The organism is Planctellipticum variicoloris (genome assembly GCF_030622045.1).
GTDB lineage: Bacteria > Planctomycetota > Planctomycetia > Planctomycetales > Planctomycetaceae > Planctellipticum > Planctellipticum variicoloris.
In genome coordinates this window covers 6342588-6457930 of sequence record NZ_CP130886.1, presented here as the reverse complement: position 1 = coordinate 6457930, position 115343 = coordinate 6342588, and the positions used below count along the sequence as shown (strand labels likewise).

The 115343-nt window shown below is 64.7% G+C and carries 75 protein-coding genes and 1 pseudogene (2 of these 76 cut by a window edge); 33 read left to right on the top strand and 43 right to left on the bottom strand.

Annotated elements, in window-relative coordinates:
* Nucleotides 1–667: the 5' portion of a hypothetical protein gene (locus tag SH412_RS25185; RefSeq protein ID WP_336520795.1), read on the bottom strand. The gene continues 578 nt to the left of window position 1, outside the view; 667 of the gene's 1245 nt are visible here — the first part of the coding sequence; its start codon is at nucleotides 665–667; its stop codon lies beyond the left edge, outside the window.
* 202 nt (nucleotides 668–869) lie between these two features.
* Between SH412_RS25185 and uvrA the strand changes: the two genes are divergently transcribed.
* From uvrA to SH412_RS25160, 5 genes are all read left to right on the top strand, one after another.
* Nucleotides 870–8138, top strand: coding sequence for an excinuclease ABC subunit UvrA (gene uvrA / locus SH412_RS25180; protein ID WP_336520794.1), 7269 nt, complete (start codon nucleotides 870–872; stop codon nucleotides 8136–8138).
* Between the two features lie 271 nt (nucleotides 8139–8409).
* Nucleotides 8410–10062: a hypothetical protein gene (locus SH412_RS25175; protein WP_336520793.1), complete on the top strand. Its 1653-nt coding sequence runs from the start codon at nucleotides 8410–8412 to the stop codon at nucleotides 10060–10062.
* 239 nt (nucleotides 10063–10301) lie between these two features.
* Nucleotides 10302–12455 carry a coiled-coil domain-containing protein gene (locus SH412_RS25170; protein ID WP_336520792.1) on the top strand — a complete coding sequence of 718 codons (2154 nt, stop codon included), beginning with the start codon at nucleotides 10302–10304 and terminating at the stop codon, nucleotides 12453–12455.
* A 178-nt stretch (nucleotides 12456–12633) separates the two neighbouring features.
* Nucleotides 12634–13032: a VOC family protein gene (locus tag SH412_RS25165; RefSeq protein ID WP_336520791.1), complete on the top strand. Its 399-nt coding sequence runs from the start codon at nucleotides 12634–12636 to the stop codon at nucleotides 13030–13032.
* A 133-nt stretch (nucleotides 13033–13165) separates the two neighbouring features.
* A complete protein-coding gene (locus SH412_RS25160) occupies nucleotides 13166–15289 on the top strand; it encodes a PPC domain-containing protein (protein WP_336520790.1) in 2124 nt (707 codons plus the stop codon).
* Between the two features lie 12 nt (nucleotides 15290–15301).
* On the opposite strand, the gene SH412_RS25155 is transcribed toward SH412_RS25160, so the two are convergent.
* Complete coding sequence (locus tag SH412_RS25155; RefSeq protein WP_336520789.1) at nucleotides 15302–16810, bottom strand: DUF4332 domain-containing protein; 1509 nt, start codon at nucleotides 16808–16810, stop codon at nucleotides 15302–15304.
* Between the two features lie 543 nt (nucleotides 16811–17353).
* On the opposite strand from SH412_RS25155, the gene SH412_RS25150 reads away from it, so the two are divergent.
* The 6 genes from SH412_RS25150 (at nucleotide 17354) to SH412_RS25125 (ending at nucleotide 25395) form a co-directional block, all read left to right on the top strand.
* Entirely contained in the window at nucleotides 17354–18676 is a 1323-nt protein-coding gene (locus SH412_RS25150) for an outer membrane beta-barrel protein (protein WP_336520788.1), read from the top strand.
* 181 nt (nucleotides 18677–18857) lie between these two features.
* Nucleotides 18858–19898: an AAA family ATPase gene (locus SH412_RS25145; protein WP_336520787.1), complete on the top strand. Its 1041-nt coding sequence runs from the start codon at nucleotides 18858–18860 to the stop codon at nucleotides 19896–19898.
* On the top strand, nucleotides 19898–21919 hold the full coding sequence (locus SH412_RS25140) for a hypothetical protein (protein WP_336520786.1): 2022 nt from the start codon (nucleotides 19898–19900) through the stop codon (nucleotides 21917–21919). The genes SH412_RS25145 and SH412_RS25140 overlap by 1 nt, the downstream gene beginning before the upstream one ends.
* Before the next feature lie 36 nt (nucleotides 21920–21955).
* Nucleotides 21956–22966: an ABC transporter ATP-binding protein gene (locus tag SH412_RS25135; RefSeq protein ID WP_336520785.1), complete on the top strand. Its 1011-nt coding sequence runs from the start codon at nucleotides 21956–21958 to the stop codon at nucleotides 22964–22966.
* Between the two features lie 27 nt (nucleotides 22967–22993).
* Nucleotides 22994–24538 carry an ABC transporter permease gene (locus SH412_RS25130; protein ID WP_336520784.1) on the top strand — a complete coding sequence of 515 codons (1545 nt, stop codon included), beginning with the start codon at nucleotides 22994–22996 and terminating at the stop codon, nucleotides 24536–24538.
* Nucleotides 24535–25395 (top strand): DUF58 domain-containing protein, encoded by an 861-nt coding sequence (locus SH412_RS25125; RefSeq protein ID WP_336520783.1) that lies wholly within the window; start codon nucleotides 24535–24537, stop codon nucleotides 25393–25395. The genes SH412_RS25130 and SH412_RS25125 overlap by 4 nt, the downstream gene beginning before the upstream one ends.
* Before the next feature lie 37 nt (nucleotides 25396–25432).
* On the opposite strand, the gene SH412_RS25120 is transcribed toward SH412_RS25125, so the two are convergent.
* From SH412_RS25120 to SH412_RS25105, 4 genes are all read right to left on the bottom strand, one after another.
* Complete coding sequence (locus SH412_RS25120) at nucleotides 25433–26356, bottom strand: tetratricopeptide repeat protein (protein WP_336520782.1); 924 nt, start codon at nucleotides 26354–26356, stop codon at nucleotides 25433–25435.
* A gap of 208 nt (nucleotides 26357–26564) precedes the next feature.
* Nucleotides 26565–29666 carry an efflux RND transporter permease subunit gene (locus SH412_RS25115; RefSeq protein WP_336520781.1) on the bottom strand — a complete coding sequence of 1034 codons (3102 nt, stop codon included), beginning with the start codon at nucleotides 29664–29666 and terminating at the stop codon, nucleotides 26565–26567.
* A gap of 60 nt (nucleotides 29667–29726) precedes the next feature.
* Nucleotides 29727–31169 (bottom strand): efflux RND transporter periplasmic adaptor subunit, encoded by a 1443-nt coding sequence (locus SH412_RS25110; protein WP_336520780.1) that lies wholly within the window; start codon nucleotides 31167–31169, stop codon nucleotides 29727–29729.
* Nucleotides 31170–31329: 160 nt separating this feature from the next.
* Entirely contained in the window at nucleotides 31330–31809 is a 480-nt protein-coding gene (locus tag SH412_RS25105; RefSeq protein WP_336520779.1) for a hypothetical protein, read from the bottom strand.
* Between the two features lie 377 nt (nucleotides 31810–32186).
* Here SH412_RS25105 and SH412_RS25100 point away from each other — a divergent pair, with 377 nt between their 5' ends.
* The 3 genes from SH412_RS25100 to SH412_RS25090 all read left to right on the top strand — a co-directional run bounded on the left by SH412_RS25100 (nucleotide 32187) and on the right by SH412_RS25090 (nucleotide 38198).
* Entirely contained in the window at nucleotides 32187–34436 is a 2250-nt protein-coding gene (locus tag SH412_RS25100) for a DUF1549 domain-containing protein (RefSeq protein WP_336520778.1), read from the top strand.
* A 67-nt stretch (nucleotides 34437–34503) separates the two neighbouring features.
* Nucleotides 34504–36747, top strand: coding sequence for a PPC domain-containing protein (locus SH412_RS25095; protein WP_336520777.1), 2244 nt, complete (start codon nucleotides 34504–34506; stop codon nucleotides 36745–36747).
* Entirely contained in the window at nucleotides 36744–38198 is a 1455-nt protein-coding gene (locus tag SH412_RS25090; RefSeq protein ID WP_336520776.1) for a DUF1501 domain-containing protein, read from the top strand. The genes SH412_RS25095 and SH412_RS25090 overlap by 4 nt, the downstream gene beginning before the upstream one ends.
* A 127-nt stretch (nucleotides 38199–38325) precedes the next feature.
* Here SH412_RS25090 and SH412_RS25085 read toward each other — a convergent pair whose 3' ends face one another.
* The 3 genes from SH412_RS25085 to SH412_RS25075 form a co-directional block, all read right to left on the bottom strand.
* Complete coding sequence (locus SH412_RS25085) at nucleotides 38326–40677, bottom strand: hypothetical protein (protein WP_336520775.1); 2352 nt, start codon at nucleotides 40675–40677, stop codon at nucleotides 38326–38328.
* On the bottom strand, nucleotides 40674–41036 hold the full coding sequence (locus tag SH412_RS25080) for a PadR family transcriptional regulator (protein WP_336520774.1): 363 nt from the start codon (nucleotides 41034–41036) through the stop codon (nucleotides 40674–40676). The genes SH412_RS25085 and SH412_RS25080 overlap by 4 nt, the downstream gene beginning before the upstream one ends.
* Before the next feature lie 255 nt (nucleotides 41037–41291).
* Nucleotides 41292–42173 (bottom strand): cyanophycinase, encoded by an 882-nt coding sequence (locus tag SH412_RS25075; RefSeq protein ID WP_336520773.1) that lies wholly within the window; start codon nucleotides 42171–42173, stop codon nucleotides 41292–41294.
* A gap of 268 nt (nucleotides 42174–42441) precedes the next feature.
* Here SH412_RS25075 and SH412_RS25070 point away from each other — a divergent pair, with 268 nt between their 5' ends.
* A complete protein-coding gene (locus SH412_RS25070) occupies nucleotides 42442–43332 on the top strand; it encodes an alpha/beta hydrolase (RefSeq protein ID WP_336520772.1) in 891 nt (296 codons plus the stop codon).
* 162 nt (nucleotides 43333–43494) lie between these two features.
* Here SH412_RS25070 and SH412_RS25065 read toward each other — a convergent pair whose 3' ends face one another.
* The 3 genes from SH412_RS25065 to SH412_RS25055 form a co-directional block, all read right to left on the bottom strand.
* Nucleotides 43495–43965: a hypothetical protein gene (locus SH412_RS25065; RefSeq protein WP_336520771.1), complete on the bottom strand. Its 471-nt coding sequence runs from the start codon at nucleotides 43963–43965 to the stop codon at nucleotides 43495–43497.
* 206 nt (nucleotides 43966–44171) lie between these two features.
* Nucleotides 44172–46637: a family 16 glycoside hydrolase gene (locus SH412_RS25060; RefSeq protein WP_336524180.1), complete on the bottom strand. Its 2466-nt coding sequence runs from the start codon at nucleotides 46635–46637 to the stop codon at nucleotides 44172–44174.
* Nucleotides 46638–46677: 40 nt separating this feature from the next.
* Entirely contained in the window at nucleotides 46678–51243 is a 4566-nt protein-coding gene (locus SH412_RS25055; RefSeq protein ID WP_336520770.1) for an outer membrane protein assembly factor BamB family protein, read from the bottom strand.
* A gap of 386 nt (nucleotides 51244–51629) precedes the next feature.
* Between SH412_RS25055 and SH412_RS25050 the strand changes: the two genes are divergently transcribed.
* Complete coding sequence (locus SH412_RS25050) at nucleotides 51630–51860, top strand: hypothetical protein (protein WP_336520769.1); 231 nt, start codon at nucleotides 51630–51632, stop codon at nucleotides 51858–51860.
* A gap of 93 nt (nucleotides 51861–51953) precedes the next feature.
* Here the strand turns inward: SH412_RS25050 and SH412_RS25045 are convergent, their stop codons facing one another.
* The 4 genes and pseudogenes from SH412_RS25045 to SH412_RS25035 all read right to left on the bottom strand — a co-directional run bounded on the left by SH412_RS25045 (nucleotide 51954) and on the right by SH412_RS25035 (nucleotide 55713).
* Nucleotides 51954–52673 (bottom strand): hypothetical protein, encoded by a 720-nt coding sequence (locus tag SH412_RS25045; RefSeq protein ID WP_336520768.1) that lies wholly within the window; start codon nucleotides 52671–52673, stop codon nucleotides 51954–51956.
* Between the two features lie 272 nt (nucleotides 52674–52945).
* Entirely contained in the window at nucleotides 52946–54298 is a 1353-nt protein-coding gene (locus tag SH412_RS25040; protein ID WP_336520767.1) for a hypothetical protein, read from the bottom strand.
* A 218-nt stretch (nucleotides 54299–54516) separates the two neighbouring features.
* Nucleotides 54517–54642: pseudogene (locus tag SH412_RS28710) on the bottom strand (peptide-methionine (R)-S-oxide reductase); the annotation flags it as partial.
* A 39-nt stretch (nucleotides 54643–54681) separates the two neighbouring features.
* On the bottom strand, nucleotides 54682–55713 hold the full coding sequence (locus SH412_RS25035; RefSeq protein WP_336518647.1) for an IS630 family transposase: 1032 nt from the start codon (nucleotides 55711–55713) through the stop codon (nucleotides 54682–54684).
* A 238-nt stretch (nucleotides 55714–55951) separates the two neighbouring features.
* On the opposite strand from SH412_RS25035, the gene SH412_RS25030 reads away from it, so the two are divergent.
* Complete coding sequence (locus SH412_RS25030; protein ID WP_336520766.1) at nucleotides 55952–56485, top strand: hypothetical protein; 534 nt, start codon at nucleotides 55952–55954, stop codon at nucleotides 56483–56485.
* 242 nt (nucleotides 56486–56727) lie between these two features.
* On the opposite strand, the gene SH412_RS25025 is transcribed toward SH412_RS25030, so the two are convergent.
* Nucleotides 56728–57159 (bottom strand): DUF6678 family protein, encoded by a 432-nt coding sequence (locus SH412_RS25025; RefSeq protein WP_336520765.1) that lies wholly within the window; start codon nucleotides 57157–57159, stop codon nucleotides 56728–56730.
* A gap of 460 nt (nucleotides 57160–57619) precedes the next feature.
* Between SH412_RS25025 and SH412_RS25020 the strand changes: the two genes are divergently transcribed.
* A complete protein-coding gene (locus tag SH412_RS25020) occupies nucleotides 57620–57790 on the top strand; it encodes a hypothetical protein (protein ID WP_336520764.1) in 171 nt (56 codons plus the stop codon).
* A gap of 129 nt (nucleotides 57791–57919) precedes the next feature.
* Here SH412_RS25020 and SH412_RS25015 read toward each other — a convergent pair whose 3' ends face one another.
* Nucleotides 57920–58063 carry a hypothetical protein gene (locus SH412_RS25015; RefSeq protein ID WP_336520763.1) on the bottom strand — a complete coding sequence of 48 codons (144 nt, stop codon included), beginning with the start codon at nucleotides 58061–58063 and terminating at the stop codon, nucleotides 57920–57922.
* Nucleotides 58064–58502: 439 nt separating this feature from the next.
* Between SH412_RS25015 and SH412_RS25010 the strand changes: the two genes are divergently transcribed.
* The gene (locus tag SH412_RS25010) at nucleotides 58503–59519 is read left to right on the top strand and encodes an Ldh family oxidoreductase (RefSeq protein WP_336520762.1); all 1017 of its coding nucleotides are present in this window, start codon (nucleotides 58503–58505) and stop codon (nucleotides 59517–59519) included.
* A 139-nt stretch (nucleotides 59520–59658) separates the two neighbouring features.
* On the opposite strand, the gene SH412_RS25005 is transcribed toward SH412_RS25010, so the two are convergent.
* From SH412_RS25005 to SH412_RS24960, 10 genes are all read right to left on the bottom strand, one after another.
* Nucleotides 59659–60909 carry a hypothetical protein gene (locus tag SH412_RS25005; RefSeq protein WP_336518718.1) on the bottom strand — a complete coding sequence of 417 codons (1251 nt, stop codon included), beginning with the start codon at nucleotides 60907–60909 and terminating at the stop codon, nucleotides 59659–59661.
* Nucleotides 60910–60997: 88 nt separating this feature from the next.
* Nucleotides 60998–61252: a hypothetical protein gene (locus tag SH412_RS25000; protein WP_336518717.1), complete on the bottom strand. Its 255-nt coding sequence runs from the start codon at nucleotides 61250–61252 to the stop codon at nucleotides 60998–61000.
* A gap of 193 nt (nucleotides 61253–61445) precedes the next feature.
* Nucleotides 61446–63158, bottom strand: coding sequence for an outer membrane protein assembly factor BamB family protein (locus SH412_RS24995; protein WP_336520761.1), 1713 nt, complete (start codon nucleotides 63156–63158; stop codon nucleotides 61446–61448).
* Between the two features lie 10 nt (nucleotides 63159–63168).
* Nucleotides 63169–63798, bottom strand: a complete 630-nt coding sequence (locus SH412_RS24990; RefSeq protein WP_336520760.1) for a Uma2 family endonuclease — start codon at nucleotides 63796–63798, stop codon at nucleotides 63169–63171.
* A 43-nt stretch (nucleotides 63799–63841) separates the two neighbouring features.
* Nucleotides 63842–66421, bottom strand: coding sequence for an outer membrane protein assembly factor BamB family protein (locus tag SH412_RS24985; RefSeq protein ID WP_336520759.1), 2580 nt, complete (start codon nucleotides 66419–66421; stop codon nucleotides 63842–63844).
* A gap of 406 nt (nucleotides 66422–66827) precedes the next feature.
* Entirely contained in the window at nucleotides 66828–67046 is a 219-nt protein-coding gene (locus SH412_RS24980; protein ID WP_336520758.1) for a type II toxin-antitoxin system VapC family toxin, read from the bottom strand.
* 179 nt (nucleotides 67047–67225) lie between these two features.
* Nucleotides 67226–67468, bottom strand: a complete 243-nt coding sequence (locus tag SH412_RS24975; protein WP_336520757.1) for a hypothetical protein — start codon at nucleotides 67466–67468, stop codon at nucleotides 67226–67228.
* A gap of 100 nt (nucleotides 67469–67568) precedes the next feature.
* Entirely contained in the window at nucleotides 67569–68123 is a 555-nt protein-coding gene (locus SH412_RS24970) for a hypothetical protein (protein ID WP_336520756.1), read from the bottom strand.
* Nucleotides 68124–68320: 197 nt separating this feature from the next.
* Nucleotides 68321–69727, bottom strand: a complete 1407-nt coding sequence (locus tag SH412_RS24965; RefSeq protein ID WP_336520755.1) for a permease prefix domain 1-containing protein — start codon at nucleotides 69725–69727, stop codon at nucleotides 68321–68323.
* Nucleotides 69728–69904: 177 nt separating this feature from the next.
* Entirely contained in the window at nucleotides 69905–70264 is a 360-nt protein-coding gene (locus SH412_RS24960) for a PadR family transcriptional regulator (RefSeq protein WP_336520754.1), read from the bottom strand.
* A 396-nt stretch (nucleotides 70265–70660) separates the two neighbouring features.
* On the opposite strand from SH412_RS24960, the gene SH412_RS24955 reads away from it, so the two are divergent.
* Complete coding sequence (locus SH412_RS24955) at nucleotides 70661–73918, top strand: hypothetical protein (RefSeq protein WP_336520753.1); 3258 nt, start codon at nucleotides 70661–70663, stop codon at nucleotides 73916–73918.
* Between the two features lie 175 nt (nucleotides 73919–74093).
* Here the strand turns inward: SH412_RS24955 and SH412_RS24950 are convergent, their stop codons facing one another.
* From SH412_RS24950 to SH412_RS24900, 11 genes are all read right to left on the bottom strand, one after another.
* Nucleotides 74094–74354, bottom strand: a complete 261-nt coding sequence (locus SH412_RS24950; protein WP_336520752.1) for a hypothetical protein — start codon at nucleotides 74352–74354, stop codon at nucleotides 74094–74096.
* A gap of 348 nt (nucleotides 74355–74702) precedes the next feature.
* Nucleotides 74703–77189, bottom strand: coding sequence for a DUF1559 domain-containing protein (locus SH412_RS24945; protein WP_336520751.1), 2487 nt, complete (start codon nucleotides 77187–77189; stop codon nucleotides 74703–74705).
* A gap of 134 nt (nucleotides 77190–77323) precedes the next feature.
* Nucleotides 77324–78802, bottom strand: a complete 1479-nt coding sequence (locus SH412_RS24940) for a hypothetical protein (RefSeq protein WP_336520750.1) — start codon at nucleotides 78800–78802, stop codon at nucleotides 77324–77326.
* Nucleotides 78803–78845: 43 nt separating this feature from the next.
* On the bottom strand, nucleotides 78846–79505 hold the full coding sequence (locus SH412_RS24935) for a hypothetical protein (protein ID WP_336520749.1): 660 nt from the start codon (nucleotides 79503–79505) through the stop codon (nucleotides 78846–78848).
* 76 nt (nucleotides 79506–79581) lie between these two features.
* Nucleotides 79582–80523, bottom strand: coding sequence for an ABC transporter ATP-binding protein (locus tag SH412_RS24930; protein WP_336520748.1), 942 nt, complete (start codon nucleotides 80521–80523; stop codon nucleotides 79582–79584).
* Between the two features lie 340 nt (nucleotides 80524–80863).
* Complete coding sequence (locus SH412_RS24925) at nucleotides 80864–82204, bottom strand: redoxin domain-containing protein (RefSeq protein ID WP_336520747.1); 1341 nt, start codon at nucleotides 82202–82204, stop codon at nucleotides 80864–80866.
* A 151-nt stretch (nucleotides 82205–82355) separates the two neighbouring features.
* Nucleotides 82356–82748: a GntR family transcriptional regulator gene (locus tag SH412_RS24920; RefSeq protein WP_336520746.1), complete on the bottom strand. Its 393-nt coding sequence runs from the start codon at nucleotides 82746–82748 to the stop codon at nucleotides 82356–82358.
* A gap of 492 nt (nucleotides 82749–83240) precedes the next feature.
* Nucleotides 83241–84455 (bottom strand): exodeoxyribonuclease VII large subunit, encoded by a 1215-nt coding sequence (xseA, locus tag SH412_RS24915; RefSeq protein WP_336520745.1) that lies wholly within the window; start codon nucleotides 84453–84455, stop codon nucleotides 83241–83243.
* 177 nt (nucleotides 84456–84632) lie between these two features.
* Nucleotides 84633–85814: a M24 family metallopeptidase gene (locus SH412_RS24910; protein ID WP_336520744.1), complete on the bottom strand. Its 1182-nt coding sequence runs from the start codon at nucleotides 85812–85814 to the stop codon at nucleotides 84633–84635.
* Nucleotides 85815–85951: 137 nt separating this feature from the next.
* Nucleotides 85952–86794 (bottom strand): diaminopimelate epimerase, encoded by an 843-nt coding sequence (gene dapF, locus SH412_RS24905; protein WP_336520743.1) that lies wholly within the window; start codon nucleotides 86792–86794, stop codon nucleotides 85952–85954.
* A gap of 59 nt (nucleotides 86795–86853) precedes the next feature.
* On the bottom strand, nucleotides 86854–87468 hold the full coding sequence (locus SH412_RS24900; RefSeq protein ID WP_336520742.1) for a Uma2 family endonuclease: 615 nt from the start codon (nucleotides 87466–87468) through the stop codon (nucleotides 86854–86856).
* 105 nt (nucleotides 87469–87573) lie between these two features.
* Between SH412_RS24900 and SH412_RS24895 the strand changes: the two genes are divergently transcribed.
* The 3 genes from SH412_RS24895 to lspA all read left to right on the top strand — a co-directional run bounded on the left by SH412_RS24895 (nucleotide 87574) and on the right by lspA (nucleotide 90214).
* Entirely contained in the window at nucleotides 87574–88794 is a 1221-nt protein-coding gene (locus tag SH412_RS24895; protein WP_336520741.1) for a protein-L-isoaspartate(D-aspartate) O-methyltransferase, read from the top strand.
* A 446-nt stretch (nucleotides 88795–89240) separates the two neighbouring features.
* Entirely contained in the window at nucleotides 89241–89633 is a 393-nt protein-coding gene (locus SH412_RS24890; protein WP_336520740.1) for a TraR/DksA family transcriptional regulator, read from the top strand.
* On the top strand, nucleotides 89603–90214 hold the full coding sequence (gene lspA, locus SH412_RS24885) for a signal peptidase II (RefSeq protein WP_336520739.1): 612 nt from the start codon (nucleotides 89603–89605) through the stop codon (nucleotides 90212–90214). Before SH412_RS24890 ends, lspA begins: the two co-directional genes overlap by 31 nt.
* Before the next feature lie 38 nt (nucleotides 90215–90252).
* Here the strand turns inward: lspA and SH412_RS24880 are convergent, their stop codons facing one another.
* A complete protein-coding gene (locus SH412_RS24880; RefSeq protein ID WP_336520738.1) occupies nucleotides 90253–91287 on the bottom strand; it encodes a hydantoinase/oxoprolinase family protein in 1035 nt (344 codons plus the stop codon).
* A gap of 938 nt (nucleotides 91288–92225) precedes the next feature.
* Here SH412_RS24880 and SH412_RS24875 point away from each other — a divergent pair.
* Complete coding sequence (locus SH412_RS24875; protein ID WP_336520737.1) at nucleotides 92226–93308, top strand: NHL repeat-containing protein; 1083 nt, start codon at nucleotides 92226–92228, stop codon at nucleotides 93306–93308.
* 249 nt (nucleotides 93309–93557) lie between these two features.
* Here SH412_RS24875 and SH412_RS24870 read toward each other — a convergent pair whose 3' ends face one another.
* Nucleotides 93558–94748, bottom strand: coding sequence for an amidohydrolase (locus tag SH412_RS24870; protein ID WP_336520736.1), 1191 nt, complete (start codon nucleotides 94746–94748; stop codon nucleotides 93558–93560).
* A gap of 246 nt (nucleotides 94749–94994) precedes the next feature.
* Here SH412_RS24870 and SH412_RS24865 point away from each other — a divergent pair, with 246 nt between their 5' ends.
* From SH412_RS24865 to SH412_RS24840, 6 genes are all read left to right on the top strand, one after another.
* On the top strand, nucleotides 94995–96893 hold the full coding sequence (locus SH412_RS24865; protein ID WP_419555759.1) for a hypothetical protein: 1899 nt from the start codon (nucleotides 94995–94997) through the stop codon (nucleotides 96891–96893).
* A 195-nt stretch (nucleotides 96894–97088) separates the two neighbouring features.
* The gene (locus SH412_RS24860) at nucleotides 97089–98156 is read left to right on the top strand and encodes a Gfo/Idh/MocA family protein (protein ID WP_336520734.1); all 1068 of its coding nucleotides are present in this window, start codon (nucleotides 97089–97091) and stop codon (nucleotides 98154–98156) included.
* Between the two features lie 214 nt (nucleotides 98157–98370).
* Entirely contained in the window at nucleotides 98371–98907 is a 537-nt protein-coding gene (locus SH412_RS24855; protein ID WP_336520733.1) for a hypothetical protein, read from the top strand.
* Between the two features lie 304 nt (nucleotides 98908–99211).
* Nucleotides 99212–100939: an SMP-30/gluconolactonase/LRE family protein gene (locus SH412_RS24850; RefSeq protein ID WP_336520732.1), complete on the top strand. Its 1728-nt coding sequence runs from the start codon at nucleotides 99212–99214 to the stop codon at nucleotides 100937–100939.
* Between the two features lie 275 nt (nucleotides 100940–101214).
* Nucleotides 101215–102438 (top strand): THUMP domain-containing class I SAM-dependent RNA methyltransferase, encoded by a 1224-nt coding sequence (locus SH412_RS24845; RefSeq protein WP_336520731.1) that lies wholly within the window; start codon nucleotides 101215–101217, stop codon nucleotides 102436–102438.
* Nucleotides 102439–102654: 216 nt separating this feature from the next.
* Nucleotides 102655–105777: a leucine--tRNA ligase gene (locus SH412_RS24840; protein WP_336520730.1), complete on the top strand. Its 3123-nt coding sequence runs from the start codon at nucleotides 102655–102657 to the stop codon at nucleotides 105775–105777.
* Between the two features lie 108 nt (nucleotides 105778–105885).
* Here SH412_RS24840 and SH412_RS24835 read toward each other — a convergent pair whose 3' ends face one another.
* Nucleotides 105886–106488, bottom strand: a complete 603-nt coding sequence (locus SH412_RS24835) for a hypothetical protein (protein ID WP_336520729.1) — start codon at nucleotides 106486–106488, stop codon at nucleotides 105886–105888.
* A 265-nt stretch (nucleotides 106489–106753) separates the two neighbouring features.
* On the opposite strand from SH412_RS24835, the gene SH412_RS24830 reads away from it, so the two are divergent.
* The 3 genes from SH412_RS24830 (at nucleotide 106754) to SH412_RS24820 (ending at nucleotide 114019) form a co-directional block, all read left to right on the top strand.
* Entirely contained in the window at nucleotides 106754–110296 is a 3543-nt protein-coding gene (locus tag SH412_RS24830; protein ID WP_336520728.1) for a PVC-type heme-binding CxxCH protein, read from the top strand.
* A 119-nt stretch (nucleotides 110297–110415) separates the two neighbouring features.
* Nucleotides 110416–110562, top strand: a complete 147-nt coding sequence (locus SH412_RS24825; protein WP_336520727.1) for a hypothetical protein — start codon at nucleotides 110416–110418, stop codon at nucleotides 110560–110562.
* 166 nt (nucleotides 110563–110728) lie between these two features.
* Nucleotides 110729–114019, top strand: coding sequence for a cation-translocating P-type ATPase family protein (locus SH412_RS24820; protein ID WP_336520726.1), 3291 nt, complete (start codon nucleotides 110729–110731; stop codon nucleotides 114017–114019).
* Nucleotides 114020–114056: 37 nt separating this feature from the next.
* On the opposite strand, the gene SH412_RS24815 is transcribed toward SH412_RS24820, so the two are convergent.
* Nucleotides 114057–115343 carry the 3' portion of an RDD family protein gene (locus SH412_RS24815; RefSeq protein WP_336520725.1) on the bottom strand. 501 nt of this gene lie beyond the right edge of the window, so only the last 1287 of its 1788 coding nucleotides appear in the window; its start codon lies off the right edge, out of view; the stop codon is at nucleotides 114057–114059.

Here is a 115343-nt window from a genome sequence, read left to right as displayed (position 1 = left end):
TCCCGCGCCAGATGTTCTTCCCTTCGGGGACGCCGAACGCCTTGCAGAGCTGCGTATACATGGCGTCCAGATAGGTGACGTAGCCGGCGATCTGCGCCTGCGGCATGTCCGTGAAGAACAGGTAGTAGCGGGTCTCGTAGAGGTTCCAGGGCAGCGTCGGCGACGCCTGGCGGACTTCATCGAGAAACGTCTTGTATTCGGCGACCGCTTCCGCATTTTCTTCCGCGGTCAGCTCCGGCCACAGTTGGGCCTGGCGCTTTTCGAGCTGCGCGGAGACGCGCTCTTCCCACGTCAGCCGTTCCCGGCGTTCGTCGGGCGAGAACTTCAGCAGCTTGGTTTTCAGGTCGGCGGCCACGTCGAGCGGCTGACCTTCCAGAAAGATCTCGGTGACGTTGATGGCCGCCGACGTTTGAATCCGTTTCTCACCCGCCGGGCGCACCGAGAGGGACTTGAGCGAATTCGGTTCGTTCCCGGGCACCGCCTTCGTCACTTCGGCGTCCTGCAGGTACTTGCCGTTTTTGAGCAGGACGCTCACGGTCTTGCCGGTCAGGCCGGCCAGATCCGGAGCCTCCGCGTCCAGACCGTCCTGGGCCTGCAGCAGCGACCAGCCGGTCGCCGTCAGTCCGGCCAGGAGCAGGAACCCGCAGAGGGGACGGGGCGGCAGCATATGGACCCTCCGAAATGTCAGTCAGTTGGCATGAACAGGCGTGGAGACCAGTTTAGCGGAAGTTGTTCGTCGGCTCATCTGCAAATTGCAGCTCGCGAGCCGAAAAATCGTCCCGTCTCCGTTCAGTTGCCGGTTCGATGGCGCTGCCTATACTCGTCTGAACGACTGTCCTCACGACGCTTTCCCCTGCGATCGATCCAGCATGCCCGCAGCCGACATCGTGATTCGCGGCGCCCGCGAACACAATCTGCGCAACGTCAGTCTGACGTTGCCCCGCAATCAGCTCATCGTCATGACGGGGGTCAGCGGCAGCGGCAAGAGCTCGCTGGCCTTCGACACGCTCTATGCCGAAGGTCAGAGACGGTACGTCGAATCGCTGTCGAGCTATGCCCGGCAGTTTCTCGGGCAGATGCCCAAGCCCGACGTCGACACGATCACCGGTCTGGCGCCGTCGATTTCGATTCAGCAGAAGACGGGCGGGAAGAATCCCCGCAGCACGGTCGGCACGATCACCGAGATCTACGACTATCTCCGCGTGCTCTTCGCCCGCGTCGGCAAGCCGGCCTGCTACCAGTGCGGGCGGCCGATTACGGCTCAGAGCCGGGAGCAGATTTTGGAGGGGGTTCTCCGGCAGCCGGAGGGGACGAAGTACTCAATTCTCGCGCCGCTCGTGCAGCGGCAGAAGGGGGAGTTCCGCGACCTCTTCACGGATCTGTTGAAACAGGGTTTTCTGCGTGCCCGCGTCGATGGCAAGGTGGTGCAGCTCACCGACGATCAGCAGCTCGACAAGCAGATGCGGCACACGATCGACGTGGTCGTCGACCGGCTGGTCGCCGGGAAGACGCCGCGCGGCCGGGTGGCGGAGGCGGTCGAGACGGCGTTGAATCTGGCGGGCGGGAAGCTGGTGGTGGAGGAGACGGGCTTCGGGCTTCGGGCTTCGGGCTTCGCGGAGGAAGACGAGGCGCGGCCGCCCGACGACTTGGATTCCGCAAGTTCTGCGAAGCCCGAAGCCCGAGGCCCGATACCCGATCGGCTGTTTTCCACCGACTACGCCTGCACGCACTGCGGGATCAGCTACGAGCCTCCTTCGCCGCAGCTTTTCAGCTTCAACAGCCCGCTGGGGATGTGCGAGGACTGCGACGGGCTCGGGATGCGGTTCGATTTCCGGGCCGACCGGCTGATTGAAGATCCCTCGCTGTCGATTCAGAAGGGGGCGATCCTGCTGCTGGGGAAGTTCAGCAAGCTTGGGCGCTGGCGGAAGCACCTCTACAACGGCGTCGCCCGCGCCATCGAGCTGCTGCTGGGCATGAAGGAGGGCGCCTTCCTGAAAACGCCTTGGGAGAAACTGCCGGCGGAAGCGCAGCGGCTGTTTCTGCAGGGTCTGGGCGACCGCAACATTACGTTTACCTATCGCCATGCGGGAGGAGACTGGAAGCACGGGGGGAAGTACGCGGGATTCGTCAACGAGCTGCTCGACGACTACCGCAAGACCCGCAATCCGATGCGGCGCAAGCAGCTCGAAAAATCTATGGAGTTTATCGGGTGCCAGTCGTGCGGCGGGGCGAGGTTGAGCCGGCAGGCGAGGAGCTACCGGATTGCGGGCTTCGGGTTTCGGGCTTCGGGCTTCGCAGAGGCCGATGTCGTTGAAACCGAGGGTTCTCCTCGGAAGAAGAGGCGGAAGGCTCAAGAGGTCACGGGTGACGCCGCTTCCGAATCTTCTCTGCGAAGCCCGAAGCCCGAAACCCGAAGCCCGTTCCTCCCACTCTCCCTCCCCGAAGTTTGTGCGCTCAGTATCGCCGAGGCTGCGGCTTTCTTTTCCGAGCTCGACCTCGACGAGACAGGGCAGTTCATCGCTGAGGAAGTCCTCAAGGAGATTCGCGGCCGGCTGGGATTTCTGCTGCGCTGCGGGCTCGACTATCTGACGCTCGACCGGACGGCTCCGACGCTGTCGGGGGGCGAGAGCCAGCGGATCCGGCTCGCCGGGCAGATCGGCTGCGGGCTGGTCGGCGTGGTCTACATTCTGGACGAGCCCTCGATCGGCCTGCACCCCCGTGACAACGACATGCTCCTGGGGAGCCTGCAGGATCTGCGCGACCAGGGGAATACCGTCATTGTCGTTGAACATGACGAAGACACGATGCGGGCCGCCGACCACATCGTCGACTTTGGCCCTGGCCCCGGCGTACGGGGGGGCGAAGTCGTCGCCGAGGGGAGTCTGGCGGACCTGCTGCAGTCGAAGCGAAGCCTGACGGGGCAGTATCTTTCCGGCGCCCGGCGGATCGAAGTTCCGTCCGTCCGCCGTCCCGGCAGCGGCCACGCGATTACGATCACGGGCGCGACTCACCACAATCTGCGGGACGTGACCGTCGACGTTCCGCTCGGAAAGCTGGTCTGCATCACTGGCGTCAGCGGCTCGGGGAAGAGCTCGCTGATCAATGACATTTTCTGGCAGGTGCTCAATCGGGAACTGAATGGCGCGACCGGTTCGCCGGGCGCCCACGGCGGAATGACCGGACTGGAGCATGTCGACAAGGCGATCGACATCGACCAGTCGCCGATCGGGCGGACGCCCCGGTCGAATCCCGCGACGTACGTGAAGCTGTTCGACCTGATTCGCGATCTTTATACGCAACTTCCGGATTCGAAGCTGCGGGGTTTCAAGCCGGGCCGGTTCAGCTTCAATGTGGCCGGCGGCCGATGCGAAGCTTGCGAAGGCCACGGCGCGAACAAGCTGGAGATGGATTTCCTGGCGGACATCTGGGTGACCTGTCCGGTCTGCCAGGGGCGACGGTTCACGAAGGAGACGCTGGAGGTTCGCTTCAAGGGGCGGAACATCGCAGAAGTACTCGACATGGACGTCCAGCAGGCGCTGGAACACTTCGAGAACCTGCCCAAGATCCGCAACATGCTGCAGACGCTGCACGACGTGGGGCTGGATTATCTGAAGCTGGGGCAGCCGTCTCCGACGCTTTCGGGGGGCGAGGCTCAGCGGGTGAAACTGGCGCGGGAGCTGGGGAAACGCTCGACCGGGAAGACGGTCTACATTCTCGACGAGCCGACCACCGGGCTGCACTTCGTCGACATTGAGCACCTGCTGCGCGTGCTGCACGGGTTCGTCGAGGCCGGGAATACGGTGGTGGTCGTCGAGCACAATCTCGACGTTCTGAAGACGGCGGACTGGATCATCGATCTTGGTCCGGAAGGGGGCTCGGGGGGGGGCCGGATCGTCTGCGAGGGAACGCCCGAGGAGATTGCGGCGTGCGAGGAATCGCATACGGGTCGCGCCTTGCGTTCGCATCTGAACCTCCCCTCGACAGTGAGGAAGGGACGCAAGGGCCAGAAGGCGGAGGTTGTGCCGGCGTTGTCGAGTGCAGCCCGGAAGACGTCGGTGGCCCATTCGCGCTGGCAGACGGGTGGAGTGCTGCGCGAAGCGGTTGACGGGGCCGATCAGAATATCGTCGTCCGCGGGGCGTCGCAGCACAATCTGCAGCACGTGGACATCCTGATCCCGCGCGATCAGATGTCGGTCTTTTGCGGTCCGAGCGGCTCGGGGAAGTCGTCGCTGGCGATGGACACGCTGTATGCCGAGGGGCAGCGGCGGTATGTCGAGTCACTCTCCAGCTACGCCCGGCAGTTTCTGGGTCAGATGCCCAAGCCGAAGGTTGAGCACATCCACGGGCTGCAGCCTTCGATCGCCATCGAGCAGAAGACCGTCGGTCATACGCCCCGTTCGACGGTCGGTACGGTCACCGAGATCTACGATTATCTGCGGGTCCTTTTTGCCCGCCTGGGGCAGCAGTATTGTCCCGATTGTCAGGCGCCGGTGAAGTCGCAGACGACCGACGACGTGATCGACCGGCTGATGAGTTATCCGGCGGAGACGCGGGTTCTGATCCTGGCTCCGCAGGAGGTGACGGTCGGTCAGCAGTACGAGAAACTGTGGGAGCGGCTGCGCGAGCAGGGGTTCCGGCGGGTCCGCATTGACGGTGCGACGTATAGTCTCGATGAGGTTCCGGAGATCGACCGCCGGCGGAAACATGCGGTGGAGATCGTGGTCGATCGCGTCACCATCTCTCCGGGCGGTCGATCGCGGCTGGCGGAGTCGGTTGAGGCGGCGTTTGATCTGGGGCGGGGGATGATCCGGGCCGCGGTGGTTGACGAAGACCGGCCGGAGTCTACGTGGAAAATTGAGCCGTTCAGCCTGTTCCGTGCCTGCGAGAAGTGCGGGCGGAGTTTTGAGGAACTGGTTCCGCACAACTTTTCGTTCAACAGCCCGCTCGGCTGGTGTCCGTCGTGTGAGGGGCTGGGGACACAGCAGGGGACGAACCTGTCCGCGCTGATCGCCGATCCGACGCGGACGCTGTCGGATGGCGCGGTCGCGGCGTGGCCCGATCCGGCTCGCAACGCCCTGTTTCAGCAGATGCTGACGGTGATGGCCCGCGAGCTGGATATTCCGCTGGATGTGCCGTTCTCGCAGCTCGAACCGCTGCACCAGCGCGTCGTCCTCTACGGCGCCGGCGACCAGTGGTTCTCGCTTGGAGAGGGAACGCCCAGGAAGCGCTCTGCGAAGCCCGAAACCCGAAGCCCGAAGCCCGTTCTCCCCACGAAGCCCGCCCTCTCGTTTCAGTACAAAGGTCTCTACCCTGCCATCGAGGAGGCGTCGCGCGTGTCGTTTCCGTACCGGCAGCGGCTCTACGAACTGGTGGGCGAAGTTCCGTGCTCGGCGTGTGGCGGGAGCCGGTTGCGGGAGGACGCCGGGGCGGTGCGGCTCAACGGGAAGACCGTCAAGCAGCTCTGCGACCTGCCGCTGAATCAGACGTTGCCGTTTCTTCAGGGGCTGAAACTCGACGCCCGGCAGAAGCGGATTGCGGGCGACCTGCTGAGTGAAGCCGCCGGCCGGCTGACGTTCCTCGTTGATGTCGGCCTGCATTACCTGACGCTGGCGCGGCCGCTGCCGACGCTGTCGGGGGGGGAGTCGCAGCGGATCCGCCTGGCGGGACAGATTGGTCGGGCACTGACCGGCGTGCTGTATGTGCTCGACGAGCCGACGATCGGCCTGCATCCGTCGGACAACGGTCGGCTGTTGACGGCGCTCCGGCAGCTCCGGGATCTCGGCAACACGGTGGTGATGGTCGAGCACGATCGGGAAGTCCTGGAAGCCGCCGACCAGCTCTTTGACTTTGGTCCGGGCGCCGGGCGACTCGGCGGCACGATCACCGCCCACGGCACGCCCAAGGCGATGAAGCGCTCGAAGGATTCGCTCACCGGCAAGTACCTTGCCGACCGCGAGCAGATCGCCATTCCGGACCAGCGACGAATGCCATCCAGCGGCAAGGAAGCGGGGGGCACGTTGACCCGGCTGGCCACGCCGGGCGGCGGCTGGCTGGAACTGCTTGGTGCGCGGCAGAACAATCTGCGCAACGTCGACCTGCGGATTCCGCTGGGGACGTTCACGGTGGTGACCGGCGTCAGCGGTTCGGGGAAGAGCTCGCTGATCCAGGATACGCTGGCGCGGGCGATCGCCCGGAAGCTGCATCGGGCGTCCGAGCAGCCGGGGCCGTTCGACGAACTGCACGGCCTGGAGCACCTCGGCAAGCTGATCGTCGTCGATCAACAGCCGCTGGGGAATACGCCGGCGTCGAATCCCGCCACCTACACCGGCGTCTTTGAAGAGATCCGTGAGCTGTTCGCCCGGTTGCCGGAATCCAAGGTCCGCGGATATCGCCCGGCCCGGTTCAGCTTCAATCGTCAGGGGGGGCGTTGCGAGGCCTGCGAGGGGAACGGCCAGAAGAAGATCGAGATGCACTTCCTGCCCGACGTGTGGGTCGAGTGCGACGTCTGCCGGGGCCAGCGATACAACGCCGAAACCCTCGCGGTCAAATTCCACGGCAAGAGCATTGCGGACGTCCTCAACCTGCCGATCGGCGAGGCTCAGAAGCTGTTCGAGAACATTCCGCGCATTCGCGGGACGCTGGGCGTGCTGTGCGCGATCGGCCTCGATTATCTGACGCTCGGGCAGTCCGCCCCGACGCTGTCGGGAGGCGAAGCGCAGCGGGTGAAGCTGGCCGCCGAGCTGGCCCGGCCGCAATCCGGCAAGACGCTCTACCTGCTGGACGAGCCGACGACCGGCCTGCATTTTGACGACATCCGCAAGCTGCTCAAGATTCTCAACAGTCTGGTGGACTCCGGGAACACCGTGGTCGTGATCGAGCACAACCTCGACGTCATCAAGACGGCGGACTGGCTGATCGACATCGGCCCGCGGGCCGGGCATGAAGGGGGCTGGATCGTTGCAGAGGGGACTCCCGAGGACGTGGTGGCGAAGTCGAGAGTCGAGCGTCCAGAGTCGAGAGCCGGACAGAAGGCCAAGCGCGGCGATGGGTCGTCGGGCTCTCAACCCTCAACTCTCAACCCTCAACTCTCCCTCACCGCTCAATGCCTGGCCCCGGTGCTGGAACAGGGAGCCCGGGCGGAGCGGGAGTCGTTCGATCCCCGCTCCGTCACGGCGAAGCGCAAGGGTGATCTCGAACTCTCGCAGGTCGGCAAGGGGGCGAAAATGCCCTGGGAGACTGACGGCCGCAAGTGGCACCTGCACGATCGCATCGCTCATAACGGCAAGCCCTGCCGCTGGGAAGGAGCGATTCTGGCGCAGCTCTTCGACGCCATTGAAGAAGAGTCGGGGTTTTCGGCGATTAACTGGAACAATCGCAGCGTCGTGGAAGTCGGCGGACCGGACAAGCTCGCCGGGTGGTTCATTCACGCCCTCACCGGCGATGAATGGGTGCTGACGGTGAAGTTCCGCGTCAAGCGGCAACTGTTTGACGAAGCCGAGCTTGCCGCCGCTCTGAATCTCGCGGACTTCGACGATCTGGACGACGTTCCGGTCTACGGGCGGGCTGCGCGCGTCCGCGTGAAGCATGCGAAAGGGATCTGGGATGAAGTGACGCTGGCGCTGCATGCGTTGACCGACGTCGCGACCCCTGCCTTTGAAAAGTTCTTCGCGCAGGCTCGCGAGTCGTTTCTGGAGCTGGCCCAGCCCGAGCAGCAGGACCTCGACGAGCTGATGCCCTGGAAGAAGCTCGGCCGCAAGTGGCACATGATGCGGAAGGGATTCCTGAAGGGAAAAGTCCTCTGGGAACCGACGGTGCTGGAAGAGATCGTGACGCTGATCGAGTCGCTCGACCCTGATCTGAAGTGGGACTGGAAGCAGAAGGTCCTCGTGAAAATCGCTCGCGGCTCGCGCGCCATCGCCACCATCGTCACCAAGCGCCCCGCCGGAGTCGACCTGGTCCTCGACGTCCCGCTCGGGGCCATTCCACTGGGGAGGGTTTCGGGGCTGGGGGTCGACCCGGCCGTCGAATCTCACAAGGAGGGACGCGATTCCGTCTGCCTGCGGTTCACCACCACGCAACACGTCGCCGTCCCGGGGCTGAAGGACGTCCTCTCGGCGTGGCTGGCGGCGAGTCGCTGATGACTCGCTGACGATGCTGTGACTCGCGCCGTCTTTTCTCCGTGGACTATGCTTCGGCATCTTCGAAGACCCTCACTCTGGCCCTCGCCCACTGAAGACAGCGGGAGAGGGGACAAGACGATAAAGATTCGCTGTTTCAGAGTCGATGCCGGTGATTGAGACTCCCGACGGCCTTCTTTCTACATTCCGCCTTCGTCCTTCGACATTTCCTCCAAACCTGTTCGCTCTCCTTGCTGCAAGTTAAGCTCAAGCATTCCCCAGAGGATGCCCGGTGCTCCCTCGTCTCGATCGTCGATCTGTGACCGCCTCGCCGGCTTTCTGGCCGGGCGTGATCGCCTGCGCGACGCTGGTGCTGGTCCTGCTGCAGCTCGATCCCGGCGGCAGCTATCCGTCGCTTCCGGAAGGTCCCGGCGTGACCGTCGACGAGATCTTCAACGTCGAGCAGGGAGTGTTTCTCGTCGAGGGAGTCCGCGCCTATAACCTGGCCCTGCTCGATCCCCGCAGCGGCCTGGAGCTGTTCTCGAACCCCGCCTATCTCCCGGATCATCCGCCGGTCGGTCGATTGTGGCTCGGGCTGCATCATCACCTGGCCCGCTGGATGGTTCCTCCCGCCGATCCCGACGGATTGATCGTCACGGCGTGCGCCCGGACCGGCAGCGCGACGGCGTTTGCGTTGACCGTGTGGTTGATCGGCTGGACGGCCACTGTCTGGTGGGGTCGGGCTGCGGGAGCTGCGACGGCCCTGGCGCTCGTCCTGATGCCGCGCCCGTTCGGGCACGCGCACCTGGCGGCGCTGGAGACCGTCACCAGTCTGACGTGCACCGCCGCGCTGGTGGCTTCGGTCTGGGCAGCGCAGCGCAGAGAGCATGTCACATGCGCCGCGCTGCTCGCGGGCGTCGCCGCGGGACTGGCCTTGCTGACGAAAATTCAGGCCATCCTCTGGATGCCGCTGCTGGCGGTTCTCTGGGCGACTTCGATCCCTCGTCTCGGCTGGCGTCCCGCTTTGCTGTGGTTTGCAATGACAGTCGGCGTCTTTTTCTTCGTCTGGCCCTGGCTGTGGCTGGATCCCGTCGGCCATGTGCTGGAGTACCTGGGCCGGACGACAAACCGGGCGGAATTGTCCGTCTGGTACTTTGGTCGACACTACGGCGACCGTTCCGTCCCCTGGCATTTTCCATTCGTCGTGTTTCTCGGTACGACGCCGTTGATCACGCTGGGAATGGCGTTGCTCGGCGTCATTCGCCAGCGTCGGCCGAGCGCCGGCTCGGAGTGGATGCTGCCGCGGGAGGGCGTCTTGATGGCCGCCGTCCTGGTCCCGCTGATCGTCTTTGCCCTTCCCGGCGTCGCGGTCTACGACCAGGAACGGCTGTTCCTGATCATTTGCCCGCCGGTCGCGCTGCTCGCTGGCCGGGGTTGGCGACTGCTGCAGGATCAGTGGCCTGTCCTAATTACGGGGCGAGTCGGCGGTCTGGCGGCCGTCGGCGTGGCTGCGCTGCTGGGCGTCAATCAGTTTTCGTGCAGTCCCTGCTATCTCAGCGGCTCCGGTGCGCTGGCCGGCGGATTGCCGGGCGCTGCAGCGTCCGGGCAGGAGGTCACGTACTGGGGGGACAGCCTGACGCGCGAACTTCTCGCGGCGACCGCCCGTATTGTCCCGGAAGGGGAATCCGTGGGCCTCGCGCCGGTCCTTCATCAGTTTCAGGTGGATGATCTGGTCCGGCAATCCCCCATCCTGCGACGCCGGGGGCTCAGAGTGGTCGCCGCTGGCGACGCTGACCGTCCGCGCTGGCGGCTGATTTACTGGCGTCGGGCGGACTTGTCGCCTGAGCTGCAGTCGTCGCCGGGAAACCCGCGTTACGAAGTCCGCCGCCAAGGCGTTCTGCTGGCGGGACTGTACGAAGTCCCCGCAGAGCCTGCGTCGCGTTAACGTCGCTGCGATCCTGACAACCGCTACGCTCGGGCGTCGGCAGACCGGCTGAAGCCACCGGATGACGTCATTCTGCGGAATGCGCGGCCGGCAGCTTTTGACCGGTTCGCAAACGCAACCTATAGCCTCAGTAGGCGTGTTGCATTTTCACCGCATGTCGTCGTTCGCTGCAGGGCTCGTCGGGCCGTCGGTCCCGGGAATGCGACATTGCGACCGATTTTCCGCCGGAAAGGCTTCTGATGTCACCCCACGATGGCTCGCATCCCGCGACGGAGCGGCAGGCAGAGCCGCTTGAGCACCATGGCGGCGTCGGTCCGCGGACCGAAACCGACCCCCAACCAGAACTCGACGGCCTGATTCAGGATCTCGGCCTGAGCGAGACGACCGTCTCCGCGGAATCGCGACGAAATCGTTTCGATGCCGCAGCCGTCCAACCGGAAACCGCAATGACCGAATTCTCCAGTGGCGAACCGTCCCCGCCTCTTTCGCAATCGCTCGACAGTCCTGTCCTGGAGCAACTCGACCAACTGTCGACGGAGCTTTCCGCTCTTGACGGCGAGACGGAGCTGGAATCTGCTCTCCCAGGAACGCTCGCCACTCTGCCGGCAGAACTGGCCGCCGCGCGCAGCCAACTCGAAGCCGACCGGCGGGCGCTGGATGAGGCGCGCGAGGCGCTGGAGCGGCGCGAGGCCGAGTTGAATGAACGTGCCGCCGCCGGAACGCCGGGCGACGCGCCGTCCCACTCTTCGCATGCGGCGGCGTTGCAGATCCTGGAAGCGGAAATCGTCCGTCGGACGGCCGAACTCAATCAGCAGCGCCGCGCTCTCGAACAGGAGCGGGCGGCCCTCGACGAGGCTCAGAGCAACTGGCGAATTGAGTACAAGACTCAGAAGGAATCGCTGGAAGCCGACCTGCAGAAGTTCTCGACCCGCCAGCGGATGATCCGCCAGGAACAGGCCGAGTGGGACAAGAAGTCGGCGGAGTTCAACGCCGAGCGGACGCGGCTGCGCGAACAGAAGCAGATCCTGCAGCAGCAGGCCGCGGAACTGGCCGATGAGCGCGAGCGCGTTGAAATGCAGGCGGCGACGATTCTCGTCGGCGCCCGCGTCGCCGAGATCACCGTCAACGAACGGAACGAGTTCGCGAGCGAGCGGGAACTGATCCAGGCCGAACGCGCGAAGTTTGCGCAGCTCCAGAGGGATCTCGACGAACAGCGGGAGGCGGTCGCGGTTCAGCAGAAGGATCTCGACCGCCAGCACCAGCAGATTGTCGAAGAGCAGAAAGTCGCCCGCGAAACTCACACTGTCGAGTTGCAGTCGCTGGAGAATCGCCTGCGGGAGGCGGAGGCGGCGTTGATCGATGCACGCCGGAGCGCCGACGATGCACAGCAGCAGCTCCAGCAACGGACCGAAGAGCTGGCCCGCGAACGCGAGGCCATGACCGAAGAACGGAGCCGCTGGGAAGCTGGCCAGATTTCGGAACGACCGGCTGCGTCTACCGAGAGCTTCGGATCTCCCGTTGGTGCGGCCCCTGCGGACGGGACACCGGATGTCATCGACGAACAGGGCCTGTCCGGTCTTGAGGAAGGCGACTCGCTGCCGCCGGCGCCCGATGCGGCTGTCGACGTCGACCAGGAGATCGCGTGGGGCGACCTGGCCGAGTCCGGCGACGACCAACTACGCCGCGAGTCGACCCCTGAGGAACGTGCAGCCGCAGTCTTCAGACTCCTTGGAATCCGGCCCGAAGATCAGCAGATGGAGCCGGAGCCGGCCCCCTTGACAGCCAGTGAGGACTCGTCGCCGGCTGACGAATCCGCGTCGCCGTCCGTGCTGGAAGCAGCCGTCGATGACGAGCTCGACCTGGAAGACGACTCTGCCGTCCGCTTTGCGAAACTGCGGGCCCAGGCGATGGGGTCGGCAGATCTTCTGCCATCAGCGTCCGTCCCGACGGAAGTCGCGGAGGCAGAGCCGGTCGCGAGCGACGAGACGCCGTTGAGCAGCATTGACGAGCAGCAGCCGATTCTTCCGCGAGTGATCGTCGACAAGGACGAAGTTCGCGAGAATCTCAGGTCGCTGCGCGAGGTCTCGCAGGTGTCGACGATGTCGGCCCTCGCGCTCCATCAAAGCAAGCATCTGCGCAGCTCGATCGTCATGCGCAGCCTGACGGCCTTCATCTGTTTCGCGGGAGCGGTGGCCTTTCTCTCCGGCGACCTGGCCGGCTACGAAATGTTCTGGATGCAGGGAACCGTGTTCCTGGTGGTCGGAATCTACATGGCGTTCGACGCCTTCCAGAAAACCGTGCAGCTTGGAGTCATCACCGCCCGTCGTCGGGCATGTCGCCGCCCGCAGGCCCCAGAGAGTCCGTCTCAGGAGAATGGCTCTCAGCCTGCGTAGACGAGTCTGGTCCCGCAGATCGAAAATCAACAGGCCCTGCAACGTGCGATCGTGCGTTGCTGGGCCTGCTCGTTCTGTGGGGTGCCGGCGGCTGTTCTGCTTTCAAACTGGATTCTCGCATCTGCCGTCGATAGCTTTCATGAGGGCAGTTCTTGTTGACCTGGACGGCGGATGTTTCATGGAACCACGCATCAGCTTTGTCACTCTCGGCGTCGGCGACCTGGAACGCTCCGTCCAATTCTACGAGCAGGTTCTGAAGCTCTCGCGGCGCCCGACTCCGCCGACGGTCGCCTTCTTCGAGATGGGGCGGACCTGGCTGGCGCTCTACCCGCGTCACCTGCTGGCCGCCGACGCGGGGGTCTCCGCCGAGGGGTCTGGGTTCTGCGGTTTTTCGCTGGCGCATAACGTCGCGGACGAAGCCGGAGTCGATCGCCTGCTGGCCGAGGTCGCCGCGGGCGGCGGCCGGATCGTGAAGGCGGCCGGACCGGCGGACTGGGGCGGACGAACCGGATACTTTGCCGATCCGGATGGCTTCCTCTGGGAAGTCGCCTGGAACCCGGACTTCCCGCACGTCTGAGCACCCGACGTTCGGGCATCGTGGAATTGGGCTGGCAGTCACTCGGCCAACTGGTCAAAATATGGAGCTGCGCTCATGCGTTGCCCCCCCCCCACCGGCCAGCTTCCCGGCGGCCTCCTGTCGGAGATGATCGATGCCTGCCTTCCCGCGCGCCCTCCGAGTTTCCGCTGCCTTCGTCTGTTGCCTGCTGACGGCCGCCGCAGCCTTGGCTCAGCAGTCCTATCCCATGCTGATGAGCCTGAAACCGGTCGCCGTCCAGGCGGGCACGACGGCGTCCTGCGAAGTTCATTCCCGCTACTCCATGGCCGGAGCGCATCAGGTGCTGGTGACTGGCGGTCACGTGACGGCCGAAATCGTCCCGCCGCCAGAACCCAAGGCGGGTGAGAAACCCAAGGACGTGACCAAGCTCGAATTGAAATTCACCGTCGCCCCGGAAGCTCAGCCCGGCGTGCGCGAATTCCGCGTGGTCACGCCGCAGGGGGTCAGCACCGTCGGACAGCTTGTCGTTGTTCGCGATCCGGTCATTGCCGAAGCCAAAGATAACGATGTTCGCGAAAAGGCGCAGGAGGTGACGCTCCCCGCGGTTCTCGCCGGGACGCTGGAGAAGAACGAAGACTTCGACTTCTTCAAGTTCAAGGTGGAAGCTGGTTCCGCCTGGACCTTCCACGTGCGCGCCCAGCGGCTCGAAGACAAGATTCACGACCTGCAGACGCACGTGGATCCGATTCTCTTCCTGCGCGACGCAGCGGGGGGCGTGCTGGCGATGTCCGACAACGCCAACTTCGCCGATCCCTTTCTCGAACATCGGTTCGAGCAGGCTGGCGAGTACGTTCTGGAACTCCGCGATGTCCGCTACCAGGGGAATCCGTACTGGGACTATTGCATCGAGATTTCCAGCCGGCCGTTTGTGACCGGCGTGCATCCGCTGGTTGTCACCCGCGCCCAGGAGACGTCGCTCGAGCTGAGCGGGTTTCTCCTGCCTGCCGAACGGCGTGCGCCAGTGACGATTCCGGCTGAGACGCCCGTCGGTCCGCGGGAACTGCTGCTCAGCATCAACGGACAGCCGACCGATCCGATCGCGGCGTTCGTGACCGACTTGCCGCGTACCGTGGAAACCGACGCGCCGAATGACGCTCCCGAAACGGCCGTCAAACTCGACGCCTGGCCGGCGGTCTGCTGCGGCCGAATCGAGAAGGAAGCCGATCTCGACTGCTACTCGTTTGTGGCGACAAAGGGGGACCGCATCAGTTTCGAGGTGCTGGGACGCCGGTTCGGGTCCCGGATCGATTCGTTCCTGAGAATCCTCAACGAGAAGGGGCAGGCGGTTCGCGAAGATGACGACCTGCGGATCGGCAGTCAGACGAGCTCGGATACGTGGCTGGAGAACTGGACGGTCCCGGCGGACGGAACCTACACCGTGGAGATTCGCGACGTCCACCTGCGGGGGGGCGCCAACTTCGAGTATGCCCTCTCGATCACGCGGTCCGAACCGTATTTTCAGTTGCTCGTCGATACCGACAAGACGCAGCTTTCGCCGGGCCTGTTCAACGTGATCTTCGTGCGCGCACTCAAGAAAAACGGGTTCGACGAGGAGATCTCGCTGCAGATCGACGGGCTTCCGCCCGGCGTGACCGCGACGACGGGACGGATCCTCAAAGGGAAGTCGACGGACGGGGTCATTGTGCTGACGGCGGCCCCGGACGCTCCGCTCTCCGCGGCGAACATCACGATCCGCGGGGCGGCGACGCTGCCGGCTCCGATGGACGGGCAACCCGCCGTCGAACTGGCCGCGGTCGCCCGGCCGCAGGAAGAGATCTACCTCCCCGGCGGCGGTCGCGGTCACTGGCCCGTCGACAGCCACGTCGTCTGCGTCGGGGCTCCGGCGGATATCCGCGGCTTCCACCTCAATGAAACCGACATCCGCCTCAAACCGGGGGAATCGAAGACGATCGCCGTGAAGCTGGACCGCGCAGACGGAGTGAATGCCAACGTCACGCTCGACATGCTCTACCAGCATCTCGGATCGGTTTACGGCAACAGTCTGCCTGCGGGCGTGTCCATTGACGCCGGCGCCAGCAAGACGCTGTTGACCGGTAAGAACAGCGAAGGGACCATCGTGCTCAAGGCCGACGCCTCGGCCCCGCCGTGTGAGCGGCAGGTCTGCGCCGTGATGGCTAACTTCGCCATCAATTTTGTGATGAAGGCGACCTACAGCGGACCGCCTGTGTTTGTGTCGGTCGAGAAGAAGGCGGAGTAACGCCGGCTGCGGCTACGCGGCCGCCGCCCGCGGCTGCGCCGCGTCGATCCAGCGCTCGACGTCGGCGAGAGTCGGCGGCGCATCGTCGCGCAGCATTCGCTCTCCCGCGGAGGTGGCCGCCAGGGTTGTGACCAGTTCGAAGAGAGTTTCGGCGTCCGAGGTGGCCAGGTCCTCAGCGGACTCGACTCCCGAGCCGACCAGCAGTTGCACGGCCTGACCAGTCAGACCGGGGACTCGACACTGTAACTCCGCCTGCAACTGCCACTGCCGGACCGTTCCGGCGTCCAGGAACCGCTGCCCGACTTTCTTCAGCAGCGCCTGTGGATCCGCCGTCAGCAGATCGCCGACGGTCTTGATGCCGGCCTGGAGAAGTTGCCCGGCGGGCTTCGAGGCAATTCCCGGACTCTGATCGATGGGCGATGCGTGACTCAGTTGGGCGGTGGTGGTGGCCGGGCGGGCGGGCATTGCTGGTTTCGGGGACTCGATTTTCGGAACAGCGGCGATCTCGGGCTTCGGTGTCGGTTTGGGACGCCGATCAGGTTTGCCGGTGCCGTGAAGCGTGCCGATCGGGCGGGGTTGAGCGGCGTCGACATCCGCGACCGGGGTCTTGAGAACCTCTTCGGCGTGAAGCGAGCGGATTGCCCGGCATTCGTCCGGGAGCGAAGACACGACTTTTCCCGTTCGTTGCAGTTCCCGGGCGATGTCTGCAGTGACAGCCTGCTGAGCGGCGTAGTGGGCTCGGCGCGTGAACCAGAAAATTGGAATCGTCATGCGGGCCAGCAATCCCAGGCCTCCGATGCGAATCCGCGGCGGCTCGACCTCCGACTCGTTGAACATCCGGTCGAGAATTCTCGCCCAGCCGACCGCTGAGTGGCCCAGGAGCCCCGCCAGCCGATCGCGGCATTCTTGATCGAAACCGTCGGCCGGTCGAACGACGGCGCGGGTCAGATCGAAGTGGTCGACCAACACCTCATATTGCGCGTGTGCCGCGGCGGCCCCGGCGAGCACCATTCGCGAGAGCCAGTCGGAACCGGCGGGGACGGCGATTTCGGGGTAGCCCCCCAGATCCTGTTCCAGGAACTGCTGCAATTCCGGGTAGGCCTGCGAGATCGCCCAGTCGACTGGCCGCCGCAGGACGCCCGCCTCCGGCGTTTCCGCTGTGTGAAAGGTCTGGAGGGGATCAAAGTAGTAGTGGCTCAAGATTCCGGCGCTGTAGACGGCTTTCTTCCAGCGGCGGGCCTTCAGTTCGGCGAGGGTCCGCAGGTACCAGGCTTCGGCGGCGGCGGGTGCTCCGCCCCAGGCCTTTTCTGCGACGTGCACCACGTGGTTCTTGAAATCCCCGAACCGGTCGTCGGGCGCCGTGGTGCCGGCCAAGTAGGGCTCCACGTGACGTAAGAACAGGTTGCGCCAGGCTTCGGCGTGGTCGGAGCGGAGGTGCCGCAGGGCGTCAAACGCAAGTTTGTGGTGGGTGCGGGTGCACTTCCACTGGATGAGGACGGCGTAGAGCGTAGAGGAGGCCATCCGGCGTGCTCGGATCGTGACGGGACTGGATTCAGGACGGATGAAGGGGGGCGAAGAATCCCAGATTTGCCGAGGAGGGGCAAGGTCGGAACGGCTGCCCGAAATCGGGGCAAGACGTCGAATCTGCGGACTTGCCTCTTCGCAATTCGATTTGTGGGGATCGCGAGGGAAGTGTGTCGAAGTCGCAAGCTGAGTGCTCAAAAATCCGGCATTAAGTCGCTCTGGGAAAGCGGCGGTATCCTGGGGTTCTTGGGTGAGTTGGAATTCCTGGCGAAATTGTTTGGATCGTAGTAGTCCTGCTAAGCCGGTTTCAAACCTTGCGCTACGTGTGCGGGCGGTGACGATCAAGCCATCGAGAACCATTCCGCCTGATTTGCCTCAATTGCGGGCCAGGCGGGTGGAGGCGTGGAACGGATGCCGGTTTTCGGCGAGCGATGACGGGCCGGGCAGGGTGGACTTCGGCGAGTCAGCACTTCGGGGAAATCAGACCCATCTGTTCGTAAACGGACGAGGGAACGGACGAGCGAAACTCAGGAGTTCGTGATGTGGAGTTTGAAGACACTTCGATTCGCCGACATCGGGACAGGATTGTCCGCGGTGATCGGCAGCGCCAGCCTGCTGTTTGCAGGGATGGCGCAGGCCGCTGAGCCGGTGTGCAACGCACCGGCCCCCGGCTGCGGGCCGAACGCGGCCAGTTGCGACCAGATCTACCAGAACGCCGGCAATCAGTTGAACGCCTACACCGCGCAGGCGGGCTGTGCGCCGTCTTCGGTTTGCGATACCGGCAAGCTGTTCGGCAGCAGCGGCTGCGACGACGGCTGCGGCTGGTGCAACCTCGGCGAGCCGTGGAAGCTGTCCAAGCAGGAAGGCTTCGATTACGGCGGCTGGATTCAGATGGGCTACCAGAACAAGCCTGACGGCTCGTTCACGGGGAACGGCCCGTTTCTGAACCAGAAGGAATGGGGCAAGTTCAATCTGAACCAGCTCTACCTGTATGCCACCAAGGTGGCCGACGGGAGCAAGGGCGTCGACTGGGGCTTCCGCTTCGACGCCATGTACGGCGTGGACGGTAACGACGCTCAGGCGTTCGGCAACGATCCCGGGCACTGGGATTACCTGAACGGCTTCGACCACGGCATTTACGAATTCGCGCTGCCGCAGGCTTACGGCGAAATCGCCGTCGAAAACCTGTCGGTCAAGATCGGCCACTTCTATACGCCGATCGGGTACGAAGTCGTGACCTCGCCGGACAACTTCTTCTACAGCCGGCAGGTGAACTTCTGGAACAGCGAGCCGTTCACCCACACGGGTGCTCTCGGCAACTACAAAGCCACCGATAAGCTGTCGCTGACCGGCGGCTGGGTTCTGGGCTGGGATACCGGCTTCGATCAGTTCAACAACAGCAGCATGGGCATCACCGGCCTCGTTTACTCCGTCAGCGACATCTTCACGCTGACGTACATGAACGGCTTCGGCAACTTCGGCCTGCGTGGCGACGGCATGGTCAACAGCGCCATTCTGTCCGCCAAGTGGACCGAGAAGTTCAGCACGGTTCACCAGTTCGACGTGCTCGGCACCAACAACAACTCGAACTTCCAGGATCCCGCGAGTCTGACCGCCAAGAACTCCACGGGCCTGATCAACTACGCCTTCTACCAGATTAACGACTGCCTCAAGGCCGGTGCTCGTTACGAATGGTACAAGGCCGACGGCACGTCCTACAACACGTTGACCGGCGGCGTGAACGTCATCCCGCACGCCAACGTCGTGATCCGGCCGGAAGTCCGTTACATGTGGTCGCCCGGCAACGACGCCGACCTCTGGAATGCGACCGTCTTCGGCATCGACGCGATCGTCAAGTTCTAAGCAGTACGCGCCGATCTCGGAATTCTGATCGCCGGCCGCGGGGGGGAATCTTCCTCCGCGGCCGGTTTGTCATTTCCGGGCCGATGCCGCCCGGTTCCTTCTGCGGCCGGTTTCTGGCAACATGGAGCGGGTCGCCCGGTTCCGGGCGAATGCCCAGCCGCCCGTTCGCCGGAGCCTGCGTGTGTCCGCTGATTCTGTCGCCCCCCCTGCGCGGCTGCTGGCGCCCGAAGAGGTCGCCGAAGCCCAGACGCTGCTGAAGCGGCTGATTGAAGGCCTGGAGTCGGTCATTCTGGGCCAGCGGAATCTCGTCGAGCTGGTCGTCCTCTGCCTGCTGGCCCGCGGGCATCTGCTTCTTGAAGGCCTCCCCGGCCTGGGTAAGACCGAGCTCGTCAAGACCCTCGCCAGGCTTCTGGGGCTGGAGTTCCGCCGCGTGCAGTTCACGCCGGACCTGCTGCCGGCGGACATTCTCGGATCGCCCATTCTCGAAGACCACGGGAACGGCCGCCGCCTCGTTTTTCACCCCGGCCCCATCTTCACCAACCTGCTGCTGGCCGACGAAATTAATCGGGCGACTCCCAAGACGCAGTCGGCGCTCCTCGAAGCGATGCAGGAGCGGCGAGTGACCGTTCTCGGTGAAACGCACATTCTCCCCTTGCCCTTTTTTGTCCTGGCCACGCAGAATCCGATCGAACTCGAGGGGACGTATCCGTTGCCGGAAGCCCAGCTCGACCGTTTCACTTTCAAAGTCGACGTTCCGGGCGTTTCGGTCGAAACCCTGCAGGCGATCGTCACGACGCGCCAGCACGGACGACCGCCGGAAGTGCGCGTCGCGCTTTCGGCGGCGGACCTGCAGCGACTGTTCGCCCTGACGGATGCCGTCCTGCTGCCGACCGCAGTCTCCAACTTCATCGCGAGACTGGTCGCCTCGACGCACCCGGAAGATCCGCACGCTCCGGAGGAGGCCCGCAAATTCATCCGGTACGGAGCCTCGCCGCGCGCGGCGATCGCCCTCGCCGAGACCGCCCGCGCCGCGGCCCTGCTGGCGGGCAAGCCGAGCGTCGGCTTTGCGGATGTCCGCCGGGTCGCCGGCAGCGTGCTGCCGCACCGGCTGCTGCTGGACTATTCCGCCAGGCTGGATGGCTGGAGTCCTGCACGACTTGTCGGCAGGCTCGTCGACGTCTTGCCGGAGACGGCCCATAAGTTGTCCGGAGAGCCACGCTGATGAAGACTGTTCTGCAGATTCTTCAGGCGGTCGCGTCGCTCGCGCTGGTGGCGTCGTGCACGCTGCTCCAGGCCGACGACGAGGTCCGGCTCGATGGCCACGATCTGCAGATTCACGTCGACTGGCGCTGGATCGGCGGCGACAATGGAGGCTACTATCCGCTGCGAATTGAAGTCGTGAACAAGGGGGCCGCGCGTGATGTGGAGTTCGCGTTCGCCTGTCGGGACGCCGGCTTTCCAGGAGCGAAGCGGTCGCTCAAACTTGATGCCGGTGCAACCACCCGCTTCACGCTGCTGGTTCCTCTGGCCCGCGAACGCTCGTCCGGTCAGTTTCTGGCTTCGATCGCGGGCGAACCGCTCGAAGGGCTGGCCTACTCGATTACGCTGCCCGATGCCGATTCCGGAGACGTCCGCCCCGCCATACTCGTCGTGTCCCGTTCGGCGCCGAATCTCGGCCCGCTCGAAACGGCTCTGCCCCAGTTCCACCAGGTCTGGACGCCGTCGAATGCACCGGGCTCATTTCCCGCGGCCTCCTGGGCCGCCACCGTCGCCATGTCCTGGAACGCTCGCCCGTCGAACCATCGGATCATCGCTCCGGAGGGGCTGCCTGAGAACTGGCTGGCTTATTCCACCGTGGACTTCGCCATCCTCGCGCGCGACGATCTGTCGGCTCTGCAGCCCGCGCAGCGCCGGGCGCTCCTCGACTGGACGGCCGCGGGCGGAACGCTGATCGTCACTGCAACAGGTCAACTGCCAGCCGATGATCCGGCGCTGTCAAAGCTGCTGGGTTTGCCGGCAGCGACCGGCTGGAGTTTGGCTGACCGCCGCCGTCGATCTCAGGGAGCGCCGGCCCTCTGGCCCCTCGACCCCAGTCCGTTTGCGGTTCGTCGCAGCGGCCTGGGGCAGATCGCCGTCCTGCCCGGCGACCCGTTTGACGCCGGCGAAGGAGCTGCGGTTTCGGAAGACTGGCAGTGGCTGCTGCGATCGTTGCCGATGTACGACCTGTCCTGGACTCAGCGGTACGGCGGCTCCTTGCGGACCGTGGATACCCGGTTTCTGGAGTTCCTGATTCCGGATCAACGGTCGGTGCCGGTCGGAGCGATGCTGGTTCTCGTGACGCTGTTCACCCTCGCGATCGGGCCGCTGAACTACTGGCTCGCCTGGCGCCGGCATCGCCTTTCCCTGCTGCTGCTCACCGTTCCGGGTTTCTCCCTGGCGACCACGCTGCTGCTCCTGCTGTTTTCGCTGGTGGCGTTCGGATTCACCGCGCAGGCGCGAGTTCGCAGTCTGACCATGCTCGATCAGGCCAGTCAGACGGCGTCGACCATCGCCCGGATTTCGCTCTACGATCCGTTCGCTCCGGGAGCGGGACCTGCATTCTCCGCGGACTCCGCCGTCATCCCGCTGCACGGACCGGGCAGCGTCCCGCGACTCGACCCCATCGACTGGACCGAGCGTCAGCAGCTCGGTCCGGGCTGGCTGCCATCACGGACGCGCACGCAGTTCCTGACCGTCTCGCCGCATGCCGAACGACGCCGACTGGAGATCCGCCCGTCCGGCTCCGGCGATCTGTCGCTCAGCAACGGGTTCGAGATTGGCCTCAAAGCCGTCCTGGCATCCGACGATCGCGGCGAGGTCTTCGTCGGTCGCGCTGTGCCGGCGGGGGGGGGCGTTGAGCTGAAGCCGGCGGACGCCGTTGCCCGCCGGGCCTTCCTGACCGAGTGGCAGGCGGATCCTCTCGAATTGCCGGACGATCTCGATTCCGATCTCGTAAAAGCGACGTCGTCGATCCGACGAGGTTTCTGGGGCCCCCGCCGTCACTACCGCCCCCAGGCGATGACGGCGTCGTCTCCTGGGTTGCTGGAAGACCTGTGGGCCGATTGCGGTCGCCTGATTGAAGCCGACGGGCCGCTGCCCCCCCGGACGTTTCTGGCGATTCTGGAGGCCAATCCCGGCGTCTCGACCGGGGTGTCGCACGTTGTCGAACGGGGCAGCATCCATGTCCTGCGGGGATCCTATTGATCGCCGGTCGGCGAGCGAGAAATTGCAGGAGACAGCATGGTTGCGATCGATGAAAAGTCGGCCCCGGGCGCGATGCTGCGCCGCACCGGCACCCCGACGATTGAGGTGCAGCAACTGCACCGGCACTTTGGCCGGCTCAAGGCCGTCAACGATATTTCGTTCTCCGCCTGGCCCGGCCAGGTCATCGGATTCATCGGGCCGAACGGCGCCGGCAAGACGACGACCATGCGGATTCTGGCCACGCTCGAAACGCCGACCTCGGGCGATGCGAAAATCTGCGGCGATTCCGTAATCGACGATCCCGACCGCGTTCGCCGACGGATGGGCTTCATGCCCGACAGCTTCGGCCGTTACTCGAATACCAGCGTGTTCGAGTATCTCGACTTCTATGCCCGCGCCTACGGCTACCGGGGGACGGGCCGGCGCGACGCCCTCGATCGGGTGCTGACCTTCACGGAGCTGGACCGGCTCTCCAGCAAGCCGATCGACACGCTCTCCAAAGGGCAGTCGCAGCGGCTGGGCCTCGGACGGACGCTGATCCACGATCCGGACGTGCTGATTCTCGACGAACCGGCCGCGGGTCTCGACCCGCGCGCCCGCGTCGAGCTGCGCGAGCTGATCGCGCTCCTCTCGTCGCAGCTCAACAAGACGGTGCTGATCAGCTCGCATATCCTGACGGAACTGGGGGAAATCTGCGACGCGGCCTGCATCATCGAGGCTGGCCGGGTTCTCGCCTGGGGAACGATCGCGGAGATTCAGGACCAGCAGCGGCAGCAGCAGGGGCGGACCTCGGAGCGGACGGTGCTGGTCCGCGTGCTCGACGAAGCCGCGCGGTTCGAGAGCTGGCTCGCCGAGCAGCCCTGGGTCGAACGCCCGACCGGCGCCGGGCCGCAGCGATTCGCGTTCGAGTTCGCCGGAGACGAGGAGGCGTGCGCGGCGCTCCTGGCGAACGCCGTTCGGGCGGGCTTCCGGATCGTCGAGTTTCACGGCAAGACCGAGACGCTCGAAGACGCGTTCATGGCGATTACTCGCGGCATCATGCAGTAATTCGGCCTGGCAAAGGATCGTGTTTCGATGAGCACTGTCGAGTTGTGGAATGGAACCGATGACCGGCTTTCCCGCTGGCAGGACCGCGCCAGCGACCTGTTCAATCCGATCCTCGTCAAGGAGGTCCGGCAGTCGCTCAAGAGCCGGCAGTTCATCATCACGTTCCTGCTCCTGTTGACGAGCGCCTGGGTCGTCACCGTCGGCGGCCTGGCCTGGGCCGGTCCGCTGGTCGAGTACACGCCGGCCGGCCATCGGTTTTTCATGGGCTACTACTTCGTCCTGTGCGTCGCGGCCCACGTCCTCGTACCGATCTCGGCCTATCGATCGCTGCTCGCGGAACGGGACTTCAACACCTACGACTTGCTGAGCATCACGCTGTTGCGTCCGCGCCAGATCGTCTGGGGCAAGCTGTTCGGGGCGCTGCTGCAGGTTCTGATGTTTTTCTCGGCCGTCGCGCCGTTCATCGCGTTTACGTCGTTGATGGACGGCTTCGATCTGCCTCGCGCACTGCTGTTGATGAGCCTGACGCTCTGCATCTCGCTGGGAACATCCATGCTGGGTCTGATGCTGGCGACGGTCAGCCGGCAGCGGCACCTGCAGGGGGTGATTTCGATGTTCTTCATCGGCGGACTCGTCAGCACGTTCTTTTCCTATCAGGCCGCCGTCGTCGGCGAGAACGTCGTCGCTCAGGTCGAGTTCAACGGCGACTTCTGGCGCGTGCTCGGAACGCTGCTCCTGGTGGGGGTGTCGTACGTCATTCTTTTTCAGGAAGTCGCCGTTTCGCAGCTCACGTTCGAGAGCGACAACCGCAGCACGGGGATCCGGGTGATCGCCGCGCTGCAATACCTGTTCTGGCTGATTGCCATCCCGATCGCCGCCCGGCACTTCTCGCGATCGATGCATCTGACCGGGGAGGTGCTGACGATTTACTGCGTGGCGGCGGCGCTCCACTGGACCGCGCTGGGGATGTTCTTCTGCGTCGAGCCCGACGAGCTGTCGCGCCGGCTCAAACGCCGGCTCCCCCGGAATTCGCTCCTGCGCCTCTGTCTCGTTCCGTGGCTGCCGGGCGGCAGCCGCGGGCTGCTGCTGCTCGTCTTTCAACTGGCCCTGCTGCCGGTCGCCATCGTCGTGCTGGGTTACGGCCTTCACATGATCGAACCGGGCGACGTCCGCCGGACGCTCCTCCTCGCCGCCGGCTGCGCCGGCTATGTCATTTTCTACCTGGGCCTGGGCGCAGCCATCGGCCAGCTCTTCCGACCGTTGCTGCAGCCGGCCCACGTCCGCGTGATCACCCTGCTGATTTTCGCCGCGGGAGTCATCGGACCTTACTTCCCGCAGTTGCTGCAGGACAGTCTTCCCGGCGGCTACGAGGTGCTCTTTGTCAGCAATCCGCTGGAAACGCTGTCCGAGATCGATCGAGGGGGCGTCAGCGGCGACGTCATGATGTCGATGTTCATTCTGCTGATCGCCGCCGGCCTCGTGCTCGCGTGGCTCCTGCCGCGAATGGTGGCCGGCATCCTGGAAATCTGGTCGCCGACGATCACTCCGCCCGTCACCGGGGGGGCTTCGTGAGAGACGACCCGGACGTTCAACGGGCGGTCGCCGCCTGGCAACTGGCGCTGCCGCACGCCGCTCTGCGCGGTCGCAACGGCGAAATCGCCGGTCGATCCGCCGGCAGTTCCCTGGAGTTCCACGAGTACCGCCAGTATCTGCCCGGCGACGACGTCCGCAACCTGGACTGGTCGGCCTACGCCCGCACCGATCAACTGATGATTCGCCTGCATCGGGAAGAGCTGAGCCCCCGGACCGACATCCTGCTGGATGCCAGCGGATCGATGGCCGCGGGCAGCGGCGAGAAATGGCGGGTGTCCCGGCAACTGGCGGTCGCACTCGCCATGCTCGCCGAACGCCTTGGAGGCCCGGCGCGCGTCTATGCGGCCGACGATCGTCAGCCCCCATCTGCGCTGTCGGGCTCCGGACTCCAGCAACTGCAGAACTGGTCGTGCGTCGGTCGCCGCAGTTTGAAGGAGGTCGTGGCGGCGCGCGCCGTCCCCTGGCAGGCGCACGGGCTGCGGATTGTTCTGAGCGATTTCCTGTTTCCCCACGAACCCGGGCCGCTCGTACAGCGGCTTGCGGACGGAGCGGGCCTGCTGTGGCTGATTCAGACCGTCACCGCCTGGGAGCTGGAACCCACCAGTCCAGGAGGGCGTCGGCTCGTGGATCCCGAGACCGACGAGCACCTCGATCTGGTGATCACTCCGCGGACGCTCGCCCGTTACCAGTCGCGCCTGCAGCAGTTGCGAGAGGGGCTGGAGCGGGCCGCCCGCCTCGCCGGGGCCGTATTCGTCACGACGGTCGTCGACCGCGGACTTGAGACGCTCTGCCGTGACGATCTGTTCCCGCGCGGAGTCCTGCAGCCGGTCGCGTGAACGGTCGGAGAACCGCGACTTCGACGTGCGCGAGCGTTCAACGGAGGGACTCCGTTTCGCTCCCTTGATACGACGTTCGTCGGGCGGGCGTCAGTTCGCCCTGGAACCCAGCACGTTCCACGCCGTCCGGAGCGCTGCTTCTCGCCAGCTCTTCGGAAAGCAGCCTGGCGCCCTCGTGGCGGTCGTCGAGCTGCAGGGCGTGCTGGACGCTGGACCCCGACTCGGCGATCTGCCCGCAGCGGGCCTGGGCCGTGGCGAGTTGACACCAGTCGTCGGCTGTGGAGGCGCGTTGGGCGATCGCCTGTTCCATCAGGCGAGCGGCATCCTCCCATCTTCCGGTGGCGGCATATGCCCGGCCGAGCGACCATTCGGCTTCATGCTGGACGATCGTGGACGCCCACGGATGCTGCAAGAGGGTCCGCAGGACCGGCGCTGCGAGCTCCGGCTGTCCGCGCGCGATCTGCACCTGCGCCATGCCCAGTTGGGCTTCGGCGTGGTCGGGAGAGACCTGCAGCAGCTCGTGATACGCCGCCAGCGCGGCGGAGTAGTCCGCCCGCTGTGCGGCGCAACGGGCGCGCACCAGGAGCGCTTCTGCATTCACGGGATCGACGCTGAGGGCCGACTGCGCCCAGACGTCGGCCTCCTGGATCTGCCCGGTTTCACAGAGCGCGGTGGCGTAGCGCGACAGCAGTTTCACATCCGACCGGGACTCGTGCGCCAGCGCCGAGAACTCCTCCAGCGCTTCGGCGCGACGACCGACCTGCCACATCATCTCCGCCAGCCGAGTCCGGACTTCGATGTCTTCCGGTCGCTGCCGTCGGGCCTGATCGAGCAACTGGCGAGCCTCGTCGCTGCGACCCGTTTCGTGGGCGGCGGCCGCCTGCGAACAGAGATCGCTGCATTCCGCGGAGCGACGGGCCGCCCGCTCCCGGAGCGTCTGGCAGCCGGCCAGAATCAGCACGCACACGACGCCGCACGCAGCGAGCCGACGGCAGACTGCGATCCCACGACGGCGGCAGGAGCCGGCCGGATCGCAGACGCCGGAGGTGGCGAAGCGGCAATTCATTGTCGCAACGGGACTTATGATGTGCCGAAAGAACGGGCAACCCGATGGGGCCGCAGAATTTAGCAGCTCTTGCCAGTTCTGAGGAGACCGAAATTTCGGCCGATCAATGCCCCCCGAGTTTCGCGGCCTGTTCCGGATCGACAGGCAGACCGCGGACGAACCAGGGGTAGATCGCTGGGATCACGAGACCCGTCAGCAGCGTCGATGTGATCAGGCCGCCGATGACGACCGTCGCCAGCGGACGCTGAATCTCCGCCCCCGCCGTCGTCGACATCGCCATCGGCAGGAAGCCCAGGCTGGCGACCATCGCGGTCATCAGAACCGGTCGCAACCGGGTCAAGGCGGTCGTTTCGGAGGCTTGGCGCGGTGGTATGCCGGCATGGCGGTTATGCTCCGCAGCGCTGACCCACACCAGGCCGTTGAGGACCGCCACACCGAACAGAGCGATGAACCCCACGCCCGCGGAAATGCTGAAGGGCATGTCTCGCAACGCCAGCGAATAAATCCCCCCCGACGCCGCCATCGGGACGGCGAGGAAGATCAGCGACGCCAGGCGGAACGAGTGAAACGTCGTGTGCAGCAGCAGATAGATCACAAGGAGGACGAACGGGGTCACAATCGCCAGTCGCAGACTGGCCGACTGCAGGTTCTCGAAGTCCCCTCCCCAGCGGATCTCGTAGCCGGTCGGCAGGCGGACTTCGCGCCCGAGGACGCGCTGGGCTTCCTGGACGAAACTGGCGACGTCGCGTCCGCGGACGTTCGCCTGAATGTAGGTCCGGCGTCGGTTCGATTCGTGCTCGATGGCGGGGGGGGATTCCTCCATCGTCAGGTCCGCCAGCTCGCCCAGCGGGACAGGCTGGCCTGCCGCCGTGAACACCGGCACCTGCGAGAGAAGTTCGATCGATTCCCGCCAGGCCTGCGGAATGCGGACCATGATCGGGAACCTGGCCCGGCCGTCGAAGACCTGCCCGGCCTTTTCGCCCCCAAGCGCCGACACCGTCTGCATCACCTGGCTGGCGTCGACGCCGTACCGCGCCAGCGCGTCCTGCCGGACCTGGACGCGCAACGATGGCAGGTCCGCCTGGTGTTCGGCTTTCACGTCTACGGCGCCCGGAATCTTCCGCATCAGTCCCTGAATCTGCTGACCGAGGCGATTGAGCGTCGGCAGATCGTCGCCGTACAGCAGGACCGCGACGTCGGCCTTGACCCCGGCGACCAGTTCGTCGACGCGCATCTCGATCGGCTGCGAGAAGCCGAAGACGACTCCCGGAACGTTGTCGTTGAGGAGCGCGGACATTTCTTCGATGAGCTCGTTGCGCGACTTATGGACGGGCCAGTCGTGTTCCGGATGGAGCAGGCACCAGACGTCGGTCTGGTGGACGCCCATGATGTCGTTGGCGATTTCGGGACGGCCGGTCTTACAGAACACGGTCCGGACCTCCGGCAGCGGCAGCAGGAGCTTTTCGATCCGGGTCGACATCTCGACCGAGTCTTCCAGCGTCGCGCTCGGGAGTCGGTTGACCTCGATCAGGATGTCTCCTTCGTCGAGCCGGGGCATGAATTCCCCGCCGAGCCGGGCCGCGACCGGGATGCACCCGAGCGACACGACCAGCGCCACGACGACGGTCCACACGGGATGGGCGATCGTCGTATGGACCAGCGGGTGATAGATCTTGTGGATCATGCGAATGATCCAGATCTCCTTTTCCTCGGTCTTGCGGGAGAGCGCCAGGGAGGCCACGGCGGGCATGAAGGTCAGGGACAGCACCAGCGATCCCGCCAGGGCGAAGAGCACGGTCAGGGCCATCGGCTTGAACAGTTTTCCTTCGGTCCCCTGCAGGGCCAGAATCGGCACGTAAACCACGCTGATGATCAATTCGCCGAACATCGTCGGCTTGCGGACTTCCAGGCAGGCATCGCGGATCACGTCTTTGAACGGACGGTTCGCGTGGTTCTCGGAGATCCGCCGGATGCAGTTCTCGACCATGATCACGGAGCTGTCGACGATCAGACCGAAGTCGATGGCGCCGAGGCTCATCAGGCTGGCGGTGATTCCGGTGGCCCACATCATGTTCGCCGCGAACAGCATCGACAGGGGGATGGCGAGGGCCACGATCAACCCCGCCCGCAGGCTGCCGAGCATCACCAGCAGCACGATGATCACCAGCACGCCCCCTTCGAAGAGATTCTTCTCGACGGTATGCAGCGTCCGGCCGATCAGCTCCGCGCGGTCGTACGTTTCCTCCAGCGTGACGTCGGGCGGCAAAGTCTTCTGGATCTCGACCAGGCGATCCTTGACGGCATGCACGACTTCGCGCGAGTTGGAGCCGATCAGCATCATCGTCATGCCCATCACCGCCTCGCCGCGACCGTCGCGCGTCACGGCGCCCTGCCGCGTCAAGGGGGCGATGACCACATCGGCGACGTCCTGGATCAGGATCGGCGCGCCCTGCGGCGACGTCCGCAGCACGACCTGCTGGATGTCGTCGACCCCCTTGAGCAACGCCTGTCCCCGGATGAAGCGCTGCTCGCCGTGGTGGACGACGTAACCTCCCCCTGCCGTGCTGTTGTTCTGCTGCAGCGAGTTGAACACGTCGCTCAGCGAGACGCCGAAGCTCGCCATCCGATCGGGATCGGGACGGACTTCGAAGGATTTGTAGTAGCCCCCCTGCGAATTCACTTCGGTCACGCCGGGAACTTCGCGCAGCCGGGGCGAGATCTCCCATTCGAGCAGCGTCCGCAGTTCCATCGGCGTGCGCGTGTCGCTGCGAACTTCGAACTGCAGAATCTCCCCCAGCGCCGTCGTCAGAGGGCCCAGCCGCGGGGTGCCGTAGCCCGGCGGAATTCGCTCGGCGGCGTCGGTCAGCCGCTCGTTCACAACCTGCCGGGCGCGAAAAATGTCCGTCCCTTCCTGAAACACGACCGTCACCGACGAGATGCCGAATTTCGAAACGCTCCGGATCTCCTCGACCCCCGGCAGCCCGGCCATCGTCAGCTCGACTGGAAACGTGACGTACTGCTCGACTTCGAGCGGCGTCAGCGCCCCGGCGTCCGTGACCACCTGCACCTGCACGTTGGTCATGTCGGGCACAGCGTCAATCGGCAGATTCAGCGCCGCCACAACCCCCAGCAAACCCATCAGCGCGATCATCGCAATGATCAGCAGCCGGTTGTCGAGGGAAAAATCGATCAGCTTGGAGAGCATGTGAGTCACTCGGCTCGTGCAGGAGTAATTGATCGGAAACGAGTGTTGCGCGGCGGAAGGCTATTCCTCAGGTTCGAGCAGCAGTTCCGACTTGAGGACGAACGCCCCCTCCGTCACCACCTTCTCGCCCGGCTGCAGTCCCGCGACGACTTCGACCGTTCCCCCTTCCTGAATTCCCGTCTTGATCTCGCGGGCCTCGAACTCCCGTTCGCCCGCGGCGACAAACACCATCACCCGCCCCTCATGGCTGACGACCGCCCCTTCCGGAATCGCCACCACCTCCCGCGGTTTCGCCTCCGGCAGCGCCACCCGCACAAACATTCCCGGTCGCAACAGCCCGTCGGGGTTGTCGATCTCGGCAATCAGCGGCACGGCCCGCGACTCGACGACGACCGAACGCCCCATGTAAGAGACTTTGGCCTCAAGTCGACGCCCCGCGAGCGCCGGGCTCTGGACCTCGATCATCTGCCCCTGTGCCACGTGAATCGCCCCCCAGTCCTTCTCCCGGATGTCCGCCTGCACGTACAAGTGCGTCGTATCGGCGACCAGCATCAAATCGTCCCCCTGCTTGACGCGTTCCAGCGGGGCGATCGGCACTTCTTCGACCGTTCCCGACATCGGCGCCGCCAGAGGCCACGTGCTGAGCGACTCATCCTTCATGCCGCCAGGCGGCTCGCCCCCCCCCGTCAGCCAGGAGAGTCGCTGCCGGGCGATGGCCAGCCGACGCTCGGCGTCGGCGAAGGCGGAATCGGCCCGTCCGCGCTTCTGCTGAACTTCGAACTTCGCTTGTTCGCACAGGGACGAAAACTCCGCTTCGCCAATCTCGCGCGCGGAAACCTGCTCGTTCAGAGACCGCACGGTCGCCAGCCCTTCGTCCGCCAGCGGCTTCAGCCGGGCCGACAGCCGGTCGGCCAGGAGGAAGCGGGAGTAGGCCCCGATGAGCTGGTTGCGATAGTCCCCCAGCGTCCGGTCCTGGAACGTCGCCTGGACCTTCCGCAGATCCGTCGCTTCACGCAGCGCCCCAATCAGATCGCCGAGATTGGACTGGACCTCGTGCCACCAGTCCGACTCGCGCCGGGCCAGTTTCAGGTCGTCTTCTTTCTGCTGCACATCGGCGCGCCGCTCGCCGATATCCGGGCTGTCGATGACGCACATTGCCTGACCGGCTTCCACCGTATCACCCGTGCGAACCAGGATCTCGCGGATCACACCGTCCGATGGCGCCTTGATATGAGTATGCCGTCGGGCGTTGTAGTCGATCCGTCCCGGAACCCAGCGCTGAGGAACCAGCGACCGTCGGGTGACCTCCTCGATCTTCAAATGCGCCGCATCGGCCTTGGCTTCCGTTAACGCGACGCGATCTTTGGGACGCGTCTCGACCTCGGGAGCCGGTTCCGGCTCTGCCTCCTTCGACGCCAGCAGATCCGGACCGAAACGCCATGCGGCGAACCCGCCGGCCGCCAGCAGAACACCCGTCAACAGAATCGACCATAACCGCTTCATCGCGCGCACCCTTCAGATCACGGCCTGAACTACAGACGGGCGTGCGCATGAAGAACTGGCGCAACTCACCCGGCCGGCGTCGGCAGGCGCAAAGCGTGCGCTGCCGGAAGACTCATCGATTCCCCGCCGGACGTACCAGAGAGGCGTCCGACGGCGGCGATCAGCAGCGGATGACCCGCAGGAGCTGATGCAGGGGTACGTCGATGGAATAGGTCGTCAGAAACGAGCTGCCCGCCGTCGCCGACATGCGCTGCGCCGACAGCTCGAACCGTGGAGACCGCCAGTCGATCTCGTCCGCGTCGCTCGCGACGGTGGCATCCCGATCGACCGAGTCATCGAGTCGGACGACGGTGACGTCGAACTGCACCGGCCCCGCCGGCTCGTCATCGGACTCCGTCGGGACCGCTGGACAACCCCAGGCCGGGAGGACGAGATGCCAGTGCCACTCGCATTCGCCCGGGACGGCCGCGTCGCCGTGGAACTCGTGAACGTGCCGCGCAAGCGCAGCGTGGTCCCAGCCCCCCGTCTCGTGGGCGTGCACCAGCGGAACCGGCGCCTGCCAGAGGGTCAGCAGCAGACACAGCCTCAGCCACGCCCAGAGGGGCTGGCGAGTGCGTCGGGTCTGATGGCTGGCGGTCATGCTGGCTCTCAAATTCACGAATCAACCGCTGCAAGTATATGCCGACCCCATGTCGTCCGCCAAGGAGATTTGCAGTCCGGCTGACGAAACCGGCACTCGGCGTTCTGTCGACGACCATTCCGCCAGACCTGTAAACGCGCTCCAGGCCGCATTTTCCGAGCCCCTGCGCGACTTCCGCCGCCGAACTTTTGCCCTCAGCCCCGACGGGACCGTTTTTTGCGGTTGTCCGCGAGGAAATGAATCGACCGTTGACGCGAATCCCTCTGACATATTAAATTTTGCTGATGGATTCGGCCGAATCCGAGCTTGGAACAAGCTATAATCGAAGTCGATCATCCACCCCGCCCTCCCGCCTGCCAGCCTTCCGCGGAACTGAAATGACCTTCCTCCACCACTATCGCCGACGCCGTTTCCTGCCGGGAGATCTCGTCCTCGCCGTCGTCGGGGGGCTGCTCATCGCGCTCGCCCCGCAATCCGCACAGGCCGCCGATCGAACCGTCAGCTTCGTCAACGACGTCATGCCGGTCCTGACGAAGGCCGGCTGCAATGTGGGCGTCTGCCACGCCAAAGCCGGGGGCGGACAGAACGGATTCCAACTGTCGCTGCTCGGGTTCGAGCCGCAGGAAGACTTCGAACATCTGGTCAAGGAGGGGCGCGGTCGTCGACTCTTCGCCGGCGTTCCCGATCGCAGCCTGCTGCTGCTCAAGGCCTCCGGCCAGATGCCGCACGGCGGCGGCGCCCGTCTGGACGCCGCTTCCGAAGGCTACTCCCTCCTGCGCGAATGGATTCGACAGGGCGCCGCATATGACAAGGAGAGCGACCCGAAACTTCAGTCGTTCGAAGTCCAGCCCAGGCGGGGCTCGATCGCCCGTCACGGCGAACAGCAGCTCAAGGTACTGGCCCGATACTCGGACGGCAGCGAACGCGACGTCACCGAACAGGCGCTCTACGAATCCAACGACCGGAGCATGGCCGAGGTCTCCGATCGCGGGCTCGTCAAGATCCTCGATCTTTCCGGGAACGTCGCCGTCATGGTTCGTTACCAGGGCCAGGTCGCGGTCTTCAGCGCCTCGGTCCCGCTCGGAGCGCCGGTCGAGAATCTGCCTCCCTCCCGGAACTTTGTCGACGAGTTCGTTTTTGGCAATCTGAAAGCGCTCGGCGTCCCCCCATCCTCAGTTTGCGACGATGCGACGTTCCTGCGGCGAGTCACGCTCGATATCGGCGGGCGACTTCCCACGGAGCAGGAAGCGACCGCCTTCCTGGCCAGCACCGATCCCGAGAAACGGGACCACGCCATCGACGAGCTGCTGCGCAGCCCCGACTACGCGGACTATTTCGCCAACAAGTGGACCGCGCTGCTGAAGAATCGTCGCGACGACACCAGCGACATCGTCTCCAACTTCGCCTTCCATGCCTGGGTCCGCGACAGCCTGCTCGCCAACAAGCCGTACGACCAGTTCGTCCGCGAACTGCTGGCGGCAACCGGGACGGTGATCGGCAATCCGCCGGTGGCCTGGTACAAGCGAGTCAAAGAGCCGAAGGATCAGATCGAAGACGTCGCCCAGCTCTTTCTGGGCGTCCGGATGCAGTGCGCCCAGTGCCATCACCACCCGTTCGAACGCTGGAGTCAGGACGACTACTACTCGCTGGCGGCCTTCTTCAGCCAGGTTGGCCGAAAGCCGTCGTCGACGCGCGGCGAGGATCTGATCTTCCACAAGCGCGGCATCGCCGCCGCCACCAATATCAAAACCGGCCTGCCGCTGAAGCCCGCCGCGCTGGGGGACGCCATCCCGCCGATGACGGCGGACGAAGATCCCCGCCTGCGGCTCGCCGACTGGATGAGCACCCCGGAAAACCCGTTCTTCGCAAAGTCGCTCGTGAATCGCTACTGGAAGCACTTCTTCCAGCGGGGTCTGATCGAGCCCGAGGACGACATCCGCGATACGAATCCCCCGACCAACCCGGAACTGCTGGCCGCTCTCGAGAAACACTTCATCGCCAGCGGCTTCGACCTGAAAGAGCTGGTCCGGGTCATCACGCGCTCGCAAGCCTATCAGTTGAGCGCCGCGCCCAACGAACACAACCTCTCCGACCGGCAGAACTACTCGCGATACTATCCCCGGCGGCTGCAGGCCGAAGTCCTGCTCGACGCAATCGACCGGCTGACCGAGTCGCAGACCGACTTTGCCAATCTGCCGGCCGGGACGCGGGCGGTGGCGCTCCCCGACAACAGTTACAACAGATCTTCGCCGTTCCTCAGAGTCTTCGGACGCCCGGAGGGCGAAAGCGTCTGCGAATGCGAACGGGTCCAATCGTCGAGCCTCGCCCAAAGCCTGCATCTGCTCAATGCGGCCGACATCAAGGCGAAGCTCGGCAACCCCAACGGTCGCGCCGTGCGGATCGCGAAGGACGATCGGACGCCCGAGGCAAAGGTCCGCGAGCTGTACCTGGCGGCCTTCTCACGCCAGCCGCGCCCCGACGAGCTGAAGACGTCGCTCGACTATCTGACCGAACCCCGCGCCGACGCCGACGGGAAAACGATCGACCCGCAGAAGGAGGCGGCCGACAACTTCCAGGATCTGATCTGGGCGCTGATCAATACCAAAGAATTCCTGTTCAACCATTAGCCGCAAGAGGGTGGATATGCTGCGATGCTTGCGTGAATGGACCGGAAGAGCAGCGGAGATGAATTCCATGTATCGTCTGACAGTTTTCTGCGTGGCGACGTTGTGCGTCGCTTCGGCATTGCCCGCCCAGTCGGTCTGCCTCCCCGCACCCCGTCTGCTGACCACCATGCCGATGGGGGGCAAGGTCGGAACCCAGGTCGAAATCACAATCACCGGAGACCATCTCGACGCCGCCGATCAGCTCGTCTTCTCCGATCCCCGCATCACCGCGACGCGGAAGCTCGATCCGGCGGGTCAGCCCGTACCGAACAAGTACGTCGTCGCGATCGCCGACGATTGTCCGATCGGCGTCTACGAAGCCCGCATTCTGACCCGGCTGGGCGTTTCGTCGTCCCGTGTCTTCTCGGTCGGCTCATTGCCGGAAGTCGTGCAGACGAAGCCCAACACGTCGCTGGCGACCGCGATGGAACTGCCGGTCAACTCCGTCTGCAACGCCGTCATGACGGTGCGGGCCGTCGACCACTACACGTTCGACGGGCGGAAGGGGCAACGTGTCATCGTTGACTGCGCTACCGGCGGCGTCGATTCCAAGCTCGACGGCGTGGTGATCATCGCCGACGCCGCCGGCCGCGACCTGCTGGTCGAGCGCCGCGGGGGCGTGCTGGACTTCAACGTCCCCGACGACGGCAAGTATGTGATCAAGGTGCACGAGCTGACGTTCAAAGGCGGCCCCGCCTATTTCTATCGCCTCGGCGTCTGGGAGCAGCCGGCAGGTACGCCGATCGTCCGCCAGCCCTCGACCAAAACCGTCAACTCCTTCTCATGGCCCCCCGAGGGCCTCCGCGGCGAAGCCGAGCTGGCGGAAGCCGAGCCGAACAATGGCAGCGCAAAGGCGCAGAAAATCACCCTGCCCTGCGATATCGCGGGAAGCTTCTTCCCGGCCGCCGACGTCGACGTCTTCGAGTTCGAAGCGAAGAAGGGCGAAGAGTGGTGGGTTGAAGTCGCGTCGGAACGCTTCGGCCGCCCCACCGACCCGGCGATCCTCGTCCAGCACGTGACCCGCACGCCGGACGGCGAAACGCTGACCGACGTCGCCGAGTTCAGCGACATCCCCAGCCCGGTCAAGGTCTCCAGCAACGGCTACGCCTACGACGGCCCCCCCTACAACGCGGGGAGCTCGGACATCCTCGGGAAACTGGTCATCAAGGCGGACGGGCTCCATCGCCTGCAACTGCAGGATCTGTTCGGCGGAACGCGGAACGAAGCCCGCAACATCTATCGCCTCGTGATCCGCAAGGCCGCTCCCGACTTCGCCCTGGTCGCCTGGGCCCTCCACATGGAGCTCCGGAACGGCGATCGAAACGCCCTGTCAAAACCTCTGGCCCTTCGCGGCGGAGCGACGATGGCGCTGGAAGTCGTCGCCGTGCGACGGGATGGCTTCGACGGCGACATCGAGCTGGTGATGGAGGGCCTGCCTGAGGGCGTCACCGCCCACGGCTTGAAGATTCCCGCCGGCCAGTCGCGGGGCATGATGCTCGTCACCGCACATCAGAATGCCCCCCGGGCCATGACCAATGCGACGTTCTACGGACGTTCCAAGATCGGCGACGCGGTCGTGACGCGACCGTGCAAGCTGGCCTCGATGGCCTGGCCGGTCGCCGATGCCTGGGGCGAGATTCCCAGCCCGCGTCTGTTGGCCGACGTGCCGGTCTCCGTCAGCGGATTCGACTTTGCCCCTCTCTCGATCGCGCCGTCCGACAAGAACGTCGTGGAAGTCACCGCAGGGACGAAGTTGAAGATTCCGCTCGTCCAGACCCGCCGCAGTGAGTTCTCCGGGGCGACAATGCAGCTCAAGACAACGGGAGCCGGTTTCGAGCGCGTCCCGGCGTTCGACGTCTCACTGACCGCTGACGCGGGCGAGGCGGTGCTGGATCTGGAGACGCTGAAGACTCCTCCCGGCGACTATCTGATCGCGTTCTACGGCAGCGCCGTCGCCAAATATCGGCACAATCCGGACGCCGTCGCCGCCGCCGAGGCCGCCCGTCTGAAAGCCGAGCAGGAAGTCATGGCGCTCGACGCCGAAGCGAAGAAGCTGGCCGAAGCCGCCGCGGCAGCGGCCGTTGAAACCAAGGACGAGGCTGCCAAGGCCGTCGAGGCGATCGCCGTTCGGCAGAAGGCCGCGGCCGCCGCGCTGGCCGCCGCCGCGGAGCAGGTCAAGCAGGCCACGGCCGTGGCCCAGCCCAGAGATATTGTCGATATTGTGGTGTCCGAACCGATCGCGATTCGCGTCAAGCCAGCGGAGTCAAAATGAGCCGTTCTCTCCTCCCGTTCTCCGCCACCTCCTGCGCGGGGCCGCTGGGCCTGGGCGCCGGCAGCCGGCGCAATTTCCTGCAGACGGGTCTGGCCGGCTTCGGCACGCTGAGCCTGCCGGGGATTCTCCGCCTGCAGGCCCAAAACGCCTTGCACGCCGCGGAATCGACCGGCGGCAAATCCGAGAAGACCGCCGTGATCATGGTCTGGCAGCCGGGCGGCCTGTCGCACATCGATTCGTACGACCCGAAGCCGACGTCGGGGAGCGAGTATCGCGGTCCGTTCGGACTCATTCCAACCAAGGTTCCCGGAATGCAGTTCACGGAACTGCTGCCGCGGCATGCGAACCTCGCCGACAAATTCACGGTGTTGCGCTCGATGCATCAGTCCGCGGGAGGGCACCCCGCCGGCTCGATGCAGCTCCTCTCCGGCGACCCCGATACCCGCGATAAACCCAAGCCCCGCTATCCGGACTGGATGTCGGTCGCCAACTACCTGCGCTCGCAGGCAGGCCCGCGTCAGAATCCGCTGCCGGCCTACGTCGGCATCAAGCCGCCGCTGGAGTACAACGGCCCCGCCTATCTGGGCGACGCCTACTCGCCGTTCACCGTTACCGGCGATCCCAACGCGCCGAACTTCTCGGTGCCAAACATCGGCCTGTCGGATGCGGGTGAAGTTCGCAGGCTCGGCCGGCGCTCGACCCTCCGGCAGAACCTCGACACGCTCGAACGTGCGTTCGATCAGGCCGGCGAACTGGCGGCGCTCGACGAGTTCGAAACGCAGGCGATGACTCTGCTGACGAATCCCACGACCAAAGAAGCCTTCGACCTGAGCCGGGAAGACGATCGGACTCGCGACCGTTACGGACGCAACTCCTGGGGGCAGCAACTGCTGCTGGCGCGGCGGCTGGTGGAAGCCGGCGTCGATGTCCTGACCACCAGCCTGAGCGGACCCCTCTGCGGACGCGTTCAGAACTGGGACGACCATGCGGTCAATCACAACGTTTTCGAAGCGATGCGATTCCGGGCGGAGGCCTACGACCAGGCGGTGACCGCGCTCATTGAGGACGTCTACGAACGGGGCCTCGACAAACGCGTACTCGTCGTCGTGACCGGAGAGTTCGGCCGGACTCCCAAAATCAGCTATGCCGCCAGCACCGGCGCCGGCGACGCCAGCGCCCCGTCCGGGACGCAACAGCCCGGTCGCGATCACTGGCCCCGGGCATTCTCGAACATCTGGGCCGGCGGCGGGATTCAAACTGGCCGCTTTATCGGCGCGACCGACAAGCGGGGCGAAGACGTCGTCGAACGGATCTGCGGTCCCGGCGATTTCCTGGCGACAATCTATCATCACCTGGGGATCGATTCGGCAACGACGCTGATCCGCGACTTCAACGGCCGCCCGACACCCATCGTCGACCACGGCAAACCAATTCCGGAACTGATGGGGTAGTCGTCTCAGCGATTGATCAGGCAGACGGCCAGGTCGCTTCCGCCGCTGCAGACGCTCCCGTGATCGGGCCGTCTGCGGCGGCGAGATTGGTTGCCCGGCTGGAGGCCGAGCTCACGGGGCACGCGGTTCAGTCAGGCCTGGCTTCGGCCGGCTCGTCCGCATACGCCCCCGCCGGCGGATAGAGCACCCAGTCGCCGCTCGTCGGAATGCTCCCCGGCGCCGCGGCCCCCGGCACTCCGCCGTCATCGACGCCGTCCGGGCCGATCGAGTAGATCACCGGTCCGGCGTCGGTCGCCTTCCATCGCAACGACTGCTGCGGTACGAACGGATCGGCAATCTGCGACTCCGCTGCCGGCAGATCGAGATCCTCCGCCGACTGCGGGACCTCTCCCGTCCGCCGACGGATCTGCTCGGCCCGAAACGCCAGCATCAACGCGCGGTAAGTGACCGCCCGCTGCACGCCGTGCGGAAGAGGGTCGCCGACCAGCATCGCGGGCGGCATGACGACCGCCAGCACCGGCAGCAGTCGGCTTCGCCGGACGGGATCATTCGCGATGGCGTCATAGAGTTTTCGGTATTCGGCGACATCCAGACTGCGATCGGTCTGCGGGATGCGATCAAGTGCATCGTTCAGTTCGTCAAACACCAGCAGCGCTTCCCGGAGCGACGCGACGCTGTTTGCCACCCGGACCGTGACGGTTTCACGCCTGACGTCGGACCACCAGGAGATATTGCGCGGATCCGGCGCAAGTAACTTGAGCTCCGGAATCCGCTCATTGGTCACGTACGGAGAGATCAGGAGCTCCACGCCGCGGGGCGCCAGTTGCGCCGAATCCAGACCGCCGCCGGCATAACAGGACTCCAGCGTGATTCGCCCGATTTGACGGTCGAGCGTCCGATCCAGCCGTCGAATCTTCGGTACGGCCTCCCGGAGCCGTTCCAGATCGGCATCGGACAGTTGGCGTCCCAGACGCGACAGCACGACTCCCGCCTGACGGCAGGCGATGGATTTCCAGGCGGCGGCCACGAGCTGATTCACCAGGAAGGCATTCTCCGTCGCCACCTGGTTCGCCATACGTTTCTGGGCGTCGAGCAGGTCGAGTGCGGTTGCGGCGTCCTCAGCCCGGATGGCGTCCCAGCAGGCGGTCTGCAGGAGTACGCCGGCCAGCGACAGATCCTGAATCTGCGGCACTAGAATGGATATCGGCGGCTTGCCAGGAGCGAAGTAGTCAACCGCATGGACTTCGGTCCCGCGGTGGATCGCTTTGAGCCACGCGTCGTTCTCCGGGTCGCGATAGACGTACCCGAGGTATTGCTGCTCCGTCCCCTGCAACATGAGCGGCAGCAGGCGCCGATTGCTGTCGAGAAACTCGCTCGCCACGTTCCACCCGGGATGGGCCAGTCCCGTCATGGCGGCCTCCCGAAGTTCTGACTCGCCGACACCGGGCCGGATGCGCTGCAGTTCCGTCAGCACCTTGCGATAGTACGGCCACGCGGCCCCGGCTTCCCGATGCTGCCGACCGACCACGTCCATTTCGCCAATGAAATCCGGTATCGGCGCCGGCGTCGCCAGGCGGAACCGCGCCCAGAGCGTCCCGCAGTAAACAACGAACAGGCAGACCGCCACTGCCGAAACCTGCCGGCTCCGCCGCCACGCCTGCCAGGCCAGCGGACGCAGCCGGATCCGAGCCCGCCGGATCAGCCCCGCGACCTCCCGCGGCGTACCAAACTCCTCGACCAGCTCTGCCACGGGCCGACCGGCCTTCACTCCATCCTGAAAATGAGCGAGCAGCTCGCTGGCGACCAGCGCTTTTTCCTGCGGCCACAGCCCGCTCCGCCGGACGACATCCGCCACCCGGTCCATGGCCGCAACTGGCAGCGATTGCTCGGCCAGTGTTTCGGAAAGCGTCGCCATTGCATCGGCTGGCGTGCCCGGTAGAACGAGTAATCCCGCGTCTCCCGCTAACAGTACCTGCTCCTGATCGATCACCGGGTTCCGCCGGCTCAGCCAACCGAAGTTCGGCAGCCAGCCGCGCCGCTCGATCGCCCCTCGCAACCGGCTCGTCGCGATGGCGCGGTCCCCGTATTGCCTCAGCCGCTCGGCGATTGCGGACGCCTCAAGTCCCTGGTCGGCGAGCAGTCGTGCGACGCCCGTCAGTTCGCTGATCCACGCCCGCCGTTCGGAACGCTGCCAGCGCCACCAGCACCACGGGCCGACCACCAGGGCGATCGGTCCAAGCAGCAGCGAAACGATCGTCAGCAGCCGCCAGGGCCAGATCGCCGACCGTCGAGGAAGTTTGCGACTCCCCGAGACCTCCAGAATCGCTGTCCCGACCTCAGTCGGCAGCCCCGTCTCCTGCACGGCGTATTCCGGACTGAGCCGCTGGACCGGCAATGTCGAAAACCAGTCCTGCAAACGGGTAAACGCCAGCCGTTGCCAGAACGCCCCCCAGGTTCTGCGTTGAGGAGAACCGCTCATGCGAGCCCCCCTTCCCAGTTCAGCCGCTGTGTCGTCAGGACGCCGAGTTGCGTCATCGCCTTGCAGACGTTCTGCCACTGCTCGACATCCCGCGCCAGCCGCTGCTGGCCCTTCGCCGTCAGCCGGTAATACCGCCGGTTGCGTCCGTTCGGGGCCGCCGCCTCGTACGATTCGACCAGCGTCTGCGACTCCAGGTTGTAGAGCAGGGGATACAGCGTCGACTGCCCCATCTCCAGCACCCCCGCAGTCCGCGTCGCCAGCAGATCGACCAGCTCGTACCCATACTTTGGACCGTCTTCCAGCAGCTTCAAGACCGCCAGCGGCCCGGCCCCCCGCATCAGTTCCCGCTCGATCCGCATGATCCCGCTCCCTACACGGCCACACACACTCTGTGTAGCATAGTATGCGGCGGATTGACGTGGTCAAGAGGATTTCCCGGAAAAAGGGGACGCCGACACGTCCCTCTGCCCCACAGGCCTCGAACTCGCAGAGGTCCAAAGCCCTCGACGGGGCGGACGAATGTCGCCCAGCGGCGTAAGCCCTGGGCGAGCCCGTGCGACGCAGAACGCTCATTCGACATTCCGCCTTCGACATTCGTCATTTTCGCCCGGACGCTACTTCCCCTGCCCGCGCTTCAAATCGAACGTCACTCGCCGCGCACTCGGCCGGCTGATCACCAGCTCGGCCTCTTCGCCGTCTTCCAGACGATGGACCGTCACCCCGCCCCGTGTCGTCGTCGGTCCCACGCAAACGGCGACCCGGCCTTTGCCGATCACCCGCAATTCATTGCCGCTGAGTACGATCCCCGTGTCTTCATCCAGGCCGATACCGAAGTACCGCGGGTGGCCTTCCAATACCCCCAGCAGCCGGGGAAACCGCCCGCGCTCCGAGAAGTGCTGATCGACGACCAGCCGCTGAGCGAGCCCGAAGCCGCGATCGGTGGCGGCCAGCGTCGCGGAACCGTCCCGGATCATCAGTCCCGAGACGACCGACGCCCCCGCCGACGTCCCACCGACCGCCCCGCCTCGCTCCAGCACCGTCCGCAGAAGCTGCTCGACTCGTCGCCCCCCATAACGATACGTCAGCCGCGCCTGAGCGCCGCCGCCGATCCAGACGCCGGTCGCGACCTCCAGAATCTTGCAGAACTCGGGATCGTCTGCTTCATCGGGATCGTCGGTATGCAGGAAGTCGAACGACGTCACGTCGTAGTTCATCCAGCCTTCGTACGCATCCGTGTAGCTCTCATCGTCGTCGAATGGATAGGCCGAGGGAATCAGCACCAGCCGGGCCTGCTTGCCCCCGGCAATCCGCACGAACTCGTTGCAGACGTCGTCGATATGCTCGCCGCCCCCGTGCAGCACGAGCGTCCCGCCCCGTTCCATGGCGGCATTCGGGAGACCGAAGACATTCTCCTCGGGGGCATCCACAATGTCCGCCGCCAGCAACGGAACCGCGCAGCACCCGAGCCACAGAATCACCCAGCCGGTCAGTCGCATAGGAGCACCTTGAGCAAACGCAGAACTTCCTTGTACCGAGATTCCACCACGTGCGACCGACGTCGACAATGCCAGATTCCGCAACGATAGCAGACACGTAAGGGGGGCTGGATGCATCGGGATTCACCGAAGCGAATGAAGTCCACGATTCAGCGACAGAAGTCCCCTCCAGCTCGGCGCCGCCGCCGCGGTTGCTCCCGCTCCCTGCCCGGCTTACGCTGTCCGAAGTTGCCTGCCTCGCCTGCGCGAAACTTCGGAGACGCCTGCCATGCCGCGGACTTTGCTCACCTTTGCAATCACGCTCCTGTCCCTCGCCCTGGGAACGGGGATCGACCTTGCCCGCGCGGCCGACGACTACAAGCTCGGTCCCGATTCCGAACCGCAGGCCGGCGTTCCCACAGGGAAAATCGTCCAGGGCCAGTGGGTCAGCGAGAAGACCTATCCGGGAACCGAACGGGACTACTGGATCTACCTCCCCGCCCAGTATGACGGTTCGCAGCCCGCCGCCCTGATGGTCTTCCAGGACGGCGGCAACTACCAGAATCCCAAGGGCCAGTTCCGCGTCCCGGTCGTCTTCGACAATCTGATCCACAAACAGGAGATGCCGGTCACAATCGGCGTGTTCCTCAACCCGGGCCAGATCCCCGCCGCTCAGCCCGACCAGAAGCCGCGCAGCAATCGCAGCTTCGAGTACGACAGCCTCGGCGGCGAATACGCCCGCTTTCTGATTGAAGAAGTCCTCCCCGGTCTGCAGGAGCGACACAATTTCCGCGTCACCGACAACCCCGATCTGCGGGCCATCGGTGGCATCAGCTCGGGGGGGATCTGCGCCTTCACCGTCGCCTGGGAGCGCCCCGATTCGTTCCGCAAAGTCCTGAGCCACGTCGGCAGCTTCACGAACATCCGCGGCGGCCACGTCTACCCCGCTCTGATCCGCAAGACCGACCCCAAGCCGCTCCGCATCTTCCTGCAGGAGGGCTCAAACGACCTCGACAACCTCCACGGTAACTGGCCCTTGGCCAATCAGCAGATGGCGGCGTCGCTCAAGTTTGCCAAGTACGACTACCGGTTCGACTACGGCGACGGCGGCCACAACGGCAAGCACGGCGGCGCGATCCTCCCCGACTCCCTCCGCTGGCTCTGGCGCGACACGAAGTAGAGCCCTCTTAGCCCCCGTCCCGCGGCCGGGGGCATCTTCTCCGCCATCCCGGAGGAATGCTGAAGCATCCTTACCCCGCCACGCGGGAACGCTCGTCGGAAAGCAACGCCGGCCCAACGGGCCACGCCGTCCATCCCGGGCAGTCGCCCAGTCTGGAATCGCTCAGTCGATCTTGTCGATGAGCGCGCCAATCTCCTCCGCCCTCTCGCGGAAGTCGTCGATCGATGACGCGAGCGGAAAGAGCGACTGCCGCACGCCCTCGGCCGTGTAGGGGACCTCCACCCACTCGGCCTTCAGACGCTCCACAACTCGCTCCGTACCATCCCAATTCCTGAAGGTGGAGGACACCAGATGCGCTCCACTCCCCCCGAAGTCCTGAAAGTTGACGACGTCGTCGCCCCCATACCAATCATGACCGGCGTAATAGACCGCCGGATCATCGACTCCTACGACGATCGCATTGCCGCTGCCGCCGATTGTGCCGACAACGTACCAGCCGAAGACGTTCAGCCACCCGCCGGGGCCAGCGCCTTCCATGTTTTCGCCATTGAGGTCATCGTCATCGCACCAGTTGACTTGGTCTGGTGCGCCCGCCAGCGCGTCCCGCTTCCGTCGAATCTCTTCGGGCACCATAGTTGTGTCTCCTGGGGGGGAACGGCAACGTGCATGCCCGCACGGTACGGGGCGTGAATGAGGCGGTCAACGCGAAGTTGCGCGGACTGAATTCACTGGCTGGACCACGCCCCCGTCTGGAGCTCCTGTGGGATGTCTTCCCGGTCCGCTCTGCGCCTCAGCGCGAGAACTTCTGTGCGATCGACCATCGGCCAGCCCAGCCGCCCCTACTTCAGCGGCACTATCAGCACCCGGCGGTAGTTGATCCCCCCGGCAACTCCATCCAGCGCCACATGCCCCGTCAACGCCGCCGTCTCGCTGATTGCCTTCGCCTTCAGCACGACCACTTCATTGATCGTCGCCGTCACGTCCTCACCCACGACCCGCAGCTTCAGCGTGTTCCACTGTCCCGCGGCCTGTGAGGCGTTCGTCAGCGGCGCTTCCTGACCGAACAGCGACCCCGTCGAGTACTGATCCACACCCTTGCCCGCATCGGATGCGAGCTGGATCTTGAACCCGGTCTTGAACGGATCCCCCTGCCCCGGATAGCGAAAGTAGATCCCCCCCTGCCCCGTCGCCCCGGTCACCTGCCACTCGCAGCTCAGCTCGAAGTCCCCGTACATCTCCCGCGAGACCGCATAGGACCTCTCGAATCGTCCGGCCTCCGCCCGCAGTTCGCCCTCCTTGTCACGCCCCCACTTCCGATTCCCCCGCAGCTCCCACGACAGCCGGTCGTACAGGCCCGCTTTCAGCTTCCCGGCCGTCGCGTGCGCCGCGGTTCCCGATCCGTGCTGCAGGACTTCATCCACGAAGGCCGTCCCCTCCGCCAGGTTTCCGCGGTCGAACTCGGCCCCCCCCTGCCGCACCAGCCGGGCGAACCACTCCTCGCGGAACTGGCTGCCTTCATCACCCGCCGCCGCCAGCCGGCTCGACGCGACCTTCTCGTACCGGCGGGGCGTGAAGGAGAGATAGACGCCGATCCGCAGAGCATCCTGCGGCGTTGGCTCCGGGCGGCTCAGCAGGTACAGCTCCACCACTTCCGCCGGCGGAAGTTCCGAAAGGGGCTTGGCCAGCTCGGAGGTCTTTGTCTTCAGCACCAGTCTCTGATTCTCAAAGCGGACGAATTCGACCCTCGTCGTTCCGTACGGGACTTCGTCGCCAGGCTTCAGCCTGGACAGACTCTCCAGCACCCCGGCCCAGAATTCGCGAATCAGAGTGATCGCCGCAAGATCCCGCTGCAGCAGATCGCGCTCGCCCGCCAGTTCCCGCTGCTCCAGGGAGCTTCGCACCAGCTTTTGCGCCGCCGGAAACTGGCGGGCTGCGATGAGCTTTTCCAGCTCGCGCCAATGCCGCGTATACGGCAGCGGCAGCGAACGGGGATCGACGGGGGCCGGAACGTCGACCGGCTTCGCTTCCGTCGCCGCCACCGCGGGCTTCAGGACCAGTGGGTCGCCGTGCCACGTCCGACCCCAGCCGGGTCCCCTGCGCAGCCGCGTAACGAACAGATCTTCCGCAGCTCCCTGGCCAGTCCAGAACAGCCACTGTTCGTCCTCGCTGACCCACCACGAGCGTGCGCCGGCGTCCGCCAGCGGGACCGGCAGCTCGACTTCGGCGATCGATTCCGGTTCTCCAAACGACTGCCTGAGCGAACCGCGACGGCGCCGGTGAACCTCGCGTCCGTCAAACGTGTATTGCCGCAGGGCGTCGGGTGACAGGCAGGCATGCGCCCCCGGCAGATCGTATCCCATTGGTTTGCCGAAGGATTTCTCGACCGCCTTGCGGCTCGCCGTGAATCCCGCAGGCGTCCCGTCGCCGTCCGCCGTCCAGTAGATTCTCAGCCCGTCCCCGGACAACTGAGCGCTCCGCCAGACCGCCCGGCTCTGATCGTCAAACACGAGGGGCTTGCGGTCCCCGAACTCTCCGGCAAGATCCCTGCGCTGCAGTCCCCAGACGCGCGACCGCTCCGGAAGCAGATACGCCAGCAGCAGACCATCCGCCGACAGCGACGGACTCGCCGCTCGATCCGCCCCGCGGGACAGCGCCACCTGCCGCGGCGCGTCGAAATGATGTCCCGGTCCCGGGCGCGTCGCGACGTAGATCGCACGGCCTGCAGGGCGGTCGCTGGCGAACGCGATCGTCAGGCCGTCGACCGAGACGAACGGGTCGGCGTCGCGCGCCGGCGAATTGAGCGATGCCAGCGGCGTCGATTCGCCCGGCGCCAGCCTGCTCAGCGGCGCCTCGACGGCGGGGACCTGCCCTTCCGGGACAGGCAGGCCGGAATCGAACTGCACCTCGCGGATCTCCGGCGTCAGCGCCCGCTCCGATTGATCCGCGGCCCCCGCGCGAGAGACCGTGATGCGCCAGGCGCCGTCGGGCAGATGCACCACGCAAGGCGTGACCAGCGGTTGATCTTCGGCCGCTACGGCCTCGATGCCGTTCACGAAAACGGTCCAGCCGGGTTCTGCGGTCAGAACGCGCAGTGCGGTGACGCTCCCCGCCGGCAACGCCTGATCGCGCGGATTGGTCACGGGAGGCGTTGGATCGTCGGCAGGCGCAACCGCCTGGGCAGACTCGTCGAGAGTCTTCTCCTCTGGGGCGCCGCAGCCCGCCAGAGTTGCGACCAGCACGACCTGGCCCCAGCTTCGCCGGTCGAGGCGCAGCCGCCGGATCTGAATCAGAACGTCCGCGAGCATCCCGCGCAAAGTAACCGCCTCCTGCCCGTGGAGAAACGACTCACGGCGACTTGTCGTCGAAATGGATCTCGAAACTCCAGTTCATCATCTGCAGCGTCAGATCCTGCGCGCCGGGCTCGTAGTTCAGCGAGAAGTAAGAGGCGGCGGAGTTCTCGCCGGATTCATAGAGCTTTCGCCCGTCCCGCTTGTCGAGGATCACGATCGCCAGCCGCTGACCCGGAACGCTGCCGCCCAGTTGGAACTGGCGAGACGCCGCCGCCAGCACGGGAGACCAGGGAGCCTGACCCAGGTCGTAAGAATTCCAGCCGAGCGACGCCTGCCACAGCACGTTGTGCGTCGCGGCGTCGAGCATGATCGCGGTGGCGTCCAGCGGCACCTGCTGATGCGGACTGTCGGGAATCACGCGGACCTGCGTCTGCAGATCCGTGCCGCACAACAGCAGCAGGCGATCGCCATGCGGCTGGACCAGCAGGACCGGAATCTCCGCAGCGCCAAACTTGACCGGCAATTGCTGATTCCAGCGGGGCTGACCATCATCCAGTCCCCAAGCGGTCAACTCGCCCGAAGCATCGACGACGAGAATCTCCGCGGACGTTTCCTGAACCCAGGGCCGCCCCGTCGCTTTCAGGTCGCGGGTCCACTCCGTCTTCCCGCTGGCCAGATTCAGCAGTTGCCAGCTCTGACCCTGCGGTTGCTGATCTTGAGGCGGCTGTACCGTCTGCAGCAGGACCCGACACCCCGCGGACCAGAGCACGTTCCCGCGCGGCAGTCGGCGCTGCTCCAATGGCGTGCCGTCCGCCACTCGAAAGGCCTGCAGCGGCGCTCCATCCGGAGCCCCCGCAAACTCCTGAGACTGCAGCAGAACCTGCTCGTCATCCACGAACGACGAAGTCCACGGCGGAACGTCGTACCGGACCCACTCCAGCCGTCCCGTCAGCAGGTCCAACGCCCCCAGCTCCCGCCCGGCCGCATAGATCAACGCGTCCGACGTCACGCCCAGAACATCCCCCGACGAATTCCGCAGGATCTGCCGACCCTGGTTGACCCGCACGACGCGGGCTCGCTGACCGATGTCTCCGCTCCGCCGACGCGCCAGAGAATGCACCCAGAGCTTGCGAGGAGCGCCCGGCCCGGAAACATCGAACGCAACCAGATGCGTCTCCAGCACCAGCACCAGAAAATCGCCGCGCATCCGCACGAAAGCCTGATCCGGTGAGTTCAACCCGAACGGCATCGTCTCCTCGGCAGGGGGGACGAGGACGGCCCATTGCGACTCACCCTTGCCATTGCGGGCCTTCAAGTACGGTTCCCCCCCCTCCAGGGCGAGCTCAAACGACCAGCCTCGCGACTCTTCGCTCATCGAAACGACCGGCAGTCGCAGACTCCGCAACAGCGGCGTCCGGCCCGTCACGCGCCGCAGCTCGGCGGCCCCGGACGGCCAGGCGAGCGATTCGGCCCCCGCCGCCTCAAAGTCCGCAGAGGCCAGCCACGCCTCGGCCAGTTGCCCCCCGGTCTTCCCGTTGAGACAAACTTGATCGGGAGCTTGATCCTTCAGCCTGCGAATCCAGAACCTGGCCGCATCGAAGCGCTTGTTCTCCAGAGCCCGGGCGGCGAATCGGGCGACCGCCGGGCCGAACAGCTCCGGATTCGGAGAGTCCGCGACACCGGCCCAGGCCAGCGACCACGCCAGCCCCTGCGTCTCCGAGGACAGGGCCTCGGCAGCCTGCAGCCGGAACGGGCTTGCCTCGGGCAGATCTCCCAGCAGCCGCAACCAACGCTGCAGCTCCGCCGGGTCTCGCTCCTGAGCCGCCGCGGCCCGCAACAGGTCCTGAATCTCCCCCCGTGCGATCACCTGATCGCCCGCGGAAAGCCCGGCCAGAAGCGTCTGAATCCGACCCCGCACAACGCGATGCCCGCGCACCATCCAGTCGGGAGTCAGTGACTCCAGTCGTTCCTCAAAGCCGGAGTTCTGCGCCAGCCGCAGGTAAGCCCGCAACGCTTCAAGCCCTTCCCCGCCACGCTCCAGGTTTTCCGCCAGCACTCGCAGAAACTGATCCCGCTGAGGCCCCGGCGCCGTCAAAGCCTCGATCTCGGCGGCCAGCCCGCGATTCCGTTCGAAATCCGTCCGGATGGCCTCGAGCATCACGCCGGCGAGCACGCTCTTGACCTGCTGGTCGGGTCGCGCCGCCAGCGATTCCCGCAGATCCTGCACCCCCCCCGCCGTATCGCCGCGATGCAGTCGCAGTTCGCCCCGCCGGGCGAGTGCGCCGGCGTCCGGCGGCTCGTGCCGCAGACCCGTCGCAATCTGCTGCTCCAGTTCGGCCAGCGGCGCAAAGGCCGCAATTTCGCCGGCCGAGAGCGAAACCAGCCGACCCTCGCCCGCCGCCAGATTGCCCGGCAGCGCCTCGCCCGCCAATCGGCTCCGCGCCAGCACTCTCCCCGTCCGAACATCCAGCGTCAGCAGCTCGCCCGTCGACAGCGGCAGCAGATAACGATCCCCCAGATTCAAACCCCGTCCCGACGGCATCGGAACCGGCAGCGGCTCCGCCCAGGCTTCGCTCCCATCCTCCAGCCGGACCGTCCAGACCGAGCTGCGACCCACCACCAGCACCAGACCCTCCTGCACCGCCCCCACGTACAACCCGTCCTCCCGCGGACGGCTCCACACCAGCTCTCCGCGATCCAGATCGACGCAATGCAGCAAGGCGGAATCGCGCGGCGTCAGAATCACCCGGTTCCCCGCAATCAGCACCGTCTCATCCTGCCAGCGATCGGCAGGACCGACGCGACCCCCGGGGACGACCGCTCCCCTCGGAGCAAACGGCTGATCCGGCGCTTCCCGTCGCATCCCGACCCGAATCTCCGACTCGTACTCGTACAGCCAGCGCAGCATCCGACCGGCCGGTTCGACGCAGACCACCGCCCCGGCGGACGTCGGGCAGACCAGCAGCCCCTCAGCCCCGGACGGACTCAAATCCGTCCAGCGACGGAACGGATGAGTTCCAATCTCCTGCAGCGGATCCGGTCGCATCAACCCCTGAGACCACTTCAGCTCAACCCCCTGCTCGTTCGACGCCAGGCACAGCAGCAGAATCTCTCCCGAGGATTCGCTCAGCACATACAGCAGATCGTCCACCGGCAGCGGCGCCCCGAGAAACCAGGACCCCGTAAACTGCGGATCGTGCTGCGAACGCGTGCCGCCGATCTCCCACGCAATCCGACCACCCCCCAGCTCGTACGCGACCAGACGATTGACCAGTTGATCCGTCGTCACCCGCAGATTCCCGACATTCCCTGTGCTGACGAACTGCGGCTCCTCGAGTGCGTAGACGAATCGCCCGTCCGAACTCAGCACGCCCGCCGCGCCGTTCTCAAACGACTGCGACTTCAAGACCCCCTCGAACATCCCTCCCAGGTCATCCAGCGCCTGAGCATCGAAATCCACCCCCAGCGTCCGGACGGCTTGACGAACGTCCGGATTCTCCAGCGCCCCGCGCCACGCCAGCCCCCCCGTCGCCGCGTCGACGGCGGTCACGTCGTTGACCGTCCGGTAGACGATCCGGTCCCCGACAACCAGCGGCCGCGCCGACGGAATGGCAGGCACGCGATCCGCCTGCAGCCCGTCGCGCGCCGCCTGAATCTGCCGCTGCAGGAGCTCGCGAATCCGCTCCCTCATCTCCGGCGCCGCGTCCGGACGGACGTAAGCCAGCGTCGAGACCTTCCACTCTTCGCCACCCGCCGGCGAAACTTCGGCCGCCACCGCATTTCGCGTGGCATCCCCCAGCGACATCGACCACGTCGCGACCGGCGCCCGCACCGACCCGACCGGCGGAGCCACCTCCTGCAGCCAGCCTGCCGCCTGCTCCGGCCGCTCAAACCACGCGATCTCCCGCCCCGCCAGCTTCAGCGGAACCCCGCCGGCCGCCGCGTGCGCCGCGCGGATCAGCTTCACCGCCTGATCACGCTCACCCCCCTGCCACGCCGCAATCGCCGCCCGGGCGGTCAGGACCGCTTTCAATTCGCCCGACGTCGGAAGCGCGGCAAGCTGCTCGTAGGACCGCCGGGCGGCGAGAAACCGACCGTCGTCATAAGCCCGGTCCGCCAGCCACCGCTGCGCCGCCACCCCCGCCTCCGTCATCGGCGACGCGCGGACCAGCGCCTCGACCCCCGCGAGATCGTCCCGCTGGCGCGCTTCCGCGAAGGCGTCGCTCGCAGAGATTCCATACAGCAGCTCGTAAGACTTCCGCCCTTCCTCCGGCAGTTCCGCCAGCAGCCGACGCGCCTCCCGCTTCAGCGTCGTCAAACCCGGCTCGTCGTCGGCTTTCACCGGCGGGAAAACGCCACGCCGGACCGATCGCAGAAAGTAGTCTTCCGGCTCGCTCAGAATCCGCTGCAGGTTGCGAATCGCTTCGGAATAATCCTTGCCGTCAATCTGCTCCCGGGCTTCATCGTAGGCCCGCAGCAGCTCGTGCCGCGGCATCAGGTACGGATCGGCCGGCTCCTCCGGCCCGTTCTGCGGGCGCAGAATAAGCTGCCCGGCGGCCGGCGCGCAGCAGGTCCACCCCAGGACGCAGACAAGTCCGATCCGACAGACCAGCCGAGACATAACGCTCTCCGCAGAGGGAGTCCCGCACCCCCGGACGACTCCCCCCGTCCATTTTCACCACCTCACAGGATACGCGAATTCCCCCTTCGCCGCGATGATTCCGACTGTCCACGCAGCCAGAGGCACCATCTCCAGTCCCCTCTCCCGCTGTCTTCAACGGGAGAGGGGAGGGTGAGGGTCGTCGAAAGCGCCGAAACGTCGCCCACGAAGAAAATCCACCCCACCCCGCATTCGCTCTTCCAACGCAGAAGCCGGAGAGCGAACCGAAGACACCCGTCACCACCCCGACCGCCAACGCAGCCGTCCGTGGAAAGCACGTGTGCCACGGCTGTGCCAGCCGTGCGAGCGCTCCAACCCACTCGCAAACCATCCCGCCCGACACCCCCGTGGCACACGCAACCAATCCCTCAACAGCCAGCGACTCTCCGTCGGGCGAAGGCCCGCTGCGCATCCGCGCGAATGCCCCGAAGATCTCCATGGACGCCGCGGGCGCCGACCTCTTCAAGAACGAGCCGATGCCCGACGACAACCAAGGCCAACTTGCGATCGGGACGTTCCTCCCCCAATACCGCGCCCAGTACCGCGGCATCAGGTCGCTGCTGATGACGCCGAACTGACGGAAGCGGCTGAGGACCAGTGACTGTTCGGGGCGGCGTGGAACAGCGACTTGCGGCGAAACGTGGAACGATCTGCGGGCCGCGGCGGTGTCGTCACGGCAGCTCGACTTGCGGAGGAATTTCGGTTTCTGGCGGCCACCAGAACGGAACGCCCCAGGGGATCACGAGCAGTGCAAAGAACTGACCGGGAATGGATAGTTGAGTAACGATCGCCAGAAACATCGTGACTTCGTCAGGTAGCCAGCTCGAAGCGAAGTTCAGGGAATACAGTGAGGCGGCCACCGATAGAATCCAGAAGGGGATGCTCAGTCCGGACGCAAGGAATGTCAGCAGCCACGAACGTGACCTGCGAAAGCACGCAGCGCTCCAGGCGAGCCACAGCAGAGTCAGCCCGAACATGATTCGGACAGGCATGAGCAGTTCTTCCGCTCCCATGTTCGTCCATGCGTTCAGTTGCTGAGTGGCGAGGTCCAGCAGCACCCGGAGCAACTTGTCTTCGAGGACCATCGGACCGGCAGCGATCAACATGATGCAGCATGCCTTCGTTGCGATTCCGCGAGCCGTGTCTCCCCGCCAGCGGAAATAGGGGACGCCGACGACTGTCGCGAGCGAGATGGCGGTCGAACCGGCAATGATCTCCACGGCGACTTTGTTCGATTCCCCCAGCGTCAGCACCAGCAGCACGTAGAACAACACGGCCGCAAGACCTGCGCCACCGCCGATCACGCCAAGCGCCAGCGACATCCAGATGGCTCGCAGCGGGACGCTTCGGCGGCCGCGAAGGAAGAACGGTTCGCGAAGTTGGATCGCCATCGGGGTGCCTCAGACGTCGGGGACAACCGCCGGATACTATCCGCCGGGACAGAAGGCGCGAAGCACAGTCGGAAGAGCCTCAGCCTGGGCTGGCCGATCATTTACCGTTGCGGCGGGCCGTGAAATAACGACTTGCAGCGAGATGTGGAACAGACAGCGACAGCCCCGAGAAACTGCCTTTCAGGCACGATTCCGTGGTGATTAATTATCGGGTTTTCGGTCCAGATGGCGAAGTCGGACAGCGTCCGCTCGACAGCCAGCCGCAGTCCGGATCAGGACTGACTGACTTCCAGTTCCAGTCGATAGCCGGACGGAAAGCGTTGCCACCAGAAAACGCACCAAGGACCGATTGGAATGACGCGTTTGACTTGGACAGCATTCCCTTTGGCGCAATGTTCCGGCTCGATGCGATCGAATCCATCGAGTGACTCGCAGTAGTGGTGCTCTTCCCCGAAAAGGCAGTTTGCGACGAAGAGCTGGTCCTCCCACGCTGGTCCAAGCCACTGTGTTTGAATCATGCGGTACAGTGAGGCTCCACTCTCCGTGAAATCGAATGTGCCGAATCGATCCTCAAACGATGGCGGCTTCGGGATCAATTCGCCGGGACGCGATGGATCGGCGACGAAGGCGCCTCCCCTGGAGAAGAGTCGGGCAATCTTCGGAAGGGCCAGGACAGCCGAGTCATTGTCCAGAAGGCGATGGACTTCATCCACGGCAGCCTGATCGAGGACTCTCAGCCAACCGAAGCGGAGACAGGCCTCCAGTCCCTCTCGGCATTCTTCTTCGGAGACAGCAACACCCCCTCGGCGTTTGCCGTTTCTGGCCGCTTCCGCACAAATCGCGTCGCGCGAATCGACCACGTACCCCAATTCCGCCACTTTGAGAACAAGCCACTCTGCGAGGTGTACGTTGTGTTCTTCGAGTATGGCACGAAGCTGCGTCCAATCCGCGTGCCGATCCGGGCCTCCCGACCAGTAACTCTCGCCGTCACTGGCCGCATGCCCCTGCCATTGTCGCCGTTCCTCAACGTCGACTCGGAATCCTTCCGGAAAGCGTTGCCACCAGTTTGCGCGCCAGGGTCCGATCGAAACGGGCTCCGAGACACAAGTGCCATCCTGCCCGCGAAGCCCCTCGATCTCCGCGACGGCAGCCGCGCGTGAGCAAAAGAATCGAACAGTCTTCTCGTGGACGACATCCTCGTATGCGTACGGCTTTCTATCACCCATGAAGAACGCGAGGTGGCAGAAGTTCATCCAGAGTTCGGCTCCTCTGGACGTGAAGTCGACAGCGCCAACCTCAGGAAATCCGTAAATCGGACCAAGAAACTTGCCACTTCGGAGTTCGTCACCAATTCTGCGAAGCGCCGACTCGTCAATGATCTGCAGCCAGCCTTTCTCCATGCATGCGGCTACTGCGAGTTCGCACTCCCCGACGGTGACGCGGCGACCGAAACTGTAGTCTCTACAAGTCGCTCGGTCTGCCAGCGCCAGGGGCGAGAGTGTCAGGCCAAAGTGAATGACGTTGAAGAGTGCTGCTTCAACGTGAGTGAGACCCAACTCGGCAAGAGCGTTCGCAAGCTCGCGATCCCGGCGGATCTGAGTCTCAGTGCGGACGATGTCAGGCACGACACGGGGTGTGAACTGTGAAACGCGGATCACACTCCCTGCCGCGAATGGAATTCGCTCCGAGCAGAGTTAGGAACTCGCGAAGTTCAACGAGGCCAAGGTACTCGGAACCGTTACGCGGAATCAAGACAAGAGTCCACGCAACCACCGGATAAGGGGCGTCCACACCAACTCTCTTTCCTCGCGACAGTCGACGACTTCTCCCCTTCAGCCGCCCCCGGCGCAAACTTCAGCGACACCGAATTCATGCAATACCGCTGCCCCGTCGGCGTCTCCGGCGCATCGTCGCAAATGTGATCCAGGTACGAATCGCACTTCGGACACGTCACCTCCGTCCAAACTAAATCACCGGCCACGATTCTGAAACACTTCGATGGTCGTTCCTACAGCGCCGCCGGTCGCCGGTGGTTGTGTCGGCGGATGTAGGAGCGGACGTTTCGCATCAGTTGCGGCATCGTCGAGCATTTGTGGTTTCGTGTCACGTTGGCGTGTAAGTCCTCCCACGTTCGTTCGATCCGGTTGTGATCCGGACAGTACGGCGGCAGGAAGTGCAGGCGCAGCCTGCGCCCCAGCGGCGTCGCCAGACTCTCCCGCACCAGTCGGGTCGTATGGATCGCGTAGTTGTCCAGGACGACATGGATCTTCTTCGCCTGCGGATAGCGCTGCGTCAGCTCCCACAGCAGCAGTACGAACAACGCCGTGTCCTTCCGGTCGCCTTCGATCGCGATCAACTCCTTCGTCCGCGCATCCTGAGCCCCCGCCAGGTAACGCTTCTCGTTCTTCCCCGGCGTGAGAACCTGTTTCTGCTGCCCGCGGAGCATCCAGTCCTCGCCGATCTTCGGATTGAGATGGATGTCGATCTCGTCCTCCCAGACCGCCACTTCGCCCGTCGGCAGATGCGCCACCAGTTCCTCGATCTGCTCCAGACACTGCTGTTTTTCGGCCTCCGGCCACGGACACTCGACCGTTGGCTTCGGTCGTCCGCGCCGCGCCCCGATCAGCCGCAAGGCCCGGCTCATCGTCGACAGGCTGATCTTCACACTCGTCCGTCGACGGAGCGTTGTGATCAGCATCTCCCGCGTCCAGGTCGGCCGCTTCCAGCCGTCCTGCAGCGGATCGCCGGCCACGACCTCCCGCAACTGCGTCAGGTACTCCTCGGTCAGTTTCCGTGGCCCGTTGCCGCCCCGCCGGTCGAACAAACCGATCTCGCCGTCCTTCCCGTAACGCTGCTCGGTCCGATACACGGTGCTGCGACCGACCTTGAGCGAGCGGGCAATCCAGGTGGGAGAACGTCCTTCCAGTCGATGGATCACGATCAGATACCGCGTTCTCAGCCCGGCGTCCTTCAGAAACTTCAACTGCTCGGACAACCGCTGCTTGGCGCGCTCCGCCCGGGGTGAAAGAATGCCTTCCATGGGGAACTCCTTCCTTGGTTTGGAGTTGTGATACCTCCAAGGTAAGGGTTCCCCATCTCGTTTCCACTGCAATCCCTCCGCTCTGCCGCGCGCCTCACATTCGTGGCCGGTGATTTAGAATTGCGCTCGACGGCAGCGTGGAACGGTTGCAATCACGTTCGTTGAAGGCCTGCCGATGCCCGAAACGGTGTTTCGGCCAACCCTCGGTTGTTGGACTCCTACGCGATCAGGACGCAATATGGTTTTGCCGGTTTGGTCGGAAGTCTGCGAGTCGTTGACGGACGCAATTCGCGCTGCACTTCCACTCCAAATCCGCGAGGCGGGCGTGGGGCGAGTGAGCGGAATCGGTCTGCACATCGACACCTACTACGGGTGTGCCGGGCTCTACCTGCTGCCCGAGTCGGCAGTCCACACCATCGATCCCGAGTGGGTCGACAACATCGGAGACTGGCCGATCTCCACGGATTGGGATCGGACCAAAGATCACGCGAGAGCCTTCGCCGCGCACTGGGGCCGATGGGATAACTGGTTCCGCGATCATCTCAACTACCATACCGAAGCGGAAGGTGATGAGATCGGCCGCGAGCTGCTCCGAGGGGCGTGCGAGGCCATGAGGCAGAATGAAGCAATCGGCCTCCTCAACAGCTTTCCCAAGGCTGAGGACTTCAAAATCATCATCGCAGAGCATGACGATCCACGAGACATGTATCTTGAGCGATACGATCTCTTCGTCAGGACGGGCGAAATCCGCTGCTGGGGAGTCGACGACTGATCTGACGTGGCAGCGGCCACGGCAAGAATGTCGCGTACGGGCTCTGAGGCCGGATCACTCGCGCGGTAACTACCTATCAGCGCGCGGCGAACGCCGGCCGCCCGGACCTGCGGGCGTGGCTCGGGTGAGTCGTCCCCGCGTGCGTGCGGATAGCCGATCAGCGCGCGGATTCGTGATGCAAAGGCCAGCGACTGGATCCAGCCGCCGATGATTCTGAATCAGTCTCAGAGCGAACCATCCGGTTACCGTTCGCCACCCCTCTTGAAATCGCCTGTCGACGACGCGTAGCCGAAAACCCAGATCGAGACCTCGTCGCAGCGGTGCGGAATGTCAAAACGATGAAGAATCGCCAAAAACTCGGAATCGACGCTGTGGACTTCCGGGGCTACAAGCCGTCCCCGTCCGCGAAGAAAGCGTGGACGAATCCGAATCCATTCGATCACGTAAAATGGAGTGAGGCATTCGTCGCTCCAATCGCCAAAGTACTCAACATCGGAGTCGAAGTGCTTGGGCTCGGGACGATGATTCAAGACCGCCTTGATCTGATAGGGAGGTGAGAATGGCAAGTCATTTTGCACTGCGCTCTGCAACTCGTGCCACTTGGTGTCGTTCATGATCGACACCATGCCTCGTCTGGCTACCTCCGTGTCAATTTGTCTCTTGGAAGGGAGCACCGGATCCTCGCAGCGAACTCGCTAATCGGACGCTTCCCCGTGTTCCCCGGAGGCCGCAGGGATACGACCTGACTGGCTCACAAGTGTTTGTCGCAAGTCAAATGTTAGCGGCCTGTAAGTTCGTCGTCACCATCTATCGAGCCTGAGGAGCCTCGGCGTGGAGCGAGCACTGCCGTCCTCGCGCTGATGGACGATCAGCACGCCGCACGCTGGGCACCGTCTCCCAACGCTAACTTCTCGATACCGTTGAGGGAAGAGGCCGGGACGCGAACGCGAATGACGGCCGATCGTCCCCAGGAAAAAAACCGGAAAGCCGCGGGCGATTGCTCGGCTTGAGGTTAGCCGGAATCGGCACGTTTCCGGCTGGAAAACGGCATTTCCCGACCTTGAGGCGGTCCGGGACGGGGATAGAGTTGTCCGCGTTGACGACGACAATTAACCCCCCGCCAGGAGCCTTGAAATGACCGTCGAGCAGATTCAGATCCGCCAGCAGCAGACTGCCGTGAAGTTCGAACTCGCCGCCCAGATCCGGAAGTGGCTCGACGACGCGAGGAGCGAATGGAAAGGGGACGAAGACTGGGACGACGTCGAAGGGGAGATCATCGAACTGGTCACCGAAGACGTCGACTAGCCGGCAGTGATCGGCGGCGGCCACGGAAGGCCCCCTCGCAACGGTAACTCCTTGTTACCGTTGAGCACAGAAACGAACGCCCGCCGGGTTTCACAGACCGGCGGGCGTTGGCGTTTCCTGGGCGCCGGGTCAGCCGGCGGACTGTCTCAGCCGCTTCAGCAGCGGTTCCAGGTGGCGGCGGGCCAGGTCGGCCAGCGTCGAGCCTGACTGGGCTGCGTGTCGATCGAGGAGCAGCCAGTCGCGGGTCTCCAGATCCACGCCCAGGCGTTTCAATCGTCTCCCTTCGGATTGCGATCCGATCCGCGGTCGTCCTGATTTTGCCATGTTGCTCTTGCCCGTGGGAATTGTTCCTGACCGAATTGGCCGCGTGCTGAAGACGGCCCAGGCACCCCCTCCCGCCTGCGCCCCAAGGAGCCGGAAGCGTCAGCGCCCGGAGCCCCCCGCACACCGGCACTCTCCCCGCCGCCGCGGCATGTGACATCCACGCCCAGCCTGACTTCGAGTCCGCCCCCGTGCCGCGGGGGGCTCGCCCGCCAGTGCTCTCCCCATCGCAGCGGAATGCGGCAACCATCCCCAACCCATCTCTGAGTCCGCACACGGGCCGCGTAAGGCGGCCGGGCCGCGGCCAGCGGTACTTGCCCATTGTCCGGTGGTTGGTTCTGATAGGGAGACGTCCTTAACCGCGTCGTCTGCTCCTGCGTCGGATCTGCTCATGCCGGATGTCCCGTCTGCGACTGTCGTTCTGCCCCGCGACACCTTGCGTCCCCCCCTCGCCAGATTGCTCATCCGGAAGGGGATGTTCGCCGCGGAAGCCGACATTGCGATCGACAGGCTCCTCGACACCGAACTCCTCGGCCGCCACGAACACGGGCTCCGCACCCTGCCCCGACTGCTCGAGGCCATGGATTCGGGCGACATCGACCCGCGCGCCCGCGTCCTGACCACCGTCGACTTCCCCGCCGGCGCCCTGCTTGACGGCAGTACCGGCATGGGGCACGTCGCCGTCTCGCGGGCGATGACGCTGGCGGTCGACAAGGCCCGCGAAGTTGGCGTGGCGGTCATCGCCGTCCGCAACAGCCAGCCCTGCGGAGAATCGGCCGTCTACACCGGGCTGGCCGCCCGGCAGGGGTTCCTGGCCATCCTGACGACCAGCACCGGCAAGGCCAATACGACCGGCCTCCTCGCCAGCCGCGCCATTCTGGGGGATCATCCGGTCGCCGTCGGCGTCCCCACCCGCGACGGAACCGGCTGGTCCTGCTCGATGACCGCCGCCTCCGTTTCCGCCGCCGGTCTGCAGCGCCAGCAGCAACTGGGAGCCGCGCTCCCCGACGCCACCGCCTGGACCGCCGACGGACAACCCGCATCGGCCGCCGCCGAGGCCGACCTGCTCCGCCCCGCGGGAGGGCTGTGCGGCATCGGCCTGGCCCTCATGTCCTCCGCCCTGACGACCGGCCTGACCGGCAGTCGCCTGCCGCTCCACAAGCGGAAGCGCACCCACTTCTGCGACGGCAGCGAACACGTCTGCGTGCTGATCGACCCGGCCCGGTTCGGCTCGACCGAGCGCCTGTACGAAGAGTGGACCGCCGCCTCGGAGGTCTGGCGACCGCACCTCCCCGAGCTGTTTCCCCCCCGGCCCGCGGAATCGGGCGAAGTCCTCCTGCACCGCTGCGACCTGGAAGAGCTCGCCCCGCTCCTGGCGGCCGCAAAGCAGCCGATCCCCTGGGAATAGCCTCCTCATGCCCAGGCTCCGCATGGGCACGCCCTCTTCCGAGGCTCCGCCTCGCCTTGGGTCAGAAAGCAAGTCGGCCGGAGGACGCAGAGCGTCCGCAGACGACGTTCCCAGGCGGAGCCTGGGCTGCGCGAAATCGTCAATTGTTGGCGGTCCCGGTTGATCCGGCTTTTGTTCCTGGAAGGACGGGGAGGGCCTGGCGGCGCTGGGCTGTCAGCGACTTGCCTAAGTGGTCGTCGATCCACGCGAGCAGGTCGCGATGCCGCACGGCGTTCAGGGCTTCGCAGATCTTTTCCTCGCTGATCCGCACGACCGACGCGGCCATCCCCAGAATCAGTTTCGTAAAGCCGCCGCGGCTGTGCTGGCCCTGCAAACGCTTGCCCTTGCCGATCAGCGATTCCAGCACTTCGCTGCTGGCCGGCAGACTCTGTCCGGGGAGCACGCCGCTCGACTGCTCGCTCACGAACTCCACCAGCCGCGCCGCCGCACGCTCACCGGCAGGCGTTCGGGCCACCGTCTCCAGTTGCCGGCGCAGCGTCTCGCCGGCGGCGGCGTGGTAGCCCGCCACGCGCAGGAACTCCAGCATGTGGTCCTTGACCGCCTGCAAGTCGTTCCAGTCCACGAGCGCCTCCCGGAAGTCGCGGATCCAGCCGAACTTCTCCTCGAGCCGCGTCAGGTCGAGACCCGCGGGACGTTCGGCCGCGGGCGTGTCGATCAGCCGCAGCATGCGGGCGCCCCAGCCGATCAGCGGCCCCAAGTTCAAGTAACGCCCTTTGACTTTCTGCGTGGGGGGAGCAAGGTGTCCGAGTTCCGTCTGCTTCACCCGTGGCTGCGTCTGCCCGCAGTGTTTGACGAACGCGATCCACCGCGGATCGGCGAGCAGTTCGTGCTTGAGCACGATCGCCGTCTTGTGGGCGATGTCGTGCAGCACCTGCGTCGTCGGGTGCTGTTCGCGGAAACGCTGAGCGCCGCCGAGAAGATCCGAACCCTCGTCGCTGAGGATGGCGGCCGGCACGCCGACCAGCCCGGCCGCAGCCGCGAGCTGCCGCTGGACGATCTCGCCGCTGGATTTTTCGACCGGCTGCAGCGCCAGCAGCGTCAGATCCTGGTGCGTCAGCGGCGCCGTCAGCGCTTTCCACGCCGACAATCGCAGCCCCGCGATGACCAGACACTTCCGCGACCCCAGTTGCAGCGTGTGGTCGACGAGGAACACCCAGTCGGCGGCGAATTCCTTGGGCCGCCGCAACTCGTGCAGTCCCAGCCGCAGCAGCCACGCTTCCGCAGTATTGGCCGCAGGAGCCCCCCGGAACTGGGGCAGGCTGTCCCGCAGCAGTTCGACCACCGCCCGGCAGCCGCGAAAGCTGACCGCTCCGGCCAGACAGAACTGCAACGTCAGGCCGATGGCCGCTGCCGAATACGCATGATGGGCCGGTCGGACGGCGTCCGGGAGGGGGCCAGGGGCTGCGTCGGCGACCCGGTCAGCGCCCGGATTTTAAGGCGGCGATCTCACGTTCCAGGTCCGCCGCGCGGCGTTCGGCCGCGGCGGCCCGCGTGCGCCACATCGCGCGGCTCTTCTCGACGGCGCGGGTCTGGTTCTGCAGGAGCTTGCAGGTTCGCTTCCACTGGCCGGACTTCGCCTTCCACCGATTGCGACTCCGCTCGAAGAACCGCACCAACTTGCCCGCCGGCGACGAATACCGGGCGACGGCTGTTTCGCTGGTTTCGCAGGTCATGACGTTCCTCCTTGAACAAAAAGCCCAGTGGAACAAAAACGCGACGATTCGCCGAGGCCAATTGCCCCTGAAAACGACGGATTTCGCGCAGCCCAGGCGGAGCCTGGGAACGAGAGCTGAATCTCCGCGGTCAACAAAACGAGCCCGGAGAAAACCCCCGGGCTCGCGTCAGAATACGGCAGTCAGGTCGAGATCACTCGGAGTCGCCGCCCGCAGCCCGGCGATCCTCTTTCACGCCCCCCTCCAGCTTCGCACCCTGCTTGATCGCAAACAGCGTCGACTTGTTGGAGATAAACAGCGTGTCGTTCGCCACGACCGGCGTGCTGTAGATCGAATTGACCATGTTGATCTCGGCGATGATGTTGAGATCCTTCGACAGTTCGAAGATCGTGATGTCGCCATCTTCGTCGCCGCAATACACCTTGCCATCCACGATCAAGGGCGATCCCCACGACGCGGCGAACATGTCGTGGGTCCAGTAGACCACCGGCTTCCCGTCGACGACCTTCTTCGCGTCGAGGCAATGGACCAGGCCGCTGAAGTCGACGATGAAGAGCAGATCGTCCTTGATCGCCGCGCTCCCGATCGTCCGGTGCATGGTCTCCTCGAAGTCCATTTTGCCGTTCTTGTTGGTGTCGATGGCGGAATAGTGCCAGACGACGGCTGAATTGGGGTTCGGCTTCGCCGTTTCACCCTTCTTCACATCGATATCCTGCAGACGCCGCGGCGCAAGCTCTTTCCCGTCCTTGTCGAACGCCAGCTCCGGGCCGACGTCGCCCCGACGGTTCGGATCGATGCAGTACAGGTGGCCCACCCCTTCGCCGTGCTCCGGATCTTCGCCGACCGCCGCATAGACGTGGCCGTCGTAGAAGATCGGAGTTCCGATAATGTGGTTGCGCGTCGCCCGCCCGCCCAGCAGGTACAGCGAATCCTTCGGGTTGGCGTCGAACTTCCACAGCAGATACGGGTTGCCGTTGCCGTCACCCTTGGGATCGAAGCTGTAGATCCACCCGTCGCCGGCGCCAAAGACGACCTGGGCCTGGCCCTTCGTCTCGAAATACAGCGGCGAAGACCACTGGCCGTGCAGGATATTCAACCCCGGGCTGTTGTCCTGCCACAGCACCTTGCCGGTGTTCTTATCGAGGCAGAGGAAGCTCGGGGCATTCGGGGCGGGAAGTTGAATGTGGGACTCGTCGACGCCGTTCGACGTGTTGACGAAGCACAGGTCCCCGACGCAGGTGAGCGAGCAACTGCACATATTGTGCTGGGACACGCCCAGAACGCCCATCATATCGAGCCGCCAGATGACGTCGGCTTCATCTTTGTTCTCGTTCGGCTCCGCCTTGAACGGACCGTCGTTCTCGCCGTCGTGGAAGCCTTCCACGTCGAGGCACATGACCTCGCCGCGACTGGTCACATACCAGACCTTGTCCCCTTCGCAGTAGACCGTCGAGCAGATTCCCTGCTGCGGCCAGTCGTGCACGCGGCCGGTCGGCAGCTTCGGGCTGCTCGCCTGCCACAGGAACTTGCCGGTCTTCTCGTCAAAGCACAGCAGACAGCCCAGGTCGACCTTGGAGGGATACCGCTTCAGGTAGCCGTAGCTGTTATTGGTTCCGACGTACACTTTGCCGTTCGCGACGACCGGGTTGCCGTAGGTCTGCGATCCGAGCGGAACCGCCCAGAGAACGTTCTCGCCGGTTTCCAGATTCCACTCCGAAGGGATATTCTCCCCTTCGGGGGTGTTATTGCGATGGTAGCTGCCGCCCCACTGCGGCCAGTCCTTCGCGCCGACTTTCATCCCGGAAATGACCTTCAGCGCGTTGGCGACGGGGTCGAACTTCTCCTGTCCCGCCACGGTCCCTGAGACCACCAGCAGCAGGCACACACTCAACGACCAGCGAACCATGAGAGTTCCTTCAAGTAGCAGGAGTCGGCCCCCCGGACGCTCCCGCCAGCCAATCATCAGCCAGCTTCAGCAGACGTCCCAGCGGCAATTCAAATCCCGGCAACAATTCCGTGCGATAAACGTCCTGTTCGGCGACGACCGCCACGTCGTCGCCCCGATACACCGTCATGCGACGCAAGAACCGATCGATGACCCAGTACTCCCGGACGCCGATCTCAAGATACTCGTGTCGCTTTGATTCATAGTCTCTCCGCCGGTCCCGTGACGAATCCGAGACAAACTCGACCGCAATCGCCGGGACATCCCCTTCCTGAGGATGCCGTCCCAGGCCACACCAGATCGCTCGATCCATCCGCCGGCGACCGGCGGATGTTGCAACAGTCTCCTCTGAGACCGTTTTGTCCACACCCGATCCCCGCGGATGACTGTACTGATACGTCCGTAGCAGGAAATCCAGTTCACCGTTGGGGTCGCGTTCCCCGATGTCTGCAGGTGGCGAAACAATCAGGACTCCATGCACCAGTTCGTACCGATAGTCCGGATCCCACTCTGTCGTCGCGTCGAACTCCTCCGGCGTCATCAGCATGCCGTTCGCCCACGGCCCGATCGGCCGCGCGGTCACTGCATCGAGGGTTTCCATGACGCCCCTCCCCCCGCAAATCTGTCGCCCCTGCAAACCCGCGTCACTTCGTCCGCGGCGTCACTTTCACGTTATCAAAAAACAGCTCAGAATTCTTGACATTGCCCGACAGGCCCGGGCTGCCGGTCTCGTTCGCCGGGCGATCCGCCCACTCGATCGACCAGGCTTCGGGCTCGGCCTCGTCGCGCTTCCAGACTTTGCCGCGACAGACCGACCATTCCTGGCCGTCTCGCATTTCGTTCGTGACTTCGAGTTTGATCGTGTACCAGGTGTCCGGCGTCCATGCGAACGGAACGTCGAAGAACTTCTGGTCGTGCGGGTACCACGAATACAGCTTGAGCTGCTGGCTGGCCCCCATCAGATCCAGCCGGTAGCGCTGGTTGATGACTCCCGCGTCCGGCATTGCGCTGTTCGGATCGGCTTCGTTCGCTTCCCCCTTCACCGCGTAGGCGTCGGCTTGAATCGTGTAGTTCTTCGACGCCGGGAAGCCCAGCCAGCTCTGGCTGCGGGTTCCTTTGGGAATCGTGGTGATCTTGCACATGACACCGTTGCCGTCGATTTTCCGCGGCCCCTTCGTCGTCACCAGTTGGGCGCCGATCTCCGGGGTGCCGGTCCACTCCCACTTGGCGATGACCCCCTCGTCCTGAAGCAGCTTCAGCGACGGGTCGAGCTTCTCTTTCGCCTGATCCTGATTGGTGATCGCCTCCAGCAGGCCGAGGTAGGTCTTGAAGCCGGTCCAGGTCTGAGCCGGGGTCGTGTTGTCGAACTTTGCCACCGGAGGGCCGGCCGGCTGGTCCGTCTTCGGAGGCGGGGGAGCGTTCGTGTACTGCGTCATCAGGAAGATGTAGAGCCTGGCGGCGAGCGGGTCTTTCGCCCGCAGAGCGGCAAACAGGTCGAAATCAATGGCAATGTGGCGATACCGCATGCCGATGCCGTTGATCGGCACCTGTCCGTCGGAGAACGTGATGTCCCAGGGGAACGGCGTTACGATCCGCAGGCGGGCCGGCGCCTTCAGTCCGCCGACTTCGGCGTTGACGACGACGCCTGCGGCCTTGTCGCCTGCGGCGGTGTACTTCCCCGCGGCGTCGATCGTTCCCGGGCCGACCACGGAAAACTTCACGTCGCTGGCCGGGGCGGCCTTCAGGAACTGACCATTCTTGTTGTAAAGCAGCACCTGAAACTGCTGCTTGTCTCCCGGTTCGAGGAGCGACTCGGCGGGAGTCAGCAGGGCGGTTGCAACTTCCTGATCCTGGCCGACTGGAGTTTCAATCGCCGGTTCCGGGGCGGGGTCTGCGGCGACTTCCGCGTCCGGCTTGCCGATGCAGTACATGCCGACGTCCGTCGGAAGGTAGATCCGACCATGCGAGACGATGGGCGAGCCGTTAATTTCCGCATCGAGCCGGAGCTGATGCAGCTTCTTCAGTTTCCCGGTGCTGTCGACTCCGAAGATCGACCAGCGGCCGGTCGCGTCGGTGCAGTAGATCTTGCCATCGGCGAACACGGGACTGCCGCGACCCATCGTCCCGATTTTCTGCTTGCCAAGCTGCTTGCCGGTCTTGAGATCGACCGAGAACAGCGTCCCGGCGTCATCGATGGCGTAAATCGTGTCGCCGACGACAATCGGCTGATTTTTGCCGATGAACAGCTCCTTGGTCCGCCAGATTTCCCCGGTCTTGGTGATATCGCCGCTCTTCGTCGGGTCAATGGCGAACAGCGCTCCCATCTTGGTGTCATCGAGGTTTTCCTCACTGTGACCGCAGATGATCATCTTGTTGGCCAGAACCGGAGTCGTGTTCAGCCCCCGCATGGAAACATTGTATTTCCAGAGGGTCTTCCCGGTCCGGGGCTGCAGGCTGTAGACGCCTCCATCGCCTGTCCCGATCACGAACTGCGCCTGCCCGTCGATCGTGGCGAGAATCGGCGCGCTGTAAGTCGTGTCTTCCGGCAGCGGGCGCGTGCCGGAGACCCAGACCGATTGCCCGTTTCGCTTGTCGAACGCCAGAATGCGATGCTCGGGACGGGCCTGGTCGCCCCAGCCGGTGGTGACGCCGCTGATAATGACCAGATTCTCGTGAACGATGGGGAAATTGGTCCGGCCGCCGTAGGTGGTCAGCATGCCGTATTCTTCGCTGAGCGAATGCGACCAGAGGGTCTTGCCGGTCTGCCCGTCGAGCCCGACGAAGTAGCCGCAGACGCCGAGGGCGAAGACGTTGCCGGTTTCCGGATCGCCGACCACGCAGGACCAGGCGACGCGGGTGTCGGGGACGTCGCTGAGGAAGACGTTGAACGTGGTCTCCCAGAGGATCTCGCCGGTCTTTGCGTCGGCGCAAACGACTTTTTCGCACTCTTCCTTCGAGTGCGGATTCTGGCGGGCGAGCGTGTAGAGCTTGCCTCGCATGACGATCGGGGTGGAGCGCGTCGCCAGCTCGGGTTTGAGCCAGACGAGGTTTTCGCCTTCGGGCGACCACTTGTCCGGCAGATTCTTCTCCCGCGAGATTCCGTTCATCTCCGGACCGCGCCAGTACGGCCAGTCGAGCGGGTCGTCGGCTCGTGCCGCGGCGGCGGAAGACGCGACAGTCGCGAGCAGGAGGAACGTCCGGGCGGGGGAGAAGCGGGCAGACATGAAGCGGCTCCCTGGAGTGATGCGGAGATCGAGCGGGACCGGGCAGGTTCGTTCGAATTTCGAGAGCCGACGGACGGCTCCCACCTCAATACCCGTTTCAACAGGTATCGACCTTGTCAACCATAACCAAACCCCACCGCTCCGGCAAGGACTCGCTGAAGACGTCACGGATTCGCAATGCGGAAGCTCCCTGCGGCCCGCAATCGGTGTCACCCCGTCCAGCCGCCCCGAACGCGGCTGACGACAAGAGTTGCGCCAAAGGCTTCTTCAAAATCGATGGCGTCGTCCGAGGCCGCCTCCGATGTTTCGGGCGGCGCCAGATTCCCGCAACGACACCTGGTTTTGAACCGGTCCTTTATGGACAAGAAGCTTCACTCCAGGATTCCCCGACGATCGCGTCAGCCAGTCACGATGAAAGCCAGTCCTCGATCCGGAGACCGGGAATGGGGGTAAAGTGCTTCCTATTATGCGTGACCAGCGTAAGATCGTGAGCCAGCGCGACAGCGCCAATCATCAGGTCCACGGGATTCACGACCTGTCCGGCGGCCAGCAACGGCGCTCGGATCTGACCGAACCATCGAGCACAATCGGTGTCGAAATCGATGACGTCGATGTCGGCAAGCAAGTCATCCTCGATCAGCCTCAGCAGCGGCCCCGGTTGATCGCGGTGTTAGGCCCAGGTGTAGAGCTCCGCCAGGACGATCGACGGAACCTCCAGCCCGCCGCCATGCTGCTGGAATTGATGGGCCAGCCCGGCGGGTCGTTTCAACTAAGCCGAGCAAATGTTCGTGTCGAGGAGATAACTCATCCGAGAGGCTCGCGCATCTCAGCCTGCTCGCGATCCCGCTGAATCTCCTCCAGAATCCGGTCGTCGTCGTCCGTCCAGAGCGAGGTCATGGCGCCTGCGCACCGTTGCAACCCGGCGCCGACCGCTTCGCGCAGGCGCTTCGGACGCACCAGAACTTCCACCTCCTGGCCATCCGGCAGTCCGAGATCCCCGTCCAGTTCGATTCGATTTCCGTGAACGACGCCGATCACAGGCTTCATCGGGACGCATCCTCCAATGTCACTCGACTCACTCAAATTCTATCGCTGGACGAGGACCGCCTGAACACAAATCGTAAGCCTTTCGTCGGGACCGCGACTTCTACTCCAGAATATCACACGCCGCGATCTCCGCCGTCACCTTCCCGGCCACCTCGCCGAAGAACCAGTGCAGCGACCCTCGGTCTTTCCCCTCCGTGCAGCCGTCGACAATCAGGAACGCCAGGAACAGATTCCAGTCCCGAATCGCGTCAATCAACGCCGCCAGCCGGTCGGGATTGTACGTTCCCTTGTTCCTGACCTGCTGCCACAAGGCATACGGCTCGTCGTGGAACTGCACCATCGCCAACAGGTCGGCGTCGTCGCAGAACTCGGCGAGGAAAGCCTTGGCCAGCGAGGCGTGGCTGCGGGAATCGATGATCGGGACGCCCGATTTCGCTTCCGGCTTGAACGTGTCGTGGACGTGAATCAACAGCCGCAGCTTGTCGCAGTCCCCGGCCGAGAGCCGTCGGCGGAGACGCTTGAGGTTCCGCTCCAACTCGACAATGTGAGCCCGGACGGTCCCTTCGGGATGGCCGCGCCGGGGCTCGCCCCAGTCGAGATTACCGTGATACCGGGGATCGGACGTGATGGCATAAAGGGCAGATGCGTAATCCACGATACCCCGCGAATTCGAAACTCCGAGCGACAGAGCGACTGGCGGATTCGAAACTCGCTGCATGGTCCACCGAAATCAGATCCCGCTGATCGTCGGCCGACAAGGACAACTCGAAGCGGGCTCGCCAGAAAGGGAATGGGACAACGAAGCAGACCCGCTTTGCCGTCCCGTTGGTCAAATCTGCAACTCATTCCGCGTCAGAAGCCCGTTCTCGCGGGCTTTTCCGCAGCCGGTTCTTCGCGATACGTCGGTCGTCGTGAAGCGCCCGGCAGACTTCCCGGGGGAAGCGCCGTCGGTTGGCCGGGGAATCCGGAGCTGCGCTGCAGTGCAGGATCACTGATCGTGCCGGGCTGCGGACCACCGCCAGGAAGGGGTTCGCCCAATGAGGCCGGCTGCGCCGGTCGTTGCTTCCCGCGCACTTCCCGCAGCTTCATGAGCAGCTCTTCCACCTTGCGATGCACCCGCTGGCTATGGTGGATGATGATCAGACCGTCGTACTCGGCAATCGTGCCCCCTTCGCCGTCGGACTCCTCCCACATCTCCGGCTTTGTGGCGGCCTGGATGACGCCGATCAGCGCCTGCCCGGCTCGCGAGGTCGCATTGCCGAGCGGACAGACAATGACCGGGGCCGTTCCTCCCTGCCCCGCTTCAGCGCCTCCCGCAGGCGCCGCGCCGCCCCCCATGCCACCGCCCATGCCACCGCCAAACTGCCCCAGCACTGCGGTCGCGAACGGCCCGACCTGGAAGTAACCGCCGCCGCCGCCACCGCCGCCGCCCATTCCGCCGATGCCGGTCCCCAACGGCCCCCCGGGGCTGCCAACTCGCATTTCGACCTGGACCCCGGCGATCAGATCCCGGCAGTCGTAGACTTCGTTCTCATAGTCCGCCGCGGGTCCGGTGATCATCACCACGCCATCGCGGATGGCGAACGTGAGCTGATTGTCGCCCACCTGATGCAGGATCAATTCGAGGGCCGTCCGCACAGACAGCGCGCCCAGCCGGGTCTGCAGCGTGATCGGCTGATCGGCGGCAATTTCGCTCTCCTCAAGATATTTGCGGTCCAGCAGGAAATCGAGATCCAGCAGGTCGCCCATCCACGTGAGCGACTCCTCCAGAGGCGAGTCGGTGAAATCGATCTGAACATCGCGTCGCGCCAGCTTCTCCTCGATCTGCCGGCGCAGTTCCTCCTCCGTCAGCGGTTTGAGTTCCGCATTCGGCTTCACTTTTGCGTCGGCAGGCTGGTCCTGTGCCTGCACGACAACCGAGTTGGCCCTCTGCTCCGGCCCCGCAGGACCGAACAGCGACGCGACGACGAACGTGACGGCCACGGCCGACGCTGAGAGAATCGAATAGCGCATGATGGTTCTCCGGCGGCGGACTTGAAGGGACGGTGCAAACTCGCCGGCCAGAACGGCCGTGTCGCCGAGTTCGTCGAGGGCCAGGCGGATCGCCGCGTCACGCGGATGGCCCTGAGACAGCAGGTCTGCGCAGCGTTCTTCGAGGTGATCGCGCAGCTCGGACGTAATCTCCGCCTGCTGGCCGCGCGTCAGCCGGAGAAGTTTCGACAGCAGATTGAGATAGGCGTCGAAGTCCGGTTCGGTCATGGCGAACCTCCTGCGGACGAAGCACAAAATCCGAAACGCGAAATTCGAAACAATTCCAAAATCGAGAATCATCAAACAGGGATTTCGGGTGGCACGTCCCTGAGGCTTTGCGAAGGGCGTGGTCTTGATTCAAAGACACGTCCTTCGAGGACTCAGGGACGTGCCACCCGGAACGTCTCAAGCTGGTTCTGGCAGCGCTGCCCGCACCGGCGCCAGCACCGACTGGATGCAGGCCACGTACCGATCCCATTCCTGCGTCTGCGTGGTCAGCCGGCGTTTGCCTGCCGCGGTCAGGTCGTACCATTTGCGCTTGCGGCCCGTGCTGGACTCCCAGCGACTGCGGATCAGGCCGTCGGTTTCCAGGCGATGCAGCAGGGGGTAGAGGGTGCCGGCCTGAATCTGCACGAGGTTCGTGCTGGCGTCGCGCAGCCGCTGCTGCAGTTCGTAGCCGTAGGTGCTGCCGCCGGCGAGGATCGACAGAACCATCAGATCGAGGCTGCCGCGGAGCAGGTCGGGACCGAATCGTTGCGTCTTCATACGAATCCCCTCAGTGAACGAACGAGGGTCGAGAATGGAATGACCACATGTTGGCACGCGATATATCGCCTGTCAATTCATCTTTTGAGAAATCGCCCAGAACGAGTCCCCGGGCTCTGTCTCGGGCGGTCCGCCGGGACCGCTCGACAACGTCGTTCGTCAGCCGCCAATGGCGCGAGGCAGAGCCTGGGAACCAGATGCAAGGCGAGTGACGCCGCCAGAAACTTGCACTGGACAACCTCTTGCGGGCGGCTGACGATCACGTCAGGATGACTGCGGCGCTCGTCGCACGGCATCGTTGAAGATTTGCGTCCGTCATCACTGCCCCGTTCGGGGATTCTGATTCCACATCGCACAATCAAGCACGCTCCCTCTCCGGGCCTTGAGGGTACTTTCATGCCAGTCCAGACTGATTGCCCCGAGTGCGGTAAGAAATACCGCTTTCCCGACGACCTCGCCGGCGCCACCGTCGACTGCAAATCGTGCGGCGCGGAGATCGAGGTTCCGGGCGGCGCACGCCGTCGTTCCAGCGGCGGATCGAAGAAGGGCCGGAAAAAGTCGCAGTCGTCGGCCGGCGTACTGATCGGCGTCGGCGTGGGATCGGCCGTCGTCTGCGGGATCATTGCCTTTCTGGTCGTCAGTAATCTGACACGGCCGGCTGTTCAGGCTCAGCCGGTTGCTCAAACTCAGCCAGACCGACAGTCTCCGCCCGCCGGGATGCCGCCCGCTGTTTTGCCACCTGTGGCGGCCGCGGTTCCGCTCGCCGCGCCGGCATCTGCAACACCTCCCGCGGCCCCGGGAAATCCGGCCGTTGCCGCGGCGCCGAAGGCTCCGGCAGCCGGCCCGGGAGCAACGCCCTCTGGATTTCAGCCGGCGAAGACCACGGACGAATCGCCCCGGCTCGTCTTCAAGAAGTCCGCCGACTGGACGGTCCAGGCCGATCCGCCGGCAGCGATTGAGGAGTTCAAGTCGGAGAAACCGCTGAAGATCAAGGTCGAGGGCCGCAATCTCCGCAACGACGCGGTGTTGTATCCGGTCGCGTCGAGCCCGTTCGTCGGCATCAAGAGCGACATCGGTTCGAAGTCCCCGTTTGAAATCTACAATCTGACGACGGGCGGCAAAGCCGGGACCGTGACGGGGATCTCCGCATCCAACGATCTCGGCCTCAGCCCGGACGGCAAGTATCTGGCAATGGCTTCGCCGGGCAGCAAAACGATTACCGTTTTCGACGTGAAGGCGAAGAAGCCGCTGGGAGAATTGACTGTCACCGATGCGTCGACGCGATTTCAGATTTCGACGCTCGCGCTCCCCCGTCCGGACCGTCTGGTGGCGTTGTCGCAGGTCGATCGCGGCGTGAAGGTCTGGGAGCTCCCTTCCGGGAATTTCGTGCAGCAGATCGTCGGAGATAAGAACTTCCAGCCCGAGCCGTTTCATGCCTTCAGCCCGGGAGGGCGGTATCTGGCGGTGAATGGCGAGTTTCTCCTCAAGCGTCTGGAGCTCTACGACCTGGAAACGGGCAAACTGGCGGGCGCGATTGAAATCGACGGCAAGGCGCATTCGCTGGACTTCGGCGCGTTCGGATTTTCCCCCGACGGCAGCGAACTGGCGGTGATCTACAACGTGTCCGCCCGCGCCGGTCGCGGGAAGTTTTCGCAGTTCGTCGTCTGGAACCTGGCGACGGGACAGATCGTCGACGATTTCGATATCGAACCGGATCTCAAGGAACAGCTCGATCCCGGTTACCAGAAGGAACGGCTGGAACCGTTCCCCGGCGGACGCCGCTGGCTGGCCCACAGTCGAGGGATCATCGATCGGGACGCGAAACAACTGGTCTTCAGCTACCCGAAGATCGAAGGGGCGGATCTCAATGTCGCCCGCAAAGTGATGGGGGCGGACTGGCTGGTGGGAGTGGAGGTGGGCAAGGGGGATTCCAAGCTGGAGGTGCTGAAGCTCGACGACGAGAAGCTGGCGAAAGGGGCGGCCGCCGCAGCGGCGGGGGGCATGGCGATCGACCTCGATCTGCCGCCGCTGACGCCGACGGACTTCGCGGACGCCTCGGAAGCCATTGCATCGAACGACTGGACGGCGAAGCCCGACGCCGGAATCGATGTCCCGGCGCTGAAATCGCCGCTGGCGCTCGAAGCGACGAAGGGAGTTCTCCGGGACGTGGTCCTCGGCCGCGGGGCGAATCCCGTGGCGGCCGTCCGGATCGCGATCGACGAAGATGTGGACGATCCCAAGGTCAAGGGCTTCAACCTGATCGACGCGGCGACGCGCGAACGGCTGGCGATGAAGCCGCCGAAGCCGATCGCCAAGGAAACGCAGGTCGACACGTATGGTCTGGCGGACGGCAAGCGAACGGGCCGCATCAAGGCGCCGTTCTCGGCAGACCTCTATTCGATTTCGCCGGACGGCGGCAAGGTGCTGCTGGAGCTGCATCGGGGGGAAGGCCGGCTCGATATTTACAGCCTTGCGGGCGATGGGAGCCATGTGCTGGGCTGGCGGCCCTTCCAGACGGCCAGCGAAGAGCGGGAGCGGCAGCTTGCGTCGGCGGAGTTCGTCGACGACGACCACGTCGTCACGCACAGCCAGGGAGATCAACTGGTGGTCTGGAAGATCAGCGGCGGGCTGACTCCGGTGCTCAAACTCGCGGACGCCCGGCGCTACGCCGTCTCGCCTGGCGGAAAGCAACTGGCGGTTGTTCGAGGCAATATTCTGGGCGACAAGGATCTGGCGCTGTTCGATGTTGCGTCGGGCGACGGAATCGGTCTGGTCGCGCTGGAGGCCAAGGTGGCCGGAATGGCGTTCCATCCGAGCGGTCAATGGCTGGCGCTGTCGCAGGGGAGCGAAGCCAACAAGCTGATCTCCGTGATCGACATTGCGGAAGGACAGGTCGCTGCGCGCTGGCCGGTGCCGGACCAGTCGGAACAGCTTGCCTGGATGGGGGACGATTACCTGCTGCTGGGAGGGAGCCAGCTCATCAGCAAACCGTTCCAGGCGGTAGCCTGGAGCTACGATCCGGGGCTGGCGGTGCTCGCCCGCACGCAGCCGGGGGGCAAGTGCTGGTTTGCGCTGCCGGTGGCGAACAAGTGGCAGTTGCGGAGCGCTGCGCTGCCGGACGGAGCGGCGGCCGGCAAGCTCGAAGGAACCAACCTGGCGGCCAACGCCCGATTGAAGCCGGGTGACAAGGTTGCGCTGCAGGTGACGATCGGCCCGGAGCCGGAGCTGTCGGAGATGCGCCGGTTGCTGACCGAACGGCTCACGCAGCGGCTGGCCAAGTCGCAACTGGAGCGGGCCGATGGCGCTCCGACGCGGGTGGCAGTGACTGTCGGCGTCAAAAACATGGGGACGACGAATGTTTCCAAGATCGGGAACCGCTCCGACCAGACGCAGGTGACGATCAAGGTGATCGAGTGCCGGATCGCGTTCGAGCAGGGAGGGACAACCATCTGGGAAACCGCGCGACGCTTCGGCAACCTGGACCGGCTGCTGATCCGGTTGGATCAGGGAGAGGCGCCGCAGGCGGGGATTGACCGGCAGATGTCGGAGTTCGCGGTGAACGCGCTGGGGGCGATCGAATTGCCGTCCTACGTATTCGGCTCGAACGCCCGACAGGGGCTTGGAAAGTCGACGCTGGCCGCCGCGGCGAAGTAGGGCACGCTCCGGCGTGCCGGATTCTGCGCTCTGCTCAACTGGCAACCAGGTTCCGCCTGGGAACCAGGACTTGCGGGGCTCCGCGTCGAGTCACTCCGGACGTTCAGGACTCTCCGTCGGGGTATCAGATATTTCGGCAACTCTCCCGCGCGGCGCCGGCAAATGGGCGGCGTATTCAATCAAGCGACATTCGTTCCAGCGGGATCGGTTTCGGGCCATCCGGTGCGTAAATGAGATCGTCGCCTCGCAGGGCGAACGTCCAGATCTCACCCGGTCCGCGCAGTCGCATCGGCCCCGGCAGACACTCCAGGAACGAGCGAGTATCGACCGTCAGCAGGCCATCCCTGATCGACCATGCCCCCTGCAACTGGTCTCTGACCTTTCCATCCGCATAGGCGACGCGAATTCGACATCGCCGGGCCGACGTCAACGACATCAAGGTCCTGTGCCCGTCCTCCAGCGGAGGCGTCCTCCATGTGCCAATGACGGCGGACTCCTCCACATTGAGTTGTGACTGCAGCGCCTGAACTGCGAGCCACACGGAGACCAGGATCAAACCTGCGACCGGCAGCCACCGTTTTGCGGTTCGACGGTCCAATCCTTCGCCCCTCGCCTCGTTCGATTGCGAATGCGCGGAATTCAACTGGTTCCCAAACTCCGCTTGGGAATCGCTCGATGCGGGGCTCCGCTTCGCGTCCACGCAGCCATGACGCGTTATCCAGAGAATGCGAGGCGGAGCCTCGCCGCCGGACTCTCGCTGGCGGAGCCTGGGAGCGAGTCGTTCTCAGAAATCTCCGAGCACTTCGCCGCCGCCGATGGTGACGAGGGCTTCCATGACGGCCGGATCGATGTTCTCGCTGATGAAGCGCACGGAACCATCCGCCAGCACGAAGTGGCAGCCGCCGGTGGAATTGGATCCGAATCCTTCGGCGCCGTTGATATAGGGCTGCTGCACCAGCGGCCGGATGGTGCCGGGACCGCCCTGGATCCAGGGTCCTCGATTCACCTTCACTTCTCCGACCATCACGGTGTTGCTCGTGCCGTCGGTGAAGTCCCGGATGCCGCGAGCCTCGTTGTAGCCGAACGCGCCGGCCTTCTTATCTCCCTTCTTGAGAGTCGGGCCGTCGGCGCCCAGTCCGGCGACACCGGCGTAGTCGGTTCGACCGCCGTCGATGTTCGGGTCGGGCACCGCATTGGGATGCAGGAAGATCTGAATGTCGACGGGACGGGCGGCGACGTTTGCTTCGTCGGCCAGGGTCCCCTTGGGCGCCATCTGGTTATACAGCGGCGCCTGATCCAGGTAGGGGAGAAGTCCGACCATCCAGCTCAGGCGGTCCTCCGGCTTCTCGGGACCAGCCACCGTCCCGGCCGGGAACTCGTTGAACGTGTCATGATAGTTGTGCAGCGCCAGGGCAATCTGCCTCAGATTGTTCTTTGACTGCGTGCGACGGGCGGCCTCGCGCGCCTGCTGAACTGCGGGGAGCAGCAACGCCACGAGGACCGCGCTGGTCCCGACCGACGGGGCCTCGAAGGAAATCCCCAGCGGCAGCGACGGCAACGACTGCCGCGACTGCCAGGTCATTCCCTTCGCGTGCGCCGTGCAGACGGTCACGTTGGGAAACAGCGGCTCGGCGACGAGGTCCATGGAAGGCATGTCGGGCAGAGGCGCGTCGTCTGCGACGCGGGCCTGCTGGCGAGCCTGCTGGATACCCGCCATCAGCATCGGCATCAGTTGTCCGGAGGCCCGCAGACCGTCGCGGGGATCGCTGATCTGGAAGCCGCTCATCGTCTCCGGCAGCCGGCTCAACAGCGGCTGCAGCTCGGGCGTCGGCTTCCAGGCGGGCAGCTTGCCGTCGATCCGGGCCAGCGAGGCGTCGACGGATTGAGCGGACAAACCGGCAACGAGCCATTTGTCGTCGACCGAGAAGGAGGGCCAGATGGGAACGCCGGGCTGTCCGATCGAGATCACCTCCCGGCCGCGCTTGTCCGTCCGGACGATCTGCGGACCGTTCTCTGGAGGAAAAGGAATCCGCTCCAGCACTCCGTCCAGAAACTCTCGCAGCCGCTGCGGATCGTTGACCCGTGCCATCAGTCCGACGCCCATGCCGAAGGGACCGTTGCCGGAATCGGAGTAGAGGACCTGCAGCGGATCGAGCGGAGCCAGGAGCGCTTCGTCGGGGGCCAGCCCGAGCTGTTCCGGCAGGAGCGCCAGCCCCTCTTCCAGTTGGGCTTTCTCCTCATCCGTGCCGACCAGATCGGCGAACTCGCGGGCGATGCGAATCCCTTCGCGGTAGACGCCGGGAACGTCGAGCGTGAAGACCGACAGGAACGGCGTCTTGCGCGGCAGTGCAGGCAGGTCTTTCAGGGCAAAGCTTCCGCCCGCCAGTAACGGCTTCAGAATGCCGCGCAGCTCGCCGTCTGCATCGATATCGAGGGACGACCAGCACTCTCTGCCATCGAATCCGGAACGGCTGGTGACGCGGCGAAGATTGTCGACGCCGAGGATTTCGAGCACTTGGCCGACCGTCGCGGACTTGCCGGACGGGAGCGCCGGAAGGGCTTGATCCTGGAACCGATCGCGGAGCCGCTCGGCGTCGAGCCAGGCGACGGACGTGACGGTTCGCCCGAGATCGTCTTTGAGCGTGCGACCGGCCTCTCCCGTCTTGGCCATACTGGGCCGCTGCCCGTCGGCCGCCTCAATGACAGCGGCCGGAGCGCCGGCGCCGAACGTCACGACGGCATGTCCCCCCTCCTGCCAGAACGACCAGGCCCCGTTGGGCTCGCCAGGAATCGTTCCCGAATAGACCGTCCGTCCGGAGAGGACTTCGCGGATCACGGGGACCGCTCCGTCGGAAAGCTGTCGGGCGGCGACGGGGACGTACTCGCCCGCGCCGTGCAGGACGAGCACGAACTGTGGCAGATCGCCTTCGCCGAACGTCAGATTCGCGGAGAGGCCATGTTCCAGCGAGTGCCAGAACGCCTGGCGAACCAGTTCAATGGGAGGGTTCGATTCTCCGAATTGAGTTGCAAGATCGTTGATCCAGTCCGCCAGGCCGGACTCGACCAGCGCTTCGTGCGCGGCGGTCTTTTTCCAGGCCGCCTCATGGCCGCGGTTGCCTCCCGAGTGCAGGTAGGCCCAGGCGTCGCCCGGCAGGAGCGACTCGGGCGCGACTGGATTTCGCCCGTTCTGGGCGAGACTCCACCGCCATCCGACGAGAGCCGTGACGGCGAGCAACACGATGATCCCGGTGCGGGACACTCCACGGTGCATGTGAGACTCCTGCTTCTCGCGAAAGACTCGGCCGACCAGATCGGCGAGACGGGAGTATTTTGTCTACCGCATCCGGTTCGAGAACGCAAACCGGAACTGTACAAAACGCAGGAGTGGCTGGTCGCGGACGGCTCTCAGGCTTTCGCCGGTTCGAGGACTTCGATCCCCTTCATCGCGGGCAGCGGCCATGCGGTGTGACAGGTGGGGCAGTCGAAGTGGTCGGCGGGGAGCGTATGACCGCCGGCGGGGCACGGGAGCTGCCGGGGCCAGCGGCGGTGAAAGCGGTAGCCGAGATAGGCGGCGGGACCCAGCAGCAGGACAAAGGCGGTCCAGAAGTAGACTTCCTGCAGGGGCGCGTCTTCCCGGCGGGAGTGTCGCCAAGTTAGAAATGCGGCCGCGGCTCCCAGCAACCAGACGACAACGAGCGCCGGTCCGGCTCCCGCAGCGAAGCAGCGGGCGACCGCTTCGGACCAGGGAACCCGCTGAGTATTCCACATGGTATAGGGCGCGAACCCGAAGACCGTCGCCGTGAGCGTGATGGGCGAGGGGACTGCCAGGCTGACGGCGGCGAACCAGGCATCCTGGGATCCGACCGCCGCGTTCTTCAGATCAACGACCCGCGACGTTGGAAGCTCTCCATCCGCCGTCCAGTGGAGGACTCTGACTTTCGAGCCGAGTTGGCGTGCGACGTTGAAATATGAGACCGCCCAGGTCGAACCGTCCCCGGCCGTCAGCAACGTCAGATAGCCGCTGTCATCGTCGTCCGGGAGGCGGAATTCGGCGACCTGCTGCAGCCGATCGTTGAATACGAGCACCGAGCGATCGGTCTCGACGAGCAACTTGGCGTCTTTGCTGCGCCGGTCGGCATGGCGCGTAAGTTGCATGGCTCGCACTTGCTGGGGATCCGGCAGTAACTTACGGACATCGCCGTTCCGCAGGTCGACGATCAAGACGTTGTCGGTCACCGGGACACAGGCCACACGCGCCAGGGGGCCGCTGGGAGCCTGCGAGAGGCGGGGCGGGATGGAGACCCCCAGGTAGCGATAGTAATTCTGTTCGGACCACTGCGGATTGTAGTTCATCGCTCCGGGGGGCACCTGGAAGCGGTCAGGACCTTCCGGGCGCGTCGCGGTCGGGCCGTTCACGCCAATGTATCCCGTGAAACGCCGGGTCTCGGCGGAGTACCCTTGAAACCAGCCGCCGCCGGTTTCGGTCCCGGAGTGGATGAAGTACCACAAGGTGGCCGGCTGTGTCGTGCTATGAAAGACCGAAATGTGGCTTCCGACCGGGATGCGGCCCACACCGTCGCGCGAGACGATCGGAACCAGATTCGCGGACTCATACATGGTATTGCGCCAGTCCTCGTCCGAGTCGGAGTACTCGCCACCGTCCAAATCCTTGTATTCGGAGGGCTGAGTGGCGTAGTAGGTGGCGGTCTCGATGACGGGCGTCCCGTTGCTGCCATAAACGATTCGCTGGTACGTCCCCTGATTGGGGAAGATCGCCGCGGTGATCATGCCGCCCCAGAGGACGATCAATCCCCAGGCGACGGAGACGCCAATCGACAGCACCAGGGCGACGCCCATGCGGGAAAGCAGCGTGTTGCGGAACATGGTCAGATCCTTGGATCGCCGACGAATTGGATCGGTGCTGGAATCAGAAGTCGCGCGACTCGGCCGCCCGCAACACCGCCACGATCAGCAGGCCGGCAAACGGGAGCAGCACGAGCAGCCACCAGCCGCTGAAAAATGTGACGGCTGGAACGATCAGCAGCGGCACGACCGCCGCCAGCGGCGCCAGCCGCATCCCGAACCAGCGGGCTTCGAGCCAGCCGCTGGCCGAGGCGGCGAGGTAGACCAGGAGCGCCCAGGCGCCGTAGGCCCAGCAGTTCCAGGTCATGCTCCACGCGAACGGCGCCGGCCAGAAACCGGGCCAGCCCGCCAGGACGCCCAGCACGAGCGTGGGAATCGCAATGATCAGCGTCTGCAGAATCAGCCCGACTGCAAGCTTGGTCAGCACGATCTTCCGCCGGGAGAGCGGGCGATGGAACAGGTACAGGGCGGTCCCCCGCTGAATCTCAAGGACGGACTGCCAGTAGCCGAAGGCGAGGGCGGTGCCGACCGCCAGGGCGGCGATCCACTGTTCTTCGGCCCCTGAGGTGAATCGGACGACGCGCTCGTACGAGCTGCCGGCGATCTGGGCGGGGAGGATCGGCGCTCCCGCCAGAGTGGCCGTGATGAGGGCCGCGGCAAACGCCGCAGCGGCCAGAACGCCCCGCAGGTCGTGCAGTTCTTTGAGGACGAGTGCCCGATACATGATTGTTGTTTCCGCAGAATCTGTAGGGTCCGCCGTGCGAACCAGTTCTCGATCGATGAGGTCCGCACCGCGGACCCTACGTCTCAACCGCGACCAGTTCCATTTCCCGTTCGGGGGTCACCCACGGCAGCGGCTTGCGCGAACCGCGGGTGTAGGCGATGAACGCGTCTTCGAGACTCAGCGTGTCGCGGTCCCAATGGGTCGGCTGCAGCGACTCGATCCATTCACGATGCGTCTCGCCAAAGCCGACGATGGCCAGCTTGACCTGTCGGCCGATCACGGACGTATTCACGAGGCCCGGAATTGCGGGAATCGCCGGCGGCGTCCCCGCGAAGTCCAGGACCACCTGACTGATCGCTTCGCGGAAGTGTTCGAGGGGAGCGTCCACGCGCAAGACGCCGTCGACCAGGATGCCGATCCGGTCGGCGACCCGTTCGACGTCGGCGAGAACGTGCGAGCTGAAGAGAATCGTCCGGCCTTGCCGCTGGATGAGGTGGATCAGCGATTCCAGAAAATCGCGGCGGACGACGGTGTCGAGGCCGAGCGTCGGGTCGTCGAGAATCAGCAGATCGGGATCGCTGCCGACACCGAGCGCCAGCGACACCTGGGCATGCTGACCCTTCGACAGCCGCCGGATGAGGGCTTTCGGAGTCAGCTCGAAGTGGTCGAGGACCCCTTCGACGAGGCTGCCGTTCCAGCGGGGCGCAAACGCACGGGCGAAGTCGGTCGCCTGTTTGACCGTCATCCAGCCGTAGAGCGGGTGGCCTTCGGCGAGATACGTGATCCGGCCGCGGACTTCGGGCGGCAGCTCGGCGATGTCGTGGCCGAGGAGTTTCGCCGTCCCGGCCGTCGGTCGGACCATGCCCAGGAGCATCTTGAGCGTGGTCGACTTCCCCGCCCCGTTGCGGCCGAGAAAGCCGTAAACGCAGCCCGCGGGGACGCGCAGTGAGACCTGATCGACGACGCGCCTGGAGCCGTAATCTTTGACGAGGCGGTCAATTTCGATGGCGCAAGTCATGGGAGAGCTTTCACAACATTCGGCGCATAGCAATTCAGAAGAGACAACCACGAATCACACGAATGGACGCGAATAGGAGCAAAGACTATGAACCACGGAAGACACGGAGAGCACTGAGAAAGAGAGAACCCAAGAAGCAGGCGACAAAGACGGGAGACGATTGTTCTGTTTTGCTTCTTCGTTCCCAGGCTCCGCCTGGGAACGAAATCGGTTGAATGGAAATTCGCCGCGGTTCATGTGACTTTCTCAACTTGCGTTCCGGATTCCTTCGGGAGGACCGGTCCGCATGAATGCCATCAGGAGTGCGATCCCCAAAACTACAAGCGTCGCCGAGTATGGCTCAATCGCGCGAGGGACTTACTGGTGCGCGTCTCGAAGTCGCCGCCGGGCTCGTCAGGCTTTTCGTGAAGTACCCCTTCAACTCGTCGATCGAGAGCACTCCATCGTCGTTGTAGTCGGCGAGATCAATGATCGCCTGCTTCTCGGCAGGGAGTTCGTCGCGCTCGATGCGTTCGTCGTTGTTCTTGTCGAATGTCTGCAGGGCAATTCCAAGGAGCTTGGCGACCGCTCCGGCGTCATTTGCGAAGAGCGAGCCAATCGCACCTGCGGCCCGCGAGAGGCTCCCGCCTCGATAGCGGATAACATGATCCTGATCCAGCACGAAATAGGACGGCAACGACAGGACTTGCCACTGTTTCTGCAGCGTTTCGTCGGAATCCGCAATGACGTGCCACTCAATCTGATGCTTCTGCACAATCCGGTCCAAGTCGCGCCTGTCGCGGTCGACGCCGACCCAGACGATCGCCAGCTCTTGATGCTGATGGTCGGCTCTCAGTTGTTTCAAAGTCGGAATCGCGGCAAGACACGGCATGCACCATGTCGCTCCGAAGTGCACGAGGACCGCCTGGCCTCGAAGTGACTTGAGCCCAATCGTTCTCCCGTCGAGCGCATCCCCCTCGAGCCCTTCGGCGATCTTACCCAGCCTCAGATGGCGAACGGCAAAGATCCCTCCTTCAGCCAGCCTCCTTGCGGACGTTCCGCCAATCATTCGCGGACCATGGCGATCGGCAATCCGCTCGAACTCCGCGACGACCCTCGACTCTTCGATTGCGCTGGCGAGATGCTTGAGTCTGCTGGTCAGTTCCTGCCCCAGCCGGAGGGCGTACTCATCCTCGAGATCCGGCGATGCCTGGAGTTCGTCTGACAGTTCCAGCAGAGATTTCCTGTGAATCGCTTGCGCGACATCGAGGACCGCGCGCTGGTCGGTCGTCAACTCTCGTTCTGCCGCCGAGGCGAAGAACGCTAACGTCCACTCTCGCGGCTCCATTGCGAAGTTCACCCACAGGTTGGCGGTTGCGTCCGACGTCGCGTGGAAGCTCGCCAGCCGCTCAGCCGCCAGCTTCACAGACTCGCTTGTTCGTGGCGACATGAGGATCCAGTGCAGCACTTGCTCGGCGTCTTTGCTGCGCAGGTCTTGCTCGGCCAGCCGCAGCGCCTGCGCCTCCAGTCGTTGTCGTGCGGCCCAGAAGTCATCGCGATTGTGGATCTTGCTTTCAGCCGCCAGGAACCTTGGTGCAGCGCCGTCCAACGTATCCGGAGAATCCGCCCCGGCCATTGCACGAAGCGAACAACACACGACCGTGGCTGCCAGCACCCAGCGGATGATTTGAATTCGCAACATTCGAAAGCACCTTCGGGGTGGCGAGGTCGAAGTCGCTGGCTGGCGTCACAGCGAGCGGCTCCTTCGCCGATGTTCGTTCGTGTTCAGGCGGCATGAGACGGTTCGTTGCAACGTCGACTTGTCTGACGCCGCGCATGATTTCCTCAAAATGTCAGGCGGGCGACGTCCACTGGAAACGGCCGGCGCGGTCGCCCAGGAGCTTCTGAACTTCTTCCCGGCTGAAGCCCAGGTGGACGGCTTCGGTCAGCAGTCCGTCGAGCAGCTCGACCAGCCGGCGGCGGCGGACGTCTTTCGTCAGCTCGGTTTTGACCGCGGCGACGAAGACCCCCAGGCCGGGGCGGGTATGGAGCATCCCCTCCCGTTCGAGCTCGGTATAGGCCCGCGCGACGGTGTTGGGATTGATCACCAGGTCTCGGGAGAGCTGGCGGACCGAGGGGAGACGCTCCTCGGCGGCCAGATCGCCGCGGGCCACGCCGGAGCGGACCTGCTGCACGAGCTGCTGGTAGATCGGAACGCGACTGGAAGGAACGATCTGAAACTGCATGGCGACTGTCCTGTCTGTACTACGAGTATTAGGACAGTGCGGCGAAACGTCAAGGGCATTTTCCGGGACGTGGAGAGTTTTATTCCGCGACCAGAATGTCGAATGAGGAAGGCGGAATGTCGAAAGGAGGAGAATTCAGCGACGGCGCTGCACGGATAACGTAATCACCGGCACTGATTCTGAAGCAGTGAGACTTTGGCTTGCCTCCTCTCCCGCATTCTGATTTGGGAGAGGACCAGGGTGAGGGTCTTCGGAAGTGTCGGGGTCTCGTCCACGGAGAAAAGACGGCCCTCACCCTGGCCTTCTCCCAACGAAGACGTCGGGAGAGGGGACCGGAGTCGCGCCTCACCATTGTGGTCGGAGCATTGGCGGCGACATTGATTGGGGGAGCCTCAGTTCACCGGGGCTCCCCCGATGCTGCCCCATCATTCCTCTGCCTGGCGTCGTGGCATCACCGTCACGCCATCGCGAGAAATCCTCATCCGCAACGCCTCACTCGTCATCCCGCTCCACTCGCTCCACCCGGCTCACGACGCTCCCGCTGGCCAGCAGGATCGAGATCGCATCCCCCGGCAAAAGCTGCCCGGCGTCCCGCACGAGCTGGCCGTCCGAAAGCCGTTTTGTCAGCGAGTATCCCCGCTTCAGCACTCCCAGCGGGCTGAGGGCATCGAGCGACGCCGCCAGCGTGGCGAGCTGCTGACGCGACGTTTCGACCCGTCCACGCAGGCCCCGCTGCAGCCGGCCTTCCAGCTCGTCCAGCCGGGCCGCCAGGTCATGCACGCGCTGCAGCGGCTTCGCAAAGCAACGTCGCTGCCGAAGATTGTCGAGCGTCAGCCGGGCTCGTTGCGCCCGCTGCTGCAGCGCGGTCGTCATCCGACGGCGGATGTGATCCAGCGTCTGCTGGACTTCAGTCAGCAGCGGCACGACCAGCTCGCCCGCTTCGCTCGGCGTCAGCGCCCGCCGGTCCGCCACCAGGTCGGCGATGCTGACGTCGATCTCGTGGCCGACCGCGCTGACGACCGGAATCGGACAGTCGTAAATCGCCCGCGCCACGACTTCCTCGTTAAAGGCCCACAGGTCTTCGACGCTCCCGCCGCCACGCCCGGTGATCACGACGTCGACTTCGGGCAGCAGATGGACCTTGCGCAGTGCCGCGGCGATCTGCTGGGCGGCGCCGTCCCCTTGCACGGCGACCGGCAGAATCACCACCCGCGCCGCCGGCCACCGCCGGGTGATGACCTGCAGCATGTCGTGGACGGCGGCCCCGGTCGGACTGGTCACCAGGGCGATGCGCCGCGGAAACATCGGCAACGGACGCTTGCGGGCTTCGTCGAACAGCCCCTCCGCCGCCAGCTTCTGCTGCAGTTGCCGGAGCGCGAGTTCCAGCGCTCCGAGCCCCTGGGGCTGCATCCGGTCGACGATGATCTGGTACTGTCCGCGCGACGCGTAGACTTCGATCGGGCCGCTGGCCAGGACTTCCAGGCCGTCGTGGAGCTGAAACTTCAGCCGCTGGGCCGCACTCCGCCACATCACCGCCTTGAGCTGGGCTTCGTCGTCCTTCAGCGTGAAGTACAGATGCCCCGATCCCGCCCGCATGAAGTTCGAGATCTCGCCGCTGACCCACACGGCGGGAAAGTGGGCTTCGACAACCCCCTTGAGGAGCATCGTCAGATCGCTGACGGACAGGACGGGAAGTTCGTCGGGCATGGGGGCTCGTTGGGCGTTGAGGGTCGAGAAAGACTCGGGTGGCACGTCCCTGAGTCCTCGAAGGGCGTAGTCTTCGGATCAAAGACACGCCCTTCGCAAAGCCTCAGGGACGTGCCACCCATTTCGTTGTGTTTGTTATTTGCTATTTGGAGTTTGGTGCTTCTGTCTCAACGATCTTCAATACTGCTTCAAGATCGGCACGACTTCCGTCTGCAGCGCTCCCCCTGTGACGTGTACTTGCCGTTGATGATCGACGAAGACATCGACTTCGCTCCGCACGCCGAACTCCGGCAGGTAAATCCCAGGCTCGATCGAGAAGCAGCAGCCGGGCAGAATCAGCCGTTCTTCGTGCGTCTCCAGGTTATCGATGTTCGCCCCGTTGCCGTGCACTTCCTGGCCGATGCTGTGCCCCGTCCGGTGCACGAAGTACGGACCGTACCCGGCCTCTTCGATCACCTTCCGGCAGGCGTCGTCAACCTGCCAGCCCGGCAGCGTCCGTCCTTCGGCAAACGCGTCACGTACGGTCTGGATCGCCGCGTCGCGCGCCCGGGCGACAATCTGAAAGATCGCGTCGTACTTCTCCGGTACGGCCTCGCCGACAAAACCGGTCCGGGTCAAGTCGCTGTAGACCGCCCTCGGCTCCTTGAGCTTCGCCCACAGATCGACCAGCACAAAGTCCCCCTGGCGGATCTCCGTCATCCCGGTTTCATAGTGCGGATCGCCGCTGTGAGCGTTCACTCCCACGATCGGCGGGCTGTACGTCGTCAGGTGGTTGGCCTCGAAATGCTCCAGGATCGCCTGCTGGACAGCCCATTCGGTCGTCACGCCGTTCGCGCGGATGGCGTCGGCGATGAACGTCCACGCGACGGAAAATGCCGCGTTGGTCACCTGCCCTGCCGCCTCGTGCATCTGCCACTGTGATTCATCCCAGACGGCCTCGAAGAGCTGCACCAGGTCGCCGGACGAACCGATCTCCGCGCCGAAGCTGCGGACCAGCTCGACGGTCCCCGCGTCGACGCGGGAAATATAGGGATTGCTGTTGCGCGGCGCATACTCCATCGCGATCCGCTTCGCGCCCCCGATCAGCGTCGCGATCCCCGCTTCAAACTCCTGCCAGCGGAGATAGACGGTCTTCTCGCCGGGAATGTGATCGAGCACTCCCGACTCGATTCGATGGACCAGCCGCCGCGGTTCTCCCTCGGCCGGTATGAAACAGGCAAACCGACGCGACGTATGCATCGAATCGGGCAATTGCAGCACCCGCCGAGCCAGAATGTTGCTCTCGCGGAAGTCGTAGAGCAGCCAGCCCTCGAAACCGAAATCGCGGATGGCGGACTGCATGCGGATGAGATCGAACATGGGTGCGCTTCCATAATGGATGTGAGTGTTGGCTCAGGTCGTTGAGTGTCGATCGTTAAGCGTTGAGGAATACAAATCAGAGCACGCCGCGCGTCCCTGTCTTTCTCGACGCTCAACGCTGAACGCTCAACGACCTCTCACCCCCCCAGCCACTCGCCCGTAAACACCTCTGTCGCCGACCCCGTCATGAACACCGGGCTGTCGCCGCCGGCCCACTCCAGTTCCAGGTCGCCCCCCGGCAGATGCACCAGCACGCGGTTGTGCGTTCGACCGGTCAGAATGCCTGCGACGGCCGATGCGCAGGCCCCGGTGCCGCAGGCCTGCGTCTCGCCGCTCCCCCGCTCCCACACCCGCATGATGAACTCGTCGGGCGAGACGACTTGGATGAACTCGGCGTTGACCCGCCGCGGAAACGCCGGGTGCTTTTCGAGCAGCGGGCCGACCCGCAGCACCCAGTCGTCGTTGACCTCGTCCACGAACGTGATGCAGTGCGGATTTCCCATCGAGACGCACGTGACGTCGAACTTTTTTCCGCCGACTTCCAGCGGCACGTTCAACGGCGGCTGCCCCGGCAGCGTCGTTGGAATCTGGTCGAACTTCAGAATCGGCGGCCCCATGTTGACCCGCACCCGGTCGATCTTGCCGTTGGAACCGGGAAACATCTGCAGCGTCAGCACCCCCCGCCCGGTTTCGATTCTCAGTTCGGGCTTGCGGGCGATGCCGTGGTCGTAGACGTATTTCGCGACGCAGCGCACGCCGTTGCCGCACATCTCCGACTCGCTGCCGTCGGCGTTGAACATTCGCATGCGGGCGTCGGCGACTTCCGACGGGCCGATCAGAATCAGCCCGTCGCCGCCGATTCCCTTGTGCCGGTCGCTGACGGCGATGGCCAGCGCGGGAATGTCCGCGGGCAGCTTTTCCTCGAAGGCATTGACGTACACATAGTCGTTGCCGATGCCGTGCATCTTGGTGAAACGCATGATCGCCCGTGGTCCAGAGTCTGCAATAAAACGCTTCCGAGGTCGGTCGCCGACGCCGCTCACTGCGGATCGTCATCCTCTTCGGGGATCATTGTCACGTCCGCGGGATGGCTTTCCAAGCGGAGGGCGAGTTTCCGCTCCCCTTGCGGCCGGAACTGCACCCCGGTCGCCGGACTGGTCCGCCATTCCTCCGCATCCGGCTCGACACCGACGTAAGTTCCCCGGTTCAGCACCAGCACCTCAATCGCCCGGCTGTCACGGTCGACGATCCACGCCTCGGGCGTCCCCAGTTCGGCGTAGAACGGCAGTTTTTCGTAGGACTCGTCGCCCGGACTGCGAATTTCGACGACGACCAGCGGCGGGCCTTCGAAATACTCGCCGCGGATTCCCACCAGCCGCTCACGGGGTAGCAGTATCAAATCGGGAATGCGGTAGTTGTCCGGCCATCCCCCGGCCGGTGCAATGTTCACTTCCTGATAGACGCGTCCCTTCCGCGGTCGCGCCCAGTTCCGCCGCAGCCAATCTTCCAGGTCCTGCGCCAGCCCCTGATGGTCGAAGTTCGGCATCGGCGGCATATGCAGCACCCCCTCCCACAACTCGTCCCACTGGTCCGCACCCGTCCGCCGCCGCTGCTCCAGCAGTTCGTCGGGCACAACAGGTATGACAGCTTTCATCGGGAACTCCTCTTCGGAACTGGTCTCGTAAGAAGTATACTCCCCGACGGTCGTCCCGCACGATCCCTGTCCGTGATTCCCCTCGCCGACGACGGAGCCCGGCTCATGATCCGATATGCGATCGCACTCCTTGCTGCTTCTCTCCTGTTCCTCGGATCGACGGCTCCGAGCCTTGCCCAGGGACGCGACCCTTACCGCGAACCGCGGGAAAAAATGGTCACCGACTACATCGAACGGGAAGGGGTCGCCAACCCCCGCGTCCTCGCCTCCATGCGACAGGTCCCCCGCCACGAGTTCGTCGCCGGCAACATGAAATCCCTGGCCTACAACGACGCGGCGCTGGCGATCGGCCACAAGCAGACGATTTCACCGCCGTACGTCGTCGCCTACATGACGGAGACGATCGATCCGCAACCCGAAGACCGGGTTCTCGAAATCGGCACCGGCAGCGGCTATCAGGCGGCCGTCCTGTCGAACCTCGCCAAAGAAGTCTATTCCATCGAGATCGTCGAGCCCCTCGGCAAGCAGGCGGCCGAGCGCCTCAAGCGGCTCGGCTACGCCAACGTGACCACCATGGTGGGCGACGGCTACAAAGGCTGGCCCGAGCACGCCCCCTTCGACAAGATCATCGTCACCTGCTCCCCCGAGAACATTCCGCAGCCCCTCGTCGACCAGCTCAAGGAAGGGGGCCGGATGATCATTCCCCTGGGCGAACGCTACAGCCAGGTCTTCCATCTGCTCGAAAAACAGGAGGGCAAGCTGGTGATGAAGAAGCTGATTCCGACGCTCTTCGTGCCGATGACGGGCATCTCCGAAGAACGTCGGCAGATCCTCCCCGACCCGCTGCATCCAGTCCTCTTCAACGGCAACTTCGAAGAAGACGCCAACGCAGACGGCCTTGCCGATCACTGGCACTATCAGCGCCAGGCGACGCTGGTGACTGAGGGCGCTCCCGAGGGGAAGTTCTGCTGGCTGCTGGAGAACGACGAGCTCGGCCGGCCCGCCCAGGGGCTCCAGGGCATGGCGATCGACGGCACGAAGATCGGGACCCTCGCCATCTCCGTCCGACATAAGACTGAAAACATTCGTTCCGGCAAGGAATCCTGGGAGCGCCCGGCCCTCGTCGTCCACTTCTACGACAGCCTGCGGAAGGAAGTCGAAACCAGCGGCGTCGGACCCTGGACCGCCGACGCCGACTGGGAACGCTCCTCGAAGACGATCACGGTCCCCAAGTCGGCCCGGGAAATGATCGTCCGCGTTGGACTCAACGGGGCGACCGGCAGGCTCTGGGTCGATGACGTCAAAATGTCGCCGCTGCCGAGGTAGGTGGTGGTCAGTGGTCCGTCGTCAGTGGCGAATTGACAAGCCGCCTGTCCGCACGCCACCCCATTTTTCGAATGTACGGCGGACGTCCACATCCGCCGCCTCTTCGCCGGGACCGCGACGCGTCCATTCAGATCGACGGGGCGAGAATATCCGTCGTACGGAATTCCGTGACCTCCGTGGTTCCAGTCTTCGTCCTCATTCGCGTCCATTCGTGTGCTTCGTGGTCGCCTCGGCGGGATGAATTTCTCCATCGACTCCGCGTTCTCCGTCCGAGCTCGATGTCTCGGCGAGAGATCTTCTCCGCGGCCCGGCCACCGACCCGGCAACCTGTACAGGATTGCTCTTGACGGTCCGGTCTTGACCGCGCTTTGGGGCCTGGGGCATAATTCAGGACTCTGACCATTTGACAGGTCCGCCGAACCGCCCTGCGACGAAGGTTCTCGCCCATGCTGAAAGTTGCCGATTTCGAGGAGTTCAAAAGTCTGCTCCTCGATGTGCGGGCCCGCATCCGGGGCGATGTGGAACACCTGACGTCCGAGGCGCTCGATCGCGACGCCGGGGGTGGCGAGTCCCGCTCCCCCCAGCATCTGGCGGAACTCGGGACCGATACTTACGAACAGGATTTCGCACTCCGCCGCGTCGAGAACGAGCAGGAAGTTCTCGTGGAGATTGAAGCGGCCTTGCAGCGAATCGAGGACGGAACGTATGGTCTGTGCGAGGCCTGCCTCGAAGCCGGCAAGACGCCGGCGAAAGCCGTGATCCCCAAGGCCCGACTGCGGGTCATTCCTTACGCCAGGAATTGTGTCGAGTGCGAACGGAAGCGCGAGCTCAGCCACTGACACACGCCGGTCCCGTCCCCTGGAGTCGGTATCCCGTCTTCTTCGGACTCGCCGCCGCCGCGCTCGCCTGGGATCTGTATTCCAAGTGGGCCGTCTTCGCGGATCTGGGCGTCGGCCGCATCAGCGAGTGGCAGAAGGAATTCTTCGGCAACGCCGTCCGCTTCCGCCTGCACACCAACTTCAACTACGGCGCCCTCTGGGGCTTCGGGCAGGGGTACACGTTCGTCTTCGCCGCTCTCAGCCTGGTCGCCGCAGTCGGCATCCTCTACTGGCTCTTCGTCCGGGGCGGCGCCTGGAGCTGGTGGCTGACAATTGCGCTCGGTCTGATCCTCGGCGGCACGCTCGGCAACTTCTACGACCGCCTGGGACTCCACGGCTGGAAGGACGGCGACGAGCAGGTCTACGCGGTGCGCGATTTCCTCGACTTTCAGTTCTTCGGCGTTTTCGACTGGGCCATTTTCAACTTCGCCGACAGCTATCTGGTGACCGGCGCCATCATGCTGGTCCTCTACTCGTTCAAGCCCGAACCGCGCCTGGTCGAAAGTGGAGAGCCAAAAGCGGAAAGCCAGATCGCCTGCTGAGTCACGACTTCAGCTCGCGAATTTCCGTCACTTGTCTCTCAGCCCTTGGCCAACTCCGTCAGCCACCGCTCCTCAGCCAGCCTGGCCAGCGCGAATGCGCAGGCGGCCTCGGTCAGGGCGGGCGAGCAGAGTTTGTCGAGTGACTGGAACTTCGCATTGGCGAGGGCCGGTATCCGTTCCCGCACCGCGGGAATCAGAAAACTCCCTGAACCTGATGCGATGAGCTGGTCGCACGGCCCCGACTGGCGGGCCAGCACCTGCTCGACCGCCTGCGCGATCTGAGCGAGCTGACAGTCGCGGAATGCGCGGGCCAGCGCAGCGGCTTCCGCAAGCTCGATCTCGGTCCGATCGCAGCAAAGCTGTCGGGCCAGTCGATCGTGGGCCGCGGCCCGCGTCGCCGGCTTGCCGTTCGCCGTGTTCGTGTCCAACGGATCTTCCGGCAGTTCGCCGGTCAGCAGATAGACGTCCACCGTCGTCGCAAACAGTTCCGCACCCAGCGGGCACAACTCTCCGCGAAACGGGATCTCTCCCGCGACAGCGCAGAGCGGCGTCCTTCGTACGCCGGTATAGACCAGCTCGCGCGACAGCAGACGCCCCACATCCGTCCGGCCTGCGGGAACCGGCAGGCTGTCTTCGAGCGGGATGATGTCCGTCGTGGTCGTGCCGATGTCGAGAACCAGGGCGTTTCCTTGCGGCTGCAGCCGGCCCAGCCAGGTCGCCAGGGCATGCCAGTTGGCGGCGGCGGTCAGCAGCGGTTCGTCGAGAGCTTCATCGGGGGTGACGAATTCCCCGGAGGTCTGCCAGACATCGATCGGGCACTCCCCCGCGACGGCGATCACCGCGGCGAGAATCTCGCGGACCCCCTCGGCCTTGGTGGCGTAGCAGTCGGCAAGCTCGCCGGTCGTCGCGACGGCAAGCCGATCGGGAGCGGGGAGCGTGCTGAGCAGTTCGCGGAGGGCGGCCGGCAGGCGCTGGGGTTCGCGCCAGAGGGGAAAGGCGAGCGTCACCGCCTGCCCGTCGGCGGTGGCCGCTTTGAGATTCGCTCCGCCGATATCGAGTCCGAAAGTCTGCATGAAATTCTCTTGAAGCGCCCTGTTCATCCGCGCCCGACGTATTTTCGGGACGGGACATGGGGAGACTGAAGTCTACACCGTCGGCGAAACTCATTCGCCCCTGACGATGTGTGGAGGTGCGTCTGCTGACCGATGATCGAATTCGGTGAGCGCGCACGGCGGCGCCGGGCGAGACTCGGCGAGCTCGCTGGATGGCGTGACCGCGTCTGGTTGTGGCCGGCCCGGACGGGCGAGGGGCCGCTGTTTCAGGGCTGCCCCCCGCCGCGTCTTTTGGCTGGCGTCGATCAGGTCCACCGGTTGTGGTGGCAAGTCGGAGAAACCCGACGTCGAGCGATCCGCGCACACGAAGTGCGCCTCCGCCGGTCCGTCCTTGGGGGACGTCCCGGTTCGGGCCCTGATCAGGCCCGCGTGCCAGTCGGGATCCGCTCGAGCGCCTTCGGCAAACCTGGGGCGTGCATGCATGACCGTCACCCGACCGACGGAGGCTATCCTGGGGTGTTAACGAATTCCTGTTCAATAGGAATTGCGAACTTTTTTCAGATTTCGGAGAATTTCGAAGAGGAATCACCACGGAGTCTCGGAAGATGCGGAGGAGGAGAAGGCGGAGAAGGCCAGACCGATGAGAGAACGACCGAAATGGAGGACTCAGAAATGCAATCAGGATTATCGAGTTCAGACTGATCGCCCGTATTTCCTCCGTTCGACATTCCGCCTTCGACATTCGACATTTCCCCGTCTTCCCTCCGCGGCGAATCCTCTTTCGAATTCTTCCTTTCCGCTGCGCCGTCGCGTGGAATCCTCTCGGGTCTTTCATCTCTGCAAACTCTGTCCCTCCCTGTTTTCGCGAGATCTTCGTCTTCCAGAATTTCCGCTGACTCCCCGCCGCCGACCGATTAGGCTGTTTTCTCTCAACTTGTCACTTTCATCGAGGCCGCACCATGTCCCAGTCCCGCCGTGAATTCCTCGCCGCTACCTCCGCCGTCGCCGCCGGCACGATTCTCGGCGCGCCGTTCGTTCACGCCGCCCGCAAAGCCGACGGGCCGCTGATCGTCGGCGAAGGGGACTACAAGTTCGAAGTCCAGCACGAGTGGCCGCAGCTTCCCGACCGGTTCACCTGGCAGACGACCCACAACGTCGCCGTCGACAAGGCCGGCAACCTCTATGTGATTCACGAAGGCCGGGCCGATCAGAAAGACCACCCGTCGATCTTCGTCTTCGACTCGACCGGCAAATACATCCGCTCGTTCGGCCGACAGTTCCAGGGGGGCGGCCACGGCATCGAGATCCGCGAAGAGGGAGGCCAGGAGTTCCTCTACGTCTGCGCCTACCAGGCGCTCAAGACCTTCGCCAAGCTCGACCTCCAGGGTGAAACCGTCTGGCAGCAGTACGCCCCGATGGAATCGGGGGTCTACGCCGCTGAAGAAGACTCGAAGCCGACTGGTCAGTGGGGCCGGGACCGCTTCATGCCGACCAACTTTGCCTTCCTGGACGACGGCGGCTTCTTGCTCGTCGACGGCTACGGCGCGTATTACGTCCACCGTTACGACAAGAACGGCAAGTGGCTCTCCTGCTTCGGCGGCGTCGGCGCGGGCGAAGGGAAGTTCAACCTGCCGCACGGCGTCTGGGTCGATAACCGCCCCGGCCGCAAAGAGTCGATCGTCGTCTGCGACCGCGCCAACAACACGCTGCAGACCTTCTCGATGGACGGCAAGTACCAGGAAACGCTGAAGGGCTATGGTCTCCCCGCCAACGTTGAGACCTGGCAGAATCTGATGGTCGTCCCCGAACTGCGCGCCCGCGTGACGCTCCTGAACGAGAAAAACGAAGTCGTCGCGCGGCTGGGGGACGACATCGGCCGCATCACCGCTGAAGGGGGCAACCAGATCCGCGGCGACCGCAACAAGTGGCTCCCGGGCAAGTTCGTCCACCCCCACGACGCCTGCTTCGGCCACGACGGCAGCATCTTCGTCGCGGAATGGGTCGGCACCGGCCGGGTCTCGAAACTGAAGCGGCTGGCGTAGTCGAACTATCCACCGCCGCCGCGAGGGGATCCACCGGCAACCCAATTCTGAGTCGGCACAAACCGGCCGTGCCGGGCACTGGTGGCCTTAAGCCACCAGTGCTCTTCTCTCCATAAGGTGGCACAGACATTCCTGTCTGTGCCAACGCCCCCCCCAGAGCCAGTTACCAGCTCCTCCCGCTCCGCGACGGCTCACGCCCGTCGCGGACTCGGGGCATGCCACACGACACCCGATCAAAGATCGCAGCAGCTAGGACTTCAACTCATCCAGCGACCGCAGCGCAAACGCCACGTGCAGGGCCGAACCGAGCGGCAGCGCGGATTCGTCCATCTTGAACCGCGGGTCGTGCACGTTGTAGATCGCCCCCTCCCCTTCGTTCCGCATCCCCAGGGCCACAAAACAGCCCGGCGCCTGCTGCGTGTAGTACGCAAAGTCCTCGCCCCCCATCGTGGGCGGCAACTCGACAACCTGCTCGGTTCCCAGCAGCTCGCTTCCCAGCTCCCGCGCCACCTGCCACAACGTCGCATCGTTCAAGGTCGGCGGATAGTCGTTGCCGGGGAACGAGACTTCCGCCCGGCAACGATGGGCCGCACAGATCCGCTCGGCGATCTCGCGCACTCGCTGCTGCAGAAAGAGCAGTCCCTCCAGCGACAGCGACCGAATCGTCCCGGCCAGCTCCACCGTCGGCGGAATCACGTTGTAGGCGTGCCCGGCGTGGACCATCGTGATACTCACCACGCCCGCTTCGAGTGGATCGAGCTCCCGGGATACGATCGTCTGCAGTTCGCAGATCACTTGCGCCGCCGTGGTCACCGGATCGATCGCCCGATGCGGCATCGCCGCGTGGCCCCCCTGACCGTGCACGACAATGTTGAGCTGGCCCGCCGCGGCCAGAAACGTTCCCGTCCGACCGCCGATCGTTCCCGTCGGCAGGGTCGGCCAGACATGCAGGCCGAACACCCGCTGCACGCGGGGATTCTCGAGGACTCCCTGCTGGCACATCCGCTCGGCCCCGGCGTCTCCCTCCTCGGCGGGCTGAAACAGCAGTTTCACCGTTCCCGTCAGCGAGGCTTCCTGCCGTTTGAGAATCTTCGCCGCCCCGAGCAGCATCGCCGTATGACAGTCGTGGCCGCAGGCGTGCATCTTGCCGTCGATCTCGCTGCGGAACGGCACGTCCGCCTGCTCGTGGATCGGCAGCGCGTCCATGTCGGCCCGCAGCGCGACGCAAGGTCCGTCGCTCCGGCCCAATGTCGCCACCACGCCGGTCTCCGCGACCGGATAGCGGTAGGGAATCCCCAGCTCGTCGAGCGTCCGCCGGACGAGTGCGCTCGTGCGCACTTCCTGGTAGGAGAGTTCGGGAAAGCGATGCAACTCTCGCCGCAGCCCGACAATCCACTCCTGCAACTCCTTCGCTTCTTCATACGCCTGGCGGATCTGCACGGCTGGACTCCCGGGGATTGGCTGAATTTCGATCAGGGTAGAATAGAAGATTTCCCACAACGAAGCGACGGGGACGCGACGACGGAAAATGTCGAATGTCGAAGGCGGAACGCCGTAAGCAAGACGTCGGGAGATGGAGCGAAATGCGCAACATCCCGATTCCCGGCGACTGACAACTGGCCACGGACAACTGACCACGGGCAAAGAACCAGGAACAAAGTCCCCGCATCGGTTATCATGTTTTCCATGAACACTTTCCCCGTTCTCCGGTTCAGCGACCGCATCACCTGCCTGCCGATCATTCACGGCAGCGGCGACTGCGCGGTGGAAGTCCGTCGGTTTCTGCTCACGCATCCCTGCGACTGTCTGGCGGTCCCGTTGCCTCCCTCGTTCCAGACCGGCGTCGAACGCGCGATCGAATTCCTCCCCACCATCTCGCTCGTCGTCCAGCCCGAGCCACAGACCTTCGCCGCTCAGGAGTGGACTCCGGAATCCGACGTCACCGGCGCCGATGAAGACGATGACGACGAGATCCCCTCGGCCAGCTACGTCCCGATCGACCCTTGCCAGGGAGTCGTAGCGGCGCTGCGGATGGCCATGCAGGAACGCATCCCGCGCGCGTTCATCGATCGGGAGACGGCCCGGTTCGAAGTCCTGACCGCTCACCTCCCCGACCCCTACGCCCTCAAGCAGGTCCGCCCGGACCGGTTCGCCGCGGCCCTGTTGCCCTCGATTCCGCGACTCCCCGCCGGGCAACCGCAGGACCGGGCGGTCACCATGGCGGCCCGGCTGCGCGAGCTGGAAGAGCGCTACGAGTCGATCGTCTTCGTCTGCTCCATCATGGACTGGCCCTGGATCCGCGACGCCTACATGGATCGGGCGCAGCCGCCGGTCGCCGAAGAAGACGTGGAAGAGACCGCCATCTACGCCGCCGATCCGAAGACGCTGCTCTTTCTCCTCGGCGAGCTCCCCTACATCACCGGCCTCTACGAACGGGCCAGGAACGAGCTCGACGACGATGAGAACCTCTCGGTCGACGGCGTGAAGGCCATGCTGCTGGCAGCCCGCGATCGCTATCAGGACGACCTTGGGCAGCGGGCCCGCAAGATTTCTCCCAAGCTGCTGCGGACCTACTTTCAGTACGTCCGCAATCTGTCGCTCATCGACCGACAGTTCACGCCGGATCTTTACACGTTGATCACCGCCGCCCGCCAGATCGCCGGCGATCAGTTCGCGATTCACCTGGCCGAAACCGCCGGCGAGTATCCCTTTGTCGGTGCCATTCCCTACCCGACGGTTCAGCTTGGCAAGCGCCGGGCGCGGTTTCCCGACGAATCGCTGGCCGAGCTGAAGTGCCGCCTGCCGGGCCGGGCCATCTCCTGGCGGACCTGCCGGCTGCAGCCGAAGCCGCCGAAGCCTTCGCAGGAAGAGTGGCAGATGCGGTGGAATCCGTTTCACCAGTGCAGTTGGCCGCTGGAAGATCTCGCCATCGAGAAGTTCCGGACCCACGTCAAGGACGTGGCCCTGGCGTTGCTGGGGACCGACCTCGCCCGCAGCGAGAAGTTCAGCGCCAGCATGAAGGACGGACTCGATATCCGCGAGACGCTCCGCAACTGGCATACCGGCGACCTGTATGTGAAAGTTCTGCCGCCGTCGCGCGGCGCCCTCGATTGCGTGGTGATGCTCTTCGATTCCCCCGCCGACCCGCGCGAGTACCCCTGGCGCGTCACCTGGCACGCCGAGCACCACGACGAATCGACGCTCGCGCTGTTCGCCACGGAGTACCGCGGCAACATGGTCGGCCCGGGGATCGGCCAGGCGACGTATGGCGGCGCACTGTTCCTGTTCCCGCCCCGCGCGGTCCCCGACATCTGGCACGATCCGCGGTTCGATTATGTCGATACGCTCGAAGAGCGGCTGCTGGCGGCCGCCTGTCAGCACGCCCGCGAACGGCACATCGCCATCCTCAGCGCCGCCCCCCCCGGTCCCGCCTGGCGACAGATCGCCCGCCGCTACGGCAAAAAACTGCTGCACGTCCCGCTGGGAAAGTTCAGCCAGGAGACCGTCCAGCAGCTCCGCATGTTCCACGTGCTCAATGGAACCAAAGTCCGCAGCTACGCCGCAGAGTTCATCAGAAAAGCGTAAGCCGGAAGTTGGATCACGAATCACACGAATGAACACGAATCGCGTCAGGAAGACGACCAACCACGGAAGGCACAGAGATCACGGAGAATGACCTCTGCCCCCTCTCCCGCCATCTACGGTGGCAGAGGGACAGGCGTGAGGGTTCTTCGAACGATGGAAAACAGCAATCCAATGGCACGTCTTTAAGAGGCCCCGATGATCCGCGCCACCCGTCGACAGTTCCTCTCCGCCGCAGCGGTCTCAAGTCTCCTCCCCGGCGTTCTGCGGGCCCAGGACGGACGGGCGAAGCCGAAGATCAAAGTCGGCCAGATCGGCGTCGAGCACGCCCACGCCAGCAAGCTCTCCGTCTATCGGTCTTCCCCCGACTACGATGTCGTCGGCATCGTCGAGCCGAACGAGAAGCTCCGGAAGCAGGCGATGGAGCAACCCGTCTATCGCGACCTCCCCTGGCTGACCCGCGAACAGCTCCTCAACACGCCCGGTCTGCAGGCGGTCCTCGTCGAAACGCACGTCCGCGAGCTGCTCGACAACGCCGAGGTCTGCATCGCCGCGGGAAAGCACGTCCATCTCGACAAGCCGGCCGGAGCGTCGTGGCCGCACTATCTGCGATTGCTGCAGGCGGCCGAGCAGAAACAGCTCATGGTTCAGATGGGCTACATGTACCGCTACAACCCCGGAGTGATCCTGCTCCGCGAGTTCCTCAAGCAGGGCTGGCTGGGAGACGTCTTCGAAGTCTCGACGATCATGGGCAAGGTCGTCCCGCCGGCCGACCGGAAGGAGCTGGCCGAGTTTTCCGGCGGCATCATGTTCGAACTGGGCGGACACATCATCGATCTAGTCGTCGGAGTCCTCGGCAAGCCCCACCAGGTGACGGCTCATTCGCGCACGTCAGGACGGTTTGGCGACAAGTTGGCGGACAACATGCTGGCCGTCTTCGACTATCCGCAGGCGACGGCGACGGTCCGCTCGGCCGCGCTCGAAGTCGACGGCGGCGAACGCCGGCAGTTCACCGTCTGCGGCACGGAAGGAACCTTCCACATCCAGCCGCTCGATAATCCCGGCGCCCGCATCGCCCTCTCGCAACCGCGCGGCGAGTATAAGAAGGGCTACCAGAGTGTGACCTTTCCCAAGTTCACCCGCTACGTGACGGACGCCGCCGACATGGCGCAGATCCTCCGCGGCGAGAAAGCCAGCGACTTCAACTACGACCACGACCGGAACGTCCAGGAGGCCGTGCTGCGGTCGTCGGGGATGTGGACGTAGGGCCGGGCGGGCGTGCATCAACGATGTAACGTGACTGTCAGCGGGTGGCACGTCCCAGAGGCTTTGCGATGGACGTGTCTTTCAGCGAGGACCACACGCTACAAGGACTGAGGGACGTGCCACCCACGACCGGGCATGTTACGACGCGCGGCCGGGCACAGCCGGCCCTGCGTTCTCAGATGTTCTGGTTCGACGTCAGCGGGAGGCCGATCTGATGGGACGCGGATTTGTCGAGTACACGCACGCCGTCTCGGGCCGGAAAGATTCGGTTCTCTTTTCAGCCTACTTCTACTATCAGCTCTCTGACGGTGCGAAACTAAGTGTTTTTGAGACTCCCGCCTGGTGTTACAAATGCAAGTCCTTCATCACTGCCGAGGAGATTCCTACCCTGGAATCACTCGCAGCAGAGATTGAAAAGCTGCAGGCCGGCGATCCCGAGCTCGCGAAGTTCTGGTCGTACGTGCTCGATGGCGCCCCGATTGAAAAACGCATTGAGCAGCTTCGCATCCGGTGCGGTTGGCGGCAGAGCCGCCGCAGTCCACCTCGATGTTTGGAGTGTGGCGAAACGGACATTGTCGCAACTCCATCGGCTGGCGATTCGGAATTCAAACATCCCGAGACCGGTGAGACACTGCTGGTATCGGGTTACGGATGGACAGACCTTCTGCCCTTCATCGTCGAATTCACTCCCGAAGGAGAGCGCATTGGCGAGCAAACGTTCGATGACTGGGAATTCGACATCATCAGATAAGCGGACGCAGAAATAGGGCCGGCTGTGCCGGCCGGACGTGAACCAACAAACAAACTGTCTTATGAGGGGTGGCACGTCCCTGAGTCTTCGATGGGGGTGGTTGTTGGCGAAAGACACGCCCATCGCAAAGCCTCTGAGACATGCCAGCCTGTGAGTGACGCGGCCCTCAAATGTTGAAGAGAGGCCGGCACAGCCGACACTACGAATCCGTCACCCGCTCGCTCCCCACTGGATTTCTTCCCGCCAGTCAGCCAAGCTCGTTTCACTCTGTGAAACCATCTCCCCTGCTGCCGGAGTTTCTCCTATGACGCGCCTCTGGACCTCCTTCGCCCTGCTCGCCGCGCTGATTGGCACGGCGTCCGCCTTCGCCCAGGACACCTACCCCGAGCATCCCGACTCCAAACGCCAGGAAGGCGTCCCCCAAGGGAAGATCGAGGGCCCGTTCCCGTGGAAGAGCACGATCTTCCCCGGCACCGTCCGCGATTACTGGGTCTATGTCCCCGCCCAGTACGACGGCTCCAAGCCCGCCTGCGTGATGGTCGTCCAGGACGGCCTCGGCCTCGCCAACGGCTGGAAGGTGCCGATCGTCCTCGACAACTTGATCCACAAGAAAGAGGTCCCGGTCACGATCGGCATCTTCGTCAGCCCCGGCGTCGTCCCCGCGCCGCACGATAAGGCCCAGCCGCGGTTTAATCGCAGCTTCGAATACGACGGCCTCGGCGACCGCTACGCCCGCTTCCTCATCGAAGAGGTCCTCCCCGAAGTCGGCAAGACCTACAAACTGAGCCAGGATCCCAACGACCGGGCCATCGCCGGCTCCAGCTCCGGAGGCATCGCCGCCTTCACCGCGGCCTGGGAATGCCCGGACGCCTTCCGGCGGGTCTTCACCGGCGTCGGGACCTACGTCGGCCTCCGCGGCGGCAACGAGTATCCGGTCCTCATCCGCAAGTCCGAGCCGAAGCCGATCCGGGTCTTCCTGCAGGACGGCTCGAACGACAACAACATCTTTGCCGGAAGCTGGTGGGTCGCCAACCAGGACATGCTGGCCGCTCTCGAATGGGCCGGCTACGACGTCAACCACGCCTGGGGCGAGGGTGGCCACAACGGTAAACACGCGACGGCGATCCTGCCGGACGCCCTCCGCTGGCTGTGGCGCGACTATCCGCAGCCGGTCGAGGCCGCCCCGTCCAACAAGCGGATCGAGGTCCTCATTCCCGGCGAAAACTGGCAGCTCGTCAGCGAAGGGCACGGATTCACGGAAGGCCCGGCCGTCGCGCCGAACGGCGACGTCTATTTTACGGACATCCCCAAAAACCGGATTCACAAGATCGATCCGGCCGGCAAGGTCACGGTCTTCGCCGAGGAGACCAACGGCGCGAACGGCCTGATGTTCGGCCCCGACGGCCAGCTCTACGCCTGCCAGAACAACGCCCAGCGGATCGTGCGCTACAACACCGAAGGCCAGCACGAAGTCGTCGTGACCGACGCCCCGAGCAACGACCTCGTGCTCCTCAAGACTGGCGGCGGATACTTCACCGATCCCGGCAACAAGAAGGTCTGGCACTTCACGCTCGACGGCACGAAGCAGCTCGTCGCCGAAGGGATCGAGTTTCCCAACGGCGTGATTCCCTCCGCCGACCAGACGCTGCTGTTCGTCAACGACACGCGCGGACGCTGGATCACTTCGTGGTCGATCCAGCCCGACGGCATGCTCGCCAACCGCCAGGAATACGGCTGGCTGCATCGTCCCGATCACACGGGGCAAACCGGGGCCGACGGCATGACCGTCGACACGGAGGGCCGGCTCTACGTGACGACGAATATGGGTGTGCAGGTCCTCGACCAGCTCGGCCGGGTGCACTTCATGCTCGACAAGCCCGACCCCGCCTGGCTCTCGAACGCCGTCTTCGCCGGGCCGGAGAAGAACGTTTTGTACGTGACGTGCGGCGGGAAAGTCTTCAAACGGAAGCTGAACGCCACGGGCGTCATCCCGTGGCAGGATCCGGTGACGCCGCCGAAACCGCGCCTGTAGGGCAGGCTCGCGTTTGCCGGAATGCGTCCGAGCTGCCGACGGCTGTCACGCCGTCGGCAGCTCGGACGGTGCGCCGCACACGCGATACGGCAATTTCGCGGAAGGACGGCGTTTTCCCCGTGACTCGTTCTCTGCATCTGAAGATGCTATGATTCTCCCCGCTGCCGCAAACCGGCGGCGCCTGCTCTTTCCCAACCCTCGACGAGCTGTCCTGCCGATCGGCTGTGCCCGATGCGGTCCGTCTCGCGCCCCGCCTGCTGGAAAACCTGCCTCTCATGGATCGTATCGAACTTATCGCCACCGCCGCCTTCGGACTGGAAGCTGTCGTCTCGCGCGAACTGGCCCAACTGGGCTACAACGAGCAGACCGTCGAGGATGGCCGGGTCGCCTTCATGGGCGATGCCCTGGCCATCTGCCGCACGAATTTGTGGCTCCGCTCCGCCGAACGGATTCTCGTCAAAGTCGGCGCGTTCCCGGCCCGCGACTTCGGCGAGCTGTTCGACAACTCCGTCGCCCTGCCGTGGGACCGCTATCTCCCCGTCGACGCTAAGTTTCCCGTCAGCGGCAAGAGCGTCCGGTCGATGATCACGGCGGTTCCCAGCGTGCAGGGGGTCACCAAGAAATCGATCGCGGAAAGCCTCAAGCGGACCCACCAGCGGTACTGGTTCCAGGAGAACGGCCCCGAGTTTCCCATTGAGGTCTCGCTGCTTCGCGACACCGCCACGATGTCGATCGACACCACCGGCGACGGCCTCCACAAGCGGGGCTACCGCGAATTCGCCGGTCCCGCGCCTCTCAAGGAAACACTCGCCGCGGCCCTGGTGCAGCTTAGCTACTGGCACCCCGAACGGACGCTGTGGGATCCGTTCTGCGGCTCCGGCACCATTCCCATCGAGGCGGCCCTGATCGGTCGCAACCGCGCCCCCGGGATCGCCCGCAACTTCCTGTCGGAAACCTGGCCGTGGATTCCGCGCGAGGTCTGGAAGCAGGCCCGCGACGAAGCCCGTGACCTGGAGAAGCCCGGCCTGCAGGCGCAGATTCAGGCGACCGACATCAACGGCAAAGCCATCACGATGGCCAAAAAGGCCGCCCGCGACGCCGGGGTTCCCGGAGACATCAATTTCCGCGAAATGGACGTCCTCGAATTGAAGACCAGCCGCGAGTATGGCGTCATTATCTGCAATCCGCCCTATGGCGAGCGGATGGGGGATCACGAATCGGCCGAGGCGATTTACGATGATATGCACGACGCCTTTGAGCCGCTGAAGACCTGGTCGATCTATGTGCTGACGTCGCATCCCGGCTTCGAGCGCTGTTTCCGTCGCCGGGACGACCGCCGGCGGAAGCTCTACAACGGCCGGATCGAATGCACCTATCACCAGTTTCACGGCCCGCGTCCGCCGGGGGGCTTTGTGTTCGAAGACGATGAGCGGCCGATCGTGGGCCAACCCCCGGCAGTGCAGTGCGAACCCGATACGGAGCCGCCGGCTCTTTCTTAGGGTGGATTTCGCAGTCGGGTGGCCGGGGCTGGACCGCAGGGAAGCCCCGGTCATATGTTGAGCCGACCCGGACCGGGGCATCGCGAAGACGCTCCTGCCCCGGCCACCCGATTCCGATTGAACGACCGGACCCGTTTCTCAAACTGCCGACCGTCCCGTAAACTGCGGGCTGCCTGTTCGCGGTTTCCTGATCCTCCAGATTCATCGATACCCATCATGCCCCGATACGACGCCAAGCGGATTGAAGCCAAGTGGCAGGCTCACTGGGACGAGCAGCAGACGTTCCGCACGCCCGAGCAGTCTCCTGCCAGTTCCACCGGCAAGCTGTACGTGCTGGACATGTTCCCGTACCCGTCGAGCAACGGGCTGCACGTCGGGCACCCGGAAGGCTACACGGCGACCGACATCGTCTGCCGCTACAGCCGGATGCGCGGTAAGCACGTGCTGCACCCGATGGGCTGGGATGCGTTCGGTCTGCCGGCCGAAGAGCACGCCATCAAGACCGGCACGCATCCGCGGGCGACGACCGAAGCGAACATCACCAACTTCCGCCGGCAGCTCAAGATGCTCGGTTTCAGCTACGACTGGAACCGCGAGATCGCCACGACCGACGTCGATTACTATCGCTGGACGCAGTGGATCTTCCTGCAGCTCTTTGATACCTGGTATGACGCGGACTGCATCTGGACCGGGCCGGACGGGGTACAGCGGACCGGCCGCGGCCGGCCGATCAGCGAACTGCCGATCCCCGCGGAAGTCAGCGCCCAGGGGGACGAAGCCGTCCGGCGGTATCAGGACAGCCAGCGGCTGGCCTATCAGCACGAAGCTCCGGTCAACTGGTGCCCGGCTCTCGGCACCGTGCTGGCCAATGAAGAAGTGATCGACGGCAAGAGCGAGCGAGGCAGCCACCCTGTCGAACGCCTGCCGCTGCGGCAGTGGATGCTCCGCATCACCGCCTACGCCGACCGGCTGGGGAGCGAGCTGGAAGATCTGAACTGGCCCGAATCGATCAAGTCGCTCCAGCGGAACTGGATCGGCCGGAGCGAAGGGGCGGAAGTGGACTTCGCGATCGCGGACGATCGCGAAGGAGTCGAGAGTCGAGAGTTGAGAGTTGAGAGCCAGACAGAGAAGTCCTCGTCTGCGAAGCCCGAAGCCCGAAGCCCGAAGCCCGCCATCCGCGTTTACACCACTCGGCCGGACACGCTGTTCGGCGTGACCTACATGGTGCTGTCGCCCGAGCATCCGCTCGTCGAGCAGATCACGACGCCGGCGCATCGGGCGGCGGTGGAGGCTTACCGCAAGCAGGCGTCGCTGAAGAGCGATCTCGACCGGACCGACCTGGCCAAGGACAAGTCGGGCGAATTCACCGGTGCATACGCCATCAACCCGGTCAACGGGGACAAGGTTCCGGTCTGGATCGCTGACTATGTGCTGAGCAGCTACGGCACCGGCGCCATCATGGCGGTCCCGGCTCACGACGACCGGGATTTCGAGTTTGCCAAGAAGTTCGGCCTGCCGATCCGGGCGGTGGTCGGGCCCAGTGACACCTGGCTCCGCGACCAGACCGACAAGTTCGTGAACTGGATGGGGGATGTCGGTCATGTCGTCGAGTCGGGAGCGAAGCAGATCCGCCAATGGATCGGGAAGCTGCCTCTCTCGCCGGTCCTCAAGAAGGGACTCGAATTTGCCGACCAGGCGGTTGGGAAGGCCCCCTCAGTCGACAATCTCGTCGAGGCGGTCCGGCACATCTATCTGCACGACGCCAATCAGTTTGCCGCGGCCTTTACCGACATCGGCGTGGCGGTCAATTCCGGCAAGTACGACGGTCTGCCGACGGCGGAGTTCAAGGCCCGCATCACTGCGGACCTCGAAGCGTCGGGTCAGGGGAAGAAAGCGGTCAACTATCGACTGCGCGACTGGCTGTTCAGCCGGCAGCGGTACTGGGGGGAGCCGTTCCCGCTGTGGCACGAGCTCGATGCGAACGGCCAGCCGACCGGGCTGATGCGGACCGACGCGGAAGCCGACCTGCCGGTCGTGCTTCCCGAGATGGCCGACTTCAAGCCGACCGGCACTCCGGAACCCCTCCTTTCGAAGGCACCGGAAGAGTGGCTCTACACGACCGCTCCGGACGGCGTGCGCCTGAAGCGCGAGACCAACAGCATGCCGCAATGGGCGGGGAGCTGCTGGTACTACCTCCGCTTCTGCGATCCCAAGAACGACGCGCAGTTCATCGATCCGGAGCTGGCGAAGTACTGGCTGCCGGTGGATCTCTACATCGGCGGAGCCGAGCACGCCGTGCTGCACCTGCTCTACTCGCGGTTCTGGCACAAGGTGCTATTTGACCGAGGATACCTGGAGGTGCCGGAGCCGTTCGGTCGGCTGGTGAATCAGGGGATGATTCTGGGAGACCTTGAGTTCACGGCGTTCAAGCAAGTCGAGAGTCGAGAGTCGAGAGTCGAGAGCCAGTCAGAAGAAGTGGCGGTCTGGCTGTCGGCCTCCGAAGTCACCGATGGCGTGCATGGGCCAACCAAAGCGTCCGTTGTCGCGGTGAAAGTCTCGGCCGACCAAGTGGAGAAGAAGGGGGACAGCTTTGTGCTGAAGGACCACTCTTCGATCACGGTTGACGCCCGTGCGTTCAAGATGTCTAAGGCCCGCGGCAACGTGATCAATCCCGACGATGTCGTCGCGCAGTACGGGGCGGATGCGCTCCGGCTGTACGAGATGTTCATGGGGCCGCTCGAAGCGACCAAGCCCTGGAGCATGGCGGGGGTCGAAGGGATCTTCCGGTTCCTCGGTCGCGTCTGGCGGCTGGTGGTGGATGATCGGGCGGATGAGGTGCAGCTCAACGAGACGGTCCGCGATGTTCCGCCGACGCCCGAGCAGCTCCGCGTGCTGCACCGGACGATCAAGGCGGTGACCGAGGACATCGAAAAGCTCTCGTTCAATACCGCGATCAGCCGGATGATGGAATTCGTCAACGAGTTCACCAGTCAGGACGTCCGGCCGCAGGCGATCCTCGAACCGTTCCTGCTGCTGCTGAGCCCGTTCGCGCCGCACCTGGCGGAAGAGCTGTGGCAGCTCCTGGGCCACGAGCAGACGCTGGCGTATGAACCGTGGCCGAGCTTCGATCCGGCCCTGCTCGAAGAGTCGACGGTCGAGGTGCCGGTGCAGGTCAACGGCAAGGTCCGGGGCAAGATCACCGTCGCCAAGACCGCCGATCAGGCGGCGGTCCAGGCGGCGGCAGAGGCCGACCCGGCGGTGGCGGGGAACCTGGCGGGCAAGACGATCGTCAAGGTGATCTACATCGCCGGCCGGACGCTGAATTTTGTGGTGAAGTAGGGGAATGGTCGATCGTTGATGGTTGATCGTTGATAGTCAGAAGAAGACGCTTGTCGCCTTCTCCGGCTATCAACGATAGACGATCAACCATAGACCATCGACGCCTCCCTACCCCAGCACGTCCCGCCACGTTCCGTGGCGGTGCAGTTCCCCCAGCGCGCGGACCAGTTCCGACCGGTCCGCCAGCGAGATGAACGAGAGCGTCCGCCAGGGCTGGCGTTCGATCCGCAACGTCTCCTTGCGAACGGTCAGTTTCTGAATGCTGGTCAGCTCGACGAAGAGGGCGCCGGGCAGATCGAGCAGCCAGTCGGCCGGTTCCGAGCCGTGCGGCGGCGCTCCCTCGACGGGCGGAACGGAGCCGTTCCTGTGCAGCCAGTGTCGGAGCTGCTGCAGCAGATGGTGACTCCAGAGCCCCAGCGGCGTCCGCGGTGCGGGCTGCGCCATCCAGCCGCCGCGGGGATGTTCCTGCAGGGCCGGCAGGAACAGCAGGCCGGTGGTTGTCGCCAGCAGCCGGCCGCTCGACGGCAGCGATGTCCGGAAGACGTCGACCGCTCCGAGCGAATGCACGACCGTGCCGAGCCGGGTTGTCAGTTGTTCGCGGGAGGGATCGGGCTCGGAGACCTCCAGCACGCTCGCGCAGGTCGTGCACATGTCCAGAATCGGCTCGCACCATGCGAGGCAGACCCGGCACAACAGCAGCGGCTCACTCATTGAGGAATCCAGGGTAGGGAGGACGTCACTGTAATCGGTCGCTCGCCGGGTGGCACGCCCAGAGTCTTCGATGGGCGTGGTCTTTCGAAAACCGAGGGACACGCCCTTCGCAAAGCCTCAGGGACGTGCCACCCGGAAGCCTTTCACTCGCCACTGACCACTCGCCACTCATCACCTCCTCTCCCCCCTTTCGTCTCCCCCCTCCCGCCCGGTATCATCGGCCGCACACTTTCTCCACGGAATCACTGCCTCGGAGTCGACTTCCATGAGTGTCTGGCGCACCGGTCTGGGTCTCCACATGGTCTTCTGTTCGAGCCTCCTCCTGGCGGCCGATGCGAAACCCGTTTTTGACAGCAAAGTGGTCTCGCCGGCGACGCCGGGCCAGGCGGTCAAGGTCGAGGCCGATATCGCCGGCGCGAAGGAGCTCTATCTCGTCGTTCGCGATGGCGGCGACAGCTTCGGCTGCGACTGGGCCGACTGGGCCGATGCGAAGCTGATCGGCCCTGAGGGGGAAAAGAAACTGACCGATCTGGTCTGGAAGTCGGCCACGACCGGGCACAGCCAGGTGCGGATCAACGCCAATGCCGAAGGCCGGCCGATGCGGATCGACGGTCGCGAGATCGCGAACGGCATCGGCACCCACGCCAATTCGGTGATCGCCTACGACTTGCCCGCAGGCTACACGAAATTTGTCGCGACGGCTGGTCTCGACGAAGGAGGCGTCCGTCAGGGTTGCGGCAGCACGGTGCAGTTTCTGGTCTATACGCAGCAGCCGCCCGCGTCGATTTCCCAGCCGACCGCGGCTCCCGGGCAGGGGAGCCACGAGCTGAAGGACGCCGTGGCGCAGCTCGACGTGGCGCCGGGCCTGGAAGCCAAGCTCTTTGCGGGTGAGCCGGTGCTCTTCAGCCCGTCGAACATCGACGTCGATCACCTCGGCCGGATCTGGGTCGTGGAAGTCGTCAATTACCGGCACTTCGCCAACCCGAACAATCCGGAACGGAAGGAGGGGGACCGCATCCTCGTCCTGGAAGACACCGACGGCGACGCCGTCTGCGACAAGACCACGGTCTTCTACCAAGGCCGGGACATGGACGGCGGGCACGGCGTCTGCGTCCTCGGCGAGCGGGTGATCGTCTCGGCGGGGGACAGCGTCTTCTCGCTCTACGACCGCGACGGCGACCTGAAGGCCGACGAGGGCTCCAAGGAGATTCTCTTCACCGGCATCAGCGGCGCGCAACACGATCACGGCATTCACGCCTTCGTGTTCGGCCCCGATGGAAAACTCTATTTCAACTTCGGCAACGCGGGAAAGCAGCTCAAGGACAAGGCCGGCAACCCGGTGGTCGACAAGGCGGGGAACTCCGTCAACGACAGCCGCAAGCCGTATCAGGAGGGGATGGTCTTCCGCTGCAATCTCGATGGCAGCGAAGTGGAGACCCTCGGCTGGAACTTCCGGAACAACTGGGAAGTCTGCGTCGATTCTTTCGGCACGATGTGGCAGTCGGACAACGACGACGACGGCAATCGCGGCGTGCGGATCAACTACGTGATGGAGTTCGGCAACTACGGCTACAAGGACGAGATGACCGGGGCCGGCTGGCAGTCGCCGCGGACGAATCTGGAGAGCGAAATTCCCCTCCGCCACTGGCACCTCAACGATCCGGGGGTGGTCCCGAATCTGCTGCAGACCGGGGCCGGCTCGCCGACCGGGATCTGCATCTACGAGGGAGACCTGCTGCCCGAAATTTTCCGCAATCAGCTCATCCACTGCGACGCCGGTCCGAACGTGGTGCGGGCCTATGTGACGAAGCCCGACGGAGCCGGTTACCAGGCGGAGATCGTCAACATTCTGGAAGGGGCCCGTGACAAGTGGTTCCGCCCGAGCGACGTCTGCGTGGCTCCGGACGGCTCGCTGATCATCGCCGACTGGTACGACCCGGGCGTGGGAGGCCATCGCCAGGGAGACGTCGAACGCGGCCGGATCTTCCGCGTCGCTCCTCCGGGGGTGAAGTACACGGTCCCGAAAACAGATTTCAGCACGGTCGAGGGAGCAATCGCGGCCCTGAAGAGTCCGAACCTGGCGACGCGGTATCTGGCGTGGCAGGCGCTGCACGAGTTCGGCGTGCAGGCCGAGCCGGCGCTGATCAGGGTCTTTCAGGAGGATCCGAATCCGCGAGTGAAGGCACGAGCCTACTGGTTGCTGACGAAGCTGCCCGGCCTGTTGTCGGATCAGGCGATGGGAGCGGCCAGCAAGGTATTCTGGGGAGCGCTCAAGCCGGATGGATCATCACCCGAAGAGTTCCGCGTGCTCGCGATGCGCGCGCTGCGCCAGTTGGGTATTCCGGGGACTGTCCAGCCGACGGTGCTCGAGCACTCCCCGGCCTTGCGGCGCGAAGCGGCCATTTCGTTGCGGGGAAAGACGGGTGCGTCCGCCAACGGCATCTGGACCAACCTCGCCGTGCTCTATGATGGTCACGACCGCTGGCAACTGGAATCGCTCGGCGTCGGCGCCGAAGGTCAATGGGACGCGCGCCTTGACGCCTATCTGAAACGGGTTCCCAATACCCTCACCACCAAAGCCGGTCGCGACATCGTCTGGCGCTCCCGCGCAACGCAAACGCCCGACCTGCTCGCGAAGATCATCACTGACCCCAAGACCCCGGCCGAGGAACTGCCGCGGTACTTCCGGGCGTTCGACTTCCTGCAGGGAGACGAAAAGAACGCCGCGATCGCAAAGCTTGCTTTCGAGACGACCGGCCTGCCTGACGACCTGCAGAGCCAGATCGTCGCCGAGGCAATCAATCGCGTGCAGGGCTTCGACATCACTAAGCAGCCGGAGCAGCTCAAGGCGCTCGAACGCGTCCTCGAACAGTCGAAAGGGAAGCTGCAGTTTCTGACGCTGGTCGACCGGTTCAATCTGCAGGACCGCTATCCGGAGATCATCGCGATTCTCGAAACGCAGCCGGACACCTCGCTGGCCGTCGATGCGGTGAAGCTGCTCGTCGGCAAAGAACACCGCAAGCTGCTGATGGCGGCCCTCAAGCAGGACGATGCGCTCAAGGCGGCGGCGGTAGCGAAGGCGCTGGGGAACGCGACCGACAACCGGACCGCCGGACTGCTGACGCCGGTCGTCGACGATGCCGAACGTCCGCTGGCCGTCCGGCAGGAAGCGGTCAAAGCCCTCGGCCGGTCGAAGCAGGGGGTGATGCAGCTCCTCGAACGGGCCAAGGCGAAGAAGTTGGCCGAAGACCTTAGCCAGGCGGCGGCGTTCGCGCTGCAGACGGCCGCGTTCGACGAGTTCAAGCCGGACATCACGGCCCTGTACCCGCTGCCTCCGTCGCGCAACGAGGAGCCGCTGCCGCCGCTGGCTCAGCTTCTCAAGAGCAAGGGAAACATCGACAAGGGGAAGGTGATCTTCAACACGGTCGGCAAGTGCAACACCTGCCACGTCGTGGCGAACGAAGGAAAGGAAGTCGGCCCGAACCTGACCGAGATCGGCTCGAAGCTGAGCCGGGAAGCGATGTTCGAATCGATCCTCTACCCGAGCGCCGGCATCAGCCACAACTACGAGACGTGGACCGCGGTGACCGACAGCGGCAACGCGATCTCGGGAATCAAGGTTTCGGACACGGACGATGCCATCGTGCTGAAGGGAACCGACGCCATCGCCCGGACGATCAAGAAGTCGGAGATCGAAGAGTTGAAGAAGCAGTCGGTTTCGCTGATGCCGGCGGACCTGCAGAAAACGATGACCGTCGAAGAGCTGCTCGACGTGATTGAGTACGCGCAGACGCTGAAGAAGAAGTAGGGGCGGCTTGCAGCCCTGACGGGAGACGAATGATGGAGACTGTCACTCTGGAACTATCGTCGGAAGACCGCGTTCTGCTTTCCAGCTTGGCGCAAGATCGTGGTTTGACGGAGTCGCAGGTGGTGCATGAGGCACTGACTCAACTGGTCGGCGGCATGTCGAATGAGGAACGCTTGCGCCGGTTTCGGCAGGCCGCCGGGATCTGGAAGGACCGTACCGATCTTCCGGACTGGGAAGCGCTGCGGGCCGAGTGTGATCGAGTCTAGGGAGACGGGACTTGCGTCTTCTCTGAGTGGCAAGCCTGGAATCCGCGAAAGGGCGTGGCCGACTTACGACTGCAAGCCACGCCCTTCGCAAAGCCTCAGGGACGTGCCACCCAACGCATTTCACTAGCCACTAACCACCAGCCACTACCCACTCTCTTCTCCCCCCATGCACTACATTCCCGAATCGATGTGCGAAGTCGCCTGCCGCACGACTCCTGACGGAGCCGGGGACCGGTCGCGCCTCGAATTTCATTACCGCTCGGCTCCGCTCTACGTCCTGACGCTTCTTGTCGGCGGACTGCTGCTTGCTGATTTCGTCGGGGAGTGGACTGGCGGAAGCTGGCGCGTTGTCCTGGGCTATCGCCTCGCCCTCTGGGCGGCGCTGATTGGCGGGGCGCGGATTCTGTTTCATACGCTCGAAGGGGTTCTCGCCGGTCGGTTCGGCGTCGATCTGGCGCTCTCGGTCGCCTGCCTGGCGGCGATCGGTCTGGGCGAGCATTCCACAGCCGCCCTCGTCGTCTTCATCGCCCTCGTCGGCGAAAGCCTCGAAGGTTACACGATCGACAGCGCCCGTCGGGCGGTCCGGCGGGTGTTTGCGCTGCGGCCGGCCATGGCGCATCTCAGCGAAGACGGCCGCGAGCGCGACGTCCCTGCCGATAAAGTCCGCGTGGGGGATGTCGTCGTTGTCCGGCCGGGCGAACGGATCCCCGTCGACGGCTCCGTCCGCGAAGGACGCTCGACCGTCGACGAGAGCACGTTCACCGGCGAAGGACTGCCGGTCCCCAAGCTCGAAGGGAGCCGCGTCCTCGCCGGGACGGTCAATCAGCAGGGTTCGCTGACCATCGTCAGCGAACGCGTGGGCGAAGACACGTCGCTCGGGCAGGTCGCGGCCCTGGTGGGCTCCGCGTCGGCGCGAAAGACCTCGACCGAACGCCTCGCCGATCGCCTGGCCCGCTGGTTCCTCCCCGCCGTGCTGATCATCGCTGCGGGGACGTGGATCGGCTGGCGGCTTGCCACCGGTTCCTGGCGCGAGGGGGCGCTGCCGGCCCTCAGCGTGCTCGTTGTGGCGTGTCCCTGTCCGCTGGTCCTGGCGACGCCCGCGGCGGTGATGGCGGCCCTGGCCTGGCTTGCCCGGCGGGGGATCGTCGTGAAGGGCTCGGTCTCCCTCGAACGCCTGGCGGCCGTCGACACCTTTGCGTTTGATAAAACCGGCACGCTGACCCAGGGAGCGCTCGCCCTCGGCGAGATCGTTCCGCTCGCGGACATCTCCGCCGATCAGGTCCTGCGGACCGCCGCCATCGCCGACCGGCTCAGCGAACATCTCGTGGCGCGTCTGCTGGTGCGTGAAGCCGAATCTCGCGCGATGGCGCTGGTTCCGCCGGTTGAGTTCCATTCGGAACCGGGCTTGGGCGTGAAGTCTGTCGTCCGCGCGACGACGCTCGGCGAGTGGGCGTTCGACGCCAACGACCCCGTGCCGCACAAGCGCCACCGCACGCTGGTCCTCGGCAATCGCGGCTGGCTGCAGCAGCAGGGGATCGAGATCACCCCGGCCGCGGACAATGCCTGGTCCCGGCTCGAAGCTGCGGGTCAGACGCCCCTGGGCCTGGCGATCGATGGCGCGTGGCTCGGGCTGGTCGGCATTCGCGACACGGTCCGCCCGGAGTCGCGCGAGATCCTCAATCGACTGCGCGCCGACGGCATCCGGCAGTTTGCACTCCTGACGGGCGACCGTCCGCAGTCGACGGCGGCGATCGTCCGGGACCTGGGCGGACTGGACCACGTGGCCGCCGAACAATCTCCCGCCGACAAGGCCCGCTGGATCGAACAGCAGCGGTCCGCCGGTCGGCACGTGGCGATGGTGGGCGACGGCGTGAACGATGCCCCCGCCCTCGCCGCCGCGGACGTGGGGCTGGTTGTCGGTCGTCCCGGCGGCGACCTGGCCGCCGAAGCCGGCGACGTTCTGCTGCTCGGCGAACCGCTCGCGGCCCTGCCGGGTCTCGTCCGCCTGTCGCGCGCCTTCCTGCAGAACATCCGCCAGAGTATTTTTCTGTTCGCCTGCGGCGTGAATGGTCTGGGAGTCGCGGCGTGCGTGGCCGGCTGGTTGAGTCCCGTTGCCGCGGCGGTGTTCCACGAAATTGCGTCGCTGGCGGTGATGGCCAATGCGATGCGGCTCCTCTGGTTCGACGACGGCTCCCGCGAACCAACGACGGCGAAATGGCAGCCGGGCTGGCTCGATCGCATCTCGACCGCTCTGTCCCCCTCGGCCTGGGTCTACTGGATCCTCTCCCGCTGGACGCTGGTCCTGCGACTGGCGGCGTCCGGCCTCGCCGCGGCGTGGCTCCTTTCGGGCGTGGTCTTCGTTCAGCCCGACGAAGTCGCCCTTATCACGCGATTCGGCCGGCATATCGAGACGCTCGAAGCGGGCTGGGCCTGGCGCTGGCCCTGGCCGCTCGAACGTGCTTATCGCGTCCGACCGGACCTGGTCCGCAGCGTACCGATCGGTTTCCGTGCCGTACCCCAGTTCGCGGGACCGCAGCACGCGGAAGCCATCGAGTGGGTCAGCGACCATGCCGAGCGTGGACTGATTCCCGATGAAGCCGTGGTCATGACGGCTGACGAGCTGCCGATCGAGCTGACCGCCGAGGTGCAGTACCGGGTGGTCGATCCGGCTCAGTTCATCTTCCGCGGCAGCGCCGATCCCGATGGCGTGATCCGGCAGGCTGCGGAGAGCGCGCTCCGCGAGGCCGCCGCGCAACGCCCCCTCGACGATCTGCTGACCGAACGCCGACGGCTCGTCGAAGCGGAATGCCTGGTCGCCCTCCGTTCTCGACTGGAGTCGTGCCGGCTCGGGATCGAAGTCACCGATCTGCTCTGGCTCGACGTCCATCCCCCGCGTCCCGTCGTTCCCGCCTATCGCGACGTCGCCGACGCCCTCGAAGAGCAGGAGCTGCTCGTCAATCAAGCGGAAGCCTACGCCATCCGCACTCGCCAGCAGGCGGTCGGTCCGGTGCTGGCCGGTCGACTGGAAGCAATGACTCCCCGGCCGCGCAGCGAGGATCTGACCAACACCGAACCGTCCGCCGGACCGACGCTCACCGACGAGGACTGGCGGCAGTGGAGTACGGCGACCGGTCCGGCTGTGCTGTCGGGAGAAACCGCGGCCACGCTGGAAGTCGCCCGCAAAGAGGCGACGAGATTCCGCACGCAGGCCGAGGGCCGGGCCGCCCGGTTCGCGTCCCTGCGCGACGTCGACGCCGCCTCGCCAACTCTGACGCGTCAACAGCTCTACTGGTCGCTGCTCAAGGATTCGCTCGCGGGACGACCGCTGACAATCATCGACCCCCAGGCTACCCGCCGGGCCCAGTTCTGGTGGGGCGACCCGACCCCGATGCCAGCACTTCCCTGGTTCCCCCCGGTGGAACCGGAGCCCGTTCCGCCTGAAGCACCGGTCGAGTAGGGCCGGTTTCACCGGCCGGGAGACGAGCGGACGTGCCTCAGTCCTGCATCAGCGAACCGGGGGGCGGGCCGTCGAATCGACGAGTCCCGGCTCGGACGACCACGGTATCCATCGCCATGTCCCCCACGCGCTGCCGGCAGGCCGACAGTCCCGCGGCGGCCAGTCCGATGCCGTAGCCGAAGAATCCATCGACGATCAGCAAAATCAGACGCACTGCGGCCCGGAACACGCCGCACGGCCGTAGAGTCCGCCGCCAGACTCGCACGCCGCAGATCCATTTCCCGGGACTCAATCCCCAGATTCCCTCGGTAATGCTGTAGACGATCCAGCCCAGCAGCAGACTGCCGAACAGCACGCCGACGAGCCACAGCAGGCTCATGAAGAACGGCAGCGGATCCCGCTTGATGGCCGCCATCGCCTCGTCGACATCAAAGGACGACAGCGCCATCCAGAACACGATCGAGCCCGGCGTGTTGATCAGAAGCTGGTCGATCGTCCTGGCGATCCCGCGACGTGTAAAGGAAGCCAGCTCCCAGGTTTCTTTACCGAACGAGTACGTCGACGACCGGTACTTCCGCAACAGCCAGTCGCTGAGCGTCACGGTCGTCAGCATGTTGACCGTACCGAAGATCGTCAGGACCACGGTCAGCCAGACGATGTTCTTCATCAGCGACCCGAAGATCCCGCCTCCCTTGATCGACGCGCCCAGTTCCCCGTTGCGGAACGGAATCAGCTCGTACCCCTGCGACAGCCGCTTGGTCAGCAGCGAGGTCGGTTCGTTATCAAGGCCTTCCAGCCACACGAGACTTTCGGCGGCGGCGACATTCCGGCTGCTGATTTCCTTCCAGCCGTTGTTCTCCTGTCGCCACACGCTGACGGTGCTGGTTGGGCTCGTTTGCAGAGTCGCGACGTGTAATCGGCCGTCCGCGACGCCCACGCACCAGTCTGTCGGACAGGCGAACTCCAGCTCCTGCCAGACGGTTTCCCGGACCGGCTGCCAGGCGTCGGCGGGAGCGCCCTCATCCTTGACGGGAACTGGCGACAGCACCAGCTCAGGAGAAAATCGCAAACGCTGATCCTCACCGTTTCTCCAGAACGCCGCCGTCCGACCGCCGAACTCGATCAGGCGGTATTGGTCCCTCCCATAGGGAGGCGTGACGGGCGGTCCGGCCGGCGAAGGTTGCAGTTCGGCTGGCGTTGCCACGGAATTCACGATGCCCTTCAGCACCCACATCCCGTTTTCAAACTGATACAGACCGTCGTTGCCGACCGCATCGGAACCGACGATCGTCACTACGCCGTCTTGCAGAATCGGCGGCGAGAC

Coding starts and splice junctions, on each gene's coding strand:
- SH412_RS24860 (WP_336520734.1), top strand. CDS start 97,089: ATGATCCGCGCCACCCGTCGACAGTTCCTCTCCGCCGCAGCGGTCTCA.
- SH412_RS25065 (WP_336520771.1), bottom strand. CDS start 43,965: ATGGTGCCCGAAGAGATTCGACGGAAGCGGGACGCGCTGGCGGGCGCA.
- SH412_RS24875 (WP_336520737.1), top strand. CDS start 92,226: ATGTCCCAGTCCCGCCGTGAATTCCTCGCCGCTACCTCCGCCGTCGCC.
- SH412_RS24855 (WP_336520733.1), top strand. CDS start 98,371: ATGGGACGCGGATTTGTCGAGTACACGCACGCCGTCTCGGGCCGGAAA.
- SH412_RS24955 (WP_336520753.1), top strand. CDS start 70,661: ATGCCAGTCCAGACTGATTGCCCCGAGTGCGGTAAGAAATACCGCTTT.
- SH412_RS25075 (WP_336520773.1), bottom strand. CDS start 42,173: ATGCGACTGACCGGCTGGGTGATTCTGTGGCTCGGGTGCTGCGCGGTT.
- SH412_RS24895 (WP_336520741.1), top strand. CDS start 87,574: ATGATCCGATATGCGATCGCACTCCTTGCTGCTTCTCTCCTGTTCCTC.
- SH412_RS25110 (WP_336520780.1), bottom strand. CDS start 31,169: ATGAAGCGGTTATGGTCGATTCTGTTGACGGGTGTTCTGCTGGCGGCC.
- SH412_RS25055 (WP_336520770.1), bottom strand. CDS start 51,243: ATGTCTCGGCTGGTCTGTCGGATCGGACTTGTCTGCGTCCTGGGGTGG.
- SH412_RS25035 (WP_336518647.1), bottom strand. CDS start 55,713: ATGGAAGGCATTCTTTCACCCCGGGCGGAGCGCGCCAAGCAGCGGTTG.
- SH412_RS24920 (WP_336520746.1), bottom strand. CDS start 82,748: ATGCAGTTTCAGATCGTTCCTTCCAGTCGCGTTCCGATCTACCAGCAG.
- SH412_RS24995 (WP_336520761.1), bottom strand. CDS start 63,158: ATGGTTCGCTGGTCGTTGAGTGTGTGCCTGCTGCTGGTGGTCTCAGGG.
- SH412_RS24820 (WP_336520726.1), top strand. CDS start 110,729: ATGCACTACATTCCCGAATCGATGTGCGAAGTCGCCTGCCGCACGACT.
- SH412_RS25165 (WP_336520791.1), top strand. CDS start 12,634: ATGGAACCACGCATCAGCTTTGTCACTCTCGGCGTCGGCGACCTGGAA.
- SH412_RS25060 (WP_336524180.1), bottom strand. CDS start 46,637: ATGCTCGCGGACGTTCTGATTCAGATCCGGCGGCTGCGCCTCGACCGG.
- SH412_RS25000 (WP_336518717.1), bottom strand. CDS start 61,252: ATGACCTGCGAAACCAGCGAAACAGCCGTCGCCCGGTATTCGTCGCCG.
- SH412_RS24935 (WP_336520749.1), bottom strand. CDS start 79,505: ATGTATCGGGCACTCGTCCTCAAAGAACTGCACGACCTGCGGGGCGTT.
- SH412_RS24965 (WP_336520755.1), bottom strand. CDS start 69,727: ATGACCGAACCGGACTTCGACGCCTATCTCAATCTGCTGTCGAAACTT.
- SH412_RS25130 (WP_336520784.1), top strand. CDS start 22,994: ATGAGCACTGTCGAGTTGTGGAATGGAACCGATGACCGGCTTTCCCGC.
- SH412_RS25090 (WP_336520776.1), top strand. CDS start 36,744: ATGAGCCGTTCTCTCCTCCCGTTCTCCGCCACCTCCTGCGCGGGGCCG.
- SH412_RS25115 (WP_336520781.1), bottom strand. CDS start 29,666: ATGCTCTCCAAGCTGATCGATTTTTCCCTCGACAACCGGCTGCTGATC.
- SH412_RS24925 (WP_336520747.1), bottom strand. CDS start 82,204: ATGTTGCGAATTCAAATCATCCGCTGGGTGCTGGCAGCCACGGTCGTG.
- SH412_RS24830 (WP_336520728.1), top strand. CDS start 106,754: ATGAGTGTCTGGCGCACCGGTCTGGGTCTCCACATGGTCTTCTGTTCG.
- SH412_RS24900 (WP_336520742.1), bottom strand. CDS start 87,468: ATGAAAGCTGTCATACCTGTTGTGCCCGACGAACTGCTGGAGCAGCGG.
- SH412_RS24975 (WP_336520757.1), bottom strand. CDS start 67,468: ATGAAGCCTGTGATCGGCGTCGTTCACGGAAATCGAATCGAACTGGAC.
- SH412_RS24960 (WP_336520754.1), bottom strand. CDS start 70,264: ATGAAGACGCAACGATTCGGTCCCGACCTGCTCCGCGGCAGCCTCGAT.
- SH412_RS25160 (WP_336520790.1), top strand. CDS start 13,166: ATGCCTGCCTTCCCGCGCGCCCTCCGAGTTTCCGCTGCCTTCGTCTGT.
- SH412_RS24850 (WP_336520732.1), top strand. CDS start 99,212: ATGACGCGCCTCTGGACCTCCTTCGCCCTGCTCGCCGCGCTGATTGGC.
- SH412_RS24990 (WP_336520760.1), bottom strand. CDS start 63,798: ATGGAAACCCTCGATGCAGTGACCGCGCGGCCGATCGGGCCGTGGGCG.
- SH412_RS25170 (WP_336520792.1), top strand. CDS start 10,302: ATGTCACCCCACGATGGCTCGCATCCCGCGACGGAGCGGCAGGCAGAG.
- SH412_RS24835 (WP_336520729.1), bottom strand. CDS start 106,488: ATGAGTGAGCCGCTGCTGTTGTGCCGGGTCTGCCTCGCATGGTGCGAG.
- SH412_RS25095 (WP_336520777.1), top strand. CDS start 34,504: ATGTATCGTCTGACAGTTTTCTGCGTGGCGACGTTGTGCGTCGCTTCG.
- SH412_RS24910 (WP_336520744.1), bottom strand. CDS start 85,814: ATGTTCGATCTCATCCGCATGCAGTCCGCCATCCGCGATTTCGGTTTC.
- SH412_RS25080 (WP_336520774.1), bottom strand. CDS start 41,036: ATGCGGATCGAGCGGGAACTGATGCGGGGGGCCGGGCCGCTGGCGGTC.
- SH412_RS25010 (WP_336520762.1), top strand. CDS start 58,503: ATGCCGGATGTCCCGTCTGCGACTGTCGTTCTGCCCCGCGACACCTTG.
- SH412_RS25140 (WP_336520786.1), top strand. CDS start 19,898: ATGAAGACTGTTCTGCAGATTCTTCAGGCGGTCGCGTCGCTCGCGCTG.
- SH412_RS25045 (WP_336520768.1), bottom strand. CDS start 52,673: ATGGCGATCCAACTTCGCGAACCGTTCTTCCTTCGCGGCCGCCGAAGC.
- SH412_RS25150 (WP_336520788.1), top strand. CDS start 17,354: ATGTGGAGTTTGAAGACACTTCGATTCGCCGACATCGGGACAGGATTG.
- uvrA (WP_336520794.1), top strand. CDS start 870: ATGCCCGCAGCCGACATCGTGATTCGCGGCGCCCGCGAACACAATCTG.
- SH412_RS25100 (WP_336520778.1), top strand. CDS start 32,187: ATGACCTTCCTCCACCACTATCGCCGACGCCGTTTCCTGCCGGGAGAT.
- dapF (WP_336520743.1), bottom strand. CDS start 86,794: ATGCGTTTCACCAAGATGCACGGCATCGGCAACGACTATGTGTACGTC.
- SH412_RS24845 (WP_336520731.1), top strand. CDS start 101,215: ATGGATCGTATCGAACTTATCGCCACCGCCGCCTTCGGACTGGAAGCT.
- SH412_RS25105 (WP_336520779.1), bottom strand. CDS start 31,809: ATGACCGCCAGCCATCAGACCCGACGCACTCGCCAGCCCCTCTGGGCG.
- SH412_RS24940 (WP_336520750.1), bottom strand. CDS start 78,802: ATGTTCCGCAACACGCTGCTTTCCCGCATGGGCGTCGCCCTGGTGCTG.
- SH412_RS25030 (WP_336520766.1), top strand. CDS start 55,952: ATGGTTTTGCCGGTTTGGTCGGAAGTCTGCGAGTCGTTGACGGACGCA.
- SH412_RS25070 (WP_336520772.1), top strand. CDS start 42,442: ATGCCGCGGACTTTGCTCACCTTTGCAATCACGCTCCTGTCCCTCGCC.
- SH412_RS25135 (WP_336520785.1), top strand. CDS start 21,956: ATGGTTGCGATCGATGAAAAGTCGGCCCCGGGCGCGATGCTGCGCCGC.
- SH412_RS24865 (WP_419555759.1), top strand. CDS start 94,995: ATGAACACTTTCCCCGTTCTCCGGTTCAGCGACCGCATCACCTGCCTG.
- SH412_RS24985 (WP_336520759.1), bottom strand. CDS start 66,421: ATGTCTGCCCGCTTCTCCCCCGCCCGGACGTTCCTCCTGCTCGCGACT.
- SH412_RS24880 (WP_336520738.1), bottom strand. CDS start 91,287: ATGCAGACTTTCGGACTCGATATCGGCGGAGCGAATCTCAAAGCGGCC.
- SH412_RS24840 (WP_336520730.1), top strand. CDS start 102,655: ATGCCCCGATACGACGCCAAGCGGATTGAAGCCAAGTGGCAGGCTCAC.
- SH412_RS25020 (WP_336520764.1), top strand. CDS start 57,620: ATGACCGTCGAGCAGATTCAGATCCGCCAGCAGCAGACTGCCGTGAAG.
- SH412_RS25155 (WP_336520789.1), bottom strand. CDS start 16,810: ATGGCCTCCTCTACGCTCTACGCCGTCCTCATCCAGTGGAAGTGCACC.
- xseA (WP_336520745.1), bottom strand. CDS start 84,455: ATGCCCGACGAACTTCCCGTCCTGTCCGTCAGCGATCTGACGATGCTC.
- SH412_RS25085 (WP_336520775.1), bottom strand. CDS start 40,677: ATGAGCGGTTCTCCTCAACGCAGAACCTGGGGGGCGTTCTGGCAACGG.
- SH412_RS24945 (WP_336520751.1), bottom strand. CDS start 77,189: ATGCACCGTGGAGTGTCCCGCACCGGGATCATCGTGTTGCTCGCCGTC.
- SH412_RS24930 (WP_336520748.1), bottom strand. CDS start 80,523: ATGACTTGCGCCATCGAAATTGACCGCCTCGTCAAAGATTACGGCTCC.
- SH412_RS24950 (WP_336520752.1), bottom strand. CDS start 74,354: ATGTCGTTGACGTCGGCCCGGCGATGTCGAATTCGCGTCGCCTATGCG.
- SH412_RS24890 (WP_336520740.1), top strand. CDS start 89,241: ATGCTGAAAGTTGCCGATTTCGAGGAGTTCAAAAGTCTGCTCCTCGAT.